The sequence below is a fragment of the Lyngbya sp. PCC 8106 genome (assembly GCF_000169095.1).
Classification (GTDB): domain Bacteria; phylum Cyanobacteriota; class Cyanobacteriia; order Cyanobacteriales; family Microcoleaceae; genus Capilliphycus.
This window is the reverse complement of the sequence record NZ_AAVU01000028.1, coordinates 1-89,883: the sequence shown is the minus strand read 5'-3', so window position 1 is coordinate 89,883 and position 89,883 is coordinate 1. Positions and strand designations below refer to the sequence as shown.

Sequence of the window (89,883 nt, the reverse complement as noted above, 5' to 3'; positions counted from 1 at the left end):
TTTTTGAGTACGATGACTATCCAGAAGACCCAAAATACTCAAAATCTTATTACTACAGAGAAAGACAAACAGACGAGTGGTTCAGGAAAACCTACAGCAGCTATCAAGCCTGGGTTAAAAGACGCAAGGAACAAGACGAGTACGCCAGAAGGCAAGTCGAAGAACTCGGGGTACCCTTTTGATGAAACCAGTCGCCGGGTTTTAGGTAGAAGACCTCGCTTTGAGAAGGATTATCAAAAGGATTTGACTTTCTATCTGGCTAAGGCTTGTGAATATTTACCCTGGCGTTTTTATGTGGAGTTTGAGGTAAATTGTCTGGGTCAGCAGCGTTTTATTGACCTGGTTGTTAGAACCCAAAGCCCCCAACATATTTTGATGGAGTTGAAAAAAGGGACGGTAACTGTTGAGATTATTAATGAGATTTTGGATAGACAATATGTGGAGGGATACAAGCAACGCACTAAGAATGGTAAATATCCTTTGCTTTATATAATTGGTAAGGAGTTTTCCCCGGAAGCTGAAGAATATGGTAAGTCTGTTAGCCAAAAGTTGAAGGTGCAGTTTAAAAGATGTAAGTATAAGCCTCAAGTTCTGGTCAGGAATTATGAACAATTAATGGAGTTTTTCGACTCTCGGTTGATGGGAACTGATATCGGTGGTTTTGAGTTGAACCGGGTGAGGCGGGATGTTCCTTTGTTGTATGAATCGAATTTGAGTTAGGGGGCTGTTACATAACACAAATACTCATTTTTGTCAAGTTTTGGCGGGGATTGGAGTTCGGAGACGTTTCGCGATCGCAGTTTGAGAGATAATAATATTCGGTTTTAACGTGGGGAAAAATTTACTCAAAACGCAACCAACTAAACATTTCTTTTGCTGACAATTGTAAGTCTTGAAGTGTCTCTAAGGGGGGTAAAATTTCTTCGCCTAATTTAATGTCTGGAAATAAATTGGGTTGAAATATCATGACTGACTCATCTGTCGGATCGATTAACCATCCGAGTTGGGTGCCTTGATTAATACAAAAAATGATTTTCCGGATGACTTGATTGGCAGACTGTTCGGGAGATAATATTTCTATTACCCAATCTGGATGAACTTCAAAACGATTGGCAATTTTTCCCTGTTCGGTTTTGGGAATGCGATCCCAAGTGAAAATGCTGATGTCTGGTACAACAGAACGTCCTCCAAAAGTACACCGTAACTCGGGAAAAGCATGAGCTAACTTTTTGGGTAAAACAACCTGATTAATAACTGTTCCTAAACGGATTTGTAGGGTACTATGTTCTCCTTGAGGTATTGGCTTTTGCTCTATTTTTCCATCAATGTATTCGCTGGCGGGTTCGGTTTCGGGAAGCTCTAAAAATTCTTCCAGGGTGATTTGGGGTTGAACTTGAGTAAAACTAACCATTTGGGGTCATTTTGATGTTGGACGTTCTGAAACTTCCTGATGCAACTTGATAATTTCTGCTAACTTGCGCTGAAACAGAGGAAACTCGGGATTGAGTTCTGAAGCTTTTTGATAATGTTTGATAGCTTCTTCTAGACTTCCTTTTTGAACTAAAGCGTCTGCTAGTTTATAGTTAAATGAAGCTGTTCTTGGTTTTAATTCAATAGCTTTTCGGTAAGCTGCTATTGCTTCATCTATCTTACCTTTTTTTGTTAAGATTTCTGCCAAATTGTAGTAAGGCAATGCTGAATTTTGATTAAATTGAGTTACTTTACGGTAGGCTATTTCAGCTTCTTTAAGCCTACCTTCTTTAAAATATTTTATACCTTCCTGAAAATAACTAATATATTTTTGGTGATACATTTGTCTTTCTTCATCTCTATTAAATCGTGTTAATAAGTTTTGACTGAATGTATTCATTTGTTTGTATAATTTATATCCTAAAATTGAATAACTATTAGATAAGCTATCCATTTTTTTAAAAAATTCTTTTATTCTATTGTCGGCTTGAATGTCGATTCCTTTAAGGTGGCAATCATACATCATATAAGTTATATTAAGTAATTCTGGGGCTAGTTTTGCTAAGAAGTGAGGATGTATTTTGTGTTCATTCTCAAAAATATCTCGACTTCGTTCTGTCGGTGGCAGCATAAATTTTAAATCATTTTTTATATCTCTAACTAACACATTAATACCATTCCACCATCCTTTTCTTACACTATAATTTTCTTCTGAAGACATATGATTTGGATGGCATCGTGTATAAGCATCAAACAATAACTTATACTCAGGATGAGTTACTAAAAAATCTCGATTAGCTTGTCTAACGTGCTGATAATTGCAATCATCTACTACAATGACTGCATTCTCATGTAAATAAGGTAGGATCAGCTCTAGACACATTAACTGACTACGATAATCATGAGGCCCATCAACAAAATAAACTCCGACTTTACTTTTTCCTATATATTTAGGTAGTTTTTCCAAGGCATCTTCGTAATCTTCGTTGATTAATTCGATATTTTTAATAGACAGTTTATTTTGACGTTCTTTGATAATTGAATAGTTTTCTTTTTTGGGGTCGAATTGGGCAAAATTATCAATGCCATAGCACTTTATGTCAGGACAGCTCAATGCAGTTGATAGAAGTGTTAACCCTTGAAAAACCCCAATTTCTAAATAGCAAGTATCTTTCTCTGCTGCAAATAAACAACATAATCTTTGTAGAGTACCAATAATTTTATCTCCTGACAAGCCAGACAAAATTTCTGGATCAAGCTTTTTTAAGACCCCATTTGACTCGGTTTCACTTATGGCAGCTATTAACTGATCAATTTTTATCGACATGACAAAATATTTCTAAATAGAAGTATAGGTTGAGTTGGGTTGCTCGGTATCTTGGAAATTTTGGGAACTCCAAAAGATTTAACTAAGTCTCAAAGAGATGCTAGTGTTATTGGGAAAACTTTAATTTACTAAATTTAACCATGATTAAGTGTTCTATCGTAATTAGATGCTTCAATGAGGAACAGCACATTGGTCGGTTACTCAGTGGTATCCTTCAGCAAACTGTTAAGGATGTAGAGATCATTGTAGTAGACTCTGGCTCAACTGATGCAACCGTTTCCATCGCTTCTCGCTACCCGGTCAAAATTTTATCGATCTCGCCCCAAGAGTTTTCCTTTGGAGGAGCGCTAAACATAGGCTGTCGTGCTGCTACCGGGGATGTGATTGTGATTGCGAGCGCCCATGTATACCCACTATACAAGGATTGGCTAGAGCAATTACTGAGTCCGTTCTCAGACCCTAATGTTGCCCTAGTCTATGGTAAACAACGAGGTAATGAGGTAACAAAGTATGCGGAGCATCAAGTTTTTGCCAAGTGGTTTCCCAATCAGTCTAACTTCTACCAAGACCATCCCTTCTGCAACAATGCCAATGCAGCAATTCGCCGCTCTGTATGGGAACGTTTACCCTATAATAAGTTACTGACTGGACTAGAAGATTTGGACTGGGCGAAACGAGCGATGGAGCTAGGTTATAGAATGGCCTATACTGCTGAAGCTGAAATTGTCCACGTTCACGATGAGGTTCCCAGTAAGCTCTTTAACCGCTATCGACGGGAAGCGATCGCTCTTAAGACAATTTTTCCTCAAGAGCAATTTCGTCTGATGGACTTTGCTCGGTTATTTACCGCTAACGTGCTAAGTGACTGTTATCATGCTTGGCATGATGGAATCATTGGGGACAAGCTCAGAGAAATTATTGTTTTCCGTTTTATGCAGTTCTGGGGAACATATCGGGGGTTTAGACAGCAAGGACAAATTACAAGCCAGCTTAAGCAGACATTTTACTATCCAAACGGTTTGAGTCGTGTCCAGATGTTTACAGAGTCTAAAGAAAGTTGCGATCGCCTAATCGACTATACCACTCAGCAAAAGGAGAAGCAGGTTGCAGAAAATTATTGATATTTCAGTGGGTTTACAGCCTCAAATCCCTGTTTGGCCTGGAAGTGAGGGGTTTAACCTCTTTCAAACGATGCGTTTGGATAACGGAGATGAAGCCAATGTTTCCAAGCTAGAAACCGATGTTCATGTGGGGACTCATGTGGATGCTCCTTGGCACTTTGTTACCGATGGTTCTACAGTGGAACAATTGTCCTTGGATGTTCTCATTGGGGTAACAACGGTTGTCCATTTACCGAATATTACCTCTGTTACCGCAACAGATTTAGAATCTTTGGCGTTGCCTGAAAATACAACACGGTTGCTGTTGCATACCCGCAACTCAAAACTCTGGGAGAATGGGGTGAGTGAGTTTCAGAAAGACTTTGTGGCTTTAACGGCTGATGCGGCTCAGTGGGTTGTCGATCGCGGTATTCGCCTAATTGGGGTAGACTATTTATCGGTGCAACGTTTCTATGATAGTCCCTTAACCCATGAAATCTTGCTCAAAGCAGGGGTGATTATTGTGGAAGGACTGAACTTGACAAATGTGCTACCAGGAGTCTACCAACTCATCTGTTTACCGTTAAAATTAGTAGGCTCGGATGGCGCTCCAGCGAGAGCGGTGTTAATGTCAATCGAGGAGTAAAGGGAATGGCTAAAATTGTTGCTTTGGTTCCCATGCGTCACAGTAGCGAGCGGGTTCCAGGCAAAAATTATCGGAGTTTTGCAGGTTCGCCATTATATCATTACATTGTCAAAAATCTGTTGGCTTGTTCCTTGATTACAGAGGTCGTAATCGATACTGACAGTCCGAAGATTCAAGAGGATGCAGCAAAATATTTTCCTCAAGTGAAGTTACTGGAGCGTCCCGAACATTTGAGAGCCGGAACTGTTCCGATGAATGATGTTTTACTTAATGCTGTGGGTCAAATCGATGCAGATTTTTATTTACAAACTCATAGTACAAACCCTTTATTAAAAGCTGAAACGATTACTCAAGCTGTACAGTCTTTTTTAGATAACTATCCAATGTATGATTCTTTGTTTGGAGTCACTCGCCTACAAACTAGGCTATGGGATAGTTTAGCAAGAGCAGTAAATCATAATCCAGCAATTTTATTAAGGACTCAAGATTTACCTCCTATTTACGAAGAAAATTCTTGTTTATACATTTTTACTCGTGAGATTTTAGAATCACAACATAATCGGATTGGAACTCGTCCATTTTTGTTTGAAATAGAACGGTTAGAAGCGGTGGATATTGATGAAGAACTTGATTTTAAAATCGCAGAATTTCTATACGAAGAACGGGAGAAGGTTTAATGGTTTATAAAGTTTTAGTTACTTGTCCTCATTTGCAAAAAACGATAGATATTTATCGAGAACGATTAGTTGAAAAAGGGATTGAGTTAGAAGTTCCCTCTGTAGTTCAACAGTTGAGTGAAGCTGAACTTTTAGAGATTATTGACCGTTTTGATGGAGTAATTGCGGGAGATGATCCGTTTACGGCTAAAGTTTTGGAGAAGGGAAAACGGTTAAAAATTGTGGCAAAGTGGGGGATTGGTGTTGATGGGATTGATCGAGATGCAGCAAACCGATTAGGTATCCTGGTCAAGAATACACCGGATGTCTTTTCCGATGAAGTGGCTGATGTGGCATTGGGCTATATTATTCTTTTAGCAAGACACTTACATAAATTGGATCAGTCTGTGCGATCGGGAGGATGGCTGCAAATTCCGGGGATGACCCTACGGGGTAAAACCTTGGGTGTGATCGGTGTGGGGAGTATTGGACGGGGAATTGTTAAACGGGGTGTGGCAGTGGGAATGTCGGTGCTGGGTTATGATATTAGGTCAATTCCTGATGCTGTTCAGGCTGAATTCGGGGTTAAATCTGTTAGCTTTGAGGAACTGTTGCAGCAGTCTGATTTTATTGCTCTTTCTTGCAATTTGACCCCAGAAAACCATCACTTATTGAGTCATCAGCAGTTTGAGTTGATGAAACCTGGGGTGCGTTTGGTGAATGTCGCCAGGGGACCGTTAATTGATGAAACAGCTTTGGTTGCGGCTTTAAAGTTGGGGAAAGTAGCGGGGGCGGCTTTAGATGTGTTTGAAGTCGAACCGTTACCGATGGATAGTCCTCTGCGTCAGTTTGATCAATGTATTTTTGGGACTCATAATAGTTCTCATACCAAAGAAGCTGTTTTACGAGTGAATGAGTTGGCGATCGCTAATTTGTTACAAGGTTTGGGGGTAGAAGGGTTATAAAGAGAATCCGATCATCAAACCTGTCCAGATGGCTGTATGAGCAATGAAAGCGGAGGTTAGATATGTTGACCCAGACAGAAGAACAGAAAATTTCATTGACTTTAGAGGAGTTTCTGGATTGGTATCCGGATGGTTATGAGGGTCGATTTGAATTGCATGATGGGGCGATCGTTAAAATGCAGCCAACTGGAACTCACGAAAAAGTAGCTGGTTTTCTGGCTTTGGAACTGGGTGTAGAAATTAAACGTTTGAATTTGCCATTTTTTATCCCTCGCCAAGGACTAATTAAAGCCATAGATTCTGATAAGTCGGCTTATATTCCCGACGTTATGGTATTAGATGATAATGCCATGGAAAACGAGCCAATGTGGAACAAGCGTTCTACTATTACTCAAGGTACGAGTATTAAATTAGCAGTAGAAGTAGTCAGTACCAATTGGCAAGATGATTATTTAACTAAGCTGGCAGAATATGAAAAATTAGGGATAGGCGAGTATTGGATCGTCGATTACTTGGGTTTGGGAGGTCGGCGTTATATTGGAGATCCGAAGCAACCGACCATTTCGATTTATGATTGGGTTGATGGGGAATATAGGGTCAACTTATTTAGAGGTCAAGATATTCTGCGATCGCCAACTTTCCCAGAGTTAAACTTGACGGCAGAACAGATATTTACAGTGGGGCAGTAGTTATAATAGCGTCTAAGCCATGAAACAAGTTGTTTTAATTACTGGGGTTTTAGGGGGAATCGGTTCGGCGACTGCTGAGTTATTCCACAATAATGGCTGGTCTGTGGTCGGGGTGGACTGTGGTGAGGTGTCGGATCAGGTGGGGGGGGTTGACTTTTATATCCGGGCTGATGTATCTGATCCGTTGGCTTGGGAATCTATTGCTAATCAGCTTTCGGGACGGATTGAAAATCTAAATGCGATCGTGAATAATGCTGCTATTCAGGTTTGCAAACCTCTAGTGGAAACGACACCCGAGGAGTGGGATCGGGTGATGGCGGTGAATGTGCGATCGGTTTATTTAGCGGTGCGTCAGCTTTATCCTTTTATGCAACAGCAGGGAGGTGCAATTGTGAATGTGAGTTCTGTACACGCGATCGCAACTTCTGCTAATATTGCTGCTTATGCTGCTAGTAAAGGAGCAATGCTGGCTTTGACAAGGGCGTTGGCTATTGAGTTGGCTGGTGATCAGATTCGGGTCAATGCGGTTTTGCCGGGTGCGGTGGAGACCCCGATGTTGTATGCTGGGCTGAGTCGCGGCCATTTGCAGGGAGAGGGCGTAGCTGAGTTGGTGGAACAATTGGGGTCTAAGCACGTCATCGGTCGAGTGGGTCAACCTGGGGAGATTGCCGAGGCGATTTATTTTTTGGCGGATGGGGGGCGATCAGGTTTTATGACGGGTCAGAGTTTGGTTGTTGATGGTGGGGCTACGGCGAGGTTGAGTACGGAGTGAAGAGCTTTTAGTATGAATCTTAACACATTCCCCGTTATCATTTTTTGTGTTGGGGAAGTTCAGATATAGGAAAGATGCTAGAATAGTTCTAAACTGGAGAATGATAAACCCTTCGTGACTAAGCTATTTGCATATTTGCAAGGAATTTTTTTATGCCAACCAATGATAAGCAAAATATTGAGAACCTTAAAAAACAAAGATGGTTTAATTCTATTGATTTTGGAGATTTTGAAGTAATTGGACGCGAGGGAGAATATTTTAAATACCCGAATATTAGTCTTTACTCTAGCATGTACTTGTTGAATACAATTGATTTTCGTGGCATGAGATGCTTAGAAATAGGACCGGGAAGTGGTCTAATTTCCATTGGTTTAGCTAAATTAGGTGCTGATTATGTAGCCGCTGTTGATGGGCATGATGTTCCAACATGTCGAGCAGCCATTGAGGTTTCTGGTCAAAAAGTTGACTATTTTACATTTGGTTTAGAAGGTATTAAAAATAGAAGTCGATGGATAAATTCATTTGATTTCGTTTTTTCTGCGGGTCTTATGTACCACTTAATAAATCCGTTTTTACTTGTTGAAATAGCAAAAATGGTACTAAAAGAAAAAGGATTATTTTTACTTCAGTCGATGATTGTTAAAAATGATAACCGAGCAGGGATGTATTTAAATACAAGAATCAATATTAATGGCGATAAAACAACTTTTTTTGTCCCAAGTGTCGAAGCAATGAGAGGTTTAATGAATCTTGGGTTGTTTTCACGATTGGGCGAGTGCATTTGTCAACAAGAACCAGGTTTTTATGCAATTCTTGGCCAGTCTGTGACAAGAACAAGCGATTTGAATAATTTGAAAAGCCATGAGGCGAAATATCTTGGCTTTTTTCAAGATCAACCAAATTATCCTTATGGTGGTTATGATTATGCCGCCTTTACTAGAAAGACTCTTGAGTCAGGTATTAATAGTGTATTGGAAAAGCAGGTTAATACAGAATTTTATACATTAGATCTAAATGAACAAGAGCCACCAATTTTTCCGTATCAACCCAGACCACGATCCATATCAACATAGACCACGAATGGATTAAAGCCTCTGCGTTGTAGCAGGGCTGTTGCATTCTTAAGAAAAACAGAGCAAATAGAAGCAAAATAAGATTAAATACAATAAAGATAGGATATACGTCAGATTATGACTGATTGAAATGAATCAAAGCCATTTTTTTCTCAAACCCTTACACACACCACTTTCTAAACTTATTCAGCAAGCCCCATGTATTCCTGAACTTCCCCCTTCTTTTTCCTCTTCTGAGATTTGATGATAAGCAGAAAAACTGGTGGTATCACTTCATTATTGGAGATTTTGCAATATATCTCGTTCTTTAGTAGCATCCTTTGGCAATGATTCGCAAACGCAACCTATATATTGCATTACAGCTACTTTATTAATCTTTAGTCCTTTTTGAAGCCAATCTATGGCTTCATCTACTTTTCCATGACAAGCCAATGAGTGAGCGAGGGGTCCATACGCATCATCCATTAGATAAGCACTATTGAGTGCATCCGTGAGAATTTTAGGAATGCGTTCATCTACACAGTTTTGCTCGTACCAAAGGAGTCCAAGAGTACGCTTGGCACCTGCTTGCCAAGGAAACCTTTCAATAATTGCTGTTAACAAGTTTTCAGCAAACTGAAAATCTTTATCAATATAAATATTATAAAACAGACTCTCAAGAATACCCTGTATTTTCGAGCCTTTCAAATACTGCTGAAGCGTTGGATAACTCCTGTACCCATTTTGAAGTTTTTCTAAATAAGATTCAAATGAACCGTCAGTGACTGAATTGATGAGAAGTTGAAACCTATCTAACCTGTGGAAGTAAAGCGGAATATTGTGACATGACAAAGGAACAAGAGTTAAACTCTCTAGAGACGATTTTATTCTCGTTGCATGATATATGTCATACAGATTTTCCGCACCAACCAATAAATGCAACTTGGATATTGTATAATTGAGTTGAGCGATATCAAAAAATGTATGTTTTTGATGTGCAGACTTAAATCTGGGATACCCCCTAGCATGAAACGTCTGCGGACAAAGTGCTACGACCTGATGAGGAGACAATTTAGAAGCATAAAGTAATGCTCCATATCCTCCCATTGAGGAACCAAAAAAAGTAACATACGAATAATCAGCTTGAAGGGCTTCTAGAATCTTGACGAATTCGCTCCTAGAATATTTAACCATTTCGTGCGTCTCAGTCAAAGACTCTATAGAAAGCGCATTTATATCCAAATCCAAGTTTTCCACTTTTTCTATATACCAAAGGTTCAGTGGATCTCGAACCAAAAGGATGTCAGAATTCTCTGAGGAAGCAGAAAAATAATTATAATATGTAAAGCTTCCACTCCCAACTTGATGGGTCAAGAGGTAGCTAGAAAATACAACAGTAAGCCTCTTAGACTGCCTATGCTCTTTCTTAGAAATGCGATATGGTAAAAGTTCTATCATATTTGCCCAAATTCAGCTAATGCTTGGAACACACAGGGATATTTTCTTTTGTACGACACTACACTTGAAAGAAATTTAGCTCTTTTCTTCGCAAAAGTAGAAAACCTGATCGTGGCAAAAGTGCTATATATTTCATCTAGCATACCTAGGTCTTCGTGCATCATAGCCTTTGAAACAGCTAAGGCACCCATCATAGCCTCTGGCATTCCTGAAAATATCTTAGCCCATACCATTTCTAGGTCATGCGGTTTTTCTTTAAAGTTGTTGATTTCAAAATCTAGCATTAAAGAAGAAAACATACTGTTTCGCTTAAATACAGCCATTGATGAATTGATAACAACAGCATCAAGATTAATGTATGGCTTTAAGATTCCCAGAGTAAACGGAATTGAATATGATGGTGAATGAAAGAAGTCTTGAAAGACAATAATAGAGTTATCCATAAGGTGAGGATGGAAGATTTTTAAACATTTGCATAGATCCTCAAACCTTTTTGGTGCATCTAAGATCAAAACCTCTATTGGACCTCCCGTCCATTTTATGTCACCCATGTCACACTTTACAACTTCGAGCAAGTCGAGATACTGTAATTGATATTGTTTAAAAAGCGGCAGAAAATCTTCACCTGGATTGAGAAACGGGGTTCCCGAAATAGTTTTTGAGTGGTGTGAATTGTAAAAATCAATCCATATATAATTATCGTAACAGTATAGTTTTTGGGATTTATGTTTCTGCTTAATTCCTTCTGCAATGTATGAAGTGCTTTTCCCCAACCAAGTTCCTACTTCAACAATCTTACCACTACCTGTGTAAAGTTCTGATGCCAGGTGGTACAAATATCTACACTCTTGAGGCGAAATCATTCCAGGAACTTCTGGTACGCTGGAAGGTACTAATACATTCTCGAAATCACTTATAATAATGGACTTAGGAATAATCTCTTCCTTTCCAGTAAAATATTTAAAACCGTCCTGATTTATTTTTTCGGTCTGAACCTCATCTGGCGTAAATTCTAAATTTAGAACCCTACAGATTAAGCGAGCCATCTTTTGAGGGTTTGCACAAAAATCGCTAATCCAGTGGTTTTTGGAGCATACAAGTATCGTATAGCAATCAGACTTAAACCCCATATTTAGAGTTTTGATCGTTATAGGAATACCAGACAAAGTATAGCATTGATAACCACAGCGATCTAACACTTCAAAAAACTCTCTTTCACGTTGTTTGACATAATAGATGCTTAACTCAAGAGCAACTAGCGGTTTATACTTGCTTAAAAGCTTGATTGCACCCTTCAAGATGTCAATTTCGGCTCCTTCTGCATCAATCTTTATAAATCTTAAGACCCGCTTATCGATCTGAGGAAGTAAATGCTCATCAAGAGTTACGCTAGTAACTTCCATCGTGTCAGCAGCAGAAAAGTTTTTTCCATAACCTTGCACAATCGTGCTTTGTCCTGGATGAGAGGTATTATTATAAAAAGTAATAGTTTCGCCGTGTTTGTTGCTAACTGCATAATTATAAACATTTATATGATGACGATTTTTCTCGATACAGCTTTCTTTTAATGAACTAGCTAAAAACTTGTTAGCTTCGTAAGAAAAAACTAAGCCTTTTGTTCCTACACTGTCAGCCATAGCAAATGTATGTAGTCCTTTATGGGCACCAATATCTATGCAAACATTCCCCTGTTTGAGCATCCAAACACGATAAATTTCTCTTATACAAGTTTCCTGGATACCACCGAACTTTTTTTCATCCCTGGTTTTTAGTGCCGAGAATTGTGCCTCAATCGCCTGCTGAACTTTTGTTAGTTTGAGTTGAGTCATAATGATTAGCGAGTAATAAAGATTAGAGAGGAGTTAGCAAAGACTAATGAGTAGAATTAAGTCGTAAAAAAATAATCTGTTGACAACACATCATATCTCTGAATTGCCTAGCTGAGAACGGTAAGGACTTAATCCCTCAGTTTTTAAACTAGACAGTTTTTTGATAGCAAAGGACAAGCTAGCTTTCTTGAAGCACTCAAGCTTTGTGACGGGTGAGCAATTGTAAATCTCCGCTTTAATTCCAAGACATTCTAGCGTTTGAGAGAGGTTGTTCCAAGATGGAATCTGCGACTTTGTTAGGTTTGGCCGATTAAACTTATCCCCTTTCTGCTGGTAGTCCGCAAACCAGTAGTTAGGATTACGATCTGGGGTCTTTTCCATGACTAACTTCTGAAAGTGCTTATCTTTTTTAGCGCCATCAACTACTTCTGTATAGTTTTGATCCACACCTAGCATGATGAATTTCCGATATCCTAAAAGAAGAGCAACTTGAATAACATTAGGACCTGAAGTTCGCATATCTATAAACCGTTCAAATGATACTGAAAGAATATCTGTCCTCTTTTTTTCTTCTGGAGTTCTATATTGGAACCTGATTCTTTGAAACTTCGGCGAAGACAATATATCTTGCTCTGTAAAAATTTCATTTCCTTCATCGTTAAAATTGATGAAGAAAAACCGTTCAATAGGGGAATCTCTAATCAGTTTTTTGAAATTCTCGGCATGATGTCCACAAACAAGAGAATCAAAACAACCTAGATACTTGGGCCAGAAATTGATCTTGTCATAAGCTCGGTATGCTGCGTTCATACCAAAGGTATCGAAACTGCTTAAAGAGTGAAGATCGACATCTGCCAAAGATGGCCCATTGCCTAGTAAAATAAAGATATCATCTTTTAAATTAGTGCTGTGGTTAAGAAGGCGGCCGGCATACTTATGTTGATCGTTCTTGGCGAGCGATCCTCGGTGAAGGAGAACAAGAGACGATTTTGCTTGTTTTGGGGCAGGAAATCCAATACCATGATAAAGCTTTTGGTCTAGATAGACCTCCTTTGAAATATCTAGATACTTCTCAATAAGAACAGAATCATTTTCCAAGACAGAAGAGTCAACATCATTGTTTCCATACTCAACCACAAACTGCTTCACTGAGTCTCTGAATTCTGTAAAACTGGACTCTAATATTTTTCGCATCCGAGACTTATAGGTATGAGCATCAATTGATCCAGAACCAGCAGCAATGGTAAAGTTAAAGGGTGAAGACCGCCTAATTTTGATGTTACTCAAGGCGACGAGATAAGACCATACAGCTTGTTCGTGGCGACCCAGCTTGTAGGTCAAGTCAGAATTGTTTCCATATAAAGCCTTCCAATGGTTTTGGAGAGCTTTTTCAGTGATTTTTCTGGGATCGAATAAGATGTCGGTCATACAACATAAGTCTCGATGCAGGTCGAGCATTATATCGTATTTGCTACCAATCTTAAAACCGAAAAAGTTAGCTTTAATATACGGGGTCTTGAGAAGCTGTTGTTTTGTTGGAACGGGAATCTGCAAACTACCTTGAAAAAGCTTGGGAGATAGAATGTTAGCCAAGTTATTAGAAGAGCCTTTGTAATAGATATTGACATCAGAATGATCGACAAAAAAGCAAGATTCATTCTCAATGATTGAAAAGACTAGACCTAGGCTAGATCGAATTTTTATTCCGCTATCACACCACAAAAGATTGAATGATTCGTAGCCCAGAAATTTTCGACAATGAATTATCCCTTCATGGAAGCCATAAACTTTAAAGAAATAGGTTGAAGGATCATCAAGCTTAAATCTTTGATATGGAGGATAAGAGATTAATGATTCTTCTGTCTGCCTGAAGATATGGACATTCTGTATTCTGCTTACGATATCCACCTGCCAAGGCTCTAACCCAAAGTCAAAGATTAGAATATGGTCAACAATATGGGCATTTGTTTTCAGTAGACTATCAAGAAATAGTAGAAGGCTACTAAAGTATTTAAAATTGCAGGCTGTCAATACAATATTCTTACCTGTAATTTCATTTTTTTCTCGCTCAAGTGATTGGCTGATCAAGGAGACCTGATTGCGATAGTATTCGTTTAATAAATCAGGAAAATTTGAGGTCTTCAGGGCTTTTTTATAAGCATCCAAGGCAGCGGTATACAGATTAATTATTGCTATATTTTCTGGACTTTTGTATTGGACTGATTTTTCGGATATACCCTGAAAAATTAATCTATAATCTTGCTTGTGAAAAACTTGACATCGACCATTAGCAGTCGCATCGATAATTTTTCTCTCACTTTCCTCAAATACTTGCCTAGCAACTTTATAGCTTTTCTCAGAATTTTCCAAATCAGGTAACTGCCATTTTAATCCTTTACCGAAATAACGAGGATCAAAATGATTGGGATCATCTCCATCAGAAACGATCGCATTGTGTGGAGTTCCCTGGGTAACAAAATGATGATCCACCCCGATCAAAACAACCTCACTAAACCCCATATAATAAGCCAACTGCATGGCTACATACGTCACCGTACAGCCTTCATTTAATCCCAAATCGGGGTGCTTACTAAAATGCTCACCTGGTGGGGGGGATGTCTTTACAAAAATCAAATCATCGGTGGGGCTAAAATAAGACATCCCCTGATTCCCAATAAACTTGGGACAAGATATCTTGCGAATCTCATTAACACTTTGTTCAATCACAAAGGGATTAACAGCTACATAATAAGTGGGTGAAAACTCCCAACGTTCAAACCCTAAAAAAATCTTGTTGGTTCCGAAACAAATCTCATGCTTCAGAAATGACAAATCCATCTCATTCAAACTGGGGCCATTACCAATAATCACACAGCGATCGCCCAAATGCTTGTTATGGAACTGCCGTATTTTTTCTTGAGACCTTTGTAGCATAGCTGAGGTTGTTGCTGGCAGGGCAGTTTCCAGCGTGGAACCCCTTGCACCCTTAGCTGAAGATGAAGATCGACCTACCGTTAACAACAACTCAGCTAACCTCTCCTTGACCTCATTCCAAGCAGGATTAAACTGAAGTGCTTGACGATAAGCCGCGATCGCCTCTTCCGTCCTCCCCTGCTGTTCCAACACCTCACCCAAATTAAAATGAGACCAAGCCGCCGAAGGGTTCAACGCCACCGCCTGACGAAACACCTCAACCGCCTCATCCAAGCGCCCCAACTTCCAAAGCGTTTCCCCCAAGTTGTGGTAAGACCAATAAAAATCGGGATTTTCAGCAATAGCCTGACGATAGGCGCCGACAGCCTCCTCTAGCTGACCGCTCCTTTGCAACTGGTTCGCTTCCTGAAACTTACTGACCATCACACAACCTTTCGACTGAAAACTTTCGGGTAGATGCCCAACGCAGAAAATCCTACCACGTTCCGACACCACAATTTACTCAAAACCAGAAATTTGATTCCGGCATCTCCACCCCGACGCACACCGTCCCCCAAAAGTTTCCTTCCAGTTCAAATAAAGAACCTTCGCCAAACCCATTGAACCAAAACTCTGAGGACGTGTATCGTTAAGTGTATGCTCCTGACTAAAACCATGACCGAAACCCTACTCGAAAATACCCCCATTATTCTCCAGATGCAACCGGTTTTGGAAATGACAGACGAACAATTTTTTCAATTCTGTCAACTCAACCGAGAATACCATATTGAACGGACGGCTCACGGAGAATTAATGATTATGTCGCCCACACGTTCGGAAACGGGAAACCGAAACTTGAAACTCTCCCAACAACTTGCCAACTGGACAGACGAAAATGGGACGGGAATTGGTTTCGATTCTTCCTCCGGTTTCAAGCTGCCAAATGGGGCAAATCGTTCACCGGATGCGGCTTGGATGACGTTAGAAAAATGGAATCAAATTCCCCCAGAACAACAGATAAAATTTGCTCCCGTTTGTCCAGATTTTGTTGTCGAACTTCGCCCTCCCAGCGATTCGTTACAACCTTTGCAAGATAAACTACAAGAATATATTGATAACGGTGCTTCTCTCGGATGGTTAATAGACCGGAAAAATCGCCAAGTTTACATCTATCACCCTCAAACAAAAGTTGAATGTTTAGATAATCCTAAAACTCTCAGCGGCGATCGCATTTTACCCGGATTTTTGTTAAATCTGGAAAATATTTGGTAGAAAAAAACTCAATTAAACAATATGATTGTCTCCAGTAAAATTGCGATTTATCCCCAAATTCAACCCACTTTAAAAATAACCCTATTCGCCGTTCCCAAACCCTTTATCGGTCAGATTTCCACTCTACAACGCAATGCGATCGCCAGTTGGTTGAACCTCTCGCCCCAACCGGAAATTATCTTGTTTGGAAACGATCAAGGTGTTCGGGAAGTCGCCCAAGAATTCGGGGTGAAACATATTCCTAACGTTCGTTGTACGCCTCAAGGTACGCCCCTACTCAATGATATTTTTGCCCAAGTTCACCAAATCGCCACTTACCCAATTTTAGCCTATGTTAACGCCGACATTATTCTACTAAATGATTTCCTTCCCACCGTTCAACAGGTTAGCAGCCAAGAGCCAAAATTCTTAATCTTAGGACGGCGTTGGAATCTTGATATTAATCATCCTATTAATTTTACCACCTCCGAGGTCGAAAAGCAACTTCGCGATCGCCTTCAACAAACCGCAATCTTGGGGGGAATTGGGGCGTTAGATTATTTCGTATTTCCCAAACCTTTATTCTCAAAATTACCCGAATTTGCAGTGGGAAGGGCGGGTTGGGATAACTGGATGGTGGGGGAAGCCCTCAACCAAAATTACCCCGTTATCAACGCCAGTCGGGTGATAACCGCAGTTCATCAAAACCACGACTATCTACACCTAAAAGGACAGCGACAGGAAGCCTTTCACGGGGGAGAAGCCCAACACAATAAAGCCCTCAGTCGGGGAACATTTGCGGGAAATAGTGCGGATGCAACTTGTTATTTAACGTTTCAATCCCCCTCAGAAAATCCTCGCGTCAGTTTGGTTATTATTCCCGGTTTAAACCACTCGGAAAACCTGCAAAATACTCTAGAAAGTATCGAAAATCAAACGAATAAAAATCTAGAAATTATTGTTATTAATCAGATTCACCAACCGATAAACTCAAATAATATTCGCTACATCCCTCAATCTTTTTCCAATCCCGTAGACGCTTACAATACAGGATTAAACCACGCCCAAGGAGAATTTATCCTGTTTCTGAATGAAGGTTGTCTTCTCAAACCGGATGCTATTTCTCAATATATTAACAGTTTTGAAGAACAAGCGGGTTCAGTCGAAATGGTGTTTTCTGGATGGGAAACGTCCCACACTTCTATTCAACCTTCGCCTATTCTTTCACCCGTATTAAAAGGGAGTCAAGGTTTACACGGTTTGCATATTTGGATGTTACCGAATTTATGGTTATTGTTGCATCCAAGTTCGATAATGTTTGAACGAAATTCGTTAAAACGTTGTGGAGAATTCGATACAAACCTATCGCCAACTGCTGCTATTTTGGATAGGGTTTTACATCTGTCTTCGCGAGGGTATGCGGGAATTTGTTTAGAAAATATTGGGGTTTTTTGTCCGATTTTAGAAGAAAATATTACTCAAAAAATTAACGACTGCGAACAGATTTTAAACCGCTTTTTTGAACGTCCTCATCTTCCCAACTGGATGCAACCGTTAAAACCAAAAGCCTATTACAATACTTGGGTTTGGTTGGCTTTTTTATGCTATCATAGTGGTGAATTTGAACAGATGATTGAACTGCTAAAACGTTCGCTTTCCTATAGTCCCTATTCTACAGTAGAAACTTTGTCTAATTGGATAGAAAGATTTACTCGCATTTCCCAAGAATATAACTGTCAGTTTGACCCAATTAAACTTAACAATCTCCCCCTCTGGAAACAGTTTTTAAAAACTCTCAACTCACCAGAAATTAAAATCTCTGTCTAATGTATAAAGTTCTCGCGTATAGGACTTGGGGTTTTGAGAAATTGAGAATCATCAAAATAACTCCCACTCAGACACGGTTAAAGACAACGAACTTATAGAATTCTGTTCTTTGGATTGTTTTGGCTCTACTTTAATTTTATCATACTCTTGTTGAATTTTATCTAACTCAGATTGAGTTTTTTCCAACTCCTGAGAAACCCGTTCAAATTCTGACTGAGACTGTTCAAACTGTTGTTGCTTTTCTGCTAACGCTTGGCGAGTTTCTTGTAACTCCGTGTGACATTGTTCTAAGACTTCCATCGTCTCTTTGAGTTGAGTATGAGACTGTTCTAATACTTCTTCAGTTTGCTGTAACTTAGACTTTGTTTCAGTCAACTCCTGTTGAACCGAATCCGAGGAAGACTGTTCCTGTTGTTGAATTTGATGGAGTTGAAAATGAGTCTGTTCCAACTCTCCCAACACCTCATCAAACTGCGCCTGAATGCGTTCAAGTTCCTCGCGGGTGTCGTGTAGTTCCGACTTGAGTTGTTCAAAATCTTGCTGACTAATTTGTTGTTCAGTTGTCACCGTTTTTGTTCTCCTGATTAACATTCAAACCTAGCTAATTTATGATGATACATTGATATAGCGTTTCTTAAACTGATGAGGTACAGTTTAGGGATCAAAGTCCCCCTTTTTAAGGGGGATTTAGGGGGATTGTTCGTATCTCACCGGAGCGATAACTGCTATATCCTCAGAATATTTAATAATATAAATATCTATTTCCTGCTGCAATTTAAGTTTTATTTTCCTCCCATTGACTGTAAGGATTTTTAACTAAATTGGAGTTAAAATAACGAGCATCATGGGAAACTTCTTCGGCAATCCAGTCAGGAATTTCAATCACTTGATTGGGGTCTTTTAATTCAACTTCAGCTAAAATTAAGCCTTGATTATCTCCCAAAAATTCATCAACTTCCCAAATCAAATCCCCCAGGGAAATTTTATGTCGTTTTTTTTCAATAAACGGACGATCGCATAATATTTGTAACATTTCTTCTGCATCTTCGACCGGAATCATATATTCAAACTCAGATCGAACTCGACTAGAAACAGGCCCTTTTATGGTTAAATACCCTTGATTTCCAATCAATCTAACGCGCACAGTTCGTTCTTTTTCGCTAGAAATATAGCCCTGACAATACAGTACCCCGACTCCTAGCGATCGCCAACGATCATCTTTGACCAAAAATTTACGTTCAATTTCAATTCCCATTTTTCTGCATTTAGAACTACAATAAACTCAACTCGATTTTTTCGACTTTGCTGAGTTTCCTGGCTTCAGTCCCGATTTGTTTGAATGATGCCAAATCTCCCAGACTGCGGTTAATCCTACTCTATTACAGTATCATATTTCTCACTCTTTTAAACTCTATTATGAAATCTCGATCTATCCCTCTGTTTGCTGTTCTTTTGACTCTACTGGGTGGCTGTCAGTCAGTGACTCAACTCTCGGTGATTGGCTTTAATGTTGAATCTGGAGATGCTGACCCAAATTATCTTGCAGATCAATATATTCAACCGATTCAAGGGGTTGATTTATGGGGATTTTCTGAAGTTCAAAATCAGGATTGGGTGGATCGTTTTGAAACCGCGATTGAAGTCAATAATCAAGCTGATTTTAAGTCGGTGTTAGGAACCACAGGAAAAGCGGATAAACTCGCCATTATTTACAATAGTAATCAATTTAATCTGATTAGCTTTGAGGAATTGAAACAAATTAATATTGGCGGTTCAGTCCGGGCGGCTTTAGTCGGACATTTTCAAGTCAAATCAACTCAACAAGAATTTTTATTTATGGTCAATCATTTGTATCGAACGAATGATCAAGGTCGCCATGAACAAGCCCGTTTACTGAATCGATGGGCGCAAAAACAGCAACTTCCGATGATTACAGTCGGAGATTATAACTTTGATTGGGATGTCAAAAATGGGGATTCTAAACGTGATCCAGGCTATGATTTATTAACAGAAAATCAGGTCTGGACTTGGGTTCGTCCTCAAGAAATCATTGCGACTCATTGCAGTAGTCGTTATGATACTGTATTAGATTTTGTGTTTATTTCTAGTCAAATTCAGCCGAGATCCGCTTCATCCAAAATCCTCTATCCCGAAGCCGATTATTGTCCCGATACCTCTCAAAAAAGCGATCATCGACCTGTACAAGCAACCTTGAGTTTACCCACCCTTAAACCCTAATTTCTCAGGAATGATTTATAATCAGAATAACTTGTTATTGTGTTGACAAAAATGATTATTTTAGTGATGGGCGTTTCAGGTTCAGGAAAAACAACCATCGGTGAGAAATTGGCTGAAAGTCTCAATTTTCAGTTTAGAGATGCGGATGAATTTCATCCCGATGAAAACATTAAAAAAATGGCGAATAATATTCCGCTAACCGATGAAGATCGTCAGCCTTGGCTAGAAAAAATGCAAACAGCTATTGATCAATGGTTACAACACAATCAAAATGTCGTTTTAACCTGTTCAGCTTTGAAAGAAAAATATCGTCAAATGTTGTGGCGAGATTCCGAAAAAATGGAATTAGTCTATTTGAAAGGATCATTTGAACTAATTAAAGATCGGATGCAAAAACGCCACGATCATTTTATGAAAGCGGACTTACTTAAAAGTCAATTTGAAGACTTAGAAGAACCTACTGGGGGAATTTGGGTAGATATTTCCCAGACTCCCTCAGAGATTGTACAAGAAATTCAAAAAGTTTTGAATTGAAGCGATTGACCACTCTCCAAACCCCCATTAAAAAGGGGGGCCGTTTCGTTGCCCGAAAACTTGATTTGTGGGGAGGTGGGGAGGTAGGGAGGTAGGGAGGTAGGGAGGATTTTTATTAATAAAAAGCTATTTTTCCTCGGAAAAAACTCCTCTCCCCATCACCCCCTTCGGGTTCGCCACTCCCCTCAACGCGGGGAACCCGCGCACGGGGGTGGACTCACCATCACCCTTTCACCCCATCAACCCCGGCAATTTTTAACTTAGAATGAAACAGCCCTGCATTAAAAAGGGGGGCAAGGGGGGATTCCAGAAGCGAGTAATATAGCGGTTATCGATCCGGTGAGATACGAACAATCCCCCTAAATCCCCCTTCAAAAGGGGGACTTTGATCTCTAAACCGTGCCTCATCAGCTTGAGAAACGCTATAGCAGAGGAGTTTCTCTTTAGACTGATTTCAAGAAAACCTCAACTTCATCTGCTGTCGGTTGAGCGGAAATTGCCCCTGGTTTAGTCACCGTTAAAGCCCCAACAGCACTGGCATAGGTGATCATTTTTTGAATCGTTTCTGGATCATTTAAACCGCGAATTCCATACTGATAGATTTGATGAATAAACCCCGCAACAAATCCATCACCCGCACCCGTTGTATCCTCAACATTGACTGCAAAAGCCGGAATTTTTCCCTGAAATTCTCCCAGAGAATAAGCACAGCCTTGTTGACCATCTGTAATGATCACCCCTTCAATCGAATCGAATTGAGAGTGAATAGAAATCGGATCAGTGGTATTAAAAAAGAGTTTCGCTTCTTCAGTTGAAACTTTCACAAAATCAACCTGTTTAAGCAAATCAGGAATCAAGCGTTGTGCATCGAGAGGATTTGACCAAAAAACCGGACGCCAATTAATATCAACTAAGATTTTCAGATTGTAGCGATCAGCCATTTTTAGCGCTTGAATACAGGCTTGGCGAGATTCAGGATAAGCCAGAGCGATCGTCCCTAAAACCAGAAAATCAGCATCAACAAATAAGCTTTCCGGGATTTGACTGGCTTGCAGATGGGTATCAGCGAACTCGTTTGTCGGAGGCTTTCCAAACCCTGCAAACTCCCGTTCACCGTCGTCTGAACGCAAGACAAACACCTTTCGAGTGGGGGCGGGGTATTGCTGAATTCCAGTTGTTTCAACCCCAACCTGTCGCAACAGTTGGACAAGCTGCATCCCCGCTTCATCCATTCCGACTACACCAATAAAACCCGTCGGAATTCCGAGCTTAACTAAGCCACAAGCAACATTCGCCGGAGCGCCCCCCGGATAAGCAGTCCAAGATGCAACCTGTTCAAGCGATCGCCCGGTTTGGTCCGCTAAACAATCAAATAAAATTTCACCTATACAAAGAACACGAGCAGGGTTGATCATAATCATAGAGAATTGTACTTAGAGACAAAGATCGGAGAGGGAAATCCGGGACGTTAGAAATAACAAAAATTAATTCTTACTTAACGGTTCGTTCTTAATTTATAGTTCACCTCTTAGAATTATAAATAGGTAATTATGCAGAGATAGGAAATTATTATGACGCAGAGTAAGTCTCATACCCCGGTTTCCCTTTCAGATCGGGAATTACAGGTCGTTGATCTGATAGCCACCGGGTTGACGAATCAGGAAATTGCAGAGCAGCTAGAAATCAGTAAGCGGACTGTAGACAACCACATCAGCAATATTCTCACCAAGACCGAGACAGAGAATCGAGTCGCCCTCGTGAGTTGGGCGTTGAAATCGGGTAAAGTATGTCTGGATAATTTTAACTGTTGTACTTTGCCTAAACCACTCGAACAGGCGAAAGAACAGCAGATGTCCCTGGAGTCAAGCAACTAAACTCACAAAAGCGTTGATGCAGACAGCCAATTCCAAACAACTGCGTTATCAAATCCAATGCCCCCGATTACCGTTCGCCGTCTACCAAGAGGTGGCGGCTCATTTGCGTCAGGTGGAGGGGGTTCAAACTGGTTTAAACCCGATTCAGGGTGTTAGTGAACCCTCACAACCCCCCTCGTTTGACTACGGACGCAGCCAAGTCGAAAGTCTTTGGATAGAATATCAAGACGATATCACTTCCGCGAACCGTCAACAGGTCGATCAGATTTTGGCTTATTATGGCGATCGCTATGGGACATGGGAGGTTTTACAGGGGATAGGGAACAGGGGATAGGGAACAGGGAACAGCGGTGCGACTAGGCGCGATTCTCAATCCGCTCTGCGTAACGCGCACCAAGAGAGGGAACAGCGCTTGCCTTGCGGCCCGGCGGTTTCCGGCGAGAGCAAAGTTTGCAATCTTAGGGAACAGATAGAAGTCAGAAGTCAAAAGAAACGACTGGTCACTAATTACTGATAACTGACAAAACTGGTAACTGTAAACTGTAAACTGCCTTTTGCCTGTTGCATGGTTGCCTACTGATAACTGATAACGGTAAAGATGGAACTAATTCAAGCGATACGGGGAACGCGAGATATTCTGCCCGATGAGGTGGGATATTGGCAATGGGTAGAATCTATTGCTAGGACAATTCTTGGCAAAGCTAACTATCTCGAAATTCGCACACCGATCTTTGAACAAACCAGTTTATTTGAACGGGGGATCGGGGAAGCCACCGATGTGGTGGGGAAGGAAATGTACACCTTTAGCGATCGCGGTGATCGTTCGATTACTTTGCGTCCAGAAGGCACCGCAGGGGTTGTTCGCAGCTATATTGAAAATAAACTTCATGTCGGTGGTGTTCAACGACTTTGGTATACTGGGCCAATGTTTCGCTATGAACGCCCCCAAGCCGGACGACAGCGCCAATTTCATCAGTTAGGTGTGGAGGTTCTCGGAAGTAACAATCCCCGTGCTGATGTGGAAGTGATTGCGATCGCTACTAATATTTTACAAGCGTTGGGTCTAAAAAATCTCCATCTAGACTTAAATTCGGTCGGAGATTTAGAAGATCGGGGGCGTTATCGTCAAGCGTTAATTGATTATCTGACCCCTTACAAGGATGAACTCGATGCTGATTCTCAAGATCGTCTTTCTCGTAATCCTTTGAGAATATTGGATAGCAAGGACAAACGCACTCAAGAAATTACTCAAAATGCACCGAGTATTCTGGATTATTTGGGTGAACAATCTCGCACTCATTTTGACAAGGTACAGCAATTATTAACGGGGTTAGAGATTAGTTATACCCTCAATCCTCGTTTGGTTCGGGGGCTGGATTATTACACGCATACCGCTTTTGAAATTATCTCTGATGATCTCGGCGCCCAAGCAACGGTTTGTGGAGGTGGGCGGTATGATGGTTTAGTTCAAGAACTCGGTGGCCCGGATACTCCGGCTGTGGGTTGGGCGATGGGTTTAGAACGGTTGATTTTGCTATTGCAGCAACTCCAGAATTTACCGCAATCTGAACTTGATTTTTATATCGTTTCTCGCGGGGAATCTGCTGAACCTCAAGCCACAATATTAGCTCAAAAATTACGTCAGGCTGAATTTAGTGTTGAAGTTGATTTGAGTGGGAGTGCGTTTGGGAAACAGTTTAAACGGGCTGATCGCAGTGGGGCGGTGGCTTGTTTAGTGTTGGGAGATGCGGAAGCTGAAAATCAAACGGTGAATTTAAAATGGTTGAAAACGGGAGAACAGGATAAAATTCCTCAATCTGATTTGTTGACCAAAACTGAGGAAATCCGCTCAAAAATTCAAGCTTCAAGATCTTCAGAACCGACGATCAATCCATAAGATGAGGGGCTTAAGCCCCTTGTTTATTTAGGTTGTAATCGGTTAAAATTTTTATAAAAGACTTGATGAATTGCCCCGACTTAGACTTTTTTAACTAAATTTTGCAAGAAGTCCTACTCCAAAAACAGAGTGTTGGAGATGGGATGAATTGCAATTTTGAACTCTTACCACCTTTGTACTCTAGTAGTAAAGAGGAGGTGAATGCAATGCGACATCAAGCCATCAAGGTGAGGTTATATCCGACAACTGAACAAAAGCAGATACTAGCTCAACACTTTGGTTGTTCCCGTTTTTGGTGGAATTATGCGCTCAATTTGTGCATAGAAACATACAAAGCGACGGGCAAAAGCTTGAATCAGTCGGCGTTGAACTCAATGCTTCCTAAGCTCAAAAAGGAAGAAGGAACCACTTGGTTGTCTGAATGCTACTCTCAAGTATTGCAGGCAACTACATTAAATTTGGTGACTGCCTATAAAAACTTCTTTGAAGGTCGAGCAAGATACCCGAGGTTCAAGGCAAAGAAGAATAGGCAGTCAATCCAGTATCCTCAGTCTACAAAAATTGTCGATGCTTGTTTAAAGCTTCCCGGTCGAGTAGGCATCATTAAAGCAAAGCTTCATCGACCAATTGAAGGAAAAATCAAAACCGTAACCGTCAGCACGACTCCATCAGGAAAATATTATGCGTCGGTATTGGTGGAATTAGAAGGGGATAATCAATCGCCTAATAGCGAAGGGAAGGTGGCGGGTATTGACTTAGGACTCAAAGATTTTGCTATCGTTAATGACGGGTTGAAAACATCCAAGTTCGCAAATCCCAAACATTTAGCCAAGCATGAGCGCAACCTAAAGAGAAAACAGCAAAAATTAGCCAAGAAACAGAAAGGAAGTAAGTCCAGAGACAAAGCTAGAAAACTTGTTGCTAGGGTTCACGAACGAATTAGCAATGTCCGTCAAGACTACTTGCATAAGTTGTCTGGACAACTTGTTGACGATAACCAAGTCATCGTAGTCGAATCACTAAATACTAAGGGTATGGTGAGCAACCATAAATTAGCCAAAGCAATTTCTGATGGTGAAGTTCTCCCCCGGTAAATTGAAAATTATACCGGGGGCTTCTAAAATAGAGAAAGCTGAATATACTTTTCTGTTTTAGAAGTTTCCTGCTTCAAAGGCTGTCTATCGACTAAGCCGACCCAGGCAGACAAGACAATACCTGCCTCGTTTAATGCTCGATTTAAGATATTAATCGCCGCATTTTCATCACGATCTAAAACTGTGTTACATTTCGGGCATTCATGTGTCCTGATCGACAAATCCTTCGGCACAATTGCACCACAGGTTGAGCATTCTTGAGTAGTTCTATAGGCAGAGACTTTAACAAAATGAACGCCGCGTTTTACCGCTACTGCTTCCAATATTGTTAAAAATCCTCCCCATCCCGCATCAAGAATAGATTTACCTAAAGGTGTCCGTGCCAACCCTTTAATGTTCAAATCCTCAACAGCAATCAAGTCGTATCGATCAACCAAAGAATGAGCTATTTTATAATGCTGTTCTTTACGTTGTCGCTGTATTTTTTGATGAATTCTTTGAACTCGGTTGAGTTGTTTTAGGTAGTTCTTAGAACGTTTCTGCTTCCTTGATAACCTTCGTTGCGACGTCGCTAGTTGAGCTTGAGCATTACGGTAAAAACGTTTAAAAGGAAAAGTTTCACCAGATGATGTAACAGCTAATTCCTTTAAACCAACATCGATACCAACCCCAGTTTTGATTTGTTCAACTGGTATTAATTCGGGAACAGAATCATCTTTTAAACTGAAAGCAACATACCAACCATCGGCTTTTTTTATAATTGTTGCTGTCTTGATTACAAAACCATTAGGAATAGGTCGATGAACAACAACAGGTATAATACCGATTCGAGTTGTAATGATGTTTTTTCCATCAAACTTTATGGCAGCTTTAGCATGATTTACCCGACTGAAACCAAATGATCTTAAAAAACCTACTTTCTTAAACCGAGGTTTACCACCACGTTTCCCCGACTTGTCCGGGATTAACCAACGTTCCCAAGATTTCTTAAGTCGTTGTAAGTTAATCTGTTGAACTTCAGAATAAATCTCTTTGTAGTCGGGAAAAAGCTTTTTGGTTTCCTTGAGTTCTGATTGCTGAGAGTAATAATCAACTCTTGCAGGGATCTCACCAATAGGGCATGAAACTATCGAGCATCGATCTACATAACAACGGGTTCTCATTAACCAGTCTAGACGCTGACCGAGTGCGTAATTCCAGTGCCGTCGCAACAACTCTAATTAAACTAAGCCAGAGAGTCACCTCTCTGACTCGTCTTCAGAACCGGACGTGAGACTTTCACCTCATCCGGCTCCTCAATGACTTGGCTCTTGTTACGAGTACCTCTTAAACTACCGTCGAAACGGGTCTTTTTATCGTGGCAATGTCTATGCAACAGTTGTAGATTTTTGTGTTCATCCCACCCACCTTTCGACTTAGGGATGATGTGGTCTACTTCCATTACATCTCCAGAACGGAAGTGCAATCCGCAGTGGGTACATTTACCCTTTTGTACCTTCAAAAGTTTTGCAACTCTTGTTGGCATTTCTGGGTTTTTCCCCATTCTTGAACTCCAGTATACTAAGTTTCCGTCATAGGGCGAGGCATTACCTTTTACTTTCACATGGCGGACAATTGGTGTCGCATCATGTTTAAGTAATCGGGCTGTAATTTCTCCATTTTTCATGGAACAGAACACCCAGTTAGCGTTGCCTGTTCTGTGCCAATATTTGTTGGCTACCCATCTTTTGCCCTTGTTTGGGTGACGACTGTTTGCCCAAGTTTCTAGCTTTTGGTACAGGAGGTAGTCTAATTTCTTATAAGCCACCTTGCTTACTTGAGACGCATAGTAATTACTCCATCCTCGGATAATTGGGTTTAGGTGTTTTATTAACGCCTCTTGACTTGCCGATTTGTGAGTATCAATTACTTTTGCGATTTGATCGTAATGTACCTTTATGCTTTTATTACTTGGGGTGATGATGGTCTTAAAACCTTGCTTAGAGTGATATTTTCCGACATTAAATTGCCGGATGTTGACCCCTAGAAAATCGAATCCGGGTTTTTCTTGCTCATACCTATTAAGTGTGTGAGCTAATCTCGTTTTTCTTGGTTTTAATTCCAAACCCATGTCGTTTAACCACTCCGAAATAATTTCTTTACATCTTTGGACAACGGTTAAGTCCTCGTGGAGAATCACGAAGTCGTCGGCGTATCGGATTATATTTAATGAACCGACTTTGCTTTGCCAGCTTACTTGATGACCCTTTTGATTTTGTATGTTGAGGGTTTTTGCGAATTGATTAATCCGATATTCCATTCCGTGAAGGGCAATGTTAGCCAGTAACGGAGAGATGACTCCGCCCTGTGGCGTACCCTCAGATGTTGTGAACAACTCAGTACCATCCATCACTCCCGCTTTTAACCATGATCGAATTTGTCGATACAGGGTAGGGAATGTATTTAATTTTTCTAAGAGTCGTTTGTGGTCAATACAGTCGAAGCATTTTGCGATATCAGCATCTAGCACGAATTTCGGCTTTTTATTGATTGCTGAGAATATTGCTGCAACTGCATCTTGACATGAGCGGCCCGGTCTGAACCCGTATGAGTTAGGCTCAAATTTCGCCTCCCAAAATGGCTCTAGAGCCATTTTGACAAGCGACTGTAATGCGCGGTCATACATGGTAGGTATTCCTAAAGGTCGCTTCTCATCCAACCCTTGTTTGTCTATCCAAACTCTCCGGGTCGGGCTGACCTTTGAACCCAATTTTAGTTTTCCAGTCAAGGCTACTCTTTGCTTTGGGGTCAACGATTTAACGCCGTCCACACCAGCAGTTTTTCTCCCCTGGTTGTCCTGGGTAACTCTACGCACCGCTAAACATCTTGCAGACCAAGACCTCATCAGCGTTTTTTGGAGTCTGCGAACTGCTTTTACATCACCACGATTAGAGGCTTGATAGATACGTTTTTGGAGCTTATAAACACGACGTTCTAGCTTGCGCCAGTTAATCGCATTCCATTCCACCCTAGTGTCATTAATTGAACTGGTTTTAGACATTTGTACTCCTACTTGAGTCTCTATCTTCCAAATCATCGGATGTACGTCAGCATATCTAGATAGTTACTTCTAGCATTCGCTTTTTACATCATCTTTCCTACTAGCAGCATACGGGAACGCACCTACTTGTAAATTGACCTTACAAGAGCATATTAGAGGTTACTTCGTTCCAAATGTTCATATTCTATATACCTTTAGAGTGATGCTTTTCACCGGGTTTTAGGGAAGTGCTGGTCAGTCAAACTGATAATGCTGACTCCATATCCTTTACCTTTTGGTTCCAGCTTATCAGCCTTTTAGCTGGTTATGGATGACGATGATTCGGACGCATCTTCAATGCACGTTACTCATAGGTACTTTGCTCGAAGGGATACCAATTTAGGCTATTAGCTTACCTCCTTTTCATCCCGCTTTAGGCTTTGATGGCTAGTCGCGAACCCAGGGATGATGCTTTCACTACCGCACCTGTAGGGCAGGACTTGGCGAGTATCCATTGATACTTACTTGCACCTGCATGAACATTTAGTTGTAAAGGTTGTTAACCTTCCGGGCAGTCCCCCAAACACGCAAAATGTGTTGGTTTATACCCAACGAATCGCACACCAGTATTCCATCTGGTCGATTTGCTGTTGACTCGGCTTGATTTTGTAGCAGTGAGTGATTATCATAGACCTGATCAGATCATTTACCGCTTTTTATGACAACCAACTACGAAAAAGGTTTTAGGTCTGTCTATTCTCTTGCCGCTCACATGGTTTTGGTGACAAAATACCGTAAAAAAGCCATTTCACAACAGATGCTAGATAGGTTAAACATAATATTTAATGAAACCTTCCAGAAGTGGGGATGTAGATTAATTGAATTCAACGGAGAAAGTGATCATGTTCACTTACTGTTCACCTACGCCCCTCAAGTTCATCTAAGTAAATTAATCGCTAACTTGAAAACAGTATCTAGTCGATTAATCCGAAAAGAATATCCTGAACATCTGGCTAAGTTTTACAAAAAGCCAGTTTTCTGGACTGGCTCATACTTTCTGGCTTCTTGTGGAGGCGTAACTGTCGAACAGTTAAAAAAATATGTCGAAGATCAAGACCCTATCCGATAATTCCCCACCCGTTAAACCCGGAGGGTTATAACGGGCGACCCCTTATCGGCAGACAGTTGGATGGGGAACGTTTGTCAACTTCTTGTCTTATAAGCTCGAGAAAGAGGGCAAGGTATTGATAGAAATTGATCGATGGTTTCCCAGTTCAAAACTCTGCTCAAATTGTCATTATCAAATTGGTGAAATGCCGCTAGAGATCAGAAGTTGGACTTGTCCAAATTGCGGCACTCATCACGACAGAGACGAAAACGCGGCGATAAATATCAGAGCAGAAGGCATTAGAATTCTATCAGTCTCGGGAACCGGGACTGCTGCTGAGGTCGGGGAAGTCAGACCAAAGCCGGGACGAAAGTCTAAGCTGAGGCGTTCCCCTGCGAAATCAGAAGCCCACGCCATAAGCGAATAGCGTTGGTGATGGGTAGTTCACCCTTGATTAAAAACATTCACTGAAATCGGCTGAACAAAGCGACGATTTGCCCGCACAAAACAATTACTTGGGCCGTTTTCTCCGGCGATATTTTCTACATACATCCAGGGGTTTTGTTTGGTATCATAAACCACCCCAAATCCAGCAGGACCCGGATTAATTTCAAAGTCTTGTCCTTGTTTCAAAGCCCCAACTACAGGCCACTTTCCAATATTAAATTCAACCGAATTGCGAGGATCAATCAGTTGTTCGTAGGTTAGATCGAGAGAATGACAATTCAACCCATTGGGGTCAGCATCAACAGCTTCCCAAGTCATCTGAGATGAACGACGATAATCACCATTTTCTATGGGTTGAGGTAAACTGGGAACCGAGTTTTGATCAAAGAAAGCCGTTTTTGTCGGATTTTGTTTAAAGACCAAAGATGAACTTTCACAAGCCATCGTTCCCATCCAAATTACACCCAACATTAACAACGCACTTAACTTGCGAACGTTGCTAGGATTTGCTTTAATAATTTTAGTAATCATCGGCTTAAACATAACTCAATTGCTTCAGCAGTGAGGCTAAACGGCCGCACTTCTGTTACTTTCACTTTCAAGACTTTACCCTTCAATTCCGCAAGATTTCCCACAAAAAAGGTTAAACGGTTTCCCCGTGTCCGTCCCATCACCTGAGAGGGATCTCTGGGGTTTTCCCCTTCTACTAACACTTCTTCAATGCGTCCGAAGTACCGTTGTGATCGTTCAGCAGCTTTTACCCCAACTAAATGATTTAATTGTTGTAAACGATCTGCTTTTACGTCATCTGGAACTTGATTTTCCCACAACGCCGCCGGGGTTCCTGGACGCGGTGAATAAGCCGCAGTATTCAACAAATCAAATCCGATATCATCAACCAACTTTAAAGTATTTTCAAACTGTTCTTCGGTTTCACCCGGAAACCCAACAATTGCATCGGCACTAATAGACGCATCCGGCATATATTCACGAACAGTATTAATAATGCGACGATATTTTTCGTGAGTATATCCCCGTGACATCGCCTTCAAAATTTGGTTATCACCCGACTGAAACGGAATGTGAAAATGTTCACAAACTTTAGGAAGTTCTGCACAAGCTTTAATCAAACGTTCGGTAAAATAACGAGGATGACTGGTAGCAAACCGCAAACGTTCAATTCCGGGGACATCGTGAACAAAAGACAACAAATCGGTTAAGGTATGTTTGTGGCGTCCTTCAGGTGTAGAACCGGGTAAATCTCGCCCATAAGCATCAATATTTTGACCTAATAATGTGATTTCTTTATAACCCAAACGCCCTAATTCTTCCATTTCGCTGCGAATGGCTTCGGGAGTTCTTGACTGTTCAATTCCGCGTACATTCGGAACCACACAATAAGTACAGCGTTCATTGCAGCCATAAATCACATTCACCCAAGCCGTAACATTACTATCTCGACGAGGTTTTGTGATATCTTCAACAATATGAATCGGTTCAGTGGCAACAACTTGATTCCCCTCATCAACCTGTTCTAATAATTCTTGTAGACGGTTGGCGTGTTGTGGCCCCATGACTAAATCCAGTTCAGGCACCCGTCTGAGTAGCGTTTGACCTTCTTGTTGGGCGACACATCCGGCGAGAATTAGGGTTAAATTGGGTTGTTTGTGTTTACGTTTGGCTTGTCTTCCCAAATAGGAATAGACTTTGTGTTCAGCGTTGTCGCGAATGGTACAAGTATTGTAGAGAACGACATCCGCTTCGTTGGGGTCTGCGGTGAAAAGTAACCCCATTTCTTCTAAAATTCCAGCCATGCGTTCTGAGTCGGCTTTGTTCATTTGACAGCCGAAGGTGGTGATGTGATAGCGACGGGGAGTTGTAGTCATTTTATCGTTAATTTTCAGATTCGCCTCGCAAACAAGAGGATGTATTTTGCTACCGATTGATGAGTTTAGTCTTTATATTATAGTTCAAAGCTGTCTAATTTGTATTAAAGTAATTGAAATTTTTAGATCAAAGCGCAGGGATAGGTCTAAAATAACATGGATTTGATATACACGCATCAGTTGATTCTGCCAGAGTCTATCATCTCTAAGTTTGCATAACGTATTTAACCTCAAGCTGAAATTGAAGGCAAATGAATTATACTAGAAACAATATTCTGGAGGATTCTGAGTTGCAGAACTGATTGATATTGCCAGAAAATAAATATCAAAAAAAGCTCAGTACAAATCATTTGAAAATCTTGTATAATTCAAAGTTGTGACAATGACATTGATGTGATTAAAAATTTTACGACAAAGGACAGAGATATGTCTAAAATGAAATGGATTCGATATACACCCATTGGTTTACTGATTCTGGGTTCACTAACATTGACAACAGTTCAGACTCATTGGGAATTATCAATTTTGACGGGAGTATTCTTGGCGATTATTTCTAAAGGAATGAGGCGTCCGCGTTCTAATAAAACGGAGATTAATTGATCAAGGGTGACTGGGCTGAGTTTCGGTAAGAAAATGCTTTAGATCGAATTTCAGAAATATCTTGAATAAAGTCTGTTTTTTCGAGTTGATGTTTTTGTTCATCTAAGCTTAAAATTCCTTCTCCAATAGCTTTAGCGAACAGGGGCGGAACTGCATTGCCAATTTGTCTCCATTGTTGGGTTAGGCTTCCTTTGAAAATAAACTCGGGGGGGAAAGATTGAATTGCTGCTGCTTCTCTAACGGTTAAATAGCGATGTTCTGTGGGATGATAGTAAGTGGTGCGACTGGTGTTGATGGTGTTAGAAACGGCGTTTCTATCCAATCGTTTTAATTTGGTTTCTCGAAACCGTTGTTCTCGTAAATTCTCCCAATCTACATTAAACCACAGTTCACGGGGAAGATAGGCTAATTCATCTTTTTGATAGCGAATTCCTTGTCCTTCTGGGATGTGATGAATTCGTTTTCGTTCAAGTTCGTTAGTAATTTTTGCGGTTTGAATATCGTGGTTAAACGTTGTATTTTGACAGGCTAACAAGTTCTCAAACGCCCAACCAACCGTTCTCGCTGCGGGTAAATTTTCGCTATCTTTGGGAGAATCTTTAAACTGTTTTTGGGGATAACAATTTTGAACCCCAAACCGATTTCCGAGAAAGATTGTTCGTCTTCTCGCTTGAGGAACTCCGTAATGATGGGCGGCTAAAACTCTGACTTCGATAGTATATCCCAACTCCGCAAAAGAATTCAGAATTAATGAAAGGGTGGGTTCGTTGTTTCGAGACAGTAACCCTGTGACATTTTCCATGATTAAATAATCCGGTTTAAAAGCGGTAACAATTCTCAGAAATTCAAAGAATAAAAAATTGCGTTTGTCGCGGTTATCGTTCGCCCCAATCGTTGAAAAACCCTGACAGGGAGGCCCACCACAAATTAAATCAACGGTTTGATTGTCAATTTGTTCGTAAATGTCTTCTAGTGTAATTTCTCGCAAATCTCCACAAATAATATTAGCGTGATGATGATTGGCTTGAAAAGTTTCTAAAGAGGCTTTATCCTGGTCAATTCCTAATATACATTCAAACCCCGCTTGTTCTAAACCGCAGGACATTCCTCCCGCACCTGAAAACAAATCAATAAACATTTTAGCCATTGCAAAAAATCAAAGATAAACTCATGTATTACCATAATAATATTATCCGATCACTCAAAAATTCGGTAACTTCTGAGAAATACTCAAAAACCCAGTTGCTAACGGATTTCCCCCAAAAATAGCGTGATCGCAGTTATTTTGAGGAGGGGTTGAAAAGTGCGATCGCCGACATTTAAAACTATGATAGAATTGGGGAATATCCCTGAGTTTCATTATGCACCTCATCACAAGCAATGAAGAGAGTAAAAATGTTGAGGATTGATGAGACTCAAAAATTGTGGCAGCGCCGGGCGACGAAATTAGTCATTCCCCGCGATGAAGTGAGTTATCAATATCTGGTTGATTGGCTGGATAAATTAATTGATGAAGTGGGGGAAATTGAACAGCATCCCCTGGCTTCACTGATGGAGATTATCGGCGTTTTAATTGAACAGTATGAAAATGATCATGTTGCTGAACTTCAAGACTGATGGTTGACCCAGAAGCGATGAGTTAAAACGTTTCATTTCTGAGAATTGAGCGGAATTTTTTTAGCAATCCCGAGCCGATTCGATCACTTGTTGCTACGCGATCAAGACTCAAACAACCTAACGGCTAAGTTGATGATGGGTGGCTGTTTTCCTTTGTTTCACCATCAAGATAGGGTCTACTCCAACGACTTTTTACTCCGGGTTTGCGCGACAAAGTAACAACTTCTTTGCCGCTTTCTGCTTGCTTTTTGCGTAGGTCTTCAAATATGGCATTCAAATCGTAGTTGAAAGACTTGGCATAGTTATCACGAATTTGGTGAATTTCTTCGACAATTTCATCTTTCCACATGGACTAATCTCCCATCAGTTCGTTGGGCGTACATAGAACAGGCAGAACATAGCCAAAATCAAGACTAATTTCTGCTAGTTTTCCTTGAAGTTGAGCATTGGCGATGTGCTTGCAGTTCCATGTTAACAAATAATCCATGCCGTGAACGGTTGCGGCAGCGATGTGGATCGCATCTATCTTGGCTTTAGGGGGCAAATTGGTTCGGGCTAAAAATTGTGCTGCCAAGCCTTGTACCGCCTGATTCAAGGCTAGCAAAGGAAAATTACCTAAAATTTGTAGTCGTTGGGCGGCGATCGCCGGATCTCCTTGTGCTACTTCGTCTAAAACAGCTTCTGATGTATAGAGAGTGAAAGCGTTTCGGCGCAGTTCCCACCAGTCCCTTGTAATCTCCATGTTTGCAGCGATAATCAAGTTTTTGGTTGATCTGGCGGTTAGATACCCCAAGATACTTGTTTCGATATAAACCGTTTCACTCATTATAGATAAAGGTCAACTCACTCTATTTTATGCTAGGGCGATCACTGCAAGTACAAAGAAAGCGGGTTTCTAGGGAAATCTCGATGAGGATACAAAATTTCCCGCACAAAACCCAGTTTTTACATTTATGCTACAACCTTTGGAGAATTTGTGTGATCACCGTAATATGATTTATTATAAATAACTTAAATTAACATTGAGCGTTGTTAAAATAATATCAAGCGAACCGAGTAAAATCATGGCAGAACATACCATTACCCTATCTGAAAAAACTTACCAAGCTCTCTTAGAAGTTGCCCAAAAACAAGGTTTAACCCCTGAAAATTGGATTGTAAATCAACTTTCTCAGTCCCAGCCTGAAACCGAACCTTTATCGGAAAAAATAGGGGATTTAATTGGGACGATTGATAGTCAAGTTGAACCTCATGTCTAATGGCTCTAATTCTTTCTATATCAGTCTTGGAAAAGATTGGACGAGAACGCAGTATATTATTAGATTCAGGATTCTCAGCAACTGATATAATTCCCAATTGACAAACTCTATCCATACAGTTTGGCTGTGTATTTAAGGAAACTGCAAACCGTCCAGGGATAGTTGTAACAACTTGGGGATAAATTGGTATATTTCTGATATTTACCCTAGAAGGTAAACGCAGCACCATTCCTTTAGGAAGTTGATTTTGAATATCTCTGAGAATTGGTGTAAATATCGGTGCAGGTTCAGAATTTACCGAAACGTTTTTTGTTAATAAAACTGTACTGAAAAGCACCAAAGAGGTCACTGTAGCCAAAAAGTTTCTCTTTTGTTTTCTCATACCTTTTCTCTCTTTTTGCTGTTAGGTACCAATATAAAATCATATTTCCTCGCCCTTGATGTTGTAGTAAACTTTATGAGCATCCTTCAATAAATTCAACTTCAGGAAGTTGACCCGATCTAAAAGACCGAACAAAACCTTCTTTATCTGTTTCAAAAATAAGACGATAATTTTTATCTGAGACAGAAGTAGGAATAAATGTTAAAGCATTACCCATTCCAAAAGTCTTAGTTACTTGAATTTGCCCAGGATAAAGCGAGTAGATTCTTTGCTCCGTATCTCCAATTTTTGCTCCACTAACGGTTGTAATCCGTTGATTACTAATACCAACTGTGGCAATTTTACCGTTTCTGACCATAAAACTAACTCCTTCTGGCCCTCCCTGTGGTTTATAGTAAAAACAGCCATATCTTTCTCCACCACTGTTTCCTTTAATCAAAGGAGTTCCTGCGGCACTGTAAGCTTCAGCAATTGTCATTCCGGCTCGTACTGAGCCAATCCCATAAATAGACACTTTGGATTGTTCTGTTAATTTAGCTTGAGCATTAACGGAAGCGATCGCCATACATAAGATCAAGGCTAATCCAATCAGAGAAAGACTGAAGTAGAATAGTGTTCGAGAAAGAGGTTGATTTTGATGAAAACAGAATATTTTCATTGGATTTAAGTAGAATAAAAGGCTAAATCAGAGATAACGAGGAAACTACTACATTGAATGCTTGTTGATCCACTTGAGAAATTTGTTCTCCATAGGTAAAAAAGGAAACTGTGATTTTATTTTGCTGATTGGGTGTTAGAAAACTTGCTTCTAAAGAAGTATCAAGATTGTCGCTTCTACCCATTATTGACTTAACGACATAAACCATACCTTTTTGATTAGCAATTGTTGTTGGTCTGATATTTTCTAAACGGATAATTGTTCGTCCTATTTCAGGAAGAAGGGAAGTATTAGATGGAGAAGTTTCTATTCTTATCGCTATAGGTAGAGTTCGATGACCCCCACCTCTTATTCTATTACGTTGATAACAATCCATTACATGATCATCTGCTGGATTATATAACAATATTAAATTATTATCTCGTGGATTTTCTTCTAATCGATAGTTAACGGGCTTATTAAATGAAATACCCAAGCGTGAAACTGTTACTCTTTCTGTTTCTTTTGCTGGTGGTATACGGGGAGGATCTGGACAGGGATCTGGAGCTTGGGCTAATTGGGTATTTTCAGCGAAATATTCAGGTTTTATCTGTGCTAATCCTGGTAATAATATAGTCAGCATTGTTGTAGAACTGACTAAAATAGTCAAAGTTAATCGCTTGTATTTAGGAATATTAATCTTAGTCGTTTTCATGGTTTTATCCTCCTGATTAGTGAATCATAGTTTTATTTAAGTCGATCAGTATGTGGCAATCTCATTGATTTTAATTTTGTTATTTCTGGTTGATTAGGATTAGCAAAGCTAACTCTATATTCGGTCATCAGTCTGCATAGGACCAATAGCTTTGACTACTGACCTTAAATTCTGCTTGGTAGAAAATCCTGAATCTATCGTATTGCCCTAAATTTTGATTTTGATTACACTTATTATCTATATAAATAGTATTTGCTCTAGCTGGGTTAATTCCTCCAATCATCAAGCTAAATGCTAAGGATAAAATAAATTTGTTTTTCATGGATTCTCTCCTAAAATATAGAATTACTAAATCATTCTTATCTTGCAGAATCTTCTAAAGTAGCAGTTGCTTTTTCTCTTAATTGCCAAGAGTAATCTAGGTCACTTGCTCTGGCAAATATATTGAATGTTTTCATTTAACTATATCTAGAGAATTAAACTCAAAAAATTATCATCACTTTCCAATCAAGTTTGTAGGTTAGGTGAAACGCAGTGAAACCCAACATTAATCAGAGATAGTGGTGTTGGGTTTCGTTGCCTCAACCTAACCTACAGGAATGGTTTAAGCAGTGGCAGTCAGTTGTAAAGTGTATCTCGTGTCTACATCGTTATAACGCGGATAAACTCTGACAAAATAAATTCCTGCACCCAAACTTCGGCTTATTGATTCTTCTGCATCACTCCAGTTATTTGAAGTTTCTATCACTCGTCCGAGGTTAGAAGTACCATCTAAATTGTCTTCGCCCAAGTATAGCTGAACTGTGGCATCTTGCTCAAGATCCCCAAGAACTAAATTAAAATCCTTTACTTCGTCCAGCAAAAAACCATAGTAATCATTGCTATCAGCAGTCCCTACAAAATCAGTAAAGGTACGAGTGCCATTGAGAGAACCCAAATTGAGGAAACTCAAGCCATCCTGGGGACTATCAGTGATACCAGTAGGAGTTGCAGTTAATCTTAAGTTGTATCTCGTGTCTACATCATTATAACGGGGATAAACTCTGACAAAATAAGTTCCTGCGCCCAAACTTCGGCTTATTGATTCTTCTGCATCACTCCAGTTATTTGAAGTTTCTATCAGCTGTCCGAGATCAAAAGTGCCATCTAGATTTTCTTCGCCCAAGTATAGCTGAACGGTAGCATCTTGTTCGAGATTAAAGAGGTCTAAATCAAATTCATGTACTTCACTCAGCGTAAAACGATAGTAATCATCGCTATCAGCAGTACCTACAAAGTTATCAAACTCACGAATTCCACTAAATAAGCCCAGGTCGCCAGCAGTTTCCGGTGTATTACCTGGTTCAATTGAGACTGGCGGTGGTGGCGGTGGGGGTGGTGTTTCTTGTCCGGCTGCGATAAAGTCATTGCTATTAATAGAAGAAGAAATCACACCATTGAGAATTGCCACAACTTCACCATTGCTGAGAATTTCTGTATTGGCGCCAGAACCGCGAACCTCTAAATCAGCAAAGGTAACACCTGCGGGGAGACGCATCTTATCGATACCGGGTTGGAAATCAGTAATCACATCCTGGTCAGCCCCCGATGATGCCAGGATAAATTGATTAGCACCACCACTACCTGTTAAAGTGTCTAATCCTTTATCACCGGAGACAATGCTATTTCCAGAGCCTCCAATAACCACATCATTACCCGCGCCGCCATACAAACTATCGTTTCCCGGCCCTCCAATTAAAGTATCATTTCCGAAATTACCAAATAAAATACTGTTACCACCACCAGCTTCTAGGAAATCATCTTCTTGACCACCAAAGAGGGTATCATTTCCACCCCCGCCAATAATGGTGTCACTGCCTTGGTTTCCGTAGAAAATACGTCCAGTATTGTCGTTGAGTAAATTATCGTCTCCCTGCAAAAGTGCGATCGCATCTGGAAAAGGTGAAGCGCTGAAATAGGCAAGTTGATCTGGGGGAAGCTGAGACATGATAATAGAGTCGTTCCCAGTCGTAGCTATACCCAAATCCAACCCGTTTTCGGTGATGATATCAGAAAGCATAATGATATTTCCTTCAGAGTTTAAAGAATTTACAACAGTCAAAAGACAGGATAGATAATGGTGTGTTAACTATTTTTCTTCACTGAATTCAGACCCGTGTTCGCCTGAACCAGAGTAAGTTTTGATTAAAATTGACAGTTAAAATTAAAAGGATTTAATCCTAATTAATTGATGCAGAGTTGTATTTCCCCATGTCTATTATTGTCTGAATTTATTCCAACTTTGGCAACCCCATAAAAGTGGGATTTAGGGGGGATTTATTAAGGGGTTAAAAGTACAAAAAGGGGAAAAGGTGGGATTTGGTGGTTAAAAGGGGGATAATGTGGGATAATTGACAGTTACAGGAGGCAAAACTACAACCCCATTTACAGCTATGGAGATGCAAGAAGCTTTGCAGTGGACAGACCATCTGATATTTACCACGACAGGGAAGCATCTGGACTCGCTGCAACGGGCTATTTTGGAGGGGGTATGGGAAGGGAAAGGATATAAGGATATCGCTGAGAAATACCACTGTAGTGGCGATCATGTGAAAAAATCTGCATCGGAATTATGGAAACTCCTGTCGGATTTGTTGGGAGAAGATGTTAAAAAAAAGAATGTGCGATCGCTGGTTGAAAATGGGGTATTTTCTTATTACAATGATGGGATACAAATTGGCAATCAAATAAATGTCTGTAACGACCCAGAAAATCCCTCAAAAAAACCCAAAAACCGATCACCTTCCACCCCAAAAAAAGAATCTCAACCCCACCACGATCTCAGCCAAGCGCCAGAAAATATTCGATTCTACAACCGCACCGACGAACTGGCTACCCTCAAACAGTGGATATTAGAAGAAAATAGCCGTATTATCACCATAACCGGATTATCAGGTATTGGGAAAACCGCCCTCGCTAGACAACTGGTTGAACAAATAAAAGACAACTTTGTTCGCATTTTATGGCGCAGTCATCGTAAATTTCCCACTCTGAACGCTCTACAAACTAATCTCATCGAATTTCTCGCCCCACCCGCACCCAGTCAAAACCGATCAATTATTAATTACTTCAACTCGCGTAGTTCCATCTTAGACTATCTGAGAAATTACCGTTGCTTAATTATCCTCGATGACTTACAAGAAACATTAACCCCTGGTGAATTCGTCGGACATTATCGCCCAAAATATCAAAACTATGGTCAATTACTCAACGAAATTGGACAATTAAACCACAACAGTTGTCTACTTCTCCTCAGTTGGGAAAAACCATTAGAAATTGCGACTTTAGAAGCTGAAAATATCTACTGCAAAACTTTACAAATTCCCGGCTTAGGGAAATCGGCTAGCCAACTTTTAACCGCCAGAAAACTCCAAGACAAAAATCAATGGTCACGGCTAATTGAACTTTACAATGCTAACCCTTTATGGTTAAATATAATTGCGACTGCTATCCTCGATTTATTTAACGGTAGCGTCAAACAATTCCTCTCCTATTCTACCCTGTTTTTGGGAGATTTAGAACCTATCCTCAAACAACATTATCAACGTCTATCAGAATCCGAGAAAATCCTCATTAACTGGTTAGCAAACCAATACCAACCCGTAGATATCAGCCATAAACCCCCCGAACTTTTATCAGACTCCGATTTTTTTAAAGCGATACAATCCCTGAGAAAACGGAATTTACTCGATAAATCTTCGACTTTAACCCTACAACCCGCGATTAAACAATACATTAATAACTTGAGTGTTTAGGCTGATAAAAAACGGGTTTTATCGTTCAATATCGGCGAGACAGAATTTCTAAAAACTTATAGTTTTGGAGTGGAATCCTTAACCGGCTTTCTTGAATTCACCTAACTCAACTCAAAAACCTGGTTTTTACTCAAGTCTAACTTATAAAAACTTATTATTTTAAAGTTTAATCTTCGTCTAAAAGTTTGATAAACTTAAAGTATAAGTCTATGCTGGTGGTAGATGTGTCTACATCCATCCAATTTATAAAAGGACTCGACGAAGAAATTAGTGGAGTCAGTCTTCGCAAAGTGCGTAACTCTGAGAAAAAAATTGTGGTGTTAACGTTTGAGCGTTTACAAGCAGTCGAACAACTCCGAGCTTATCGCAAACAAATCACAAACTTATGGTTACGGGATGAAGAAGGCGAGATTAAAGTTACCCCAACCGGAGTGAAATTTTTCTATGTCGGAGATGATGAACTTTCCAAAGTCGAATGTACGTTTGAAGTTGAATCTGAAGAAATCTTTGAACGGGTGATGCGATTTTTAAACCGTTACGCCGAAGAAAACGGTTTTGAATATCAATCAAGTTCTGATCAATCCAATTAAATATTAGAGGAAAATTAATGCGTGAATCAATTCCCGTTCAACAACTCACTGCTGAATGGATTACCCCGGAAACATTTAAACCCTACGGACAAGTCATTTCCGCCTCAACAGACGGCAAAACTTATGATGAAACCGATGCTCAACTGAATCTAGCAAACGGTATACCGAGATTTTACATCATGCGGCTAGATAAAAGAGGTCGCCAATTTAACAAAATTACCCGTCATATTGAATGTACTCAATGTTTGGGGTCATTAGAAGGAAAAGACTGGTTAATGGCCGTTGCGCCGCCTTCAGATAGCGATGAACCCGATATCAACAAACTCAAGGCATTCCGTATCCCTGGCAACTGTTTTATTAAGCTAGAAGTTGGAACTTGGCACGCTGGGCCATATTTTGAGCAGGATGTAATTGATTTTTATAATCTAGAATTAAGTAATACAAATATTGTTGATCATTTCAGTTACAATTTTATCAAAAGTAAAAACTTACAATTCGAGATAGTTATTTAAACCTAGACAAAAGAAAAAAGAGCTTGAAAATTCAATCAAATGGTGACTTTAGATACCATTATTAAATATTTATTATTGAAAGATAAACCAAACGTTATAGTTCACAATTTTCTCCGAGTCAATCAATTAAGATAAAGATATAAGCTGTCAGACTCAAATAAGAGCTTAAAACTATGGGTTGGTTAAAATCTCTCGCCTTAAGTATTGTGCCTGCTGTATTGGTTGCCTTACCTGTAAGGGCTGCTGAAACGATTGTGTTTCCAGTCGGAAAAATGAATTTAGAGATTTCCCTCAACACCTTAGAAAATTATGCTGAAACGGGTTTACTCCCCGATAATCAACCTCTAGAAACCTATCTCAACTGGTTCACCCCGAGTGAACAACGACAAGTCAGAGAATTATTACGAACTCGTTACTCTTTTGATACCAAAGCGGCAACCCAACTCTTAAAATCTCCTATGGTTGCTTCTTTTCTAGAATACCTGGGGGGTTTGATTCAAAGTGAGTTTGGAGAAAACGGTTCAGAGGCGATTTATGATGCAATAATTGCAGCAACCGCTACAGATCCTGAAGGCTTCAATATTATTGAAATTTTGCGCCAATTCCCCGCAGAAACCATTCATCTCGATCTCGAAGAAGCCCTCGATACAATGGTACGAGTCGTCTCTTTAGTTCGTCAAACAGACACCGTGATTACCTCTTTAGAACAATTGGCTTTATCTGAAGTCACGGCTTCTAGTGGGGTTGATTTTAATCAGATACCTGACTTACGCCAACGCGGATCAATTGAAGTTTCCAAACAAACATTATCTTTATTTGATTGGCAGAGAAATCGTCAATTTGAGGCGGATCTTTATCTCCCCAATCAGGTTGCAGAAAATATCGCAACCGAAAAATCAACTCCAGTTATTGTTATTTCTCATGGTTTAGCTTCTGAACGTTCTCGCTTTGAAGACTTAGCAAGACATCTCGCTTCTTATGGGTTTGCGGTTGCAGTTCCTCAACATCCGGGTAGTGATTATCAAGCGCTACAACAACTACTCGCAGGTGAGAGAAACGATATCTTTGAAGTGAATCAATTTATTGATCGTCCTCACGATATTTCCTACTTACTCAATCACCTAGAACGGTTAAACAAAAAAGAACTCAAGAATCAGTTAAACTTAGAACAAGTTGGGGTTTGGGGTCATTCTTTTGGGGGATACACAGCCCTGGCGTTAGCAGGAGCAACCATTGATTTTGAAAAATTACAAGCTGATTGTACACTGGAAAATAAAATTGTTAACCCCTCAATGTTTTTGCAATGTCGGGCTTTAGAATTGCCTCAAAGTGAGTATCAATTCCGCGATCCGCGTGTAAAAGCAGTTGTCGTTCTCAACCCAGTTAATAGTGGTGTTTTAGGTCAATTAGGATTAAGTCAAATTTCGATTCCGGTGATGATGGGGGCGAGTAGTGGTGATTTATTAGCACCTGCTGTGATAGAACAAATTCAAACCTTTACTTGGCTCACGACATCTAATCGTTATTTAGTTATTAAACGCGGCGATAGTCACTTTTTTGATGTCAATCAATCGAATGTGAGTGAAATTCCTGGAATGGGTGGATTATTATCGCCAGGAGTTGAAGTCACACGCAACTATATGAATGCTTTGAGTGTGGCGTTTTTTGGAACCTATGTGTCTGAAGATCTAGAATACAAACCCTATCTGCAAGCGGCTTATGGTCAAGAAATTGGAGAAGCACCCTATACGTTGAGTGTGCTAAAGTCTCTCACTCCTACAGAATTTTCTCAGGTGGTGAGTGGCAATATTCCGAGGAATTAGTCGTTATATTTTGCCCAGTGAACGTGAGCGATATCCTGGGCAGTTTGCGATCTTCAAGGGAGATCGAGAAAGCAGAAAACACTTTTTTACTTTTGACTTCTGCCTGATGTTGATGGGGAAAAATTAGCAAAAGGGAGAAAGCAGAATGAAGGGTATTTCCACTGCTATCGAAAACTGATATAACGCGGTATAACCCGTATTAATGTTCCGTTCCTGCTTCTTTCCAATAATCTGGTGTTTCATAGGGTGTCGGCACTTCCTATTCCACAGGCTCAAACCGAATAGCCTTCGGCATAACATTCTAAATTGAGGCTTGCATTTAAGTCACGGTCGATGACGATACCACAAGCCTCGCAGCTAAAAACTCTTTCTTTGAGGGACATTTCTTGAATATGTCCGCAACTTGAACAGGTCTTAGTTGACGGATAGAATCTATAGCGCAAAAACTACGATTGAACCGTACCACGAGGACTTATACTCAACTTGGCGGCGAATTTCATACAAAGCCGAATCAGCAATAGCACCTGCTAACTTATGATTCCTTAACATCCCAGAAACATTCAAGTCTTCTAACCCAATGACCGCGTGATTTTTGCAGAGCCATGAGGTCAATTTATGAATTGACACTTTTCGGATGTTAGCCACTCTTTCATGTGCTTTTGCCAGTCTCAGTCTAGCTTTATTCCTGTTATTTGAAACCTTTTGTTTTCTAGAGAGTTCACGTTGAAGTCGCGCTAACTTTTTTGTAGCTTTTTTGTAGGCTCTAGGATTGTCAAACACAGTCCCATCTGAGCAGGTCGCCAATACCTTAACTCCAACATCAACCCCCAGATAAACTCTTGATTTTATAGTGTGTTCGGGTTCAAATTCATAAGCGAGTGAAATATACCAGGAATCCGCAACTCGACTAATCGTGACTCGCTTTGTGTTGATTTCAGGTAACGGCTCATAGGTACTAACCCATCCAATGAAGGGGATCTTTAACCGAGTCCCTGAAAACTGCATAACCTTACCGCAATTATCAAGAGTAAAGCTATCATTTCTGCCTTTCTTCTTGAATTTAGGATGTTTAGCCAAACCTTTGAAAAACCGACTAAATGCTTCTCCCAAGTGCATGAAGGCAAACTGATAAACCCTTGAGGACAAGGTTTTCATCCAAGGGTAGTAAGGCTTAACATGATGGGTGTAGAACTTTTTGAGCTTATTAACAGAGGGTTTTAAATCCGCAGCATAAGCTTCACGCCAAAGGTTTAACGCCCAATTCCAAACCCATCTAGAATAGCCTGCGTGTTGAGCCGACAGGTTCACTCGAATTCAATTCGAGTGCTTGCCTGTCGGTGCCTTCCGCACCATTAAAGTTTTCTGCTTGTTATTCAGTTTTAACTTTGTTTTAAAAGCTCGTTGCATAGATGTATGATGTGATCTGACAGATAGTACCGTGTTGTACCATAAATCGTCAACTAAGTTACTGCTCTCTCCCGATTTGATCACCAGATTTGAGTCAAGAGGAACTAAATGCTAACTCCCTGACATTGAGGACAGTTACAACCCGAGTAGGGAGTTTGGGATTGATGAGAGTCAGTTTGGGCGATTAAGGGGTGATTGTTAACAGAGGTTGAATTGATGGCAGATTGACTCAACTCCGCCGATATTTGGTTTAGACTCACAAAGGGGGTTGAGTTTTGGTGTTCGACTGGGGTTGAGTTGGAAGTCCCAATCAGTTGAGCGATTAAACGAGGAGTCTGGTGTAAACCTAGCACCGTCTGCGCGATCGCAACGACAGAAGCCAAAATAACTGTCAATGTTAAAGCCAAAATGCGGGGGAGTTTTAAAAGTTTCATAACCAGGATAAGGGTCTAATGGGTCTATTGATTGGTTTTCTTTTCCCAGGATAGCTTCTCAGGAGGCTTAGTAGAAACAACTAAAAAAATGAATTCGTTCCTCTCGGTTGAAGCAGTGTCCAGTACACTAGATCACATCTCATCTAATATTGGTTGATTTCAACGACAAGGAGAGTAGATCTAGATGATTCGATTCAATTTATTGTCTCAAAGTTCCGTCCGATTTTGGGGTTTGTTGTGTTGCAGTCTTTTGATCGGGTTCACGGCGATCGCTCAAGCCGGAGGGCCACCCCGACCACAAGGAAAACCTGCGGTAGTTGAACCGGAGGAGGAGGAGGAAGAAATGGAAGCCGAAGAAGCGACTCCTGCGGCACCAACATCCACTCCGGCTCAACCCCTGCGAGATGAACAGGAAGAAGAACCCCAAAGTTCTGAACCTCCCCCTCGCTTTCCTGAACCCAGTGCGATGATGTCCTTGAATGGTCGTCAGTCGGTGACTGTTAAGCTTGTTAATACCACAGATACAACGATTACTTATCAAGTGATCGAGGGAACGGGAGAACGAACTTTAGAGGGAAGTTCTCAGGTGGAATTACAAGGATTACCGATTCCGTTAAACTTGACTTATCGACGTCAGGATGGTGGATTGTTGCTGGTTGTTCCGAAAGCCGTGGAACAGGGCGTGTTAGAGGTTCGTTTTCAACCGACGGGTAATTTCTTTCTCGACACCCGATCTTTAAATATTACAGGAACGGGTTCAGTATTCTTGAACTAAAATCTCAACTTAAGCCGAATCATTTCTGGCAACGTTTTTAGAGATTTTTTCTAGTTTTGATCAGCTCCTCACCTTTTTTTCTCAATCTCACTCACGATTTAATTAATTATAAAATCATCATTTTAAATATTTTTTGAATTAAATATTAATGTCCGGTCAGATTTGGTTGTTCTGCTCTCTCTAAAAAAATTCTTGACAATCTTAAAAATTATTTTTATAAACTCCTTTTTAAATGACAATGCAATTTCAAAATCTTTCTATACAATTACCGATTCAAACTTATCGTTTAGTGATTAGACCGTTTATTTCTCAGGATTTAGCGGGTTACTTAGCGTTTATGCTTGATCCAAAGTCTACTGAATATTTAGCATTTGAAGATTCCCAAAAAACCCTAGAAGGTGCTACTGAACTTTTTGATTTTGTGTGTTCTAGCTATGAATCTGATCAGATCATTCATGCTTATGCGATCGCGCTCAATCATTCCAATGAATATGTGGGTTCTTGTGGGTTTGCACCGGATCAGGGAAATTGTGTAGAAGTTTATTATAGCATTAATTCTCAGTATCGCAGACAAGGCTACGCTTACGAAGCGACAAAAGCGTTATTAGATCGACTCAAAGCGAATGAATGGATTTCAGAAATTCGAGCTTATTCGGCACCTCAAAATACAGCTAGTTTTCATCTCGCTCAAAAACTTGGCATGATATCCAAAGGTAAAGTTGTTCATCCTGATTCGGGGTTAGAGGGATTTCTTTTGAGTCTAAACTGTAAGAATGATCAGAATTATGAACAAGCATAAATAAACAACAAAAGTTAAAATGAGTTGTCCAGGAGAAGACGACACAGATCAAGTTTGGGGCAAATAGAGATTATAATAGAGAATTAAATAAAGAGACAGTGTTTCAGCCAAAATGCAAACCCTCTTTCTGCTTGGCATCAATGCTGTCATCTTATCATCGTAGTTATCTGTTACTTCATCTTGATAATTATACCACAATTGAACAGTTGAGAGGTTGAACTATTTTGAATAAAGTTGAATCTTTTTTAAAGTTTCAGTCAATTTATGTTATTACCTTCTCAAAAATTCGTTAAACTCTATGGATAATCTCACAAAATCTAACACCAGTCATCGTCAACCTTTTTTTTGTCAATTAAAGAAAACTAGCATTGTTCACAAAATTTATTGGGGATACGGTATTTCTCTAGGAATTGCAGTGTTAGGGGTATTAATAGGCTTGGGGTTAGGCAATCACTATCATCAAACTGCAAAAGAACAACTAAAAATTGCTCGAACTCAAGGTTCACTTTTAGGCAAATTACAACTTTTAGCTATTGAGTTTAGACCTGAACAAGAATTTATTCCAGTCTTAGGAAATGAACCTTTATTTCGTCAAGCAGAAACTGATTTTGATCGTCGAATTGAACAAACAAAAACCTTACTCACTCAACTCCAAGCTACAACACTTTCAGACCAAATGACTCCAATGCAGCCTTTTCTAGAAGTGTATGAACAGGTAGTCGATGATTATGCTCAACGTCAGCGAATGATTCTGAATTTATTGGCTAAAGACCAGTGGGAAACAGCAGATTTTTCCCGAACAGAACGACAAATTAATCGTTTTTTAAATAGTCCTCCTGCGGTTAAATTTAGTCGTTATTCTGATGAACTTAAAACTTTAATTGAATCTTCAGAGCAACAAATTGAACAAGCCGAACAAGCCTTAGTGAAAGCAGATCAATTTAGAACTTTTGTGATTTTAGCCAGTTTATTGCTTTCAGTTATAATTGCGACAATTTTAGCTTTTTATACAGGTCGAACAATTGCTCGTCCGATTCAAAAAGTTACTGAAGTTGCACAAACAGTAACAGGTACAGAAGATTTTGATTTACGAGTTCCTGTAACCAGTACAGATGAGGTGGGTATATTAGCCATTTCTTTTAATCAATTAATTGAATGGATTGAACACTATACACGCGAATTAAATGAGACTCAAACTCAACTGATTCAAACGGAAAAAATGTCAAGTTTAGGTCAAATGGTTGCCGGAATTGCCCATGAAATTAATAATCCAATCGGCTTTATTCATGGTAATCTGATCCACATTGAATCTTATGCAGAAGAACTTCTCAATGTGGTTACACTTTTTCGAGAACATCGTTCACAAGTTTCACCGGAAGTTACAACTTTAATTGAAGAAAGCGACCTAGACTTTATTCGTGAAGATTTTCCTAAAATATTACAATCGATGCGAATGGGAACAGATCGAATTTGTGAAATTGTTCTCTCTTTGCGAAATTTCTCTCGTTTGGATGAAGCTCAGGTTAAAGCTTGTGACTTACATGAAGGATTAGAAAGTACATTATTACTCTTAAATCATCGTTTAAATTCTCAAATTGATATCGTTAAAAACTATGGTCAAATTCCGGAAGTTGCTTGTCATCCGGCTCAAATTAATCAAGTCTTTATGAATATTCTCAGCAATGCAATTGATGCACTATTAGAGCAAGAAAATCAACTTGACAAAAAAATAATGATTCTCACCGAAAGTCAAGATGAGGAAGTCATTATTAGAATTTCTGATAATGGGGGCGGAATTCCAGCCGAGATTTTAGGGAAACTGTTCGATCCCTTTTTTACAACCAAGCCTGTTGGAAAAGGAACCGGATTGGGTTTAGCTATCTCTTACAAAATCATTGAAAAACATCAAGGCAAAATTCAAGTTCATTCTTCAGAACATGAAGGAACAGAATTTATGATCACTTTACCCATTCAAAGTTCGATTGAAAGTGAAATACAAGATTAACTCATCTCTAATAATACCTTCATTACACCTTTTTGTTGAGCATGATTGAACGCTTCTACACCTTCACTAAGCGGATAACGCGCTTGAATTAGTGACTCGACATCAATTTTATTTTCAGCTAATAATTCTAACGCTGGAGCAAAGGGGCCACAACGGGAACCCATCAAGGTAATTTCATCGACAACTAACGCTGACGCATCAAAAGTTAACTTTCCAGCGTAGGTACTTTTTAACACTAAAGTTCCTCGAGGACGTAAAGCTTGATGGGCGAGTTCAAAGCCGCTTGGGTTTCCCGTACATTCAACCGCAATATCAAAATGTTTTGGCTTTACTGCGTCTGAAAAACCTGTTTTTATTCCTTGTTTTTCTAAGTTTTCTAACTTCTCCCGATGACGACCAACAGCCAATAAATCGCAACCTGTTAATGCTAACGTTTGAGCAATTAATTGACCGAGTTTACCATCTCCAACCACTAAAACTTTTTGATTGGGTTGAATCGAAATTTGTTGCTGAATTTCCAACGCTGCTGCGACAGGTTCAGTAAAAGTTGCCGCGTCTGTAGTAACATTTTCAGGGACTAAATGTAGGTTTTTTAACGGCAAGGTGAGATAATCAGCAAAGGCACCATTGCGGTTCACAATTCCTAAAACGGTGCGGTTTTCACAGTGGGTTGGTTGTCCCGTGCGACAAAACCAACATTCTCCACAACTGGCATTAATTTCACCCACGACTCGTTGATTGATTAATTCTTCTGGCCCCTGTTCAATTATTCCCACAAATTCGTGACCCAAAATTCCTTTGTATGGGTAATAGCCGCGAATTAATTCTAAGTCTGTATTGCAAATTCCTGCTCTTAAAACCCGCACTCTCACCTCATCTTTTGGGGGTTCAGGAACGGGAAGATTTTCTCTAAATTGAAGTTGCTGATTTTCGAGCCAAAGTCCTTTCATAGATCTTTTAATTCAACTGTACTATTATCATGGATTGGGGAAATTATAGCAAGTCTAGTTTTAACTTCCTAACATTTGTAACTGGTACAAACGAGCATAAACCCCCGGACGTGCAATTAATTCTTCGTGACTGCCAAACTCGATAATTTCACCCTGTTTTAACACCAAAATTTTGTCTACATTTTTAATCGTTGAAAGACGATGAGCGATAATAATAGCGGTGCGGTTTTCTAAAAGTCGTTCTAAGGCTTCTTGAATAAACGCTTCTGTCATCACATCTAAATTAGCTGTGGCTTCATCAAGAACCAATATTTTCGGGTTACGAATGGCGACTCTAGCAAAGGCGAGTAACTGTTTTTGACCACTAGAAAGATTGGTTCCTCGCTCTCGAAGTTCTGTATCATACCCTTGGGGTAACTTCTTAATAAAAGAAGCAATATTAGTTTTCTCTGCCGCGATTATAATTTCATCCATGCTGTAAGTTTCACCCAAAGAAATATTACTTTTGACATCTCCAGCAAAGATAAAACCATCTTGTAAAATCACTCCAATATGACGGCGAAGTTCGGCTTGAGGTAAATCTCGAATATCGATTCCATCCACTAAAATTCGTCCTTGATTGGGTTCATACAAGCGACACAATAAACGAATAACTGAACTTTTTCCCGCACCAGTTGGCCCGACTAAGGCGACTTTTTCTCCTGGATGAATGGTAAAATTTAGATTTTTTAAAACGTATTCGTCTTTTTTGTAGGCAAAATTGACATTTTCAAATTCAATTTTACCTGTAACTTGAGTTTTTTGGGTGCTAAAATATTGACGATTATGTTCTTCAGGATCACGAATTTCTACAGATTCACTCAGAAGATTATTAATCCGTTCAATCGCAGTTAACCCGGCTTGAATAGCCGTAAATTTGTCGGCAAATTGCCGCAACGGGTCAAACAAACGTTGGGCAAAAAGAATAAAAGAAGAAAGCGCACCAAAGCTGAGAGTTCCTCCTACAACTTGCTGTCCACCAAACCACAAAACAGCACCAATTGCAACGAGGGCAATCCATTCTAATGTTGCAGATACGGCTGAGTCATAAAAGATGGTTTTATCAACGGCTTTGATATAGCGATTGTTGTTGGAACGAAACAAATCAGCATTAAAAGGTTCCCGACGGAAAAGCTGAACGACGTTAATTCCGGTGAGGTTTTCTTGTAATTTTGAGTTTAAATTAGAGAGTTCTTCTCGGGCTTTGTAGTTCGCAACTCGATATTGTTGTTGAAAGTAAATAATGACGGCTGTTACTGGAAAAATAGATAAAACCAGGATTAAAGCCAGTTTCCATTGCAGGGTAAACATCGTAACTGCGATTACCCCAATCGAAAATAAATCACTAATAATCCCAATGGCACCGGTGGAGAAAACATCCCCTAACGCATCAATATCACTGGTGAGACGAGTGATTAATTTTCCAACAGGTGTACGGTCAAAAAATCGCACAGCTAATGAGGTGACATGACGGAATAAATCATTGCGAATATCAGCCGTTATTTTTTGCCCAACTTTCTGTACTAAAAACCCTTGTACAGCTTGTAAAATAAAGCGTAGAAGAATCGTGATTAATAACAACCAAGCCAGAAAATTTAATCCCTCAGACTGCGACATTGAATCGAGAAATTCGTAAGTCGGTTCACCTCGAATCAGTGAAATTGTCTGTCCGATGAGAAGCGGTTGAATCGCGCCCGAGATAGACAGGGGAACTAACAGTATCATAGAAAGGGCGAGGATTCCTTTACTGCGTTTGGCGTATCCTCCTAGACGGGCTATGAGTCGCCAGTCTGTCTCCTGACCGGATTGATTTTTGCGCGTTTTGCTTTGTGGAAATAGGCTAGTCATTCAAAAAATATCTGATCTTTGCTAATAGTCGAACAGGTTAAACGTTCTTAATGTAGCACTTTTAGCTGAAGATTTCTCTATAAATGGACAGACGTTAGTTAAAGTTATAGATTTGAGGTTGATTTTTAGGGGGAATTGATGATAAGATAGTAAGCGATTAGACAACGATTTTAAGATTATTTTTTTGATTATTTTATCGGTTAACTTTAAAAGCAGTGTCATCTTTTCATCAAGGTTGGAATTTAACTGAAGAAGCATACAAACAATATTGTAATTGACGACCATCTGAGCTATAAAAACCAAATAACCACTGTTTATCTTCCCAATGCGCGAATATGTTCGGGACTAAAATCTCGAACGGTTGTAACTGAAGCTAAGGAATTTGTTGGTGATTCCAATCTAAAACCGCATCAACACCGCTTAGAGTTGGATTTAGAGGTTTTCTTAACTCAAAAAGATGAATTAATTCATTTTCACGATGGTCGCCTTGAACAGTCATTTTTACAACATTTCTGTTATACTTTTACACAGGTGCTAAGATGTGCGATCGCACTTTTTCAACAACCGTTTTCAATTCCCCTGTATTCACACGATAACTCAACGGATGAACAATTAACTGAGCGGTACTTTCAAACAAAACCTCGATTTCAATTAAACCATTTTGTTTTAACGTGCGACCTGTAGAAACTAAATCAACAATGGCTTCCGACATTCCCGTAATCGGCCCAAGTTCGACTGAACCAGAAAGCGGTATAATCTCTACAGGAAGATCTAAACTCTCAAAATATTCACTCGCACAATGAACAAACTTAGAAGCAACTCGACTATGAAGCGGTAACTCAACTGGACTGCGAAAAGGACTCGATTGTTTGACAGCAACTGACATCCGACACTTTCCAAATTTGAGGTCAACTAAACAAGCCACTTGCGGTTTTTTCTCCCGCAAAACATCATAGCCGACAATTCCCAACTGAGCTTGACCATATTCGACATAGACGGGAACATCCTGCGCCCTGACCAGTAAACCTTTAGCAGTGTGTGTAGGGTCATCAATTTGTAATTGTCGGTTACTAGAATCAAGAAATGCGCTAAAATCTAATCCAACTTCTTGTAACAGTTGAATGCTATCTTCTAACAGGGCGCCTTTGGGAAGTGCTACGGTAATCATATTCGTTTAGGGATCATCGAAAGGTTATCAATGGCTGTTTTTCCAGACTTCAGAGATAGAGATATCAAAACTGAATATCTGTGTTGTTAGTAATTTAAGGTTACATCAAAAATGACGGATAACAATTTACAACCACATACATAATATTTACCAGATTATGAGCAAACTTACTCTGGTTATCGGCAACAAAAATTATTCTTCTTGGTCGTTGCGGGCTTGGCTGACGATGAAACAAGCTGGACTAGAATTTGCGGAAATTCGCATTCCCCTCAGTACACCCACCTTTTATCAACAGGTTCGTCAATATTCTCCATCCGGACAAGTTCCAGTCTTACTTGATGATGATTTAACCATTTGGGAATCTCTGGCAATTTGTGAATATATTGCAGATAATTTCGCTCCTGATTTGTGGCCAAAAGATCGAAAAGCAAAAGCAATTGCACGTTCAGTCAGTCACGAAATGCACGCTAACTTTTTCAATTTACGCTCTCAAATGCCGATGGATTGTCGGGGTCGTTTCCCCGGTGAGGGAATGAAGCCAGATGTGCAAGCAGATATTGATCGCGTCTCTACAATTTGGCGAGAATGTCGTCAAAAATATGGGGAAAATGGTGATCTACTTTTTGGGGAATTTAGTATTGCCGATGCGATGTTTGCTCCAGTTGTTTCTCGATTTATTACCTATGGTGTCAAGTTAGGTTCAGTTGAACAAGCTTATATGGATGCTATCTGGTCTTTACCTGCGATTAATACATGGATAGATGCAGCAGCAGTCGAGTTAGAATATTTAGATCGATTTCCCCAGTCACAGCATTAATTTTGAGTTGGAGTCAGCAACGAATTACTAATCAGAAATATGCGTATTCTTCTCGTTGATGATGAAGTTGAACTCACCCTACCCTTGAGTCGGGCTTTAACCCGAGAAGGGTATGCGGTTGATGTAGCCGATGAGGGGGCAACCGGGTACAATTTAGCCACTCAACATCACTATGATTTATTGATTTTGGATTGGATGTTGCCGCATCAATCGGGAGTTGAAATGTGTCAACAATTGCGCTTAAAAAACAATCAAATCCCCATTTTATTTCTAACAGCAAAAGACACTTTAAATGACCGTGTAGAAGGACTTGATGCCGGGGCTGATGATTATTTAGTTAAACCCTTTGAACTGCGAGAATTATTAGCACGGGTACGGGCTTTATTACGGCGTCCACCCACGTTAGAATCTCCAGCAGCGAATTCTCGACTGCAAATTTTTAATCTAGAATTAGATATTGAAAATCAACTGGCTTATCGAAACGGACGTATTATTGAATTGTCGGAAAAAGAATGTCAACTGTTGGAATATTTTATGCGTCATTCCGGTCAGTTACTCACTCATCAACAAATTTATCAACATTTATGGGCAGATTCAGATCAACCCAGTAGTAACGTGTTAGCGGCTCAAATTCGACTTCTCCGGCGCAAAATTGAAGATCCCAAAGAACGACAACTGATTCATACTGTTTACCGAAAAGGATATCGATTTGGAGACTAGAAAAACTTGAGACGAAGTGACTCAGTTTTGAGGTTTTATACCCCCAAACAATGCCAATTCTAACACTTTCATAAAGCAATCAACATCAAGAAAGCCTATCTCTCGTAACCACTGACATTGCAGTTCAACAGGTGCTAGGATATTTGCTTCTTTATCAGGTCTGTTATAATACTGTTGAGCAATTTCTTCTCTCGATTGATGATTTCCCCGTTGATGATGATAACTAGAAAGTGAGTCAATAAACATCTCATTAAAGACAGATTCACCGAAATTAGAAGTAGATTGAACGTGTTCTAAATTCAGAAAAAGACCGACCGGATTTAATACATTATAAATCTCTTGATAAATTTCCTGTTTGCGATCATCCGGTTGATGATGAATAGCAAAACCCGAAACAATGACATCAAATTTCCCGAAATCCTGAACCCAATTCACCCAACTTGTTTGAGCAAAATCTCCTAATACAAAATTAACCTGATAGTCTGAGTTTTGAAATTTATTTTTAACAGCCGAAATCATCGCTTCTGAAAAGTCTAAAAACACAACTTTTGCATGAGGATACTGAGTTAATATTGTTCGTCCGAGTATCCCATCACCACAGCCTAAATCTAAGACTGTATTCACTTGAGACTTCGCCCTTTGAATAATTCGCAACATCATCTCTAACTGTTCACTCGCCAGAGGAATGGCACCCCGAACCCCTTCTAAAAAGGTTTGGGCGAGTTGGGCTGTTTTCCAAACTTCATCTGTTCTTTTCATCGCTATAATTGACCTAATTTAACTCGCAATTTTTGGGAAACTAGAACAATGCACGATCGCCAATATTCTCTAAAAATATCTTGCCAATTATAAATTCTAATTCTAATCTTACCACATAGCCGGGAATAAAGACTCGCAATCAATCCTGCAAGTCCTATATTTCTCGTTCCCAGATTAAATTCATTGCCTTTTTTATAATCTCCTCTCGTTGGACGAATTGACTTAATTCTTCAGCTTCATATTTTCCTTCAAAAGCTTCTATCGCGGCTTTTTCCAATGCTAAATCATAAGCATCTTCTAGGGTTGCTGCTAATTCTTCTTCAGTCATATAGGTTCCCTTTGTTTTCTGGCAATTAGTGCGTTGAATTTGCTTGATAGAATTGCGAATAGAAAGATTCCAAGACCTAGTGGTGCGGCTTTCAGCAGATTGCTTAATCAGGTGTAGGAGTAAAATAATACCATAACTAAATATTTTATTCAGTTTATCTGATTTGCTCATTTCTTCTAATTCTTCTACAATTAACAGAGCTTCTGTTATATTGCCTTGATGTAAGAGTTCTTTAAGAGTAAGTAGTTCTTCCATTGGTTTAAGTAATTGTCGAGTGGTACTGTAGTCTTTTGAAGAGTAAAATAGAAGGAATAATTTTGGCGTTGTGTTTCAAAAATAGATCTAATATAACCAACTAACACACCAACTCTTACATTATCCCATTTAACTCTCCTTGCCCAGTAGCAGTTTTCCCAATTTCATTGACCCCAAGTTTACTTACATTTTAAAGTAATAACCGTGACTTCGGGCGGACAATTAAATCGTCCTGGCGGGTAAGTTCCTAAACCTCGATTGACATATAAAGAATTTGATCCCACAGAATGCAATCCAGAAGCCCATTCCCAATGTTTAAACATCTTCTTGCAGTTTGATTTTAACGGCACTAAAAATCTTAGAGATTTGGGAAGTTGACTCTGAACCTTTTGCATCCACCCCCGTAAAGGGCCGATTCCCGGAAGCACAATTTGACCCCCATGCGTATGACCTGATAATTGTAAATCAATTCGCCATTTGTTGAGCAATTCGGCGGTATCTGGGCTATGAGATAAAACAATTCGTGGTGTCATTGGGTCAACTAAATTCATCACTGATTCTGGGTTAAATTGACCTGAATAAATATCCGGTAATCCTATAACTGCTAACTCAGATCCTAACGGATAAACGACTTGATTGGATAAAACTTGAATGCCAATTTGTGTGAATGCTTCTGTGATCATCCCTTGAGAGTGAGGATAATAGTAATCATGGTTTCCCAACACCGCATAAATTCCAGCTTGACTTCGCAACAGTTTCAGATGCCAAACTAAGCGGTGAACGGGTTTGGGGTCATCGGTGACATAATCCCCGGTCAGAAAAATTAAATCAGGTTTGGCGTGATTGGTTTCTGCGATCGCCTCTGCCAATAAACGATCTGACAGTCTAATCCCATCGTAATGCAAATCACTCAACTGAACCAGTCGAATTCCGTCTAATGAAGCGGGAAGATTGGCAATTGCCAAGGTCAGATATTCAACTCGAAGTGAACCAGTTAACAGCCTGTGCATGAATGGTGATATCAACTCAAATAAGGCAAACTCTAGTCTAGCAATCCGTTTGGCAACCCCTCCAACTGAATCAGTATTTTATTGACTGGAAAGATATCCCCTCGATACCTGATAATAACAATAAGTCTGTTTGTTGTTGATTGTAATTAAGGAAAGTTTAACAATGTCTTTAACGGCTTCTACCATGTTAGCGCTATCAACCCCTGCACCGGATTTTCAACTACCGGATGTCACCACAGGGGAAATGATCTCTTTGGAGACTTTTGCGGACAAAAAAGCGTTGTTAGTGATGTTTATTTGTCGTCATTGTCCCTTTGTCAAACACGTTCAAAATGAACTCGCAAAAATTGGCAAAGATTATATTCCCAAAGGAGTGGGTATTGTCGCAATTAGTTCTAATTCTGTCCAAACTCATCCAGGTGATGCACCAGATCAACTCAAAGAAATGGCGCAGGAATTAGGCTTTAATTTTCCCTACTGCTATGATGAAACTCAGGACGTCGCAAAGATATACACAGCCGCTTGTACACCTGACTTTTTTGTATTTGATGGCGATCGCCAATTAGTTTATCGGGGTCAACTCGATGAGAGTCGTCCGAGTAATGAGAAACCTGTTACAGGTAAAGATTTACGGGCGGCGTTGGATGCTGTTTTAGCCGATCAAGCTGTGAGTCCGGATCAAGTACCCAGTATAGGCTGTAATATTAAATGGCATCCGGGTTCTGAACCTAATTATTTCGGTTGAATATCAGTTAAATTAAAGTTTTTAGGGTGGATTAATTTGTTGTTAATCCATCCTTATTTTTTTAGATAAACTAGACTTTTAAAGTCAATATTTATATAATCTCTACCCATGAGAACGGGTCTATTGATGGGTTTTCTAGAGAGGAAAACAAGCAATTCCACTCAAAAAACAAAAAAATACCGTCTAACGGTGAAGAAAAAGCAAAATTTCACAGACCACAGAAATGAACTAAGTTACTCAGAATCTTGATTAACGTTTTCGACATTTTCGACGTTTTCGACTTTTTCGGTTTGTTGTAGATCTTCTGAGGAAAAGGTCAGAAAATTACCAAAAACTGCTATCGTTCGATAGCGCTTATCTACAAAATCAAAATCCGTCGTATAAATGCTGAACAATACTGCATTATGACGGTCAGTTCCTGTATTAATATTGTCCTGAATCCACTCTCGTCTATTCGTCACAAGCGATTGACAAGTATCAACTAATGATTCGGAAATTCCATTCAAAAACTCAGGTATATTAGACTTTGTACACCATTTTTCCTGAGCTTCTGTCACTAATCTACCCGAAGCATAATTCAAATATTCTTCTCGTGAAGGATTAGTCAGATACATAGTACCCGCCAAAATCGCTAAGACAATTGCGCCTTTACCCAAAAAATCGCCCCAGTTGGGTTTAAATCCCCCAGAATTATTTTTTTTCCGATCAAAAGTGCCTATCATGTTAGAGTTTTTCCCGATTTTAATCCTTTACCTTAACATTATCCTTCATTTCCGAGTTAGTCAATTCCGGAGATTGTCAAACATTCTAAAAAGCGAGGAGGACGCAGGAATGATTTTCGGCTACCTCCTCACCCTTTAGCATTTAGCTTTCTCCTTGACTCGATTTAACTTGATTGATTTCTCGCTGTAACTCCTCAACTTGACGCCGTAACGCCTCGACTTCATCATTCGACTCCTCAACTTCGACTTCAACCGCACCTTCGGAAACCCTTTGTTTATAATTTCCTAACCGAATTTGTCGATATTCTTCAGAAGTCGCCCACTCCCGTAAATATTGAATTCGTTCCACCGGGAAAGGATGAGTCAGCATCATTCCTTGACCCCCGTTATACAGCAAAAATTTATACACTTGATTCAAGCCATCGCTATCGAGATTGTGATACTGTTCAGACTGGCGAATAAACTCATCGAGAGAACATTCAGAAGCGTATTTTCCACTCACCCCAGCCATCGTCATCATTGACTGCATAACACATTTCAAATCATCTGTGACCAACAACGCCGCCCGATCAGCCGAAAGTTCCGCTTTGCGTCGCCATTCATAAAAGGCATAAATCAATCCACTACTGACTAAATTTCCGAGTCCCATCGTCATTTCTCCAATCGTAGAAGCGACACCCATCGCCCAAATCGCCATTTGATTTAAAATCGGATGACCACATTTGATATGACCGAGTTCATGGGCTAAAACCGCCCGCAATTGGGCTTGATCAACAACATCTAATAAACCTGTATTTAGAACAATATAGGGGCGTTCCTGTCCGAGAGAATAGCTATTGACTTGGGGGTTTTGTGCTACGAATAAAACGGGTTCATTCAAGACATCGAGATCTCGAATACATTCACGAAAAATATGATAGATACTGGCATATTGACGTGGCCCGACTTGAATACTATTCCCCATCAGATAAACGTACTGAGGACGTTCGTAGACAAATTCGACAAACTTACTGGCAATCAGATCAAACCCCGGAACGCTGCGGAGGGCTTCTTCTGCTTGTCGGTCGAGAGGATGGCGAAACGCTTCACTTGAAATTCCGGTGTAAGTTGGCATAGTATTTTGCAACGGTAAACTGAAAGTCTATTCCGGTCTAACTTAAAATTAGGCTGACCTGATCATGTTGACAAATTTATTAAAGTAGTTGCAAATAATAGAAACAACTGTATTGGATTTTATGCAATGGAGGTGCAGGTGAGTTATCCCCGGAAAACAGGCTATGCGATCGCCACGTTGATCACTACTGCTAGTTTATTTGGATGTGGCTTGATCTTCAACTCAACTCCCCGTCAAGTCCTGGAGGTTGTCTCTTATCTCACAGGTGTGATGGAAACCAGCGCCCAAGCCCAGGCGGTTCCAGATGCGCCGAGTGTTCGGATGACAACCTGTGTGGTCAAAGTTGCTGATGCTGATGAAATTACCCAACGATCTCCTGCGATTTTTCTGTATCAAGAACAGGCGATGACGAGTAATCCCAAAAAACCCTATCGCCAACGGTTTTTACAGATTTCTCCGAGTGCGGATGGTCAACAGGTGGAGTCGGCGACTTTTGTTCCTGCTAACCCCAGGGCTTTGGTGAATTTTTGTAGTCAGTCGGAGTCGGAACGTCTGGTTACAATTGAGGACATTGGAGATTATCGCTGTAGTGTTTTCCTCCAACCTGCGGGTTCTCAATATATTGGTCAAACTCAACCGGAAGGATGTCCAGCCAATTATAAAGGCGCAGTCACTATCACGAATCAGATTACTTTAGATGCTGAAAGTATGGAGACTTTTGATCGCGGATATGATCAAAAGGGAAATCAGATTTGGGGGGCTGAAGATCAATCCTATCAATATCAACGGATTGACTTGAATTCAACCCAGTGAATCACTCCAGAAAAGGCTGATTTGATGTCCACAGATTCTCGGGTTTGTGAACTCACAAGTGTGATTAATTTTCTTGAACTTTTGTTGAGAATTGACTGGGGATTAAAGAACAATCGAACTGACTTTTCTGACCTTAAGTGAGTTAGGTTGCCTTTCTCGATTCTCAATGAAGTTTGTGTGATTACCATCTTGTGCCAATTGTTATCCCAACTGTCGTAAATCTTAAATCTTTTAAAGTTTAAATTTTAACAGTTTAGAATTAATTTAACAATACTTTCTTTTGATCCCATAACAAGGCAAACTAGAGTTTGCAGTGAATTAATGGAGAAAGATCCATGATGCTCAAAGCCAAAGATATTATGACGACTGATGTTGTCACCATTCGCGGTTCAGCTACCGTCGCTGAAGCCGTTAAGAAAATGAACGAAAAAGGGCGGCGTGCTTTAATAGTCGAACGTCGTCACGAACAGGATGCTTACGGTATTGTCACCGAAACAGACATCATCTACAAAGTTGCGGCTTTCGGTAAAGATCCCAAACAGATGCGAGTCTATGAAATTATGACCAAACCCTGCATCGTTGTTAACCCCGATTTGGGTGTAGAATACGTTGCTCGGTTGTTTGCTCAGACTCACATTCATTTAGCACCTGTTATTCAGGAAACGTTGATGGGGATTATTTCGATTGGTGACATCCTCAAAAAAGGCGATTTTGTCGAAAAACCGAAAAGTATTCTCCTCGAAGAACGTATCCAAGAAGCTATTAAAGACGCTCGCGCCACCTGCACAGAAAAAGGCGCAACTTCCAAAGAATGTGCTGCGGCTTGGGATATTGTCGAAGAATTACAAGCAGAAGCAGCACACCAAAAAGCAGAACGTCTTGATCAGACGGCTTTTGAGGTTTTTTGTGAAGAAAATCCAGATGCTGCCGAAGCTCGGGTTTACGATAATTAAAGCTGATTAAAAGCGGTGATTGTTTTCTAGTGGATCTATTTGGAAATGAATTGACATCTATCTCCAGATAGATCCATCGTTTTAGTTGAGTTTGATTTGTATAAGAATACCGTGCATTTTTTTCACAAAAATTGATAATTAGATTAGGGGATAAAACCGGCGGACTACGGAGATCAACTAACTTCTCAAACTTAAGACTATTCTCATGTTCAGAAACTTTTTAGGATTCTCTATCGACAAAATAAATATGCTAAACTCTCGAAATATCAGAACAAACTGATCCGAGGAATAGGAGGAACATAAAATGAAGTCTAAACTACTAGGAATATTGGGGTTGCTTATTCCCCTCATTGCAATTGCTCCCAGTTTCGCTCAGTTTAATACCAACGATCCTGACGTTTTTATCAAAGGACAAGCCAGTTCTTGTCAAGGATGTAACCTCCGAGGCGCAGATCTCAGTAATACCCGGCGCGTTAATGCTCAACTCCGCCAAGCAGATTTAACTGAAGCCAACCTCAGTGATAGTTATTTTGAAGGAGCCTATTTTACCTGTGCAGATCTCACCCGAGCCAAGTTAGGAAATGCTGAATTTCCCTACGCAAACTTTGTTGATGCCAACCTCAGTGGAGCCGATTTAAGTGGCGCTGATTTGAGTAAAACAGACCTGAGTGGAGCCATTCTTGATGAGACAACTAACCTGACTGACGCCAACTTAGAGGGGGCTAAACTTTGGGATGCGAAAACCATTTATAAACCCGGAGTTGATCTCTCCAAAATTCCTCGGAATAAGGATCTCGAAAAGCAACGAGTCAAATGTAACAATTAGTAGAATGGATTAAAAACTAATAATTCTTGTAATTCCCTCCTTTTTGAGTTTTCAAGGGGGGATTATCCACTCAATCTTTACCCGTCTTCCCAAAATTTAAGTAAAATGCTACCCTGTCTTTACTGATAACTTTTGGATGATTTTTGCAAGAAAAAATTATGACGGCAACCTCACCCCAACTGACACCCGAACAATACCAAGCTCAAATAGAAACGGTGATCACAACCCTAAAAAATGACCTCCCTACCTTGTTTGAAAAAGATATATCCTATAATATTTACACCTCAGATATTTACTTTACCGACCCCGTGAATACGTTTAAATGGAAATTTAACTACAGAATTATCTTTTGGACACTCCGATTTCATGCTCGCTTATTTTTTAGTGAAATTTACTTTGATTTACACCGAGTTCAACAAACCGCAGTGGATCTGATTACGGCTGACTGGACAGTACGGGGAACCCTACGACTTCCGTGGAAACCGCAAATATTTTTTAACGGTTCTTCTGCTTACAAGCTCACTAAACACGCCTTAGTCTATCACCACGAAGATACTTGGGATCGTTCTCCAGCAACAATTTTAAAACAATTTATTCAACGTCCATCAGCATCAAATCAAGACGAAAGATAAAAGTCGAAACATCCCCCCATTTGGTTCGGTTTTACTCACTAGAACAGGATAGGATCAGTGGCTAGAGTAGAAAGCAAGTCAGCCTAAAATTTTACAGAATACAAAAAAGGATTTAAAATGCACGATAAAAATGTATCGAATCGAGTTCCTGATTTTTTCAAAGACGCTTCATCAGACGGAAATCAACTGTTACAATACCTTCAGTCGATGAACCCAGAAACTATCTCTCACCTTTCTCAACCTGATCCTGAAGTTGCTCAAATTATGGAACATCGTCTTGCTCAACTTTTAGGTGGTTTACCCTCTGACCACTTTGATGTTAATATCAATACAAATCGTCAACAGTTGGGTCGTCTTCTCGCTTCAGCGATGATGAATGGTTATTTCCTCTACAGTGCTAAACAACGCATGGAGTTTGAAAAAGCCATTTCCGACTCTCATTAAAGTAGGATCAGGAGTCTCTGAACTGAGAACCTTAATTTTATTCAGAATTGAGATCAAAATATGACGGATAATGCTTTAGTTGTTTCTGCTTCTTGGTTAGCTAATAAACTTGATAATCCGAATATTGTCGTTGTTGACTGTCGCTTTTCATTAGCTGACTCTGAACTCGGACAACGCCAGTATCAAGAAAGTCATATTCCCGGAGCATACTATCTTGATCTGAACCGAGATCTTTCCAGTCCTGTTGCTCGACATGGCGGTCGTCATCCCCTTCCAAATCTCCCCCAATTAGCTCAAACTTTTAGCGAAATGGGAATTCGTTCTAACACCTTTGTGGTTGCATATGATGATTCTCGCTTTGCATTTGCGGCTCGTTTGTGGTGGTTATTGCGATACATGGGACACGAAAAGGTCGCTATTTTAGACGGAGGATTGAGCAGTTGGAAAACTCAAGGTTATCCCGTTAATAATACTCTACCCACTCCTAAATTGGGTCAGTTTAACCCAAAAATTAATTCCGAATTAGTCGTTGATATCGACACCGTGAAAGCGAGAAAAGATCAGCCTCAAGTTGCTTTAATTGATTCTCGTGATCCGGATCGGTACTTGGGAAAAACTGAACCCATTGATCCGATTGCTGGACACATTCCTGGTGCTGTTAACTATCCTTGGAAACAGGTTTCTGATCAAGCTGGATATGCTAAAATAGATGAGCAAGCTCAACGTTGGACTCCGATTAAAAATACAGAAGAAATTATTGTTTATTGCGGTTCTGGGGTAACAGCTTGTGTGAATTTATGGTCATTAGAAATGGCGGGAATTCATCAGGGAAAACTCTATGCGGGAAGTTGGAGTGATTGGTGTTCTTATTTGATCGATCCTGAGAATGATTAAACACCCCAGGGATGCAAGGTTTGCACTCTCTGATCTGATCTATAATCTTATACCATCTTAGTTTACTCCTCTATAATATTCAAACAGATTAAATTGAAATAAAACTCTCAGAAAGTTGATCTTCCGTGATATTCTGCACAAATCCTAACACCGTATTTTCTAAAGAATTACGGATTAAAATATTAGAAGTTCCGGCTAAGTCAACAGCTTCTAGACTTAAACTTTCTACGGTTAATCCTGCTGTTAATCCAATGCGATCACCTAAACTAAAATCAGTAATAATATCGGCTTGAACTATATCACTAACTGCGCTTTGGGTGGATAAAATAAACAAATCATCACCATTTCCTCCCGTTAAAATATCACGTCCTCTATCTCCACTCAGGGTATCTTGACCCTCTGCTCCATTCAATATATCATCTTCTTGACCGCCAAACAAGCTATCATTTCCACTTCCCCCTTCTAGGTAATCATTACCTCGATTTCCATAAATTAAATCATCATCATTCCCACCATTAATAGTATCATTATCTCGCCCCCCAAATAATGTATCTTCTCCACTGAAACCCTCGATTTGATCATTTCCCTGATTTCCATTTAAAAGATCACTTTCCGGACTTCCTTGAATCAAATCTTCTTCACTATTTGATAACGCTATCGTTTCTTCTATCCAAGTTGAATAAACCGAGACTCGGGTATCACTAAAAAACTCTCCGAAACTGGTATCATTTTCATTGGTAACGTCAACTGTTGGATCAAATGGACTTTGACCAAAAGAACTTAAACCTGCTATTTTTCCATCAATAAAAGCGGGTGCGCCTGAATCTCCTCCACTAATTCCAACTTCCTCAAACCCTAATCCTAAGTCTACAATACCATATTCTACCCCAAAAGCATCATTGAAAAACGAACCACTATCAAAGTCATAAGCGAGTTGAGATCCGAGTACAATGTTACTTTGAGGATCATCATTAAAGATATCACTAAAAGCATCATAGCGATTTTTTCCTTTGCGTTTAATTAGATTGACATCATTAAAATTTTCTCCTGTCCATCCCGTTCCACTTGTCCCATATCCAACTTTTTCAAAGACTTGACCCACTTCATTAAACTGAGTATAAATTTGATAACGATCTGCTTCTATTGGCGCGGTTTGTGAGAGTTCAATAATAGCAATATCGGAGTTGTTGTCATAGTCTGAACGCCAATTGGGATGAACAAAAATTTGTTTGGCGGGGATAGAAATTCGACCTGTGGGTAAATCTAAAAATACGGTATAATCGCTAGGATTCGGATTGAGATTGGGTGTATCATCAATATTGTTAAAACAGTGAGCAACGGTGAGAATATGACGACCTGTATAGAGTAATGATCCAGTACAATCAATCTCTCCATTCATTCCCCATGCGACAACTCCATCAAAACCTGTTCCGGGTTGAATAAGTGAGCGAGGTTCATTGGGGTTATTTGTAGAAACAACAATTCTGGAACGACGCCGACTGTCTGAGGAGAAAGAAGATTCTGTCATGTTTAAATAATTTCAAAAAAAAGATATCTAAAACGGAGATACACGAGATACAATACTGGGAAAATTGAATCAGTAGATGCAAATCATTTAAAAACCACATTAAACAATGAAACTAAATCAACGTTATCAAACACTTAAACAACGATTTCTAGACCTTGATGATTTTCCCTTAGAGTTTTTAGGAACGTCTCGAAATCTCTTTGACTTTAATGACCGAAGAATTGTTCCTAAGCGGTTTGAAGTTTGGACAACCTTAGTCGGTCTTCCCCTTCCTCAGTCACTAACAACAAGATTTCAATCCCTGTTTGATCAAATTATTCAATTCCTTCCTAATTCTACTCGATTTTATCAAGTTCAGCCACAAAACTATCACTGGGAAATGTTTATCATCAAACGACCCCAGGAAGAAGTCGAGGAAAAGTTACTGATGAAAACGACAAAGGTTCTACAAGAAGTCTTGAATAATTATCAACCCTTTAAAATGTCTTATCGAGGATTTTTAATTACACCCGATGGCACCCTAATTGTCAAAGGAGATGGAGAGTTTGATCAACTGCGGGAACAATTATCTCAACAAATTCCTTGGGCTTCACCCCAACAATCTAATCTCGGACATATCTCCCTCGGACGAATTCTTGATCCCGTTGGTGAAGTGTGTTTTCAGGAACTAAAATCGTTTATTCAAACCGCTGAAAAAGAAGACTATGGTGAACTCAATATTAATTGTGCTAAATACGTTCACGAAAGGCAATGGTATATGGAAGACCAAGAGGTGATTGCCACATTTAACTTTGGGTAAGGTCAGTGGTACGAACAATTCATAACTTTTCCCTATACGGGTCACTGTAAAAACTGTCACAATTCGGAATCTTTTTGGGTTCCTTTTCCGTCTATTTATTTAGGAATTGCCCAAACTTTAAACCGGATTGAATTGATGAAAGATCCTGAACTGAATGGGGGCAAACTGAAACAGATGAGTGATGCAGAGACTGAGATTTGCCACTCACCTCACTTGATAATTTGATTGAGAGAAAACCTACTATGTCCGTTGCTCGTTTATCTTCTTCTTCCTGGGGTTTATTTACCGCTTTATCACTGGGTATAGGCCTGGTTGGTTTAGTCAATTTTTCCCAAACCCCGCCCGTTATTGCCCAAGAACAACAAATGAGAACATTAACCGTTAGTGGTCAAGGTATTGTTAATATTCCCACCTCTCTAACTCAAGTTCAACTGGGTGTAGAAGTACAGGGAAAAACAGCCGATGAAGTTCAACAAGAGGCTGCCAAACGCACCTCAGCCGTGGTAGAATTATTGCGATCGCGTAATGTTGAGAAACTGGAAACCACGGGAATTCGTCTCAACCCCAACTATAGCTATAACAACAACCAACAAGAGTTAACTGGATACTCCGCGACTAATACTGTTAGTTTTCGTATGCCCACCGAAAAAGTCGGAAGTTTGATGGATGATGCGGTGAAAGCGGGAGCAACTCGGATTGATGGGATTAGCTTTGTTGCTGCTGATAATGCCATAGAAGTGGCTCAACAACAAGCATTGAAACAGGCGACTCAAGAAGCCCAACGTCAAGCCGATGCGGTTCTCGATACACTGAATTTAACCAAGCGGGAAATTGTCGGTATTCAAGTTAATAATGCCAGCGCGCCTCCGCCTCGCCCGCTGATGATGCGTCAGGCGAATATGGTCGCCGAACAAGCAGACACGCCTGTAATTGGCGGAGAACAGCAAGTGCAAGCCTCCGTTACTTTGCAAATTCGCTATTAGACGTTAAGTTTTGTATCCCCCGTTGAGGCTGATAATTCCCTGACAGTCAGGGTTGAGGTAGACTAGAGAACCCAGAGGTTAAAATTTTAGGTGGAGCCGGACAGGTAAAATCAGAGGGCTGTGAAAAGTGTTCGATTCTGTGTTTATGCCCACTGCTCCCCTGACGTTAAATTTAATTCAAGGCTCAGTTTCCGTTCGTTTTACTCCAGAAGCGGCTCTGGGTTTAAAAGCAGCCCTTGATGAATTGATGCAGCAACTCAAAGCGGTTGCGATGAAGTCTACTTCCGGTACAACGGGTAAACCCATCCCGCAAAAATCAATGGAATATCAACATACGGGAGATGTATTTTTAGAAGTATTTTGTAATCCCAATATTTGGCCGAGTCCGTTTGCTGCAAAGTTACTGATTACAGTCCGAGATGACCGTATTAAGGTGAACAGTGAAGCTGAATTGACTCGGATTATTGAAGATGTCAATCAGTATATCGAGCAGGTCTGCTAAAAAGATAATGAGTTTATAGCTCAAATGAGCGACCTAGTGTTAAGATGTTCACCCAACTTGACTGATTTCTAACGAGACGGTCAGTTTTTTATCCACTCATGTTCTGATTCTCATGAATGCCGATAACTTAACTCAAATTTTACACCAAGGGTTCCGCGTCACTCTCGGCGCAACCTCCTCTATGATTGAAATGCTGCAAGATTCGCAAAAGCGAAATGAGAATCTAGAAAAACTTCAGTCTCAATGGAGTCAGCTTGCTGAGGAGTGGGCTGAAAAAGGAGAACAAACCGAGGAAGAAGCTCGCAAGTTTGTTGATACAATCTTAGAGCAACAAAGTAATTCTGGTGCTACTGAGACGACAACTTCAACGTCTTCATCGTCTATGACTACAACCCCAGTCTCGGTTTCTGAACCCAACTCTGCTGAGGAACTTCAGGAACTCACTGCTCAAATTGCCGCTTTGCGACTAGAGTTAGAACGTCTACGGGGTTCCGAGTCTTCTAACTAAAAGAACTAGCACAAACTTTAACTTTGAACACTCGATATATTGAAAGGTAGAAAGAAGATTCCCTCGGGTTAACTCCGGGGGAGTATTATATTTGGGGGATTAAGTCACAAAGGATCAGTGCAGTTATGGAAAATCTCAAGACTATTAATGGGCAACTCTCAATTGCGACAAATCAAGTTACACCTACTCAGTTACAAGAAGCAGCACAAGCGGGGTTTAAATCTGTGCTAAATTTTCGATCTCCTCAAGAAGAAGGTTTCCTTAGTGATGAGGAGAAACAGGCAGAAGCAGCCGGATTAGAATATGTTAATATTCCTGTCAAAGCCAATGGGATTACAGATGAACTTGCAGAGAAAATTATAGAACAAATTGATCAACTTCCGAAACCTATCTTACTGCATTGTAAAAGTGGATTGCGTTCGGGTGCAATGGCGTTAATGTATATTGCGATCAAAGAAAAAATATCGGCAGATATTATCCTAGAACAAGGTAAAGAAATGGGCTTTGATTGTAATAAATTTCCAGAGATGAAGGAGTTTTTAATCACTTATATTTCTAAACATTCAAACAATCATTAATTTGCGACAATCTAGGGAGAAAGCCAGGGTAAATTTGTTGTTGTGCCTTGGATAATTTAACCTGTCCAGTGTTCAGGGTTGCAGGTTAATGATCAATCTGCTATACTACAAATATATTACAGCTTTAGACAAGTGAGGAACGATCAGCAGAAGTTGTTCGTTTAACTAATTAATGAATCGTGAAGAAATTGAAAATAGAACGATTTTAATTGCCTTAACAGGTTCACGAGGTTATGGGTTATCAACTGCAACCTCAGACTATGACTATCGCGGAATTTTTATTGCGACAAAGCCCTATTATTTGGGATTAAGTCACATCGAACAACAGGATAAAGGCTGGGATACAACCCCCTCTAAAAATTTTCCGTATTTAGCCAAAGATACCTGTATTTATGAACTCAGAAAGTTCTTAAAATTAGCTATTGATAATAATCCCAATATTTTAGAATTATTCTGGTTTAAAGACTATGTTCACTTGACAGAAGTTGGACATATATTGCAGCAACATCGACAATTGTTTCTTTCTAAACGCATCAAACAAACCTATTCAGGGTATGGTTATGCCCAAATAAAAAAGTTAGAATCTCATCGTCGTTGGTTACTCAATCCTCCCCAACATCAACCCACTGCGGCTGAATTTGGATTTGTAGAAAAGCCGCCTTTAAATGTTAGCCAGATTAATAGTTTTTTAGAATATTTGTATTTATTGGTACGGGATCGCATTGAATATTTAGAACCCGCCAAAGCGTTGTATAATCTGTTAACCGCAGAAATTGACTACAAAGGAATTTTAAAACAACATTCCCTTCCTGACGAAGCATTAGAAACTACTCAAAAGTTAGCCAATTGTTCAGATGAATTTATTCAACGGTTACAGAAAAGCCAACAGTATCAACGGGCTATTCGAGAATACAAAAACTATCAAAGTTGGAAAAAAAATCGCAATCCTGAACGAGCAAAAATGGAAGCAAAAGTTGGCTATGACTGTAAATTTGCCATGCAAGCGATTCGATTATTAAAAACGGGAATAGAGGTTTTAAAGACTCAAACTTTAATTGTTGATCGTCGAGAAGCCGGAGATGCTGAAGAATTATTAGCTATCAAAAAAGGTCAACATTCCTACGATGAAGTGATGCAAATAGCAAAACAACTCTATCAACAACTCGATGAAGCCGAAACCGTTTCTACTCTGCCCAAATCTGTCGATGAATCTATTGTCAATCAGCTTTGTATGGATTTGGTTTCACAACAAGGATTTTAATCCCTAAACCTCTTATCGGGGCGTAAGGTTTGCGCCCAATTTTAATGATTATTTTTGGTGAGATTTCCGAGAAACTGATCGTCGGGTAAAAAGGTAGAAAGTCAATCTAGTATTTTCCTACAAACCCAAAGAACTTATTAAGTGAAGGGAAGTTGAGCAGAAATCGGTTAATAATAACAAAATAAGTTAACCCCAAATTTCGATGATTAATCCCCGTGAAATTTATGACCTACTCCTCGATAAAAGTGCTAGTAATACTCCCATTCAAGAAGTGATTATTGGTTTAACCTGGACGCTGTGTAAAGCCGAAGGAATGGGCTTGTGTATGAGTCCTGGAATTCCCACTCGTACTTTACCCTGGTCAGGAACTTTAGTCAATAAACCCGCCTCGGAGTTGACCTCTTGGGTGCGATCGTGGGATAGTTATCAAGCAACAGTAGGAATGGCAGTGATTAATGCTATAATAAACTCAGATTCTCCCTTACTAAAAACGGCTAAACCTCTCTCTCCCACTGGCCCGGCAAATTTATCAGTCTTTGAACATTTTCTGCCTCAAATTCGTGGAAAACGGGTGTCAATTATTGGACGCTATCCCGAACTTTCTCGCTATGAAAAAGAAATGAATTTGGTTGTTATTGAAAGACAACCTGCTGGGGGAGATTTACCCGACCCCGCTTGTGAATATATTTTACCAGAGTCTGAATGGGTGTTTTTAACCTCAACTTCTATCGCCAATAAAACCTTTCCTCGCTTGGCTGAATTATCAAAAAATGCGACATTAGTATTAATGGGGCCGACTTTACCTTGGTTAGAAGAATTAGCCGAAATGGGGGTTAATTATTTAGCCGGAGTTCGGATTACTAACCCCCAGGCGTTGCGTCAAACGGTTGCAGAAGGGGGCGGAACTCGCATTTTTGACACCGGAGTTCAATATTGTGTTCAGCAAATTTCGGGCTAACTTAAGTCTCCCTATTTTCCTGCTGTTGTAATCGTTCTGGAGGGGTTGTTCCCCAATCTTGACGCAGGGGAACATATTCACCTCGAATGGGATTATAACGATAAATCAAAGAATAATAAACCGGAGAATTAGAGCTATTGATTTTGAAGTCTAGAATAATTTCGGGTTCTTTGTCTTGATCAATATCTTCAATTTCTACACCCAAAAATTGATCAGTGGGTTGATTATTTCTCCCCGCCATCAATAAAATCGCTTCACTAAATTTTAATACACCTCGGCGCACAATTTGTAAGCGTAATTTGCGGTTATTTGAAGTCTGTTCTTCCGGTTGATAAAAGAGTAATGCTTCCACATCTTCAGCCCGAGCAGTTGCTTCTAATGTCTCGGGAATTTCGGGAATTAGGGGTAAAGATTCAGAGGGTTCTGGGGAGGAATTGGGAGAAGGTTCAGAAGCCGCGATTTCTGAGGAGGATTCCGGGGGGATTATTTCTTCTGGTTTTGCTGTGGCTGAAGTTACAATTTCCGGTTTTTCTTCACCTTGTTTAGCGTTTAAAACAATAGGTTGAGGAGTTGGATTTGATAACTCATCGGCTGAAACTCGGGCGATATATTGAGTCGGAATAAAAGGAGTTTGACGAGAATCTGCGATCGCTTGACAGATAAAAGTCGCTACTTCAGCGCGAGTTGCAGGTTGATTCGGGTTTAAACGTTTAACATCGGGATAATTCACCACTAAACCGTTTTCAGTCGCCGCCGTAATTGCCGTCATTGCCGTTTCTGGAATTTGATCGGCATCGGTAAAAATCTGATCTAATTGCTGTGTAGATAACAACTGGGGTTCATAGTCTAAACCTTGTGTTAAAGCCGTTAAAACCTGCGCCCTTGAGACTGTTACCATGGGATTAAACGCCCCGGCAATATACCCCGATAAAAAGCCTTTACGATCCGCTTCTCGAATAGCATCATAAGCCCAATAATTCGTCGGAATATCTGCAAAGTTTGTCGGTTCACGAACCGTCTCAACATTAGAAAAAGCCTGACTTAAAATAATCGCTAATTCTACTCTTTTCATCGGTTCATCGGGGCGAAAGCGATCATCTTCGCGATTTCCTCCCACAACTTCTCGTTGCGCCAAGGTTTGAATACATCTTTCCGCCCAATGTCCTTGAATATCTGAAAAAGAGTTAACCGTTGACCATTGAGCTTGTTCGTGGGGTGGAGGATTTGGTGTCGCCAGACTCACCTCACCTTGACAGAGGAATATGATGGCAACGACTCCTCCTAATGTAAATTTATCATCCCCTATTTTCCTGTTCATATCGCATTTTTAGGCAAATTAAAGAATTAATTTTCCAGGTATCCTAACTCTACTGAAATATTTTATCGCCTTTGGGAGAAACGTCAACTAAACCGATGATTATTTCCCTCAATCATTATAAATGATCAGCCCTTGTATTGATCAATTTCAGTCTAGAAATTCAAATCATTTTTAAGGGCTGCAAAAAAGAGTTTTACTCCGTCTCGGATTTTAGTCAATGATTAGAATAACCAAAGCGATCGCACCACTGCAACACCCGATTCCAAGCCCACCAACGATCAGGATCTTGGGATTGACGTTGACAAGATTTACGACTGATATAGCCGACATGACCCCCGTATTGAGTTAACATCAAGTCTATTTTAGAATTTTGGCGAGCGGCGGCTTGTAAATCGGGAATAATCGTGGGATCAAATAAAGGATCATCGATTGCATAAAGAATCAATGTGGGTTTCTGAAATTGAGTTAATAATGGTAAGGCGCTACTGGCATTATAGTAGTCTTCGACTGATGAAAATCCTAATCGTTCGATCACCAATTCTTGATCAAATCCCCAAATACTATTAGCTCGCTTGATCGCTTCTGGATCAATATCTTGGGGATGGGCTTTGTGAATACGTCTAGCCAGTCTTTTTAATTCTTTGGCGATCGCTTTTTCGAGATATTTTCCGAAAGGATCTTTAACCAAATAAGACAGAGAACGATTAGAATCCAAACTTGGACAAATCACCGCTCCTCCAGCAAAGTCAGACTCACTAAATTCGAGGTTACTTCCCCAACTGGAAACAGTTTGTGCGGCTTTCACGCCCCAAAGCGCTAACTGTCCACCCAAAGAATATCCTGTAAACCAAAACGGAGGCGGACATCCCAAGGCTTTCGCTTTAGCAGCGATGCGAACAAAGTCTTCTCCCTCAAAGATTCCATCTGAGGTGAGTGTAGGGGAGAGTTCTGCCGTTTTACCATGCGCCCGCCAGTCAAACAAAACAACGCTGTAGCCCTTCGCGTAGGCTTTGCGCCCCAACAGCCGCAGAAACCATTGATTGTCTAAATCTCCGGTAATTCCATAAGTACCGATGATTGTACCGTGTGACTGTTCAGCAATGGCATATTGACCAAAAATCGGAACTTTTCCCGCACCAAGAAAGATTTGTTCTTGATAGGGGGGTTCTCGATGAGGGGTGGTTTTTTCCCAGGTTTTCTTGGCTCTCAATGCCGCATAAACAGTCATCGTCAAGCCATTTTTTAGCAAAAAGGGGGGAGTGTAGGAGAGTTGATCCATTACCGAAAGCAGAAGGGATAAGTTATATTTTCATAGGTTAATGATGGCAGACTTATCAGCTTAATGGATAGAGTTCACAGGCTTGTTTTTTTGACTGCGGGTTTGTTGTCCAGATTTAACGATAGTATCAACGAGGCTATCGATCAACCGTTCGGAGTCCATGGGCATGAGTTTGTCTCCCTGGAGGACGTTCTGCACCATAATAAAATGGATTAACCCTCCGACAAAGATGCGGGCGATGGCTTCTGGGTCGTTGATTTCTAAGTGTGGACAATCTTGGAGATATTCGGTTAACGTGACTGTGGCGGGTTGAATCAGTTCCTGCACAAAGATTTCAGCTAAATCCGGTCGTTTGCTAGACTCACCGATAATTAAACGGGCAAAACAGAGATATTCATCCTCTGAGGCATTTTCAATGATTCTGTGGGCAAGATCTCGCAACACTAAGTCCGGTTGACCTTTGAGGGGTTGTGACCAAACGAGGCGAAATTTCTCGGAGGCGATGCGTTTGACAAGGGCGGTAAATAGGCCGTCTTTATCGCAAAAGTGACTGTACAGGGTTTGTTTGGATACTCCAGCAGATTTGGCAATTTTATCCATACTGGTGCAAGCGTAGCCATGGGCTAAAAATTCGGGCATGGCACCTCGGAGAATTTGGTCGGCTTTCTCAGCATATCCAGGACGTGAATATTCAAAGTTTGTGATTTTACGCATCGCTTCGATTCTCCTATTTTTTTCTGTATATTATGCTTCTAACTCGCTCCCAACAGTACCACACTGTACAGTCTAAGCGTAACATTGCTCGCGGATGACTCGCTTCCCGAGTTAAAAATTGCCGAGGTTGATGGGGTGATAGGGTGACGGGGGTGGTGGGGAGAGGTCTTTTTGAAGATGAAAAATAACTTTTTATTAATAAAAATCCTCCCAACCTCCCCACTTCCCAACCTCCCCACTTCCCAACCTCCCAACCTCCCAACCTCCCCACTTCCCAACCTCCCCACTTCCCAACCTCCCAACCTCCCCACTTCCCAACCTCCCAACCTCCCAACCGACCGTCCTTCCCATCTCCCAACCTCCCTCTATTGTGAGTTCTGACACAGAGAACCACGTTCTTGATCGGGAAGATTGGAGAGATAGTCCTGAAGCCACAAACACCCTTGGGTGATTTGATAATCTAACTGAAAGCCTTTCATATTCCAAAGAATAGTTGTTCCATCCTCTTTGGCGATCGCTAAAATTGTGCCATCTGGATTGAAATGAACCTGATTGAGAAAAACATCTTGATCAATGGTGTAAAACGGTTCAATCTCTTGAGTCTGACAGTTGCCATCCGTCGGCCAAAGCTGTTGGCGATCAAGCTGCCAAAGTCGAACCTTTTTATCATCACTTGCCGTTGCCAGAATCGTCCCATTCGGATGAACATCGACACCGCGAACTGTGGCTTGATGTTTTAGAGGACAAGAAGTACCCTGACTCGGACTCCAGAGTTCCACTTGATCTTCAACTGCGATCGCTAAAAGTCCGGCTTTTGAGACGTAACTAATTTCATTAATAATTTGTTGCCGATAAGATCGAATCGTGCGGGATCTCCAACCCGTTTTGTCTTGACTCCACAATTGAAGTTGGGATTGGGTTTGCGGATCAGAAGTAGCGATCGCCATTAAATCTCCGGTTTGATCAAACTCAATACTAACAACCGGAGCATCAAGGGTGAAAGTCTCTATTAAAGTCCCGTCCTTTTGCCAAAGCTTCACTCTGCCGTCTTCACCTCCTGAAGCCATCATTCCATTGGGACTAAACTCAACCGTATTCACCACCGAGTCATGTCCGTTCAAAGTCTTGACGGATGCGGTATACCCCGTCTCTACGTTTTGGATAGTCCAGAATTGAATCGTCGGTTCTGAGGTGCCAACCGTTGCTAGGGTTTGTCCGTCAGGACTCAGACTCACCCAACGCACTTTGTTTTGATGTTGCAATAATAACGGTTGATCATCTGAATTTTTCAACAATTGAACCGTGTCAGTCTTCCAGAGTCGAACGGTTTGATCGTCACTGGCTGTCGCAATAATTTCGCCGTTGGGACTAAAATCAACGTCATTAACGGCTAACGGATGTCCTTGGAGAATATGATCGAGAGGATTGCTATTGCGATCCCAGAGTTTCACGGTGTGATCGCCACTGGCTGAAGCGATCATCTCACTATCGGGACTAAAACTCACCGTCCAGACATCATTTTTATGTCCAGTGAAGGTTTGTAAAATCACGCCGTCTTTGTTCCACAGCTTCACCGTCCGATCCCGGCTACCACTGGCAATGGTCTGACCGTCGGGGCTGAAACTGACACTCAAAACATCGTTATTATGCCCTTTTAGAGTTTCGATCTCTTTTCCGGTTTGTACATTCCAGAGTTTCACCGTGCGATCGCCACTCGCAGAAGCCAAAATTGCCCCATCGGGACTAAAACTCACCTCATAAACCCCGATACAGTCTTCGGTTTGTTTAAAAGACTCACAATGTCCTCTGAGGGTTTTCAGTCGGGTGCCGTCTATTTTCCACAGTTTAACGGTGGGATCAAAACTCCCGGACGAAGCGATCATTTCTCCGTCGGGGCTAAACTTCACATCTAGCACTCCCCCTTTATGGGCGTTAATGGTTTTTATGGGGGTGTCGCTGTTAATATTCCAAAGTTTAACCGTACCATCTGCACTCGCCGAAGCTATTATTTGACCATCGGGACTGAAGCGAACACTGGTGACAACAGCCTGATGTCCCCTGAGTGTTTTTAACCATTGACCCTCTCGACTCCAGAGTTTGACGGTTGTATCACGACTCGCCGAAGCCATCATTTGGCCATCGGGACTAAAGCTAATGCCTAAGATGCCATCTTCATGGGAGAGAGATTGTGAACTGAGGGCTGGATCGATAAAGTTAGTAATAAATTTTCCATTTCGATTCCAGAGTTTGATCACTTTTTCGTTTCCACCAGTTGCTATCTGTTCTCCATCGGGGCTGTAACTGGCTGCTAAAACACTATCATTTTGTTTGAGTCGATTTCGTTCATGGAGGCTATTATCAGATAATTTCCGTAGTCCTTTAGCAATCTCATTTTCGAGGTCTTTTGAAGCTTGAGTTTGTTGAATATTTTCCCCAATAATTAGACTTGCCCGTAAAATTCCAATTTGATCGTTTTGATCGGCAACAATTAAAGAGTCTTTTGCTGCCTCAATAGCTTCAATTCTCGCTTGGGCTTCTTGTCTTTTCTGCCCCATAGCAAATAGTGTAAAACCTGCGAATAATACTCCAGCTAAAGCCGCCATAATTCGTTCAAGTTGGCGACTGCGGGTTTCGGCTTTGCGGCGACGTTCGGTTTCTTTGGCGAGGCGAGAATAGATATCGACATCTTCTTCAAGTTCTTTATTTTTTTGTTGGAGTTGTTCAAAGGCAAATTCTCTGTCTGAGCGATGTTTTTGTCGGATAAAATCTGCGAGATAATCGTGAACCAGTTGATAAAATTCGGTTCCGTCTACAATTTCTCGGGACACCAAGCCAGACTGAGAAAGAATATATAAAATTAAGTCGAGTTGATATTCAACGCCTGTTTTTCCGAGTGCTTCTTTTAATTCTTCTGCGAGTTCTGAACGTGTTTTGAGAGGACGAGTGTTGTTTTCATCTGTGAGTAAATAGAGAATTAAATTGGCGGCTTGTTGATGTTCTAATCCGCAATCTTGAATCACTTCTTCGAGAAAGCGTTCAACTAATTTTTGTTTAGGGCCTTTGTTTTCATATTCAGCTAAGGTGGTAATATCTTCGGCTTGAAGTTGGGCGCCGACGACTTGCAATTCAATCGGACGAACTTCTCCAAGTTCACTCGAGAGATCGTTGACTAAAGCTTTAATTAGTGCATCTTCGAGAAAGAAATGAGAACGATCTGTCAAACTTTTGATGACATTATAAGCTTCTTTACGGGTGAAGTTTCCGAGATAAAATAAAATATCTTTATTTAATATATCATTATTAATAATTTCAAAATCTATTAGCCGCACCCCTTCTAGTAGATGATGTAAGTAGTCATCTCGAACTGAAATGATTACTTTAACATAGGGCAAATTGAGACAGTCTCTTAAGGCTTCAAAGAAAAGCAAACGGGCTTTAGGTCGGGTATAAGTAAAGAAAAATTCTTCAAATTGATCAAAGATTAAAATAGTGATTTTGTTGTGGTTAGCATTGGCTTTTAATTGGAGTAAAATATTTTCAATTGCTTCTTGATTGCTGCGCTGGTTCGTGCGATTTGAATTTTGGGATTCTCCGTTTTGGATCGGCGTTTTTTCGACTTCTGAAAACTCTGTTAATGGATAATTAGATAGCCTTTTTTCGAGTTCTTTAGCAAAGGAATTATAGGTTCTCAGTAAAATGGGGACAACTTGACGGGCTTCAATGCTAAAATCTTGTAAAGCCGGAACTAAACCCGCTCGCATAATTGAACTTTTACCCACGCCAGACTGACCATAAATGACTGTTAATTTATGCTGAGTGCTTCCGACTCGTTGGAGTAAACGATTAATTGCTTCTTCACGACCCGAGGCTTTGATTTCATCGGTAACAGTTGCTTCTGTCGAGACTGTTCCTAACATCGGATCGACGGCTTGTTCTCGCGGTTGCAGTCGTCCGGCACCAATAAAAGCAGTATAACCAAAAGCACTTGATTTGGTACGATATTCTTTTTTTGTATCAAACGCTTCTCGATATTCACCGAGTTTAAAATAGAGTCGGTGCAACATTCCTAAAATTTGTAAATAAAATCTAGGATTGTATTTAGGTGCAGTTTCTTTATAGGCAATTTCTAACTTTTCTATAGCATCCCAAGGTAGACTTAACTGTTCAAAAGCTTGAGCGAGTAACCAATAATATAAACCTTGATTTTGATTTTTGACGGGATCATCACAAGTATGATCGGGGTTTTGCTTGAGAATTTCTAAGGCGACTGTCGCAAATTCTTTGGTATTTTGCCAGTCTCTTTTATGAAGATAATATTCAGCCAAAAAACCGTAATCTTGAGCCAGTTGTAATGGCTTGGAATTTTCATTTTGATGCATTTTTCGAGACTTCAAAGCCAGTTTAAATAACGCATCCCAGTCTTCGAGTTTACTCAGAATCTCACCCAGTTGATTAATGAATTTTGCAACTAAATCCTGACGCTGGGCGCGTTCAAAACTCTCTAGAGATTGCTCAAAATAGAGTCTTGCTTGTTGCCATTCTTCGTGGCTGGTGTGTCGGATATGTTGTTCGGCTTGATACGCTACACAGAGTCCTAAATGATGTAAAATAATACCTTCCCAAATCAACGAAGTCTTTAAGGGGGAAGAATTAATCAGGGGATATTCAATATCAAAACTTGTGGTTCGAGATAAATTTTGACCGGATTCCTGTTGCCAAAACTTCAAACTCAAGTGATACTGTTCTAAGGCTTCTGAAATCTGTTGATCAGCATAATAATGTCGAGCTAGAACAAATCTTAAACTCGCCGTCAAAGCGGGCTTTAAGGTGACGTTGCGACTTTGTAAATCTTGATAAGCAAGTTGAAGTTCTGAAGCACAATATTCACCTAAAATCTTACTATTAGAAACAAACGAACATCCACCAATTTCTAAAACGGTGTTAAAAAGTTGCTGAGATTTTTGATGAATAAACTGGATTAAATCCGCAGAACTTTGTGAGAAAACATAGGTCGTTGCGTACCCGGTAAAATCCGGCGATCGTCGGTTTAACTTCTTCCACAGTTGATCATTAATCCACAACAATAAGGGAAAGGGAAAATTTAAAAAGGCTTCTCGGGCTAAATTCGTTGCTGCGAGAACTTCATTGATGGCTTTTACCTGTTCTAAACCAAACACCATCACCACCGCAGGTTGTTCTTCTGAGAGTTCAGTTTCTAGGGTTCGATAAAGGTTATCAATAGAAGCATTGACATAAACTTCTCGAATGGGTAAAGAGGATTTTTGCTGGAGTTGTTTAACCACTTTTTCCCGCAGAGTTGTATAGTTACAGCGAAGTAACAGTAATGAAAATTCTCCCTCAGATAGTTTTAGAGTCCGAGAAAGAGTATCAATCTGGCTTTGATTCTGAGTTACTGTATCGTCTTGGGGATATACATTCATTGGGCTGGTCAATTTCTGGGAATATACACCTAGATTAACTTAATTTAAGATCAATAAAGACTAAAAATATAGATCACGATAGCATTGCTTTCAATAAACTTGGAGAATCAGTTCAATATTTTCACCTTTAGGTGATGGAACGATCTCCATTGATCGCATTATCTACTCGTCGAATAGTCAGGCTTTCTCTGTTAAACGCTCAAAGACTCAGGGTTGTCAGTTTAAATAATCATAGCACTCTGCGTTTCATTTTAAATGGGGGGAAAAGCTGTTTTCCGTTGTACAGAACTCGGAAAGTCTACCCCATACTAAATTGATCAATATTATCGTTCACTCCTCACACAGCGGAGTTGATGGACTGTCTAGCATTTCCCGTAAAGCTTACAAGGTGTACGATCATAAAAAACCTCGGGTGAGAAGGGCTTCTCAGGAAGAATCAGAGTAGAGTCTTGAGTCTCTAAGTCAGAGAAGGGTTTGAATTGGGGAGTCGAGGGTTGAACTTCCAGACTACTGGCCAAACTCGAAGTCCCACCGAGCATCAGTAGCATCGGAAGTGCTATCATTAAACGTAACTGTCCGGGTGTCATTTTCATCTTTTTTTTAACCTCATCTATTATTTCAGTTCAGGGTTGATTTGGGATTGATTGTTTTCATTTCTTCCTTATTTTATTATTCTCAATCTCACAACTTCAGCCGGAATTTTAGGGATATAATCGCCCTTTATTCGTTATTTTCGTGTGTTTTCGCGGTTAACGGATAGAATTGTGCTGAATTTGTAAGTTTCTGCTGACTATTATTAAGAATTCTCTTAAACTTGTCAAACGGTGAGAAACTGAATGGTTTCAGGTGGCGCACCGGAAAACGACTGATTAGTGGACATCATTCTTTTTTAGAGGGAAAAAAAATCATCCGTTGGGATGAAAACCTAAAGGCAATTTTTGACGAGGGTATCAAGACAGAGAGAGAACAATTTTATCTAATCTCATCTACTCTCAAAAGCGTGTTGAAAATGGCACAAAACTTAGGGAAATGCTGAAAATTGAGAATGGTTTGTGAATAATCAGGAAGTTTTACTTCATCTCTTTACGGGGGAAGTTCCAACCAGATCCGGATCATTGATCACATTTTCTAGAACTGAACCTAAAGATTGAACTGTGTTTATTTGATCTTAACTCAATTTGGCTTTAAAAACAGTGGGGAACAAACCCCTTTAATTGGGCGTTTACCGTACAATTAACCGGAGTTGAGAGCATTTTTGATTACCAATCGTCAATCCAAAATAACCCCACCAACGCAATTCCCGTCATTCCAGCAACAATTGTCCAAGTGATAGTCAAACCAAAGACATCTCCTAAAAAAAGCTGAGTGGATTGACGCATAACCCCCCCAAACGCCCAACCGATAGATAATCCCACAGACCAACAGAGAGGACTCACCCACAACCATTTCCAAGCGCGAGGAACTTGAATTCTGAGGGCTAGCCACTGCAAAAAACCAATCCAGATTCCCACCTGGCTACCGTCTATGACGCCATATAATATGCGATCAAAGACATCTAACGTTCGAGGCGCAACCCAAGCAATCGCCCCAAGATGGGAGTATCCTAATACCGTCCAACCGATGATGCTGGCAAAAATCCATTGCCAAGGTTGATAGATATACTGTTTGAGAACAAACCATTGAGCAAACCCAATTGCTGTTCCACCCACTACTCCGGCTAACAGTCCCATATCTGGCCTTTCGCCAATTTCAATCCAGAGTAAACTCACAAAAAAACCAACAACGGTGACAAACACCCACTTCAGCCAGAAGCCGTATTTTGTTTTAATTTCATAGGAATAGATTGGAGGGTTCACTAATTGTTTTGTCGTGAGATCAAAATTCATCGAAAATAAAAATGCTGCTGCTTTTAATGGGAATCCTGACAAAAAGACCCCAATCCATCTGCTTTTTGTTCCCTGTTTTAGTATTGAAGTTGAGCCGTTGAAAATCGTTCCCAACAGAAGTATTCTAATAAAGGATCAGATTTCTGCTCTAATACCCATTCTGTAATCAGTTTAGCGGTAATCGGCGCGAGTAAAATTCCGTTGCGATAATGACCCACAGCGAGAGTTAAATTGTCAAAGGGACTGCTTCCTAAAATGGGGAGTAAATCGGGTGTTGTGGGTCGAAATCCCCACCAAAATTCTTGAATTGGAAAATCACGCAAAAGTGGGAAAATTCGGATAGCGCGTGAGAGTAGACTTTGAACCCCATCTGGCGTTAAACCAACGTTAAAACCAACATCTTCGAGGGTGGCACCAATCACAATTAAACCATCTCGACGGGGAACAACGTAAATTTCGGTACCAAATAAAACCTGTTTCAAGGGAAGGGAATCAAAGGATTCTGGGACTTTTACCGATAACATTTGTCCTTTGCGGGGATAAACGGGAACTTGCGGGAGGAGTTGTCCTGTCCAAGCGCCTGTGGTGAGGATATACTGTGACCCAGTGATTTTACCCCGATTGGTTTCAACGGCTTCAACGGCTTTGGAGTTGCGGATAATGGCTTGAACTTCGACGCCCTCAACGGTTTGAACGCCCAACTTTTCGCTAGCAGCTTGTAAGGCTTTGAGGAGATGACGACGGTTATCAACTTGTGCATCTTGGGGAAACCACCAACCCCCAACCACATCGACTCCTAAACCGGGTTGGTGTTTGTGAATGGCTTGTTGATCGAGCCAAATCGCGGGAGAATCAACAGGGTGATCAATTTCGGTAGTGTCGGGAATTTCGTAAACAGGCGCGAGAATCCCACAAGGCCAATAACTGGTATCTAAACCTGTGATGTCTTCGAGTTTCTGCGTCCACTGGGGATACAGCGAACGACTGCGTAAGCCTAACTCTAACATTGGCCCGGATGGGATGAATTCGGCTTGCGGCGCTAACATTCCCGCAGCGACATGACCTGCTGCTTCGTGGAAATTGCGGCTTAGAATAGTGACATTTGCACCTCGCAGTTTGAGTTCGACTGCTACGGACAACCCCATTAATCCACCACCAATAATAATGATGTCATTGGAAACATTCATTGCAATTAAGAGTTCGGCTATGCTCTCAACTATAGTACCAAATTTATCGTGAGTTGGTTACAAAAAAAAAGAGTCGTTTTTTTAAATAAAAATTTATCTTTGCTTTGGGATCGTTTTGAGGGTTATTCTTCCAAAGAAGTAGAATTGAACACCCGGAGATTGACTTGATGATTGAGTTTAATAAATTGATTCTCGGTGGAATTATAAATCCAAGCATGAATTATGCTGGTTCCGATGGGGAGAAAATCAGCAGAGAATTCGACTTCCCATTTGAGCAAATTTTTAGATGATAATTCGTTGGGGTTTAAGGGCGGTTCAGTGGATTTGATGGCGTAGGCGTTAGCAAAAAAAGTCGTTTGATTTGCGATAGAAAATAGAACGAGATGAGGATTTTTTGTGGGGTTAATCCATCCTTTGAGTTGAACTGATTCTGTCGTTGAAATATTAATGACTTGATCTAAAGTTTGAGGAGAGGTGATTTCACCATAGGTTTGTTGAGGAGTATCGATAAAGGCTACATTTTGGGCGAATTTTCTCAAGTTTAAGCGGTTCAGTTTTTCCGCCGAATCCCAGATTAATTCTCTCCACTGGCTTGAATTGATCAAACTAAAGCAACTTTGAGGGGAGGTCTTGAAAAAAGTAGATTGTTCTAAATAGTTGATCAGATTAAAACAAGTTTTTCCACTTTGAATTAAGGGAAGTCGAGAGTTGACATAAACGACTGCATTGGCTGACCTGACTAAGTTTAAACTGACTAATATTCCAGTTAAAAATCCAAAAATTAATAATTGATTAGAGCGGGAAATGGTGATAAAATTGAGAGTAGGATTAAATATAATTCGTGGACTCAGTTGAAGAATTGCAATGGGTAGTAAAATCGCATGAGTTGTATATCGAGAGGCTAAAATCGCATAGTCAGCACCTAAACCCGACCGACCAACCGCAATTAAAGCACTACACAGTAAAGAAAATAAACTAATAGAAACCCAAGGGGATAAGTTCCTAATTAACTGCTCAGATTTTAAAGAGAATAAAGCCAAAAGTGTTAATCCTAAGAATATTGAAAAAATTATCAATCCAATCAGCCAATTAATATTAGCTGAATTTAAAAAAGGTGTCGCTAAGAGATTGAAAAAAAAGTGAACCGTTGCGAATATTTTATTATCGGATACAACAACAGGAACAGTATCAGTCTCTTGTCGGTAGTTAATTGAATAAATAAAACCTGAAAACAAGAACAAACATAGCCAAACCAACAATCGCTTTTTTGTGTGTTTGATACTTCCTTCGATAGCCAAAACCGAAGGAATTATCGCTAACCAAGATAATAATCCCTGGGCGGAAGATAAGCTAGCAATACTGCATAAAAGAGCGGAAATTGTGAGTTTAACTGGAGGCTTGAGGGATGAAGTGGATAAAATAAAACAAGAGAGAAGAACACAAAAGTTTATCAAAAAAATAGCAATTTGAAATCCCCACAGCCAGTTTTCATGTTGAACCCAAGAGAACAGCAAAAAACAACTTGATAAGTTAGCTAGATGTAGGCTAGTTTGAGTTAAATTTTGAGCGGTAATTTGAGAGAGACGATATAATGCTAAAAAGGTTAGTATGGCTAGAATAATACTAAAATAAAGTTCCCATAAAATATTCCAACCCGAGGTAAAAGACAACGCAATAAAAATAAGTTTAGGAAAAAAAATGCGGTGGCTGTTGTGTTGAGCAAATAGATTTTTTAACGTGAGAGTTCCTGCGTGAAATTTCTCAAACCAATAGGGTAACACCCATTGATCATAGAGGGGAATATTGACACCAAAATAACCAACTAATCCACAGACAACCAGAATCGGTATCAAATAAAGGAGGAATACAATCAAGCGTTGAGGAGTTAAAAAAAACGTCTTTTTGGAAGTCATTAAACCGAAAAAACAAGTCAATAGAGTGAGTTAAGTTATATCTGGATGGGGATACTGTTTTTCTCAATTTGAGAGATAATAGAACTGAGCAAATAAAACCGTTAGCTAAACGGGAGTTTTTTCGCCCTCTGACTTGAGATAAACAAATAAAAGGAGTTTTTCGATGAAAGGTTTAATATCTCTAGTGATAATTGTCTATGGAAGTTGGACATTAATTGAAAACAATTTAGCGATGTCTTTACCCTCCACTCAAAGTAATTTGACTATTGTACAAAATTCTGAAGGTTTAGGAGATGTTCGCTTAACTCAGGAGGGTACGGGTACTTATTCTATCAATAATCGCTTTCGAGGAACGATAACTTTTGTTTCTGTCAGCATTGATGACAATGGAAAAACCGAACTGATTTTTCGGAATAGCAATGAACAATTAGTCCATTTTCAAGGTCAAGTCACTCGCCGAGATCCGTTCGGAATTAAAATTGATCTGATTGATTCGGATATCTCAGATGCAAGTGGAGTTGCAGATATTCAATACAGTTCTGATCTCTCTTTGATCTCTTCAATTTTTGTGGCTGGAACCATTGAAAATCAGATTTTTTCGATTAACTTTAGTCGATAATTATTGTGAGGTGGGTACGATTAATAAAGGACGATTACTAGCATTAAGAACTCCCGATGCGACGCTACCATACAAAACCTTAGATAAACCTGTTCGTCCTTGGTTTGTAATGGTAATTAAATCAATATTGAGATCATTCGCGAGGGTAATAATACTCTCAATCGGTCTACCATACATGAGATGTGCATCCACCGTTAAATCTTGTGATTGAAGTTGAGAACGAATATCCAGTAAATATTCTCTGGTTTGTTTAATGCGTTCAATTTCTTGATTTTGTTCCAGGCGTTTAAAGATATCTTTGGCGACAGATTCATCGTTAATTTCTGAGTCTAAATCTTGGATAGTTGTTGTTTGATATCCCCTTCTGACAACCTGAAGCAAAATAATTTTTGCTTGATAAAGTTGAGAAATTATTACAGCATAATCAATCACTTTTTCAGCCCGTTGAGAACCATCTAAAGGGATTAAAATCTGATTAATTTGAGGTAATTTTTCGGACTTTTGGGATTGAGTAACTAATAAAGGACAGTGAATTTTATTGAGTACCCCAGAAGTAACAGTCCCGTATAAAGCTCGGGCTAATCCTGTTTTTCCCTGAGAAGTCATAGCGACTAAATCTGCATTGGTAAACTCCACCGCTTGCAAAATTCCCTCAACTGCAACCCCTCGCAATAACAGAATATCAGCCGATAAACCTTGCTGTTGAAATTGATGTTTCCATCCCATCAAATAATCCTGAACTTGATCAATATTTTGGAGAGGATAAGCAAGGTTGCGGTCTTTTTCTAGATTCAGAATAGCACTCCGAACTTTAGGTTCAATGACTTGAGTAAAAACCACATGAACATTTTCTTTTTGGGCGAGCTGTTTAACGTAGGGAATAATGATTTCAGCACGTTCAGAACCATCTAAAGGGACTAAAATTGTGCTATACATAATCTTTTCCTCCTCAATCAATTAATGGTGTAGGTGGGCATTGCCCACACTACTTGTTAGCGAGTTATACTCCAGATTATTTCCAGATTATTCACGAGATGCAGATTGTTCAATTTCTGGATGAGAAGATATTTTAGGCTTAGTTTTAATTGCAGCTTGAGAAGAACGCAATTGTTTGGATTCTAATTCAACCCAATCTTCAAATAATCCTCTGTGTAAGCTAAAGCACATGACAATTAATACAATGGCAAAGGGTAAACCTGTGGTAATGGCTGCCGTTTGTAGGGCTTTTAATCCTCCACCGAGTAATAAAACAGCAGCGACAACGCCTTCTGTTACTGCCCAAAATACCCGTTGAGTAACGGGAGACTCTAACTTTCCGCCAGACACTAAATGATCAACAACTAAAGAGCCTGAGTCTGAAGAAGTGACAAAGAAAGTCACCACTAAAATCACGCCAATGAGAGAACTTACTCCAGTTAAAGGTAACTGTTCTAACATTACAAATAGGGCAGTTGATACATTTTCATTGACAGCTTCGGGTAAGTTTCCAATTCCCTGTAAAACTAAGTTTAAGGCTGAACCTCCAAAGACTGACATCCAAACAAAAGACAGTAAAGAGGGAATAAATAATACTCCCAAAACAAACTCTTTAACTGTTCGACCTTTAGACACTCGGGCAATAAACATCCCGACAAAGGGAGACCAAGAAATCCACCATCCCCAGTAAAAAACCGTCCAGGAATTCTGCCATTTAGTCCCATCAAAAGTTTCTGTCCAGAAGCTAAGACTCGGTAAAATTGAAACGTAATATCCGAGATTTTCAACAAAAGAACCGATGATAAATAATGTTGGCCCCACCAACAGGACAAACCCCATAAAAGCGGCAGCAATGTAAATATTGATTTCACTCAAAAATCGTACACCATTATCTAAACCTGCCACAACAGACATCGTGGCAAAACCCGTAATAACAGCAATTAGTACGACCTGAAACCAAACTGTATCGGGTGAATTAAACAAAAAGTTTAATCCGGTGCTGACTTGTCTTGCTCCTAAGCCGAGAGAAGTTGCCAGACCAAATAATGTTGCTAATACCGATAAAATATCAATTGCATTTCCCGGCCACCCATAAATTCTTTCACCCAAAATGGGATAAAAAACAGAACGAATGGTTAGAGGAAGTCCTCGGTTAAATGCAAAAAATGCCAAAGATAAACCGACTAAAGCATAAATTCCCCAAGCATGAAGTCCCCAATGAAAAAAGGTAATTGACATTGCATCTCGGGCTGCTGTCGGGGTACTAGGATCAACGTTATTAAAGAACGGAGCGGGACTTTCCATGTGAAAGACGGGTTCAGCCACACTCCAAAACATCAGTCCAATTCCCATTCCTGCACTCATCAGCATTGCAAACCAAGCAAAAGTAGAAAATTCGGGCTTGGCATTCGGCCCTCCTAAGCGAATTTTGCCATATTTACTGAAGGCGAGAAGAATCACAACTCCCAAGTAAATATTCGTTGCTAAAATCAAAAACCAGCCAGATGTATTGGCAATAAAACTTTGAACTGTGTTAAAAACTTGTTGGGTTTGATCATTAAAAATCAACGTCATAGCGATGAATAAAATAATCAAACTGCCTGAAGTCAAAGAAACTTCAGGGTGCATATCAAACCCCCAAAAACGGATGTTGGTATCTCCGGGAGTTCGACGATTTTTCTTGGGGATCTGCTCGTGCTGCGATCCTTTCAGACTCATAATTTTTTTCTCCTTTGCCTCAAACTGCTACCGTACAATCACTCACGCTTGAATTGGAGTACGGTACGGGACCGAAGAATCAAGCTAGGGGTGATTACCTTGAGCTTGTCTGGGTCCAGCATTTGCTGAACTCAACCTCCTTTTGTTAGATCAACCCTGATCCGACCTATGCGATCTATTGATCTATCATCGATTCAGAGATTTTTATTCAATTGCTCGATAACTAGCGTAGATCCAGTCAAATTTAACTGCTCTAAGATAATAACAGTAGGACGAGCTGAATTTATTTATAATGTAACATTACATCTTGAATTTTTCATAATTTTGCTGCAATCCTCATACTCATAAAGGTTGATTGCTCTCTATTTTAGCATAAATTGATCGATACAGGAGCATTATTAATCTCAAAATACTCAGTTGATCAATAGTTAAAAATATTAGATAAAATCTATTGTTTAAAAATTTTGATTCTCTTGAACGGTAATCTGCATTTCTCCAGATAATTTTACAAACTGTCTTTCTTTGGGGTCATAAATCCAAGCTTTTATTATATTTTCTTCAGATGTTAAATTGTCAGCATAAAAAGAGATTTCCCATCTAGAATTTTGATAAGCATCAGACTTCATAAATTCAATGATATCTGGACTCGGTAAATGAATATAAGCACTCGCAAAAAAAGATTGATGATTGTTTAAAGATAAAAAGACCAGCTGAGGTTGTTGAGGTTGATTGGGAAGAATAGCCCAGCCATCTACTTTAACGATTCCACCTGGAGGTACACTAAAGCTTTTTTCAACAGTCCAAGGCGAACTAATAAAACCATGAATTTGATCGGGTTCTTCGACAAAAGAAATATCTTCAGCAAAGTTTCTCAAGTTAATTTTTTGCAGACGTTTAACTTGTTCTGAAAATCCGGCTGTAGTCGGTACGATAGAACTCAAACAATGATGGGGGGAATTTTGAAAAAAATGTGATTTTTCCAAGTCTAAATAATTAATAAAATATAAGCAGGTTTGAGCGATCTGAGTCGGTTGATAGACCTGGGTTTTGACTATATTTAGACTTTGATAAGATCGAACCAACATTAAATTTGTCATTAGTCCTAAGCAAAAGCTGTAAGCTAATATTCTGTCAGTAAATATTGATTTTTTATACTGATTATGAGGACGAGAAAGATGTATATTAAATAGATGAATAACCGCAATTGTCAGTAAAATTGAATGACTGGTATATCTAGATGTAACTAACCCATAGTCTGCACCGATATCGGCTCGTCC

Annotated in this window: 84 protein-coding genes and 4 pseudogenes; 45 read left to right on the top strand and 43 right to left on the bottom strand. The window is 40.1% G+C overall.

Going from position 1 to position 89,883, the window contains the following annotated elements; genetic code table 11:
* A partial coding sequence (locus tag L8106_RS18435; RefSeq protein WP_009785914.1) for a hypothetical protein occupies nt 1-720 on the top strand: 720 nt, incomplete at its 5' end.
* Between the two features lie 121 nt (nt 721-841).
* Here the strand turns inward: L8106_RS18435 and L8106_RS18430 are convergent.
* Together L8106_RS18430 and L8106_RS18425 are read right to left on the bottom strand one after the other, a co-directional pair.
* Nucleotides 842-1,411, bottom strand: coding sequence for a Uma2 family endonuclease (locus L8106_RS18430; protein WP_009785913.1), 570 nt, complete (start codon nt 1,409-1,411; stop codon nt 842-844).
* A 6-nt stretch (nt 1,412-1,417) separates the two neighbouring features.
* Nucleotides 1,418-2,797 (bottom strand): class I SAM-dependent methyltransferase, encoded by a 1,380-nt coding sequence (locus L8106_RS18425; RefSeq protein WP_009785912.1) that lies wholly within the window; start codon nt 2,795-2,797, stop codon nt 1,418-1,420.
* A gap of 140 nt (nt 2,798-2,937) precedes the next feature.
* Here L8106_RS18425 and L8106_RS18420 point away from each other — a divergent pair, with 140 nt between their 5' ends.
* The 7 genes from L8106_RS18420 (at nt 2,938) to L8106_RS18390 (ending at nt 8,698) form a co-directional block, all read left to right on the top strand.
* On the top strand, nt 2,938-3,918 hold the full coding sequence (locus L8106_RS18420) for a glycosyltransferase family A protein (protein ID WP_009785911.1): 981 nt from the start codon (nt 2,938-2,940) through the stop codon (nt 3,916-3,918).
* Nucleotides 3,902-4,543 (top strand): cyclase family protein, encoded by a 642-nt coding sequence (locus L8106_RS18415; protein WP_009785910.1) that lies wholly within the window; start codon nt 3,902-3,904, stop codon nt 4,541-4,543. Before L8106_RS18420 ends, L8106_RS18415 begins: the two co-directional genes overlap by 17 nt.
* A 5-nt stretch (nt 4,544-4,548) precedes the next feature.
* Complete coding sequence (locus L8106_RS18410; protein WP_009785909.1) at nt 4,549-5,220, top strand: cytidylyltransferase domain-containing protein; 672 nt, start codon at nt 4,549-4,551, stop codon at nt 5,218-5,220.
* Nucleotides 5,220-6,164 carry a phosphoglycerate dehydrogenase gene (locus tag L8106_RS18405; protein ID WP_009785908.1) on the top strand — a complete coding sequence of 315 codons (945 nt, stop codon included), beginning with the start codon at nt 5,220-5,222 and terminating at the stop codon, nt 6,162-6,164. The genes L8106_RS18410 and L8106_RS18405 overlap by 1 nt, the downstream gene beginning before the upstream one ends.
* Before the next feature lie 62 nt (nt 6,165-6,226).
* Nucleotides 6,227-6,853: a Uma2 family endonuclease gene (locus L8106_RS18400; RefSeq protein ID WP_009785907.1), complete on the top strand. Its 627-nt coding sequence runs from the start codon at nt 6,227-6,229 to the stop codon at nt 6,851-6,853.
* A gap of 19 nt (nt 6,854-6,872) precedes the next feature.
* The gene (locus tag L8106_RS18395) at nt 6,873-7,625 is read left to right on the top strand and encodes an SDR family NAD(P)-dependent oxidoreductase (RefSeq protein WP_009785906.1); all 753 of its coding nucleotides are present in this window, start codon (nt 6,873-6,875) and stop codon (nt 7,623-7,625) included.
* Between the two features lie 152 nt (nt 7,626-7,777).
* Nucleotides 7,778-8,698, top strand: coding sequence for a bifunctional 2-polyprenyl-6-hydroxyphenol methylase/3-demethylubiquinol 3-O-methyltransferase UbiG (locus L8106_RS18390; RefSeq protein ID WP_009785905.1), 921 nt, complete (start codon nt 7,778-7,780; stop codon nt 8,696-8,698).
* A 276-nt stretch (nt 8,699-8,974) separates the two neighbouring features.
* On the opposite strand, the gene L8106_RS18385 is transcribed toward L8106_RS18390, so the two are convergent.
* The 3 genes from L8106_RS18385 to L8106_RS30785 all read right to left on the bottom strand — a co-directional run bounded on the left by L8106_RS18385 (nt 8,975) and on the right by L8106_RS30785 (nt 15,390).
* Nucleotides 8,975-10,135: a tetratricopeptide repeat protein gene (locus L8106_RS18385; protein ID WP_009785904.1), complete on the bottom strand. Its 1,161-nt coding sequence runs from the start codon at nt 10,133-10,135 to the stop codon at nt 8,975-8,977.
* Complete coding sequence (locus tag L8106_RS18380) at nt 10,132-11,964, bottom strand: FkbM family methyltransferase (protein ID WP_009785903.1); 1,833 nt, start codon at nt 11,962-11,964, stop codon at nt 10,132-10,134. Before L8106_RS18380 ends, L8106_RS18385 begins: the two co-directional genes overlap by 4 nt.
* 90 nt (nt 11,965-12,054) lie before the next feature.
* Nucleotides 12,055-15,390, bottom strand: a complete 3,336-nt coding sequence (locus L8106_RS30785) for a tetratricopeptide repeat protein (RefSeq protein WP_156803739.1) — start codon at nt 15,388-15,390, stop codon at nt 12,055-12,057.
* A 162-nt stretch (nt 15,391-15,552) separates the two neighbouring features.
* Between L8106_RS30785 and L8106_RS18370 the strand changes: the two genes are divergently transcribed.
* Nucleotides 15,553-16,149 carry a Uma2 family endonuclease gene (locus tag L8106_RS18370; protein ID WP_009785901.1) on the top strand — a complete coding sequence of 199 codons (597 nt, stop codon included), beginning with the start codon at nt 15,553-15,555 and terminating at the stop codon, nt 16,147-16,149.
* Nucleotides 16,150-16,170: 21 nt separating this feature from the next.
* Entirely contained in the window at nt 16,171-17,955 is a 1,785-nt protein-coding gene (locus L8106_RS18365; protein ID WP_009785900.1) for a glycosyltransferase family A protein, read from the top strand.
* A gap of 51 nt (nt 17,956-18,006) precedes the next feature.
* Here L8106_RS18365 and L8106_RS18360 read toward each other — a convergent pair whose 3' ends face one another.
* Both L8106_RS18360 and L8106_RS18355 read right to left on the bottom strand, forming a co-directional pair.
* Nucleotides 18,007-18,522 carry a hypothetical protein gene (locus L8106_RS18360; protein WP_009785899.1) on the bottom strand — a complete coding sequence of 172 codons (516 nt, stop codon included), beginning with the start codon at nt 18,520-18,522 and terminating at the stop codon, nt 18,007-18,009.
* A 208-nt stretch (nt 18,523-18,730) separates the two neighbouring features.
* The gene (locus L8106_RS18355) at nt 18,731-19,210 is read right to left on the bottom strand and encodes a CYTH domain-containing protein (RefSeq protein WP_009785898.1); all 480 of its coding nucleotides are present in this window, start codon (nt 19,208-19,210) and stop codon (nt 18,731-18,733) included.
* Nucleotides 19,211-19,371: 161 nt separating this feature from the next.
* Here L8106_RS18355 and L8106_RS18350 point away from each other — a divergent pair, with 161 nt between their 5' ends.
* Both L8106_RS18350 and L8106_RS18345 read left to right on the top strand, forming a co-directional pair.
* Complete coding sequence (locus tag L8106_RS18350; protein WP_009785897.1) at nt 19,372-20,193, top strand: endonuclease/exonuclease/phosphatase family protein; 822 nt, start codon at nt 19,372-19,374, stop codon at nt 20,191-20,193.
* 51 nt (nt 20,194-20,244) lie between these two features.
* Nucleotides 20,245-20,727 (top strand): gluconokinase, encoded by a 483-nt coding sequence (locus L8106_RS18345; protein ID WP_009785896.1) that lies wholly within the window; start codon nt 20,245-20,247, stop codon nt 20,725-20,727.
* A gap of 443 nt (nt 20,728-21,170) precedes the next feature.
* Here the strand turns inward: L8106_RS18345 and L8106_RS18340 are convergent, their stop codons facing one another.
* On the bottom strand, nt 21,171-22,148 hold the full coding sequence (locus tag L8106_RS18340) for a carbohydrate kinase (protein WP_009785895.1): 978 nt from the start codon (nt 22,146-22,148) through the stop codon (nt 21,171-21,173).
* A 150-nt stretch (nt 22,149-22,298) separates the two neighbouring features.
* On the opposite strand from L8106_RS18340, the gene L8106_RS18335 reads away from it, so the two are divergent.
* The 4 genes and pseudogenes from L8106_RS18335 to L8106_RS18320 form a co-directional block, all read left to right on the top strand.
* Nucleotides 22,299-22,601, top strand: a complete 303-nt coding sequence (locus L8106_RS18335; protein ID WP_009785894.1) for a response regulator transcription factor — start codon at nt 22,299-22,301, stop codon at nt 22,599-22,601.
* A 16-nt stretch (nt 22,602-22,617) separates the two neighbouring features.
* Nucleotides 22,618-22,935 (top strand): hypothetical protein, encoded by a 318-nt coding sequence (locus L8106_RS18330; protein WP_009785893.1) that lies wholly within the window; start codon nt 22,618-22,620, stop codon nt 22,933-22,935.
* A gap of 264 nt (nt 22,936-23,199) precedes the next feature.
* Entirely contained in the window at nt 23,200-24,498 is a 1,299-nt protein-coding gene (hisS, locus tag L8106_RS18325) for a histidine--tRNA ligase (protein ID WP_009785892.1), read from the top strand.
* Nucleotides 24,499-24,704: 206 nt separating this feature from the next.
* Nucleotides 24,705-25,571 (top strand): annotated as a pseudogene (locus L8106_RS18320) (RNA-guided endonuclease TnpB family protein); the annotation flags it as partial.
* A gap of 44 nt (nt 25,572-25,615) precedes the next feature.
* Here the strand turns inward: L8106_RS18320 and L8106_RS18315 are convergent.
* Together L8106_RS18315 and ltrA are read right to left on the bottom strand one after the other, a co-directional pair.
* A complete protein-coding gene (locus L8106_RS18315) occupies nt 25,616-26,803 on the bottom strand; it encodes a transposase (protein WP_255348895.1) in 1,188 nt (395 codons plus the stop codon).
* 14 nt (nt 26,804-26,817) lie between these two features.
* Complete coding sequence (ltrA, locus tag L8106_RS18310; RefSeq protein WP_050779144.1) at nt 26,818-28,632, bottom strand: group II intron reverse transcriptase/maturase; 1,815 nt, start codon at nt 28,630-28,632, stop codon at nt 26,818-26,820.
* Between the two features lie 697 nt (nt 28,633-29,329).
* On the opposite strand from ltrA, the gene tnpA reads away from it, so the two are divergent.
* Together tnpA and L8106_RS30780 are read left to right on the top strand one after the other, a co-directional pair.
* Nucleotides 29,330-29,740, top strand: a complete 411-nt coding sequence (gene tnpA, locus L8106_RS18305) for an IS200/IS605 family transposase (protein ID WP_009785888.1) — start codon at nt 29,330-29,332, stop codon at nt 29,738-29,740.
* A 55-nt stretch (nt 29,741-29,795) separates the two neighbouring features.
* Nucleotides 29,796-30,146 (top strand): annotated as a pseudogene (locus L8106_RS30780) (RNA-guided endonuclease InsQ/TnpB family protein); the annotation flags it as partial.
* Nucleotides 30,147-30,163: 17 nt separating this feature from the next.
* Here the strand turns inward: L8106_RS30780 and L8106_RS18295 are convergent.
* The gene (locus L8106_RS18295; RefSeq protein WP_009785886.1) at nt 30,164-30,697 is read right to left on the bottom strand and encodes a hypothetical protein; all 534 of its coding nucleotides are present in this window, start codon (nt 30,695-30,697) and stop codon (nt 30,164-30,166) included.
* Nucleotides 30,694-32,052 carry a tRNA (N6-isopentenyl adenosine(37)-C2)-methylthiotransferase MiaB gene (gene miaB, locus L8106_RS18290; RefSeq protein WP_009785885.1) on the bottom strand — a complete coding sequence of 453 codons (1,359 nt, stop codon included), beginning with the start codon at nt 32,050-32,052 and terminating at the stop codon, nt 30,694-30,696. The genes L8106_RS18295 and miaB overlap by 4 nt, the downstream gene beginning before the upstream one ends.
* 426 nt (nt 32,053-32,478) lie before the next feature.
* Between miaB and L8106_RS33105 the strand changes: the two genes are divergently transcribed.
* Nucleotides 32,479-32,652, top strand: a complete 174-nt coding sequence (locus tag L8106_RS33105; protein WP_198012971.1) for a hypothetical protein — start codon at nt 32,479-32,481, stop codon at nt 32,650-32,652.
* Here the strand turns inward: L8106_RS33105 and L8106_RS18285 are convergent.
* Nucleotides 32,645-33,799 (bottom strand): DNA cytosine methyltransferase, encoded by a 1,155-nt coding sequence (locus L8106_RS18285; protein WP_009785883.1) that lies wholly within the window; start codon nt 33,797-33,799, stop codon nt 32,645-32,647. The genes L8106_RS33105 and L8106_RS18285 overlap by 8 nt on opposite strands.
* 54 nt (nt 33,800-33,853) lie before the next feature.
* Nucleotides 33,854-34,012: a hypothetical protein gene (locus L8106_RS32360; RefSeq protein ID WP_009785882.1), complete on the bottom strand. Its 159-nt coding sequence runs from the start codon at nt 34,010-34,012 to the stop codon at nt 33,854-33,856.
* 20 nt (nt 34,013-34,032) lie between these two features.
* Between L8106_RS32360 and L8106_RS18280 the strand changes: the two genes are divergently transcribed.
* Entirely contained in the window at nt 34,033-34,269 is a 237-nt protein-coding gene (locus tag L8106_RS18280) for a hypothetical protein (RefSeq protein WP_232228523.1), read from the top strand.
* Nucleotides 34,270-34,393: 124 nt separating this feature from the next.
* Here L8106_RS18280 and L8106_RS18275 read toward each other — a convergent pair whose 3' ends face one another.
* Nucleotides 34,394-34,618, bottom strand: coding sequence for a hypothetical protein (locus L8106_RS18275; RefSeq protein WP_009785880.1), 225 nt, complete (start codon nt 34,616-34,618; stop codon nt 34,394-34,396).
* A 3-nt stretch (nt 34,619-34,621) separates the two neighbouring features.
* On the bottom strand, nt 34,622-35,095 hold the full coding sequence (locus L8106_RS18270) for a type II toxin-antitoxin system VapC family toxin (RefSeq protein WP_009785879.1): 474 nt from the start codon (nt 35,093-35,095) through the stop codon (nt 34,622-34,624).
* Nucleotides 35,096-35,333: 238 nt separating this feature from the next.
* Here L8106_RS18270 and L8106_RS18265 point away from each other — a divergent pair, with 238 nt between their 5' ends.
* Entirely contained in the window at nt 35,334-35,528 is a 195-nt protein-coding gene (locus L8106_RS18265) for a hypothetical protein (protein ID WP_009785878.1), read from the top strand.
* 455 nt (nt 35,529-35,983) lie between these two features.
* On the opposite strand, the gene L8106_RS18260 is transcribed toward L8106_RS18265, so the two are convergent.
* From L8106_RS18260 to L8106_RS18245, 4 genes are all read right to left on the bottom strand, one after another.
* A complete protein-coding gene (locus L8106_RS18260) occupies nt 35,984-36,568 on the bottom strand; it encodes a hypothetical protein (protein ID WP_232228522.1) in 585 nt (194 codons plus the stop codon).
* Between the two features lie 22 nt (nt 36,569-36,590).
* Entirely contained in the window at nt 36,591-37,262 is a 672-nt protein-coding gene (locus tag L8106_RS18255) for a hypothetical protein (protein ID WP_009785875.1), read from the bottom strand.
* 127 nt (nt 37,263-37,389) lie between these two features.
* Nucleotides 37,390-37,584 carry a hypothetical protein gene (locus tag L8106_RS18250; protein WP_009785874.1) on the bottom strand — a complete coding sequence of 65 codons (195 nt, stop codon included), beginning with the start codon at nt 37,582-37,584 and terminating at the stop codon, nt 37,390-37,392.
* A gap of 282 nt (nt 37,585-37,866) precedes the next feature.
* Nucleotides 37,867-39,321: a calcium-binding protein gene (locus tag L8106_RS18245; protein ID WP_009785873.1), complete on the bottom strand. Its 1,455-nt coding sequence runs from the start codon at nt 39,319-39,321 to the stop codon at nt 37,867-37,869.
* Between the two features lie 373 nt (nt 39,322-39,694).
* Between L8106_RS18245 and L8106_RS18240 the strand changes: the two genes are divergently transcribed.
* The 4 genes from L8106_RS18240 (at nt 39,695) to L8106_RS18225 (ending at nt 43,981) form a co-directional block, all read left to right on the top strand.
* Nucleotides 39,695-41,056 (top strand): AAA family ATPase, encoded by a 1,362-nt coding sequence (locus L8106_RS18240; RefSeq protein ID WP_009785872.1) that lies wholly within the window; start codon nt 39,695-39,697, stop codon nt 41,054-41,056.
* A 224-nt stretch (nt 41,057-41,280) separates the two neighbouring features.
* The gene (psb28, locus tag L8106_RS18235; RefSeq protein WP_039896645.1) at nt 41,281-41,646 is read left to right on the top strand and encodes a photosystem II reaction center protein Psb28; all 366 of its coding nucleotides are present in this window, start codon (nt 41,281-41,283) and stop codon (nt 41,644-41,646) included.
* 17 nt (nt 41,647-41,663) lie between these two features.
* Complete coding sequence (locus L8106_RS18230; RefSeq protein WP_009785870.1) at nt 41,664-42,158, top strand: ureidoglycolate lyase; 495 nt, start codon at nt 41,664-41,666, stop codon at nt 42,156-42,158.
* A gap of 173 nt (nt 42,159-42,331) precedes the next feature.
* Nucleotides 42,332-43,981, top strand: coding sequence for an alpha/beta hydrolase (locus tag L8106_RS18225; RefSeq protein ID WP_009785869.1), 1,650 nt, complete (start codon nt 42,332-42,334; stop codon nt 43,979-43,981).
* 272 nt (nt 43,982-44,253) lie between these two features.
* Here L8106_RS18225 and L8106_RS18220 read toward each other — a convergent pair.
* Nucleotides 44,254-45,388, bottom strand: a pseudogene (locus L8106_RS18220) (RNA-guided endonuclease InsQ/TnpB family protein).
* Between the two features lie 104 nt (nt 45,389-45,492).
* Entirely contained in the window at nt 45,493-45,822 is a 330-nt protein-coding gene (locus L8106_RS18215; protein ID WP_009785867.1) for a hypothetical protein, read from the bottom strand.
* A 184-nt stretch (nt 45,823-46,006) separates the two neighbouring features.
* Between L8106_RS18215 and L8106_RS18210 the strand changes: the two genes are divergently transcribed.
* The 3 genes from L8106_RS18210 to L8106_RS18200 all read left to right on the top strand — a co-directional run bounded on the left by L8106_RS18210 (nt 46,007) and on the right by L8106_RS18200 (nt 49,401).
* On the top strand, nt 46,007-46,597 hold the full coding sequence (locus L8106_RS18210; RefSeq protein WP_009785866.1) for a hypothetical protein: 591 nt from the start codon (nt 46,007-46,009) through the stop codon (nt 46,595-46,597).
* A 238-nt stretch (nt 46,598-46,835) separates the two neighbouring features.
* Nucleotides 46,836-47,396, top strand: coding sequence for a GNAT family N-acetyltransferase (locus tag L8106_RS18205; protein ID WP_156803740.1), 561 nt, complete (start codon nt 46,836-46,838; stop codon nt 47,394-47,396).
* Nucleotides 47,397-47,694: 298 nt separating this feature from the next.
* On the top strand, nt 47,695-49,401 hold the full coding sequence (locus L8106_RS18200) for an ATP-binding protein (protein WP_009785864.1): 1,707 nt from the start codon (nt 47,695-47,697) through the stop codon (nt 49,399-49,401).
* On the opposite strand, the gene L8106_RS18195 is transcribed toward L8106_RS18200, so the two are convergent.
* The 4 genes from L8106_RS18195 to hisG form a co-directional block, all read right to left on the bottom strand.
* Nucleotides 49,398-50,351: an alcohol dehydrogenase catalytic domain-containing protein gene (locus tag L8106_RS18195; protein WP_009785863.1), complete on the bottom strand. Its 954-nt coding sequence runs from the start codon at nt 50,349-50,351 to the stop codon at nt 49,398-49,400. The genes L8106_RS18200 and L8106_RS18195 overlap by 4 nt on opposite strands.
* 60 nt (nt 50,352-50,411) lie before the next feature.
* Nucleotides 50,412-52,238 (bottom strand): ABC transporter ATP-binding protein, encoded by a 1,827-nt coding sequence (locus L8106_RS18190; protein ID WP_009785862.1) that lies wholly within the window; start codon nt 52,236-52,238, stop codon nt 50,412-50,414.
* A gap of 373 nt (nt 52,239-52,611) precedes the next feature.
* Nucleotides 52,612-52,737, bottom strand: coding sequence for a hypothetical protein (locus L8106_RS34270; protein ID WP_009785861.1), 126 nt, complete (start codon nt 52,735-52,737; stop codon nt 52,612-52,614).
* Nucleotides 52,738-52,761: 24 nt separating this feature from the next.
* Complete coding sequence (hisG, locus tag L8106_RS18180; protein ID WP_009785860.1) at nt 52,762-53,406, bottom strand: ATP phosphoribosyltransferase; 645 nt, start codon at nt 53,404-53,406, stop codon at nt 52,762-52,764.
* Nucleotides 53,407-53,563: 157 nt separating this feature from the next.
* Between hisG and L8106_RS18175 the strand changes: the two genes are divergently transcribed.
* Together L8106_RS18175 and rppA are read left to right on the top strand one after the other, a co-directional pair.
* Nucleotides 53,564-54,223 carry a glutathione S-transferase family protein gene (locus L8106_RS18175; RefSeq protein ID WP_009785859.1) on the top strand — a complete coding sequence of 220 codons (660 nt, stop codon included), beginning with the start codon at nt 53,564-53,566 and terminating at the stop codon, nt 54,221-54,223.
* Between the two features lie 39 nt (nt 54,224-54,262).
* Nucleotides 54,263-54,943, top strand: coding sequence for a two-component system response regulator RppA (gene rppA / locus L8106_RS18170; protein WP_009785858.1), 681 nt, complete (start codon nt 54,263-54,265; stop codon nt 54,941-54,943).
* 21 nt (nt 54,944-54,964) lie between these two features.
* Here rppA and L8106_RS18165 read toward each other — a convergent pair whose 3' ends face one another.
* The 3 genes from L8106_RS18165 to L8106_RS18155 all read right to left on the bottom strand — a co-directional run bounded on the left by L8106_RS18165 (nt 54,965) and on the right by L8106_RS18155 (nt 57,295).
* Nucleotides 54,965-55,702: a class I SAM-dependent methyltransferase gene (locus L8106_RS18165; RefSeq protein WP_009785857.1), complete on the bottom strand. Its 738-nt coding sequence runs from the start codon at nt 55,700-55,702 to the stop codon at nt 54,965-54,967.
* A 154-nt stretch (nt 55,703-55,856) separates the two neighbouring features.
* The gene (locus tag L8106_RS18160) at nt 55,857-56,285 is read right to left on the bottom strand and encodes a DUF29 family protein (protein WP_009785856.1); all 429 of its coding nucleotides are present in this window, start codon (nt 56,283-56,285) and stop codon (nt 55,857-55,859) included.
* 179 nt (nt 56,286-56,464) lie between these two features.
* Nucleotides 56,465-57,295 carry a metallophosphoesterase gene (locus L8106_RS18155; protein ID WP_009785855.1) on the bottom strand — a complete coding sequence of 277 codons (831 nt, stop codon included), beginning with the start codon at nt 57,293-57,295 and terminating at the stop codon, nt 56,465-56,467.
* 163 nt (nt 57,296-57,458) lie between these two features.
* Here L8106_RS18155 and L8106_RS18150 point away from each other — a divergent pair, with 163 nt between their 5' ends.
* Nucleotides 57,459-58,040: a thioredoxin family protein gene (locus L8106_RS18150; RefSeq protein WP_009785854.1), complete on the top strand. Its 582-nt coding sequence runs from the start codon at nt 57,459-57,461 to the stop codon at nt 58,038-58,040.
* A 233-nt stretch (nt 58,041-58,273) separates the two neighbouring features.
* Here L8106_RS18150 and L8106_RS18145 read toward each other — a convergent pair whose 3' ends face one another.
* Nucleotides 58,274-58,762 carry a DUF4359 domain-containing protein gene (locus L8106_RS18145; protein WP_009785853.1) on the bottom strand — a complete coding sequence of 163 codons (489 nt, stop codon included), beginning with the start codon at nt 58,760-58,762 and terminating at the stop codon, nt 58,274-58,276.
* A 142-nt stretch (nt 58,763-58,904) separates the two neighbouring features.
* Nucleotides 58,905-59,876 carry a M48 family metallopeptidase gene (locus tag L8106_RS18140; protein ID WP_009785852.1) on the bottom strand — a complete coding sequence of 324 codons (972 nt, stop codon included), beginning with the start codon at nt 59,874-59,876 and terminating at the stop codon, nt 58,905-58,907.
* A 126-nt stretch (nt 59,877-60,002) separates the two neighbouring features.
* Between L8106_RS18140 and L8106_RS18135 the strand changes: the two genes are divergently transcribed.
* From L8106_RS18135 to L8106_RS18110, 6 genes are all read left to right on the top strand, one after another.
* Nucleotides 60,003-60,689 (top strand): chromophore lyase CpcT/CpeT, encoded by a 687-nt coding sequence (locus L8106_RS18135; protein WP_009785851.1) that lies wholly within the window; start codon nt 60,003-60,005, stop codon nt 60,687-60,689.
* A 335-nt stretch (nt 60,690-61,024) separates the two neighbouring features.
* Nucleotides 61,025-61,642 (top strand): CP12 domain-containing protein, encoded by a 618-nt coding sequence (locus L8106_RS18130; protein WP_009785850.1) that lies wholly within the window; start codon nt 61,025-61,027, stop codon nt 61,640-61,642.
* A 304-nt stretch (nt 61,643-61,946) separates the two neighbouring features.
* Nucleotides 61,947-62,468: a pentapeptide repeat-containing protein gene (locus L8106_RS18125; RefSeq protein WP_009785849.1), complete on the top strand. Its 522-nt coding sequence runs from the start codon at nt 61,947-61,949 to the stop codon at nt 62,466-62,468.
* A 158-nt stretch (nt 62,469-62,626) separates the two neighbouring features.
* Nucleotides 62,627-63,100: a DUF2358 domain-containing protein gene (locus tag L8106_RS18120; protein WP_009785848.1), complete on the top strand. Its 474-nt coding sequence runs from the start codon at nt 62,627-62,629 to the stop codon at nt 63,098-63,100.
* A 117-nt stretch (nt 63,101-63,217) separates the two neighbouring features.
* A complete protein-coding gene (locus tag L8106_RS18115) occupies nt 63,218-63,544 on the top strand; it encodes a DUF760 domain-containing protein (RefSeq protein ID WP_009785847.1) in 327 nt (108 codons plus the stop codon).
* A gap of 60 nt (nt 63,545-63,604) precedes the next feature.
* On the top strand, nt 63,605-64,438 hold the full coding sequence (locus tag L8106_RS18110; RefSeq protein ID WP_009785846.1) for a sulfurtransferase: 834 nt from the start codon (nt 63,605-63,607) through the stop codon (nt 64,436-64,438).
* 88 nt (nt 64,439-64,526) lie between these two features.
* Here the strand turns inward: L8106_RS18110 and L8106_RS29775 are convergent, their stop codons facing one another.
* Nucleotides 64,527-65,966 carry a trypsin-like serine protease gene (locus L8106_RS29775; RefSeq protein ID WP_009785845.1) on the bottom strand — a complete coding sequence of 480 codons (1,440 nt, stop codon included), beginning with the start codon at nt 65,964-65,966 and terminating at the stop codon, nt 64,527-64,529.
* Nucleotides 65,967-66,072: 106 nt separating this feature from the next.
* Here L8106_RS29775 and L8106_RS18095 point away from each other — a divergent pair, with 106 nt between their 5' ends.
* From L8106_RS18095 to L8106_RS18065, 7 genes are all read left to right on the top strand, one after another.
* A complete protein-coding gene (locus L8106_RS18095; RefSeq protein WP_009785844.1) occupies nt 66,073-66,765 on the top strand; it encodes a hypothetical protein in 693 nt (230 codons plus the stop codon).
* Nucleotides 66,766-67,007: 242 nt separating this feature from the next.
* On the top strand, nt 67,008-67,748 hold the full coding sequence (locus L8106_RS18090; RefSeq protein WP_009785843.1) for an SIMPL domain-containing protein: 741 nt from the start codon (nt 67,008-67,010) through the stop codon (nt 67,746-67,748).
* A gap of 145 nt (nt 67,749-67,893) precedes the next feature.
* The gene (locus tag L8106_RS18085) at nt 67,894-68,250 is read left to right on the top strand and encodes a hypothetical protein (protein ID WP_009785842.1); all 357 of its coding nucleotides are present in this window, start codon (nt 67,894-67,896) and stop codon (nt 68,248-68,250) included.
* Between the two features lie 112 nt (nt 68,251-68,362).
* Nucleotides 68,363-68,758 (top strand): hypothetical protein, encoded by a 396-nt coding sequence (locus L8106_RS18080; RefSeq protein WP_009785841.1) that lies wholly within the window; start codon nt 68,363-68,365, stop codon nt 68,756-68,758.
* A gap of 125 nt (nt 68,759-68,883) precedes the next feature.
* Entirely contained in the window at nt 68,884-69,336 is a 453-nt protein-coding gene (locus L8106_RS18075) for a beta-lactamase hydrolase domain-containing protein (RefSeq protein WP_009785840.1), read from the top strand.
* 172 nt (nt 69,337-69,508) lie between these two features.
* Nucleotides 69,509-70,597 (top strand): DNA polymerase beta superfamily protein, encoded by a 1,089-nt coding sequence (locus L8106_RS18070; protein WP_009785839.1) that lies wholly within the window; start codon nt 69,509-69,511, stop codon nt 70,595-70,597.
* Nucleotides 70,598-70,799: 202 nt separating this feature from the next.
* Nucleotides 70,800-71,555, top strand: a complete 756-nt coding sequence (locus tag L8106_RS18065; protein ID WP_009785838.1) for a DUF364 domain-containing protein — start codon at nt 70,800-70,802, stop codon at nt 71,553-71,555.
* A 1-nt stretch (nt 71,556) separates the two neighbouring features.
* Here L8106_RS18065 and L8106_RS18060 read toward each other — a convergent pair whose 3' ends face one another.
* From L8106_RS18060 to L8106_RS18020, 8 genes are all read right to left on the bottom strand, one after another.
* Nucleotides 71,557-72,873 carry an S-layer homology domain-containing protein gene (locus tag L8106_RS18060; RefSeq protein WP_009785837.1) on the bottom strand — a complete coding sequence of 439 codons (1,317 nt, stop codon included), beginning with the start codon at nt 72,871-72,873 and terminating at the stop codon, nt 71,557-71,559.
* A 214-nt stretch (nt 72,874-73,087) separates the two neighbouring features.
* Nucleotides 73,088-74,152, bottom strand: a complete 1,065-nt coding sequence (locus L8106_RS18055) for a YheT family hydrolase (RefSeq protein WP_009785836.1) — start codon at nt 74,150-74,152, stop codon at nt 73,088-73,090.
* 60 nt (nt 74,153-74,212) lie between these two features.
* Entirely contained in the window at nt 74,213-74,866 is a 654-nt protein-coding gene (locus L8106_RS18050; RefSeq protein WP_009785835.1) for a TetR/AcrR family transcriptional regulator, read from the bottom strand.
* Between the two features lie 365 nt (nt 74,867-75,231).
* On the bottom strand, nt 75,232-80,307 hold the full coding sequence (locus L8106_RS18040; protein WP_009785833.1) for an AAA family ATPase: 5,076 nt from the start codon (nt 80,305-80,307) through the stop codon (nt 75,232-75,234).
* 362 nt (nt 80,308-80,669) lie between these two features.
* Nucleotides 80,670-80,900, bottom strand: coding sequence for a hypothetical protein (locus tag L8106_RS18035; protein ID WP_009785832.1), 231 nt, complete (start codon nt 80,898-80,900; stop codon nt 80,670-80,672).
* 666 nt (nt 80,901-81,566) lie between these two features.
* Nucleotides 81,567-82,163 (bottom strand): hypothetical protein, encoded by a 597-nt coding sequence (locus L8106_RS18030; protein ID WP_071941415.1) that lies wholly within the window; start codon nt 82,161-82,163, stop codon nt 81,567-81,569.
* Nucleotides 82,164-82,270: 107 nt separating this feature from the next.
* Entirely contained in the window at nt 82,271-83,380 is a 1,110-nt protein-coding gene (gene thiO, locus L8106_RS18025) for a glycine oxidase ThiO (RefSeq protein WP_009785830.1), read from the bottom strand.
* Nucleotides 83,381-83,502: 122 nt separating this feature from the next.
* The gene (locus tag L8106_RS18020) at nt 83,503-85,293 is read right to left on the bottom strand and encodes a hypothetical protein (RefSeq protein ID WP_009785829.1); all 1,791 of its coding nucleotides are present in this window, start codon (nt 85,291-85,293) and stop codon (nt 83,503-83,505) included.
* 163 nt (nt 85,294-85,456) lie between these two features.
* Here L8106_RS18020 and L8106_RS18015 point away from each other — a divergent pair, with 163 nt between their 5' ends.
* Nucleotides 85,457-85,912 carry a hypothetical protein gene (locus tag L8106_RS18015; protein WP_009785828.1) on the top strand — a complete coding sequence of 152 codons (456 nt, stop codon included), beginning with the start codon at nt 85,457-85,459 and terminating at the stop codon, nt 85,910-85,912.
* On the opposite strand, the gene L8106_RS18010 is transcribed toward L8106_RS18015, so the two are convergent.
* The 3 genes and pseudogenes from L8106_RS18010 to L8106_RS33100 all read right to left on the bottom strand — a co-directional run.
* Nucleotides 85,913-86,848 carry a universal stress protein gene (locus tag L8106_RS18010; protein ID WP_009785827.1) on the bottom strand — a complete coding sequence of 312 codons (936 nt, stop codon included), beginning with the start codon at nt 86,846-86,848 and terminating at the stop codon, nt 85,913-85,915.
* An 87-nt stretch (nt 86,849-86,935) separates the two neighbouring features.
* Nucleotides 86,936-88,606 (bottom strand): BCCT family transporter, encoded by a 1,671-nt coding sequence (locus L8106_RS18005; RefSeq protein ID WP_009785826.1) that lies wholly within the window; start codon nt 88,604-88,606, stop codon nt 86,936-86,938.
* Nucleotides 88,607-89,061: 455 nt separating this feature from the next.
* Nucleotides 89,062-89,883, bottom strand: a pseudogene (locus L8106_RS33100) (hypothetical protein); the annotation flags it as partial.

Excerpts from the sequence above, each read along its gene's own strand:
- L8106_RS18040 (WP_009785833.1), bottom strand. The coding sequence starts at position 80,307 with ATGAATGTATATCCCCAAGACGATACAGTAACTCAGAATCAAAGCCAG.
- L8106_RS18165 (WP_009785857.1), bottom strand. The coding sequence starts at position 55,702 with ATGAAAAGAACAGATGAAGTTTGGAAAACAGCCCAACTCGCCCAAACC.
- rppA (WP_009785858.1), top strand. The coding sequence starts at position 54,263 with ATGCGTATTCTTCTCGTTGATGATGAAGTTGAACTCACCCTACCCTTG.
- L8106_RS18420 (WP_009785911.1), top strand. The coding sequence starts at position 2,938 with ATGATTAAGTGTTCTATCGTAATTAGATGCTTCAATGAGGAACAGCAC.
- L8106_RS18365 (WP_009785900.1), top strand. The coding sequence starts at position 16,171 with ATGATTGTCTCCAGTAAAATTGCGATTTATCCCCAAATTCAACCCACT.
- L8106_RS18195 (WP_009785863.1), bottom strand. The coding sequence starts at position 50,351 with ATGAAAGGACTTTGGCTCGAAAATCAGCAACTTCAATTTAGAGAAAAT.
- L8106_RS18190 (WP_009785862.1), bottom strand. The coding sequence starts at position 52,238 with ATGACTAGCCTATTTCCACAAAGCAAAACGCGCAAAAATCAATCCGGT.
- L8106_RS18335 (WP_009785894.1), top strand. The coding sequence starts at position 22,299 with ATGACGCAGAGTAAGTCTCATACCCCGGTTTCCCTTTCAGATCGGGAA.
- L8106_RS18150 (WP_009785854.1), top strand. The coding sequence starts at position 57,459 with ATGTCTTTAACGGCTTCTACCATGTTAGCGCTATCAACCCCTGCACCG.
- L8106_RS29775 (WP_009785845.1), bottom strand. The coding sequence starts at position 65,966 with ATGACAGAATCTTCTTTCTCCTCAGACAGTCGGCGTCGTTCCAGAATT.
- L8106_RS18090 (WP_009785843.1), top strand. The coding sequence starts at position 67,008 with ATGTCCGTTGCTCGTTTATCTTCTTCTTCCTGGGGTTTATTTACCGCT.
- L8106_RS18410 (WP_009785909.1), top strand. The coding sequence starts at position 4,549 with ATGGCTAAAATTGTTGCTTTGGTTCCCATGCGTCACAGTAGCGAGCGG.
- L8106_RS18015 (WP_009785828.1), top strand. The coding sequence starts at position 85,457 with ATGAAAGGTTTAATATCTCTAGTGATAATTGTCTATGGAAGTTGGACA.
- L8106_RS18275 (WP_009785880.1), bottom strand. The coding sequence starts at position 34,618 with ATGTGGAAAGATGAAATTGTCGAAGAAATTCACCAAATTCGTGATAAC.
- L8106_RS18085 (WP_009785842.1), top strand. The coding sequence starts at position 67,894 with ATGCCCACTGCTCCCCTGACGTTAAATTTAATTCAAGGCTCAGTTTCC.
- L8106_RS18145 (WP_009785853.1), bottom strand. The coding sequence starts at position 58,762 with ATGATAGGCACTTTTGATCGGAAAAAAAATAATTCTGGGGGATTTAAA.
- L8106_RS18050 (WP_009785835.1), bottom strand. The coding sequence starts at position 74,866 with ATGCGTAAAATCACAAACTTTGAATATTCACGTCCTGGATATGCTGAG.
- L8106_RS18400 (WP_009785907.1), top strand. The coding sequence starts at position 6,227 with ATGTTGACCCAGACAGAAGAACAGAAAATTTCATTGACTTTAGAGGAG.
- L8106_RS18120 (WP_009785848.1), top strand. The coding sequence starts at position 62,627 with ATGACGGCAACCTCACCCCAACTGACACCCGAACAATACCAAGCTCAA.
- L8106_RS18225 (WP_009785869.1), top strand. The coding sequence starts at position 42,332 with ATGGGTTGGTTAAAATCTCTCGCCTTAAGTATTGTGCCTGCTGTATTG.
- L8106_RS18070 (WP_009785839.1), top strand. The coding sequence starts at position 69,509 with ATGAATCGTGAAGAAATTGAAAATAGAACGATTTTAATTGCCTTAACA.
- L8106_RS33105 (WP_198012971.1), top strand. The coding sequence starts at position 32,479 with ATGTCTAAAATGAAATGGATTCGATATACACCCATTGGTTTACTGATT.
- L8106_RS18065 (WP_009785838.1), top strand. The coding sequence starts at position 70,800 with ATGATTAATCCCCGTGAAATTTATGACCTACTCCTCGATAAAAGTGCT.
- L8106_RS18155 (WP_009785855.1), bottom strand. The coding sequence starts at position 57,295 with ATGCACAGGCTGTTAACTGGTTCACTTCGAGTTGAATATCTGACCTTG.
- miaB (WP_009785885.1), bottom strand. The coding sequence starts at position 32,052 with ATGACTACAACTCCCCGTCGCTATCACATCACCACCTTCGGCTGTCAA.
- L8106_RS18380 (WP_009785903.1), bottom strand. The coding sequence starts at position 11,964 with ATGACTCAACTCAAACTAACAAAAGTTCAGCAGGCGATTGAGGCACAA.
- L8106_RS18340 (WP_009785895.1), bottom strand. The coding sequence starts at position 22,148 with ATGATTATGATCAACCCTGCTCGTGTTCTTTGTATAGGTGAAATTTTA.
- L8106_RS18230 (WP_009785870.1), top strand. The coding sequence starts at position 41,664 with ATGCGTGAATCAATTCCCGTTCAACAACTCACTGCTGAATGGATTACC.
- L8106_RS18245 (WP_009785873.1), bottom strand. The coding sequence starts at position 39,321 with ATGCTTTCTGATATCATCACCGAAAACGGGTTGGATTTGGGTATAGCT.
- L8106_RS18115 (WP_009785847.1), top strand. The coding sequence starts at position 63,218 with ATGCACGATAAAAATGTATCGAATCGAGTTCCTGATTTTTTCAAAGAC.
- L8106_RS18395 (WP_009785906.1), top strand. The coding sequence starts at position 6,873 with ATGAAACAAGTTGTTTTAATTACTGGGGTTTTAGGGGGAATCGGTTCG.
- L8106_RS18285 (WP_009785883.1), bottom strand. The coding sequence starts at position 33,799 with ATGGCTAAAATGTTTATTGATTTGTTTTCAGGTGCGGGAGGAATGTCC.
- L8106_RS18430 (WP_009785913.1), bottom strand. The coding sequence starts at position 1,411 with ATGGTTAGTTTTACTCAAGTTCAACCCCAAATCACCCTGGAAGAATTT.
- L8106_RS18370 (WP_009785901.1), top strand. The coding sequence starts at position 15,553 with ATGACCGAAACCCTACTCGAAAATACCCCCATTATTCTCCAGATGCAA.
- L8106_RS18330 (WP_009785893.1), top strand. The coding sequence starts at position 22,618 with ATGCAGACAGCCAATTCCAAACAACTGCGTTATCAAATCCAATGCCCC.
- L8106_RS18425 (WP_009785912.1), bottom strand. The coding sequence starts at position 2,797 with ATGTCGATAAAAATTGATCAGTTAATAGCTGCCATAAGTGAAACCGAG.
- L8106_RS18240 (WP_009785872.1), top strand. The coding sequence starts at position 39,695 with ATGGAGATGCAAGAAGCTTTGCAGTGGACAGACCATCTGATATTTACC.
- L8106_RS18205 (WP_156803740.1), top strand. The coding sequence starts at position 46,836 with ATGCAATTTCAAAATCTTTCTATACAATTACCGATTCAAACTTATCGT.
- L8106_RS18390 (WP_009785905.1), top strand. The coding sequence starts at position 7,778 with ATGCCAACCAATGATAAGCAAAATATTGAGAACCTTAAAAAACAAAGA.
- L8106_RS18255 (WP_009785875.1), bottom strand. The coding sequence starts at position 37,262 with ATGAAAACGACTAAGATTAATATTCCTAAATACAAGCGATTAACTTTG.
- L8106_RS18010 (WP_009785827.1), bottom strand. The coding sequence starts at position 86,848 with ATGTATAGCACAATTTTAGTCCCTTTAGATGGTTCTGAACGTGCTGAA.
- L8106_RS18080 (WP_009785841.1), top strand. The coding sequence starts at position 68,363 with ATGAATGCCGATAACTTAACTCAAATTTTACACCAAGGGTTCCGCGTC.
- L8106_RS18135 (WP_009785851.1), top strand. The coding sequence starts at position 60,003 with ATGGAGGTGCAGGTGAGTTATCCCCGGAAAACAGGCTATGCGATCGCC.
- L8106_RS18295 (WP_009785886.1), bottom strand. The coding sequence starts at position 30,697 with ATGATTACTAAAATTATTAAAGCAAATCCTAGCAACGTTCGCAAGTTA.
- L8106_RS18060 (WP_009785837.1), bottom strand. The coding sequence starts at position 72,873 with ATGAACAGGAAAATAGGGGATGATAAATTTACATTAGGAGGAGTCGTT.
- hisS (WP_009785892.1), top strand. The coding sequence starts at position 23,200 with ATGGAACTAATTCAAGCGATACGGGGAACGCGAGATATTCTGCCCGAT.
- L8106_RS18200 (WP_009785864.1), top strand. The coding sequence starts at position 47,695 with ATGGATAATCTCACAAAATCTAACACCAGTCATCGTCAACCTTTTTTT.
- L8106_RS18125 (WP_009785849.1), top strand. The coding sequence starts at position 61,947 with ATGAAGTCTAAACTACTAGGAATATTGGGGTTGCTTATTCCCCTCATT.
- hisG (WP_009785860.1), bottom strand. The coding sequence starts at position 53,406 with ATGATTACCGTAGCACTTCCCAAAGGCGCCCTGTTAGAAGATAGCATT.
- L8106_RS18385 (WP_009785904.1), bottom strand. The coding sequence starts at position 10,135 with ATGATAGAACTTTTACCATATCGCATTTCTAAGAAAGAGCATAGGCAG.
- L8106_RS18160 (WP_009785856.1), bottom strand. The coding sequence starts at position 56,285 with ATGGAAGAACTACTTACTCTTAAAGAACTCTTACATCAAGGCAATATA.
- L8106_RS18020 (WP_009785829.1), bottom strand. The coding sequence starts at position 85,293 with ATGACTTCCAAAAAGACGTTTTTTTTAACTCCTCAACGCTTGATTGTA.
- L8106_RS18110 (WP_009785846.1), top strand. The coding sequence starts at position 63,605 with ATGACGGATAATGCTTTAGTTGTTTCTGCTTCTTGGTTAGCTAATAAA.
- thiO (WP_009785830.1), bottom strand. The coding sequence starts at position 83,380 with ATGAATGTTTCCAATGACATCATTATTATTGGTGGTGGATTAATGGGG.
- L8106_RS18250 (WP_009785874.1), bottom strand. The coding sequence starts at position 37,584 with ATGAAAAACAAATTTATTTTATCCTTAGCATTTAGCTTGATGATTGGA.
- L8106_RS32360 (WP_009785882.1), bottom strand. The coding sequence starts at position 34,012 with ATGAAACTCAGGGATATTCCCCAATTCTATCATAGTTTTAAATGTCGG.
- L8106_RS18345 (WP_009785896.1), top strand. The coding sequence starts at position 20,245 with ATGATTATTTTAGTGATGGGCGTTTCAGGTTCAGGAAAAACAACCATC.
- L8106_RS18270 (WP_009785879.1), bottom strand. The coding sequence starts at position 35,095 with ATGAGTGAAACGGTTTATATCGAAACAAGTATCTTGGGGTATCTAACC.
- L8106_RS18140 (WP_009785852.1), bottom strand. The coding sequence starts at position 59,876 with ATGCCAACTTACACCGGAATTTCAAGTGAAGCGTTTCGCCATCCTCTC.
- tnpA (WP_009785888.1), top strand. The coding sequence starts at position 29,330 with ATGACAACCAACTACGAAAAAGGTTTTAGGTCTGTCTATTCTCTTGCC.
- L8106_RS18130 (WP_009785850.1), top strand. The coding sequence starts at position 61,025 with ATGATGCTCAAAGCCAAAGATATTATGACGACTGATGTTGTCACCATT.
- L8106_RS18405 (WP_009785908.1), top strand. The coding sequence starts at position 5,220 with ATGGTTTATAAAGTTTTAGTTACTTGTCCTCATTTGCAAAAAACGATA.
- L8106_RS18035 (WP_009785832.1), bottom strand. The coding sequence starts at position 80,900 with ATGAAAATGACACCCGGACAGTTACGTTTAATGATAGCACTTCCGATG.
- L8106_RS34270 (WP_009785861.1), bottom strand. The coding sequence starts at position 52,737 with ATGACTGTTCAAGGCGACCATCGTGAAAATGAATTAATTCATCTTTTT.
- L8106_RS18175 (WP_009785859.1), top strand. The coding sequence starts at position 53,564 with ATGAGCAAACTTACTCTGGTTATCGGCAACAAAAATTATTCTTCTTGG.
- L8106_RS18095 (WP_009785844.1), top strand. The coding sequence starts at position 66,073 with ATGAAACTAAATCAACGTTATCAAACACTTAAACAACGATTTCTAGAC.
- L8106_RS18055 (WP_009785836.1), bottom strand. The coding sequence starts at position 74,152 with ATGGATCAACTCTCCTACACTCCCCCCTTTTTGCTAAAAAATGGCTTG.
- ltrA (WP_050779144.1), bottom strand. The coding sequence starts at position 28,632 with ATGTCTAAAACCAGTTCAATTAATGACACTAGGGTGGAATGGAATGCG.
- L8106_RS18350 (WP_009785897.1), top strand. The coding sequence starts at position 19,372 with ATGAAATCTCGATCTATCCCTCTGTTTGCTGTTCTTTTGACTCTACTG.
- L8106_RS18075 (WP_009785840.1), top strand. The coding sequence starts at position 68,884 with ATGGAAAATCTCAAGACTATTAATGGGCAACTCTCAATTGCGACAAAT.
- L8106_RS18210 (WP_009785866.1), top strand. The coding sequence starts at position 46,007 with ATGATTCGATTCAATTTATTGTCTCAAAGTTCCGTCCGATTTTGGGGT.
- L8106_RS18005 (WP_009785826.1), bottom strand. The coding sequence starts at position 88,606 with ATGAGTCTGAAAGGATCGCAGCACGAGCAGATCCCCAAGAAAAATCGT.
- L8106_RS18260 (WP_232228522.1), bottom strand. The coding sequence starts at position 36,568 with ATGAAAATATTCTGTTTTCATCAAAATCAACCTCTTTCTCGAACACTA.
- L8106_RS18280 (WP_232228523.1), top strand. The coding sequence starts at position 34,033 with ATGAAGAGAGTAAAAATGTTGAGGATTGATGAGACTCAAAAATTGTGG.
- L8106_RS18355 (WP_009785898.1), bottom strand. The coding sequence starts at position 19,210 with ATGGGAATTGAAATTGAACGTAAATTTTTGGTCAAAGATGATCGTTGG.
- L8106_RS18265 (WP_009785878.1), top strand. The coding sequence starts at position 35,334 with ATGGCAGAACATACCATTACCCTATCTGAAAAAACTTACCAAGCTCTC.
- L8106_RS18215 (WP_009785867.1), bottom strand. The coding sequence starts at position 45,822 with ATGAAACTTTTAAAACTCCCCCGCATTTTGGCTTTAACATTGACAGTT.